The 98,680-nt window shown below is 40.0% G+C and carries 73 protein-coding genes, 1 tRNA gene and 3 pseudogenes (1 of these 77 running past the window's edge); 53 read left to right on the top strand and 24 right to left on the bottom strand.

Going from position 1 to position 98,680, the window contains the following annotated elements; genetic code table 11:
• The 4 genes from hslU to priA all read right to left on the bottom strand — a co-directional run.
• Positions 1 to 888: the 5' portion of an HslU--HslV peptidase ATPase subunit gene (gene hslU, locus ACFI34_RS11510; RefSeq protein ID WP_058403861.1), read on the bottom strand. It extends 441 nt beyond the left edge of the window; 888 of the gene's 1,329 nt are visible here — the first part of the coding sequence; its start codon is at positions 886 to 888; the stop codon falls past the left edge of the window.
• Positions 889 to 899: 11 nt separating this feature from the next.
• Positions 900 to 1,418 carry an ATP-dependent protease subunit HslV gene (hslV, locus tag ACFI34_RS11515; RefSeq protein ID WP_058403860.1) on the bottom strand — a complete coding sequence of 173 codons (519 nt, stop codon included), beginning with the start codon at positions 1,416 to 1,418 and terminating at the stop codon, positions 900 to 902.
• Between the two features lie 79 nt (positions 1,419 to 1,497).
• Positions 1,498 to 2,025, bottom strand: coding sequence for an SPOR domain-containing protein (locus ACFI34_RS11520; protein WP_462673589.1), 528 nt, complete (start codon positions 2,023 to 2,025; stop codon positions 1,498 to 1,500).
• A 20-nt stretch (positions 2,026 to 2,045) separates the two neighbouring features.
• Positions 2,046 to 4,232 carry a primosomal protein N' gene (gene priA, locus ACFI34_RS11525; protein WP_462673590.1) on the bottom strand — a complete coding sequence of 729 codons (2,187 nt, stop codon included), beginning with the start codon at positions 4,230 to 4,232 and terminating at the stop codon, positions 2,046 to 2,048.
• A gap of 231 nt (positions 4,233 to 4,463) precedes the next feature.
• On the opposite strand from priA, the gene rpmE reads away from it, so the two are divergent.
• Positions 4,464 to 4,679 carry a 50S ribosomal protein L31 gene (gene rpmE, locus ACFI34_RS11530; RefSeq protein ID WP_006793092.1) on the top strand — a complete coding sequence of 72 codons (216 nt, stop codon included), beginning with the start codon at positions 4,464 to 4,466 and terminating at the stop codon, positions 4,677 to 4,679.
• Positions 4,680 to 5,297: 618 nt separating this feature from the next.
• Positions 5,298 to 6,539, top strand: coding sequence for a malic enzyme-like NAD(P)-binding protein (locus tag ACFI34_RS11535; protein WP_006793093.1), 1,242 nt, complete (start codon positions 5,298 to 5,300; stop codon positions 6,537 to 6,539).
• A 68-nt stretch (positions 6,540 to 6,607) separates the two neighbouring features.
• Here ACFI34_RS11535 and metJ read toward each other — a convergent pair whose 3' ends face one another.
• Positions 6,608 to 6,928 (bottom strand): met regulon transcriptional regulator MetJ, encoded by a 321-nt coding sequence (gene metJ, locus ACFI34_RS11540; protein ID WP_006793094.1) that lies wholly within the window; start codon positions 6,926 to 6,928, stop codon positions 6,608 to 6,610.
• Between the two features lie 199 nt (positions 6,929 to 7,127).
• On the opposite strand from metJ, the gene metB reads away from it, so the two are divergent.
• Both metB and metL read left to right on the top strand, forming a co-directional pair.
• On the top strand, positions 7,128 to 8,357 hold the full coding sequence (gene metB / locus ACFI34_RS11545) for a cystathionine gamma-synthase (protein WP_462673591.1): 1,230 nt from the start codon (positions 7,128 to 7,130) through the stop codon (positions 8,355 to 8,357).
• A gap of 5 nt (positions 8,358 to 8,362) precedes the next feature.
• Positions 8,363 to 10,708, top strand: coding sequence for a bifunctional aspartate kinase/homoserine dehydrogenase II (metL, locus tag ACFI34_RS11550; RefSeq protein ID WP_462673592.1), 2,346 nt, complete (start codon positions 8,363 to 8,365; stop codon positions 10,706 to 10,708).
• Between the two features lie 147 nt (positions 10,709 to 10,855).
• Here metL and ACFI34_RS11555 read toward each other — a convergent pair whose 3' ends face one another.
• On the bottom strand, positions 10,856 to 13,363 hold the full coding sequence (locus ACFI34_RS11555) for a penicillin-binding protein 1A (protein ID WP_462673593.1): 2,508 nt from the start codon (positions 13,361 to 13,363) through the stop codon (positions 10,856 to 10,858).
• Positions 13,364 to 13,494: 131 nt separating this feature from the next.
• Here ACFI34_RS11555 and ACFI34_RS11560 point away from each other — a divergent pair, with 131 nt between their 5' ends.
• From ACFI34_RS11560 to ACFI34_RS11600, 9 genes are all read left to right on the top strand, one after another.
• Entirely contained in the window at positions 13,495 to 14,574 is a 1,080-nt protein-coding gene (locus ACFI34_RS11560) for a pilus assembly protein PilM (protein WP_462673594.1), read from the top strand.
• Positions 14,562 to 15,134: a PilN domain-containing protein gene (locus ACFI34_RS11565; protein ID WP_462673595.1), complete on the top strand. Its 573-nt coding sequence runs from the start codon at positions 14,562 to 14,564 to the stop codon at positions 15,132 to 15,134. The genes ACFI34_RS11560 and ACFI34_RS11565 overlap by 13 nt, the downstream gene beginning before the upstream one ends.
• Positions 15,124 to 15,729 carry a type IV pilus inner membrane component PilO gene (locus ACFI34_RS11570; RefSeq protein ID WP_462673596.1) on the top strand — a complete coding sequence of 202 codons (606 nt, stop codon included), beginning with the start codon at positions 15,124 to 15,126 and terminating at the stop codon, positions 15,727 to 15,729. The genes ACFI34_RS11565 and ACFI34_RS11570 overlap by 11 nt, the downstream gene beginning before the upstream one ends.
• Positions 15,726 to 16,265 (top strand): pilus assembly protein PilP, encoded by a 540-nt coding sequence (locus ACFI34_RS11575; protein ID WP_462673597.1) that lies wholly within the window; start codon positions 15,726 to 15,728, stop codon positions 16,263 to 16,265. Before ACFI34_RS11570 ends, ACFI34_RS11575 begins: the two co-directional genes overlap by 4 nt.
• The gene (locus ACFI34_RS11580) at positions 16,252 to 18,345 is read left to right on the top strand and encodes a type IV pilus secretin PilQ (protein WP_462673598.1); all 2,094 of its coding nucleotides are present in this window, start codon (positions 16,252 to 16,254) and stop codon (positions 18,343 to 18,345) included. The genes ACFI34_RS11575 and ACFI34_RS11580 overlap by 14 nt, the downstream gene beginning before the upstream one ends.
• A gap of 184 nt (positions 18,346 to 18,529) precedes the next feature.
• On the top strand, positions 18,530 to 19,048 hold the full coding sequence (gene aroK, locus ACFI34_RS11585) for a shikimate kinase AroK (protein WP_006793103.1): 519 nt from the start codon (positions 18,530 to 18,532) through the stop codon (positions 19,046 to 19,048).
• Positions 19,049 to 19,078: 30 nt separating this feature from the next.
• Positions 19,079 to 20,149: a 3-dehydroquinate synthase gene (gene aroB / locus ACFI34_RS11590; protein ID WP_462673599.1), complete on the top strand. Its 1,071-nt coding sequence runs from the start codon at positions 19,079 to 19,081 to the stop codon at positions 20,147 to 20,149.
• On the top strand, positions 20,150 to 21,505 hold the full coding sequence (locus tag ACFI34_RS11595) for an AAA family ATPase (protein ID WP_462673600.1): 1,356 nt from the start codon (positions 20,150 to 20,152) through the stop codon (positions 21,503 to 21,505).
• Positions 21,506 to 21,558: 53 nt separating this feature from the next.
• Positions 21,559 to 22,428: a Dam family site-specific DNA-(adenine-N6)-methyltransferase gene (locus ACFI34_RS11600; protein ID WP_006793106.1), complete on the top strand. Its 870-nt coding sequence runs from the start codon at positions 21,559 to 21,561 to the stop codon at positions 22,426 to 22,428.
• On the opposite strand, the gene ACFI34_RS11605 is transcribed toward ACFI34_RS11600, so the two are convergent.
• Together ACFI34_RS11605 and ACFI34_RS11610 are read right to left on the bottom strand one after the other, a co-directional pair.
• Positions 22,373 to 22,558 (bottom strand): DUF2970 domain-containing protein, encoded by a 186-nt coding sequence (locus ACFI34_RS11605; RefSeq protein WP_074210163.1) that lies wholly within the window; start codon positions 22,556 to 22,558, stop codon positions 22,373 to 22,375. The two genes, ACFI34_RS11600 and ACFI34_RS11605, sit on opposite strands and share 56 nt — an antisense overlap.
• 3 nt (positions 22,559 to 22,561) lie before the next feature.
• Positions 22,562 to 22,858 (bottom strand): hypothetical protein, encoded by a 297-nt coding sequence (locus ACFI34_RS11610; RefSeq protein ID WP_462673601.1) that lies wholly within the window; start codon positions 22,856 to 22,858, stop codon positions 22,562 to 22,564.
• A 205-nt stretch (positions 22,859 to 23,063) separates the two neighbouring features.
• On the opposite strand from ACFI34_RS11610, the gene rpe reads away from it, so the two are divergent.
• Genes rpe through trpS form a run of 3 tightly spaced genes read left to right on the top strand, consistent with a single transcriptional unit; the run spans position 23,064 to position 25,448 of the window.
• A complete protein-coding gene (gene rpe / locus ACFI34_RS11615) occupies positions 23,064 to 23,747 on the top strand; it encodes a ribulose-phosphate 3-epimerase (RefSeq protein WP_462673602.1) in 684 nt (227 codons plus the stop codon).
• Positions 23,747 to 24,412, top strand: coding sequence for a phosphoglycolate phosphatase (locus ACFI34_RS11620; RefSeq protein WP_462673603.1), 666 nt, complete (start codon positions 23,747 to 23,749; stop codon positions 24,410 to 24,412). Before rpe ends, ACFI34_RS11620 begins: the two co-directional genes overlap by 1 nt.
• A gap of 31 nt (positions 24,413 to 24,443) precedes the next feature.
• Positions 24,444 to 25,448 carry a tryptophan--tRNA ligase gene (gene trpS / locus ACFI34_RS11625; protein ID WP_462673604.1) on the top strand — a complete coding sequence of 335 codons (1,005 nt, stop codon included), beginning with the start codon at positions 24,444 to 24,446 and terminating at the stop codon, positions 25,446 to 25,448.
• A gap of 102 nt (positions 25,449 to 25,550) precedes the next feature.
• Here the strand turns inward: trpS and ACFI34_RS11630 are convergent, their stop codons facing one another.
• Complete coding sequence (locus tag ACFI34_RS11630) at positions 25,551 to 26,501, bottom strand: hypothetical protein (RefSeq protein WP_462673605.1); 951 nt, start codon at positions 26,499 to 26,501, stop codon at positions 25,551 to 25,553.
• Positions 26,502 to 26,602: 101 nt separating this feature from the next.
• The gene (gene uvrA / locus ACFI34_RS11635) at positions 26,603 to 29,425 is read right to left on the bottom strand and encodes an excinuclease ABC subunit UvrA (RefSeq protein ID WP_462673606.1); all 2,823 of its coding nucleotides are present in this window, start codon (positions 29,423 to 29,425) and stop codon (positions 26,603 to 26,605) included.
• Between the two features lie 161 nt (positions 29,426 to 29,586).
• On the opposite strand from uvrA, the gene ACFI34_RS11640 reads away from it, so the two are divergent.
• A complete protein-coding gene (locus ACFI34_RS11640) occupies positions 29,587 to 30,954 on the top strand; it encodes an MFS transporter (RefSeq protein WP_462673607.1) in 1,368 nt (455 codons plus the stop codon).
• Between the two features lie 260 nt (positions 30,955 to 31,214).
• Here ACFI34_RS11640 and ACFI34_RS11645 read toward each other — a convergent pair whose 3' ends face one another.
• Positions 31,215 to 32,816 carry an IS1634 family transposase gene (locus ACFI34_RS11645; protein WP_462673608.1) on the bottom strand — a complete coding sequence of 534 codons (1,602 nt, stop codon included), beginning with the start codon at positions 32,814 to 32,816 and terminating at the stop codon, positions 31,215 to 31,217.
• A gap of 32 nt (positions 32,817 to 32,848) precedes the next feature.
• Between ACFI34_RS11645 and ACFI34_RS11650 the strand changes: the two are divergent.
• Positions 32,849 to 34,453 (top strand): annotated as a pseudogene (locus tag ACFI34_RS11650) (IS1634 family transposase).
• Between the two features lie 623 nt (positions 34,454 to 35,076).
• A complete protein-coding gene (locus ACFI34_RS11655; RefSeq protein ID WP_462673609.1) occupies positions 35,077 to 37,590 on the top strand; it encodes a TonB-dependent receptor in 2,514 nt (837 codons plus the stop codon).
• A 174-nt stretch (positions 37,591 to 37,764) separates the two neighbouring features.
• On the opposite strand, the gene ACFI34_RS11660 is transcribed toward ACFI34_RS11655, so the two are convergent.
• A complete protein-coding gene (locus tag ACFI34_RS11660) occupies positions 37,765 to 38,676 on the bottom strand; it encodes a LysR substrate-binding domain-containing protein (RefSeq protein WP_462673610.1) in 912 nt (303 codons plus the stop codon).
• A gap of 212 nt (positions 38,677 to 38,888) precedes the next feature.
• Between ACFI34_RS11660 and ACFI34_RS11665 the strand changes: the two genes are divergently transcribed.
• The 7 genes from ACFI34_RS11665 to ACFI34_RS11695 all read left to right on the top strand — a co-directional run bounded on the left by ACFI34_RS11665 (position 38,889) and on the right by ACFI34_RS11695 (position 48,800).
• The gene (locus ACFI34_RS11665; RefSeq protein ID WP_462673611.1) at positions 38,889 to 40,385 is read left to right on the top strand and encodes an aldehyde dehydrogenase; all 1,497 of its coding nucleotides are present in this window, start codon (positions 38,889 to 38,891) and stop codon (positions 40,383 to 40,385) included.
• A gap of 4 nt (positions 40,386 to 40,389) precedes the next feature.
• Positions 40,390 to 41,541 carry an iron-containing alcohol dehydrogenase gene (locus tag ACFI34_RS11670; protein ID WP_462673612.1) on the top strand — a complete coding sequence of 384 codons (1,152 nt, stop codon included), beginning with the start codon at positions 40,390 to 40,392 and terminating at the stop codon, positions 41,539 to 41,541.
• A gap of 90 nt (positions 41,542 to 41,631) precedes the next feature.
• Complete coding sequence (locus tag ACFI34_RS11675) at positions 41,632 to 42,756, top strand: mandelate racemase/muconate lactonizing enzyme family protein (RefSeq protein WP_462673613.1); 1,125 nt, start codon at positions 41,632 to 41,634, stop codon at positions 42,754 to 42,756.
• A gap of 59 nt (positions 42,757 to 42,815) precedes the next feature.
• Positions 42,816 to 44,474: a BCCT family transporter gene (locus tag ACFI34_RS11680; RefSeq protein WP_462673614.1), complete on the top strand. Its 1,659-nt coding sequence runs from the start codon at positions 42,816 to 42,818 to the stop codon at positions 44,472 to 44,474.
• 58 nt (positions 44,475 to 44,532) lie between these two features.
• Complete coding sequence (locus tag ACFI34_RS11685) at positions 44,533 to 45,882, top strand: lyase family protein (protein WP_462673615.1); 1,350 nt, start codon at positions 44,533 to 44,535, stop codon at positions 45,880 to 45,882.
• A gap of 239 nt (positions 45,883 to 46,121) precedes the next feature.
• Positions 46,122 to 47,630: an aldehyde dehydrogenase family protein gene (locus tag ACFI34_RS11690; RefSeq protein ID WP_462673616.1), complete on the top strand. Its 1,509-nt coding sequence runs from the start codon at positions 46,122 to 46,124 to the stop codon at positions 47,628 to 47,630.
• A 162-nt stretch (positions 47,631 to 47,792) separates the two neighbouring features.
• Positions 47,793 to 48,800, top strand: coding sequence for an aldo/keto reductase (locus ACFI34_RS11695; protein WP_462673617.1), 1,008 nt, complete (start codon positions 47,793 to 47,795; stop codon positions 48,798 to 48,800).
• 127 nt (positions 48,801 to 48,927) lie between these two features.
• On the opposite strand, the pseudogene ACFI34_RS11700 reads toward ACFI34_RS11695, so the two are convergent.
• Positions 48,928 to 49,308, bottom strand: a pseudogene (locus tag ACFI34_RS11700) (IS66 family transposase); the annotation flags it as partial.
• A gap of 178 nt (positions 49,309 to 49,486) precedes the next feature.
• On the opposite strand from ACFI34_RS11700, the gene ssb reads away from it, so the two are divergent.
• On the top strand, positions 49,487 to 50,200 hold the full coding sequence (ssb, locus tag ACFI34_RS11705; RefSeq protein WP_462673618.1) for a single-stranded DNA-binding protein: 714 nt from the start codon (positions 49,487 to 49,489) through the stop codon (positions 50,198 to 50,200).
• Between the two features lie 218 nt (positions 50,201 to 50,418).
• Positions 50,419 to 52,101: an EAL domain-containing protein gene (locus ACFI34_RS11710; protein WP_462673619.1), complete on the top strand. Its 1,683-nt coding sequence runs from the start codon at positions 50,419 to 50,421 to the stop codon at positions 52,099 to 52,101.
• 60 nt (positions 52,102 to 52,161) lie between these two features.
• On the opposite strand, the gene ACFI34_RS11715 is transcribed toward ACFI34_RS11710, so the two are convergent.
• Positions 52,162 to 53,070 (bottom strand): 1-aminocyclopropane-1-carboxylate deaminase/D-cysteine desulfhydrase, encoded by a 909-nt coding sequence (locus ACFI34_RS11715; protein WP_462673620.1) that lies wholly within the window; start codon positions 53,068 to 53,070, stop codon positions 52,162 to 52,164.
• Between the two features lie 178 nt (positions 53,071 to 53,248).
• On the opposite strand from ACFI34_RS11715, the gene ACFI34_RS11720 reads away from it, so the two are divergent.
• The 10 genes from ACFI34_RS11720 (at position 53,249) to tldD (ending at position 66,857) form a co-directional block, all read left to right on the top strand.
• Positions 53,249 to 53,770: a type II secretion system protein gene (locus ACFI34_RS11720; protein ID WP_462673621.1), complete on the top strand. Its 522-nt coding sequence runs from the start codon at positions 53,249 to 53,251 to the stop codon at positions 53,768 to 53,770.
• A 374-nt stretch (positions 53,771 to 54,144) separates the two neighbouring features.
• Complete coding sequence (locus ACFI34_RS11725) at positions 54,145 to 56,193, top strand: SUMF1/EgtB/PvdO family nonheme iron enzyme (protein WP_462673622.1); 2,049 nt, start codon at positions 54,145 to 54,147, stop codon at positions 56,191 to 56,193.
• Positions 56,194 to 56,325: 132 nt separating this feature from the next.
• Positions 56,326 to 57,369, top strand: a complete 1,044-nt coding sequence (locus tag ACFI34_RS11730) for a rod shape-determining protein (RefSeq protein ID WP_002958401.1) — start codon at positions 56,326 to 56,328, stop codon at positions 57,367 to 57,369.
• Positions 57,369 to 58,211 carry a rod shape-determining protein MreC gene (mreC, locus tag ACFI34_RS11735; protein ID WP_010555553.1) on the top strand — a complete coding sequence of 281 codons (843 nt, stop codon included), beginning with the start codon at positions 57,369 to 57,371 and terminating at the stop codon, positions 58,209 to 58,211. Before ACFI34_RS11730 ends, mreC begins: the two co-directional genes overlap by 1 nt.
• Positions 58,204 to 58,683 (top strand): rod shape-determining protein MreD, encoded by a 480-nt coding sequence (gene mreD, locus ACFI34_RS11740; protein WP_010555554.1) that lies wholly within the window; start codon positions 58,204 to 58,206, stop codon positions 58,681 to 58,683. Before mreC ends, mreD begins: the two co-directional genes overlap by 8 nt.
• Complete coding sequence (locus ACFI34_RS11745) at positions 58,683 to 59,252, top strand: Maf family protein (RefSeq protein ID WP_010555555.1); 570 nt, start codon at positions 58,683 to 58,685, stop codon at positions 59,250 to 59,252. The genes mreD and ACFI34_RS11745 overlap by 1 nt, the downstream gene beginning before the upstream one ends.
• A gap of 1 nt (position 59,253) precedes the next feature.
• Complete coding sequence (rng, locus tag ACFI34_RS11750; protein ID WP_010555556.1) at positions 59,254 to 60,726, top strand: ribonuclease G; 1,473 nt, start codon at positions 59,254 to 59,256, stop codon at positions 60,724 to 60,726.
• Positions 60,726 to 64,589: a YhdP family protein gene (locus tag ACFI34_RS11755; RefSeq protein WP_462673623.1), complete on the top strand. Its 3,864-nt coding sequence runs from the start codon at positions 60,726 to 60,728 to the stop codon at positions 64,587 to 64,589. The genes rng and ACFI34_RS11755 overlap by 1 nt, the downstream gene beginning before the upstream one ends.
• Complete coding sequence (locus ACFI34_RS11760) at positions 64,582 to 65,421, top strand: carbon-nitrogen hydrolase family protein (RefSeq protein ID WP_462673624.1); 840 nt, start codon at positions 64,582 to 64,584, stop codon at positions 65,419 to 65,421. Before ACFI34_RS11755 ends, ACFI34_RS11760 begins: the two co-directional genes overlap by 8 nt.
• On the top strand, positions 65,418 to 66,857 hold the full coding sequence (gene tldD, locus ACFI34_RS11765) for a metalloprotease TldD (RefSeq protein WP_462673625.1): 1,440 nt from the start codon (positions 65,418 to 65,420) through the stop codon (positions 66,855 to 66,857). The genes ACFI34_RS11760 and tldD overlap by 4 nt, the downstream gene beginning before the upstream one ends.
• 49 nt (positions 66,858 to 66,906) lie before the next feature.
• Here the strand turns inward: tldD and ACFI34_RS11770 are convergent, their stop codons facing one another.
• Both ACFI34_RS11770 and gorA read right to left on the bottom strand, forming a co-directional pair.
• Entirely contained in the window at positions 66,907 to 67,764 is an 858-nt protein-coding gene (locus tag ACFI34_RS11770) for a mechanosensitive ion channel family protein (RefSeq protein ID WP_462673626.1), read from the bottom strand.
• Positions 67,765 to 67,950: 186 nt separating this feature from the next.
• The gene (gene gorA / locus ACFI34_RS11775; RefSeq protein ID WP_462673627.1) at positions 67,951 to 69,312 is read right to left on the bottom strand and encodes a glutathione-disulfide reductase; all 1,362 of its coding nucleotides are present in this window, start codon (positions 69,310 to 69,312) and stop codon (positions 67,951 to 67,953) included.
• 332 nt (positions 69,313 to 69,644) lie between these two features.
• Here gorA and prlC point away from each other — a divergent pair, with 332 nt between their 5' ends.
• The 11 genes from prlC to fdx all read left to right on the top strand — a co-directional run bounded on the left by prlC (position 69,645) and on the right by fdx (position 80,231).
• Positions 69,645 to 71,684 (top strand): oligopeptidase A, encoded by a 2,040-nt coding sequence (gene prlC / locus ACFI34_RS11780; protein WP_462673628.1) that lies wholly within the window; start codon positions 69,645 to 69,647, stop codon positions 71,682 to 71,684.
• 137 nt (positions 71,685 to 71,821) lie between these two features.
• A complete protein-coding gene (locus ACFI34_RS11785) occupies positions 71,822 to 73,000 on the top strand; it encodes a response regulator (protein WP_462673629.1) in 1,179 nt (392 codons plus the stop codon).
• A 57-nt stretch (positions 73,001 to 73,057) separates the two neighbouring features.
• On the top strand, positions 73,058 to 73,813 hold the full coding sequence (locus tag ACFI34_RS11790; protein ID WP_058429133.1) for a class I SAM-dependent methyltransferase: 756 nt from the start codon (positions 73,058 to 73,060) through the stop codon (positions 73,811 to 73,813).
• 101 nt (positions 73,814 to 73,914) lie between these two features.
• Positions 73,915 to 74,640, top strand: a complete 726-nt coding sequence (trmJ, locus tag ACFI34_RS11795; RefSeq protein ID WP_010555565.1) for a tRNA (cytosine(32)/uridine(32)-2'-O)-methyltransferase TrmJ — start codon at positions 73,915 to 73,917, stop codon at positions 74,638 to 74,640.
• Between the two features lie 232 nt (positions 74,641 to 74,872).
• Positions 74,873 to 75,364 (top strand): Fe-S cluster assembly transcriptional regulator IscR, encoded by a 492-nt coding sequence (iscR, locus tag ACFI34_RS11800; protein ID WP_010555566.1) that lies wholly within the window; start codon positions 74,873 to 74,875, stop codon positions 75,362 to 75,364.
• 24 nt (positions 75,365 to 75,388) lie between these two features.
• Positions 75,389 to 76,606, top strand: a complete 1,218-nt coding sequence (locus ACFI34_RS11805) for an IscS subfamily cysteine desulfurase (protein WP_010555567.1) — start codon at positions 75,389 to 75,391, stop codon at positions 76,604 to 76,606.
• A 48-nt stretch (positions 76,607 to 76,654) separates the two neighbouring features.
• Positions 76,655 to 77,038, top strand: coding sequence for a Fe-S cluster assembly scaffold IscU (gene iscU / locus ACFI34_RS11810; protein ID WP_008131649.1), 384 nt, complete (start codon positions 76,655 to 76,657; stop codon positions 77,036 to 77,038).
• A 12-nt stretch (positions 77,039 to 77,050) separates the two neighbouring features.
• The gene (gene iscA, locus ACFI34_RS11815) at positions 77,051 to 77,374 is read left to right on the top strand and encodes an iron-sulfur cluster assembly protein IscA (protein ID WP_462673630.1); all 324 of its coding nucleotides are present in this window, start codon (positions 77,051 to 77,053) and stop codon (positions 77,372 to 77,374) included.
• Between the two features lie 75 nt (positions 77,375 to 77,449).
• Entirely contained in the window at positions 77,450 to 77,977 is a 528-nt protein-coding gene (gene hscB / locus ACFI34_RS11820) for a co-chaperone HscB (RefSeq protein WP_462673631.1), read from the top strand.
• Between the two features lie 41 nt (positions 77,978 to 78,018).
• Positions 78,019 to 79,881 carry a Fe-S protein assembly chaperone HscA gene (hscA, locus tag ACFI34_RS11825; RefSeq protein WP_462673632.1) on the top strand — a complete coding sequence of 621 codons (1,863 nt, stop codon included), beginning with the start codon at positions 78,019 to 78,021 and terminating at the stop codon, positions 79,879 to 79,881.
• Positions 79,882 to 79,892: 11 nt separating this feature from the next.
• Entirely contained in the window at positions 79,893 to 80,231 is a 339-nt protein-coding gene (fdx, locus tag ACFI34_RS11830; RefSeq protein ID WP_006791979.1) for an ISC system 2Fe-2S type ferredoxin, read from the top strand.
• 107 nt (positions 80,232 to 80,338) lie between these two features.
• Here the strand turns inward: fdx and ACFI34_RS11835 are convergent.
• Positions 80,339 to 80,419 (bottom strand): annotated as a pseudogene (locus ACFI34_RS11835) (hypothetical protein); the annotation flags it as partial.
• A 32-nt stretch (positions 80,420 to 80,451) separates the two neighbouring features.
• Between ACFI34_RS11835 and ACFI34_RS11840 the strand changes: the two are divergent.
• Positions 80,452 to 81,879 carry an NAD-dependent succinate-semialdehyde dehydrogenase gene (locus tag ACFI34_RS11840; protein WP_462673633.1) on the top strand — a complete coding sequence of 476 codons (1,428 nt, stop codon included), beginning with the start codon at positions 80,452 to 80,454 and terminating at the stop codon, positions 81,877 to 81,879.
• A 265-nt stretch (positions 81,880 to 82,144) separates the two neighbouring features.
• Here ACFI34_RS11840 and ACFI34_RS11845 read toward each other — a convergent pair whose 3' ends face one another.
• The 7 genes from ACFI34_RS11845 to ACFI34_RS11875 all read right to left on the bottom strand — a co-directional run bounded on the left by ACFI34_RS11845 (position 82,145) and on the right by ACFI34_RS11875 (position 96,366).
• Complete coding sequence (locus ACFI34_RS11845) at positions 82,145 to 83,806, bottom strand: HD-GYP domain-containing protein (protein WP_462673634.1); 1,662 nt, start codon at positions 83,804 to 83,806, stop codon at positions 82,145 to 82,147.
• Positions 83,778 to 86,003: a CHASE2 domain-containing protein gene (locus ACFI34_RS11850; RefSeq protein WP_462673635.1), complete on the bottom strand. Its 2,226-nt coding sequence runs from the start codon at positions 86,001 to 86,003 to the stop codon at positions 83,778 to 83,780. The genes ACFI34_RS11845 and ACFI34_RS11850 overlap by 29 nt, the downstream gene beginning before the upstream one ends.
• 14 nt (positions 86,004 to 86,017) lie before the next feature.
• Complete coding sequence (locus tag ACFI34_RS11855) at positions 86,018 to 86,851, bottom strand: MBL fold metallo-hydrolase (RefSeq protein WP_462673636.1); 834 nt, start codon at positions 86,849 to 86,851, stop codon at positions 86,018 to 86,020.
• The gene (locus ACFI34_RS11860; protein WP_462673637.1) at positions 86,852 to 93,553 is read right to left on the bottom strand and encodes an Ig-like domain-containing protein; all 6,702 of its coding nucleotides are present in this window, start codon (positions 93,551 to 93,553) and stop codon (positions 86,852 to 86,854) included.
• A 39-nt stretch (positions 93,554 to 93,592) separates the two neighbouring features.
• Positions 93,593 to 94,705 (bottom strand): FecR family protein, encoded by a 1,113-nt coding sequence (locus ACFI34_RS11865; protein WP_462673638.1) that lies wholly within the window; start codon positions 94,703 to 94,705, stop codon positions 93,593 to 93,595.
• Positions 94,706 to 94,717: 12 nt separating this feature from the next.
• The gene (locus ACFI34_RS11870; protein WP_462673639.1) at positions 94,718 to 96,043 is read right to left on the bottom strand and encodes a hypothetical protein; all 1,326 of its coding nucleotides are present in this window, start codon (positions 96,041 to 96,043) and stop codon (positions 94,718 to 94,720) included.
• Positions 96,044 to 96,290: 247 nt separating this feature from the next.
• Positions 96,291 to 96,366: transfer RNA gene (locus tag ACFI34_RS11875), tRNA-His, on the bottom strand.
• Between the two features lie 273 nt (positions 96,367 to 96,639).
• On the opposite strand from ACFI34_RS11875, the gene ACFI34_RS11880 reads away from it, so the two are divergent.
• From ACFI34_RS11880 to ACFI34_RS11890, 3 genes are all read left to right on the top strand, one after another.
• Positions 96,640 to 97,458 carry a mechanosensitive ion channel family protein gene (locus ACFI34_RS11880; RefSeq protein ID WP_462673640.1) on the top strand — a complete coding sequence of 273 codons (819 nt, stop codon included), beginning with the start codon at positions 96,640 to 96,642 and terminating at the stop codon, positions 97,456 to 97,458.
• 27 nt (positions 97,459 to 97,485) lie between these two features.
• Positions 97,486 to 98,268, top strand: a complete 783-nt coding sequence (locus ACFI34_RS11885) for a DUF481 domain-containing protein (protein ID WP_010555578.1) — start codon at positions 97,486 to 97,488, stop codon at positions 98,266 to 98,268.
• A gap of 152 nt (positions 98,269 to 98,420) precedes the next feature.
• On the top strand, positions 98,421 to 98,680 hold a 260-nt coding region (locus ACFI34_RS11890), incomplete at its 3' end, for a transposase (RefSeq protein WP_462673641.1).

Below are 98,680 nucleotides of genomic sequence, written 5' to 3' on the forward strand. Positions count from 1 at the left end.
AACCATACCGTGCTTAGTGTTTACTGTTGAACCTTCAATAAGCGGAAGTAAATCGCGCTGTACACCTTCTCGACTAACATCTGGGCCCGATGAATCTCCACGCTTACAAATTTTGTCTATTTCATCGATAAAAACAATACCATTTTGCTCTACAGCAAATATAGCCTGCTCTTTTAGCTCTTCTGGGTTTACTAATTTGCCCGCTTCTTCTTCGGTTAGTAGCTTAAAGGCTTCCTTAATTTTGAGCTTGCGCTTAGTGCGCTTATCGCCACCCATGTTTTGAAACATGCTTTGCAGCTGATTGGTCATATCCTCCATGCCAGGAGGCGCCATAATTTCTACGTTTGGTTGTACTTGTGCTAAATCGATTTCAATTTCTTTATCGTCTAGTTGACCTTCGCGAAGCTTTTTACGGAATGTTTGGCGTGTTGATGAGTTTTCATCACGCTGAGTTTCACCGTATTGATCTTTAACAGGTGGTAAAAGTGCATCTAAAATACGATCTTCGGCCGCTTCTTCTGCACGGTGCTTGAACTTTTTAGTTTGTTGTTCACGTGTCATTTTAATAGACACTTCAACTAAGTCGCGAATAATGGTTTCAACTTCTTTGCCAACATAACCCACTTCGGTGAACTTAGTTGCTTCTACTTTGATAAAAGGGGCATTAGCAAGCTTAGCTAGGCGGCGTGCAATTTCTGTTTTGCCGACACCTGTAGGACCAATCATTAAAATATTTTTTGGCGTTACTTCTGCACGTAAATCATCGTTTAATTGCATGCGGCGCCAGCGATTACGAAGGGCAATAGCAACGGCTTTTTTTGCGTTAGCTTGGCCAATAATATGTTGGTCTAGCTCGTGAACAATTTCTCTTGGGGTCATAGCAGACATAGCGGTTCCTATTATAATTCTTCGATAGTTTGGAAGTTGTTAGTAAATACGCAGATATCACCTGCAATAGTTAGGCTTTTTTCTACTATTTCACGAGCACTTAAATCGGTGTTTTCTAATAACGCGGTTGCTGCCGATTGGGCAAAGTTACCACCACTGCCAATAGCAATTAAGTCATTTTCAGGTTGAACGACGTCACCGTTACCGGTAATGATTAAAGAGGCCGTTTCGTCGGCTACAGCTAAAAGGGCTTCTAACTTTCTGAGTGCACGGTCACTTCGCCAATCCTTTGCCATTTCAACAGCGGCTTTGGTGAGGTTACCTTGATGCATTTCTAGTTTGCTTTCAAAACGTTCGAAAAGGGTGAAGGCATCAGCAGTACCGCCGGCAAAACCTGCGATTACTTTGCCATTATAAAGGCGTCGAACTTTACGGGCATTGCCCTTCATTACGGTATTACCCAATGAAACTTGGCCGTCGCCACCGATCACAACTTTGTCGTCGCGGCGTACACTTACAATAGTGGTCATGTTATTCCTCATCATCGAGTTGCAGGGGCAACTCGTTAAAAACGATTATGATGAGGTTATATGGGTGAATGGTTTATTTTCAAGTCCAGCCCCAAATTCCGCAGCCGACGACTTTTACACGCTTGAGTTTATTTTTATCACTTTCTGCTTGGCGCTTCGTTTTATAAGGCCCTAAACGTACTTTATACCAAATACCCGTTTCGCCTTTGGTTTCTCTTATTTCAGATATAAGACCAGCAAAGGCTATTTTAGCTTTTAACGATTCAGCCTGTTCATGAGTCCTGAACGAGCCACATTGCATAACATAAGGGCCTTTTTGTTCAATTTCTTTTACTTCTACTTGCACTTCATGGTTTCTGATTTCTTTTATAAATTCAGGCGCACGAGGAACGACCACTTCTATTTTTTCTTTTACAGCGGGGTTAGTTTGTTTTTCAACAAGCTCGGGGTCGGCATTATTTTTAATAAACCATAATCCATAGGCAAAACCGCCCACAAGCAAAGCTGCAACAATTACCAAGAGGTAAGGAAATGGCTTTTTAGCAGGTTCTTTTTTGGTGTTTTTTCTATTTTTTGGGTTTTTATTAATGTAATCGTGCTGTGCCATAGCGTTATTTTGGCCTTAACCTAAATCATATCTATAGGGTCTACATCTAAACTCCAGCGAACTTTTTGTGCAAGTTTACTGGTGCTTAAATAATCAACCATTTGCGCAAGATACTGATGTAATATGCGGCGATCTTGCGCTTGAATGTGCAATTGAAACCGATACATACCCGCAATTCTCTCTAATGGGGCAGGGATCGGACCGAGCAATTGTATACCAGATACCCCGTTAACTGGAACCAAATCTGTCAAAAAGTCGACGACTAGTTTAATACTGAGCCCTTGTGCACGGACTATGGCCATATTAGTGATGGGAGGTAAGTCGGCGTCATCACGCTCGCTTAACGCAAAGCGTGCAAAATCTTGGTAACCATTATTGACCAAATCTTGTAAAAGTGGATGTTCGGGAAAGTGTGTCTGTAATAACACCTGGCCAGGCTCTCCTGAGCGACCAGCACGTCCTGCTACTTGAGTCACTAACTGCGCTAAATGTTCCGTTGCTCTGAAGTCGCAAGAATATAGGCCGCTGTCTACGTCTAAAATTATGACAAGGCTTACATCAGCAAAGTGATGACCTTTTGCAAGCATTTGCGTACCTACTAATATGCGCGCTCCACCTAAATTAATTTCGTCTAGGGCTTTTTCTAAACTGCCTTTACGACGAGTTGAATCGCGATCAATACGGGTTACTGGTGTATCAGGAAACTCGTTTGTTAAAAACTCTTCTATTTGTTCAGTACCTTTGCCATTAGGAAATATCTGTGTGCTCCCGCAATCAGGGCATTGATGAGGTACTTGATGTTGGTCGCCACAATGGTGGCAAATCATTTGACCAATCGCTTTATGGAACGTGGCACTAGTACTGCAACGGTTACATTCACTTAACCAACCACATTCATGGCAAATAAGTGTAGGTGAAAAACCACGACGATTTAAAAACACCATAACCTGTTTACCACGATTCAAATGTTGGCGCATAGTAGCAAGGCTTGCGTGAGCAATACCCGCCTGATCGGGCTGGCCTTTCATGTCGAGTAATTTAAATTGGTTATCGGTTGAGGTTTGAGCGCGCTCAGTAAGGCTTAATAGTTGGTACTTATTATTAATGGCTTTATGCAAGGTTTCGAGCGCTGGAGTAGCACTGCCGAGTATTAGTGGGATTTTATGCTGGAATGCACGATAAGCTGCTAAATCTCGAGCATGGTAACGAAGGGTATCTTGTTGTTTAAATGATGAGTCATGTTCCTCGTCAACTACAATCATACCGAGCTTTAAAAAGGGTAAAAAAATACTTGAGCGCGTACCTATTACAATAGCGCAACTCCCTTTTTCGCAAAAGCGCCATGTTTGTAGGCGTTCGTTATCGGTAAGTGCAGAGTGCCATAACATGATGGGTGTATCTGGAAAGCGACGACGAAAACGGTTTACCGTTTGAGGGGTAAGGCCTATTTCGGGGACAAGAACTAAGGCTTGTTCACCTCGCTTTAATACTTCTTCAAGACATTGAAGATAGACTTCGGTTTTACCACTACCGGTAACCCCTTCTAATAAAAACGTGTTAAAGCCTTTACTTTGATTAATTGCAGTGCAAGCTACGGCTTGCTCCTTGTTAAGTGTAGGCTTACTACCTACTGTTGGTGCAGTACTTTGCCACTGATTATCATGTTCTATGGTTTGTGTAACAAGCGCTTTTGCAATAAGGCTATCGATAGTTTTTTTACTAAAGCCGAGTGCTTTAAGCTCGGTTAATGATGATTTACCTGACTGTGCAAGTTGCTTTAATAAGTTAAGTTGAGTTTTTGCTTTGAGTGACGGAAGTTTTGATCCTTTTTCTGTCAGCATAACCATATTGATACTGGTTTTATCCGGTGACTCACCTTGGCGCAGCGCACTAGGTAGCGCTATATGAATTGTTTCGCCGAGTGGGTAACAGTAATAGCGAGATGTAAAACTCAAAAGCGCAATGTGCTCAGATGATAAAATAGGCGCGTCATCAATTACTTCGATGATGGATTTTATTTTGTTTTCGGGGACGTCGGTCTTGCTTTTAATAGCTAAAACAACGGCGACTTTTTGTTGGTTACCAAAAGGCACCAACACACGCATACCCGGTTTAAGTGGTGATGCCATGCCATCGAGTTGCTTATCTACTTTATAATCAAAGGTGCGCGGTAAGGGGACTTTTATAGCGACTTCAGCAAAACACATAGCAACTCAACTCATAAAATTAATGATGTAATGTACTAAAAATAACGTTAAAAACCTACTAGCAAATATTGCTTGCTTAAGTGTCTGCCTACTTTTTTAGCAAAACAGTTAATAATAGCTTGTGTGTTTGATGGTAGTTGGATAAAATCTGCGACCAACAAATTTGTTTTAACGACGTATGGTGCCAGACTTCGGGTTTGGAGAGCGATGCGGCCTTAACTAGAGGTTTCTATGAAAGAAGGTATTCACCCTAAGTACGAAGTAATTTCTGCAACTTGTTCATGCGGCAATAAATTCGAAACAAGCTCTACTCTATGTAAAGACATTCACCTTGACGTATGTTCAGCGTGTCACCCTTTTTACACTGGTAAGCAAAAAGTTTTAGACACTGGCGGACGTGTTGATCGTTTCAACAAGCGTTTCGGTGCACTTGGTAGCAAGAAGTAATTTTTGCTGTCTTGTTAAATTAAGCACCTTAGGGTGCTTTTTTTATGCTTTAAATTTAGTTGTACCAATTTAATAGTAATAACGTTTCGATTTAAAAATTAAGTGTTACACGAACGGCGTCAATATTTTTTAATATAGGACAACTAAATAACAAAATTTTAGCTTATTACTCGATTTTCATATTCCCCTGCTATGCATAACTATTTCCTGTTCTTATTCTGAATATGCATAAACCTTTACAGACAAACCGCAAATTATTCTCTATATTTTTAATTAGTTCATTTTTTAACTAAGTGGTTAAATGCAGCTAACGTGAAGTTATATGTTTTTAAAGTATGTGAATAAGTCTATTTTTGCTTATTTTTATAGGACTTTATTAAGATATTTTATAAAAAATAATGAAAGAACAAATGTGCCTTTAGAATTCGTTATTGGATGAATTTTTATTTATAAAGTGTCGATATAATTTACAAAAGTTATTGAAAAACCTCTTAAAATTAATCGAACTAGCATATAACAGGATAGACCTGATATTGCTTGGAATTTAAAAATAATAAGGGTATCGTAGCCTAAACTTCACCTCTCACTTTTACTTTAATTGCAGGATACAATCGCGTTATGTCAGACTTTCGTGAACAAGCACTACACTATCATTCGCACCCCGTTCCAGGAAAAATTAGCATTGAACTAACAAAGCCTGCTGAAACGGTAAAAGATCTCGCATTAGCATATAGTCCAGGAGTTGCAGAACCCGTGCGTGAAATCGCTGCAGACCCTGCAAACGCTTATAAATACACAGGCAAAGGGAATATGGTTGCGGTTATCACTAACGGTACTGCAATTTTAGGCTTAGGTAATTTAGGCCCACTTGCTTCAAAACCCGTAATGGAAGGTAAGGCATTACTATTTAAGCGATTTGCTGGCCTTGATTCTATTGATATTGAAGTAAAACACCGCACTACTGAAGACTTTATTAATACAGTTGCTAATATTGCTGACACGTTTGGCGGAATTAACCTTGAAGATATTAAGGCACCAGAGTGTTTTGAAATAGAAAAAGCATTGATTGAGCGCTGCAGTATTCCGATATTTCATGATGATCAGCACGGTACTGCCATTGTAACAGCTGCGGGTATGTTGAATGCACTTGAGGTGCAAGGCAAGTCTATCGAAAATGCGACTATTGTGTGTTTGGGTGCCGGTGCTGCTGCGGTTGCTTGTATGGAGCTGTTAATTAAGTGTGGTGCTTTGCGCGAGCACATTTATATGCTTGACCGTAAAGGTGTTATTCATACTCGTCGTGATGACTTAAATGAATACAAAAAACTTTTTGCTAACAATACAGACAAGCGCACGTTGCAAGATGTTATTGAAGATGCAGATGTATTTGTTGGTGTATCGGGACCTAATCTATTAGCTGCCGATGATTTAAAATTAATGGCAGAAAAACCAGTTGTGTTTGCTTGTTCAAACCCAGATCCAGAAATTGATCCTGCACTGGCTCATTCTGCTCGAAACGATCTAATTATGGCAACGGGTCGATCAGATTACCCTAACCAAGTTAATAATGTACTGTGTTTTCCGTTTATATTCCGCGGTGCTCTTGATGTACGCGCCAGTGCAATAAATGATGAAATGAAAATTGCAGCTGTAGAAGCGATTAGAAGTATTGCCAAAGAGCCTGTACCTGCTGAAGTACTGACGGCTGCGGGTGTTGATAAGCTGGAGTTTGGTGATAAGTATATTATTCCAAAACCAATGGATCCTCGTTTATTACCACGCATTGCAAAAGCGGTTGCAATAGCTGCTGTAGAGTCAGGTGTTGCACAAATTGATTTACCAGAAAACTATATGGAATAACGACTAAGTCGTAATTTAGACACAAAAAAACCTCAATTAGTTGAGGTTTTTTTGTGTCTAAATTACGTTTAGTCTTCGTTTAAAACAGGCACTTCTAGCCCCATTTCTTGCATTATTTTTTTCACTTCTTCAGGCACTTTTTCGGCGTTGTCTTTACGTAAGTCGTCGTCGTTAGGCAAAGGTTGACCGGTAAATGCATGTAAAAATGCTTCACAAAGTAATTCACTATTTGTTGCATGACGTAAGTTATTAATTTGACGACGCGTGCGTTCGTCCGTTAATACCTTTAATACATTTAGTGGGATTGAAACGGTAATTTTTTTTACTTGTTCTGATTTTTTCCCGTGTTCTGCGTATGGGTGAATATACTCACCATTCCATTTAGCCATAAGATGTATCGTCGCCTCAGATTAATAATTGCTCATATGCACTACAATGCATATGAATATGCGTGAAATTCTATCGATTTAAAAAAGATAGTCAAATACTAGTTGTTTAGCCATCTAGAGCTTTAAATGTTTTGACATCTTTAATAAGATAAATTACTCTTTTGGACGTCTAAACATCCAAATTAAATAGGTGACGAATATGAGCGAAAAAAATAAAGCAACCATTGCAGTAAGAAGTGGTGTTGAAGCAGACAAACATCATGGCGCAGTTGTCGCACCTATTTACTTATCAACCACCTATTCGTTTGCCGACTTTGATACAAAGCGTCAATACGATTACGGGCGAAGTGGTAACCCCAATCGTGATATTTTAGCCGAAACCTTGGCTGAGCTTGAAGGTGGCGCACACGGTATTATTACTGCCACGGGTATGTCTGCCGTTCATTTGGCTACGCAAATCCTGAATCATGACGATACGTTAGTGATCCCACATGATTGTTACGGCGGAAGCTATCGTTTATTTACTTCACTGCAAAAGCGCGGTTTGCTCAAGCTAGAAGTTTTAGATTTAACACAAGCACAAAGTATAGATAAAATTTTAGCAATTAAACCTAAGCTAATTTGGATAGAAACACCAAGTAACCCATTACTACGTTTAACTGATATTAAAGCAATAACCGATGTTGCTAAGCAGTGCGGTGCTTTAGTCGCTGCCGATAACACATTTTTATCACCAGCATTACAAAACCCTATTAAATTTGGTGTTGATATAGTTGTACATTCCACCACCAAGTACATCAATGGTCATTCAGATGTAGTAGGTGGAGCAGTGATTGCTGCTTCACAAGAGCTGGGCGATGAACTGGCATGGTGGGCAAATAATATAGGTATTACAGGTGCGCCATTTGATAGTTATTTAACATTGCGTGGGTTGCGAACACTAAATGTGCGTTTAAAGCAGCATCAAGAAAACGCATTAGCGATTGCTAAATATTTAGAAAAATCGGAATTTGTTCGCCAAGTTTATTACCCTGGTCTTGAATCACACCCACAGCATGAATTAGCCAAAGCGCAGCAACTAGGCTTTGGTGGCATGGTGAGTTTTGATATTAAAGGTGACATAAACGATGCTGCTGCGTTTTTAACCAGCTTACGTGACTTTAGCTTAGCAGAGTCTTTGGGCGGAGTAGAGAGCCTAATATGCCATCCTGCAACCATGACCCATGCTGGCATGGAGCCTAAAGCTCGTCTTGAAGCGGGAGTGGGCGATACACTTATTCGAGTTTCAGTAGGTATAGAAGATATAAACGACTTATTAGCTGATTTAGAGCGCGTGTTTCAGCTTGTAAAGCCAGGCAGTAAAGCAAATTTAAACAAAGGAGCTGGCGGTGACATTAAATTAAGTGCCGCTCATCCAGCGCTTTGGTGAACAATATGACACAAACAGTACATAAATTTGGTGGTTCAAGCCTTAGTTCGGCTCAACGGTATGAGCGGGTTGCGAGTATTATTTTAGAGCATACTCAGCCGGGCGATTGTGTTGTTGTATCTGCGGCGGGAAAAACAACCGATACTTTGGTGAAGTTATGGCAAAGCTATCAGCAACAAGATACGCATGTCGTTGCCGATATATTGCTGCAATTAAATAATCATCAAACTGATTTAATCACACAGTTACTCCATGCAGATCTTAAGCGAACTGCTTTAACGCGTTTGCATAGTGAACTAACAGCGATTAGTGAATTGATAAAAAACCAAGGCTTGGAAGAGGCTCCCTTGCTTGCTCATGGTGAGGTCTGGTCTGCACGCTTATTGGCGCTTTACCTTACGCAATTAAATATTAATGCTTGTGACCTTGATGCTCGAACACTTTTTACATTAAATAATGGGCAATTGTTACATACCCAAAATGCGCAGCAATGTGCGAAGTTTATAGCCCCAGGCTGCATTAATGTTGTCACAGGCTTTATTGCATCAAATACGTTGGGTGATACGGTTACACTTGGCCGCAATGGGAGTGACTATAGTGCAACCTTACTTGCTAATTACTGCCATGCTAAGCAGGTGTGTATTTGGACTGATACACAAGGTGTATACAGCACAGATCCTCGCAAAGTTAGTAAAGCGGTTAAATACAATAAAGTATGTAGAGGTCAAGCTAATCTATTAGCGCGATTAGGTAATCCCGTTTTACACGCTAAAACGCTTTCTCCTTTAAGAAACAGTGATATAAAACTATCCGTTCGAAGTAGTTTTGATGTGCAAGCAACGCCTACAGATATAGTTAAAGAAGGAAATGTAAAGCAAAAGCGTTTTATTACCACGTTAAACAACATCGATTTATTAACAGTTGAAAAGCTGGCCGAAGGCGAAGTCGCAGATGTTAGCCAGCTTATTCAACACAGCATTCATCACTTTAGTCAAAATGGTGAAACTTATTTAGTTGTCCCCTCTGCTTCAACATATAAGGTTGTTAGTTATTTTGAGGGTAGAGCAAACATTAGCGAATCGAGCTTAAATGGCTGTGCGGTTGTTGCGCCTGTTAATGATATTTCAAAACTGAATGTGTTGGCTATAGATACGTTAAATGCTCATGCCATCGAGCCGCGCTTTACTCACCAAGACAGTGGATACATTTTACTATTAACGGATCAGGTTATAGATAGCGACATACTCAGTGTTTTACACGATAAGCTTATTAATAAAGGCCAAGAAGTCGCTTTAATAATCGCAGGCCTTGGCAATGTGGGAGAGGTATTTATAGAGCAGTTGTCAGCTCAATTCGAGCGTTTATCTGATGACCTTACAATTAAATTAGTCGGGTTAATACGCTCTGAAACGTTACTCTTTAATCCCAGTGGTATAAACATTGCTGATTGGAAAACGCATTTTCTCTCAGAAAGCAAAGCTTATAATAACCAAACATTACTAAGCATAATTAGTGAGCTTGATTATGAGCATAAAGTGGTTGTTGATATTACCGCAAGCGAGACATTTAGCCAGTTATACCCTGAGTTTGTTGCATTAGATTGCCACTTGATCAGTGCTAACAAATACGCAGGAACTGCTAATACAGCATGGTATAAAGCTTTGCGTACGAGTATTAGTGAGCGAAATTTGCATTGGCGCTACAACACAAGCGTAGGTGCAGGCTTACCTGTTAATTTTGCATTGGCAGATTTGCAAAACAGTGGTGACAAAATCACTCGTATTGAAGGTGTTTTTTCAGGCACGTTATCGTGGTTATGCAGTAAATATGACGGATCAAGACCATTTTCTGATCTGGTGCTTGAAGCACAAAAAATGGGGTTCACAGAGCCCGATCCGCGTGAAGATTTATCAGGACGTGATATGCAGCGTAAACTGCTTATACTTGCCAGAGAGCTTGGTTTAGAACTCGACCTTGATGATATAAACTTATCAGCACTCATGCCCGAAACGCTTGCTTTAGGAAGTTGGGACGACTTTTTAGCTAATGAATCTACCCTCAATGACTTTATTGACGCTCATGCTGCAACTGCTGAAGCACAAAGTTCCGTACTTCGTTACACGGGTTTACTTGAAATTACGGACAGCAAAGTAACCGCTAAAGTAGGTATTACTTATACCCCTATTGGTGATGCGTTAGCTAATTTAACACCTGGTGATAATATTTTTGTCATTAATAGTAAGTGGTATAGCGCTAACGCTCTTGTGATTCAAGGGCCTGGTGCGGGTAAGGAAGTAACCGCTGCGGGTATTCATTCTGACTTATATTGGTTGGTACAAAATATAAAATAAGGTTACAAAGGCCTTGTATCAATCCGCGATAATACCTAATCATTTTGCGGGGCTAAACGTGTCGCTACCTGCGTTAAAAAATTTTTATTTAGAACAGTTAAATTTGGTATTAACTAAAAACGGCAGCCAATGGCTGCCGTTCTTTATTTAAAACAGTTCTTCTTCTGTTTTAGTGTCTTCTTCAAATATATCTGTTGGTTGAGACATAACGTATTTTGTGGGGGCGGTGCCTTTGTCAAAATACTCAAAGCGACTGGTGTAATCATTTTTATGACTTAATAAACCGGTTTCTAAATCAATCCGAATAGACACTAAGCCTTCTGGCGGCTCTATCGGTGCTTCAGGTTTACCTTCAAGCGCAACTTTCATAAACTCAACCCAAGCTGGCTGTGCTGTTTTAGCGCCAGATTCAGCCCCTGATATTTGCCCGCTATCAAGATTGTTATTGTATGAAGTTCTGCCTAGCGGATTGCCAGGGTTATCAAAACCAACCCATACCGAAGTCATAACATTTCGATTAAAGCCACTAAACCAAGTATCTACAGAGTCATTAGTTGTGCCCGTTTTTCCTGATAGATCACGACGGCCTAATGCTTGAGCGCGCCAACCTGTTCCTGACCAACCCGTTTTATGTGACCAGTTTCCGCCCCCCCAAACAGCGCTATGCATTGCTTGAGCAATTAAAAATGCATTTTGTTTTGATATGACCTGAGGTGCACATTTTAATTGTGGCGTATCAGTATTTTGTTGTGGAAATAATTCGGAGTTTATTGTTGGCGTTGGCGTTAGCGATTGCGAAGAGTTGTCGTCACACACTACTGAAGGATTAGCTTTAAACAAACTATTACCGTAAGCATCTTGGATTTCTGAGATAAAGTACGGCTCAATCAAATGCCCACCATTCGCAAATGCACTCATACCGCGTGCGAGTTCAATTGGAGTAATTGAAGCGCTGCCCAGTGCTAATGATTCACTACGGTTAATATCTGAATTTTTAAAGCCAAATTTTAATAAGTGATCTGCTGTTCGTTGCAAACCAACACCTCGGAGCAAACGGACTGATATTACGTTTTTAGATTGTGCTAACGCGCGACGAATTCTAATCGGGCCATTGTAAACAGCCGGACTGTTCTTAGGTCGCCATGCCACACCTTGACTTTTATCCCACTGATTAATTGGCGCATCGTTTAAAATAGAGGCGAGCGTATAGCCGTTCTCAAGCGCAGCAGAATAAATAAATGGTTTTATGTTTGACCCCACTTGGCGCTTTGCTTGAATAGCTCGGTTGTATTGACTTTGTTCAAAGCTATAGCCGCCAACAATGGCTTTAATGCGACCATCTTGTGGGTCAAGTGAAACAATTGCGCTTGATGCTTCAGGTAGTTGGCTTAGTTCATACTCGTTATTGCTGTTTTTACGCACCCAGATTTGCATTCCTGGCGTTAATATTTCAGTTGCCGTAGTTGGAGCAAAACCTTGGCGATAACGAGTTATGTATTTGCGTGCCCATTTTAAGTTGTCCCAATTCAGGTTTATTTGCTCTGCATTTTTAAGCAATACCGTGGCACTTTTTTCATCCACGTTAATAACAGCAGCTGCTTTCAATGTACCTATCTCTTTGGCTTCATTGAGTTTAGCTAGTATTTTATCTTCACTTAGCGCTGATTGTTTTTCAGGATCCCATAAAATAGCGGTGGGGCCTCTAAAGCCATGACGCATATCGTAGCTATGAAGATTATTAACTAACGCGGTTTGCGCCGCTTTTTGTACTTTGGACTCAACAGAGGTAAATATTTTAAAGCCTGAATTATATGCCTTGTCTGTTCCGTAACGTGAAACCATTTCTGCACGCACCATTTCAGAAATGTACGGAGCGTATAAATCTATTTCAGCACCATGAAAGTAAGCGGTGATAGGTTGGCTTGTTGCATCATCATATACGTCTTGTGTTATGTAGTTTTCAGTTAATAAACGACCAAGTACAACATTACGGCGTGCTTTTGCACGGGTAGGGTTGCGAATTGGGTTTAACGCCGAAGGCGCTTTTGGCAAGCCAGCAATCATCGCCATTTGAGCAAGCGTTAAGTCTTTTAACTCTTTACCATAATAAACTTGAGCGGCAGCTCCAATACCAAAGGCGCGGTTACCTAGCTCGATTTTGTTTAGGTAAAGTTCTAAAATTTCATCTTTAGTAAGTACATTTTCTATGTGTAACGCGATGAATATCTCTTTTATTTTACGGATATAAGCTTTTTCTCGGGTTAAGAAAAAATTACGTGCAAGTTGCATGGTAATAGTACTAGCACCTTGTTTTTTCTCGCCTGTAGAAATAAGAACAATAGCAGAGCGAACTATGCCAATAGGGTCTATACCTATATGGTCATAAAAGCGATTATCTTCAGTTGCTAAAAATGCATCAATTAAAGGTTGTGGGATTTCATCAATAGTGACCGGAATTCGACGTTTTTCACCAAATTGATTGATCAAAAGGCCATCTTTAGTGAATACTTGCATAGGAGTTTGTAATTGCACGTCTTTTAAAACTTGCACACTGGGGATATCAGGTTTAACGTAGTAATAAAGACTGATCAATGTTATCAGACCGATTAACGTACAAATGATAAAAAATTGTAAAGTTCGTTTTAATAAAATCACTTATATTTCCCTAAATGGACTCCCAATTGCGAGTTTGGACTGATAGTATATATTGATTAAAAAATGAATAATATTTTTTCAGAAAAAAATTATAACTTGTTTATTATTAAAACAAAGGCCAAGTTGCAAACATGCTAAGTCAACTATTTCAAAAGCCATCGCCAATGATGGTAGGAATTGATATCGGATCGCACTCGATTAAAGCGGTGCTTCTGAGAGAAATTGAAAGTGGATTTCGATTAGAAGCGCTAGCAATTGAGCCTATGCCTAAAGGTGCGATGAGTGAACGAACGATTCAAGATATTGAAGCGATTGGTAATGTAATAACAAAATTAAAAAGAAAATTACCTAAGTCACTTAAAAATGCAGCAGTGGCAGTGTCAGGGCAAACGGTTATTACAAAAGTAATTTTTATGGATGTGTCGTTGAGCGATGCAGAACTTGAATCTCAAATTGAAATTGAAGCAGATAGTCTAATACCTTACCCACTTGATGAAGTTAGCTTAGACTTTGAAAAGCTTTCTACTAACGAAGCTGATCCGAGTAAAATGAATGTATTACTTTCAGCAGCTCGAACAGAAAGTGTTGAAGCACGTGTTGGCGCATTAGAGGAGGCTAATCTCGATACTAAGATTGTTGATGTAGAAAGTTACGCCTTAAGCCGTGCGATGGACGTTTATTATCAACAGCTACCAAGCGATGCCTTCAATAAGTGTGTTGCTGTTGTAGATATTGGCGCTGTACTAATGCTTGTAAGTGTTGTGCAAGCTGGTGAAACTATTTATACACGTGACCAGGTCTTTGGTGGTGATCAATACACAAATAGTATTGTTAACTACTACAACAAAGGGTTTGATGAAGCTGAAATAGGTAAAACATCTGGCGACTTGCCTCCTAATTATACTTTTGAGGTGTTGGCGCCGTTTCAAACAGCGTTATTACAGCAAGTACGAAGAGCAGTACAAATGTTCTTAACCACCAGTGGTAAAGAGCAAATCGATTACATTGTACTGACAGGCGGCACATCTATGATCAAAGGAATAGATCGCTTGTTAATAGAGGAGCTAGGTATCCATAGTGTCGTTGCAGAGCCTTTTGCAAATATGGAAATTTCGCCCAAAGTAGATCGTAATGTAATGCAACGCCATAGAACACAGTTTGCGATTGCGACAGGTTTGGCATTAAGGAGTTTTTCATCATGCCACATATAAATCTACTGCCTTGGCGAGAGCGACAACGCGAAGAATCTAAAAAGAAATTTGTAACCATATTGGTTGGAATTGTGTTGGCGTGTTTTTTAAGTATGTACTTATTAAGCATGTTTTATGGCGCCTTAAAAGATGGGCAAAACCTAAAAAATAATTATTTAAGTTCAGAAATCAGTATGCTTGATCGAAAGATAAGTGATATCAGAGAACTAGACAAACGAAAAGAAAACCTGCAGCAACGTATGCGATTAATCGAAGAGCTGCAAAGTAGTCGTAACCTTGGCACACAAATTATGGATGAAGTAACCAAAATAGTGCCTCAAGGTATTTATTTAACAAAGCTTGAGCGCAGAGGGAACCAAATTTATGTGCTTGGGCGCAGTGAATCAAATAACCGTTTATCTACTATGATACGCCAGGTACAAGGTTCTTATTTATTAGAGCGCCTAACAATGCAAGATATTGTTGCAGGCGATCAGTCTTCGCGTTTACTCAGTGACTTTAGTATGGAGTTTTACGTAAAACCATTTGATGAAATTGGTGAGGTGCGCGATGAACCTTGATTTTAAAGCGCTTGGCGAAATAGATTGGAATGAAATTGAGTTAGACAACATTGGTGACTGGCCAGCTGCCGTAAAGGTAATTTGCTGTGCATTTGTGGCAGGCCTTATTTTGTTTTTTAGTTATAGCTTATTGGTTTCTGATGAAATTGACAGTTACCACAGTGCAGTTTCCAAAGAGGTTGATTTAAGAAGTACATACCGAACTAAGTATGCAGTGGCAAGTAAGTTGGATATTTATCGTCAGCAAATGATAGAAATGGAAGACAAGTTTTCTCAATTACTTAAACGTTTGCCTACTTCAAATGAAATTCCAGGCTTACTTGATGATTTATCGTATGTTGGCACAACAAGTGGACTCACCTTTTTAAAAATTGGCTGGTTACCTGAGGTTCAAAAAGAATTTTATACCGAACTGCCCATTAAAATCGAAGTCGTAGGGACGTATCATGAATTTGGTGAATTTGTAGGAAAAGTGGCTCAGTTACCTCGAATAGTTAGTTTGCATGACTTTTCTATTACGTCTTCTGGCGAAAAACAACTAACATTTAGTGTCGTGGCAAAAACTTACCGTTATGAAGAAGGAGCTAAAAAATGAGGCTCCTTCATTTAATGCCTGTTTTGGCTGTTGTTGCGTTAGTAGGTTGTAACGATGATACATCGGAACAAAAAGAGTTTATTGATCAGGTAAAAGCAAGTACTACGCCTAAAGTTGAGGCAATTCCTGAACTTACTCAATTTGAAATTTTTGAATATAGTGCAGGTAATTTACGAAGCCCATTTGTGGCGCCCCAACCTGAAATAATTCAGAACAAACTGACACAAATAAAAAACTGTTTACACCCAGATCCAGACAGACGCAGAGAGCCACTAGAAAAATACCCGTTAGATAATCTAGCAATGAAAGGTACAATTGGCTCAAGTGGCCAAGTTTGGGCACTTATAACCGCGGCAGATGAAACGTTACACCGTGTAACGATTGGTAATTATTTGGGTAGTTACGATGGCAAGGTAAAGGCTGTGAGTAGTGATTTCATAGAATTAGTTGAATTAATCCCTGATGGGTCTGGTTGTTGGAAAGAGCGCCTGACTAAACTGGAAATGTTAGAGGCGGCAACTGATGGCGCAAATTAATAATAAAAAAGGTAAAAATAACATGCATAAGGATGTTCTTTGGTTTAATCGCATTGCGAAAAGTTTACTTGCAACAGCCGCTTTGGTTTGTGCCAGTAATGCTTTGGCAGGACCATTGCTTTACGATGTACGTTATAATCCATTACTAAAAGGTGAGACCGAACTACAACTTGTTTTCGACGAAGAGATAACGATAGAGCCGCAAATTCAAGTGTTTAACAGCCCTGCGCGCATTGAAATGTTTTTTGACACCGCAGAGTTAGAATTAGGGTTAAATGACGTTGAAGTTAATCAAGCAGGTATTAGTAGTGTCACTAATGTTTTATCTGAGCAAGGTTTAAAGGTAACGGTTAACCTAGACAGATTAAAAATGTATGAAACAGAGGTTAACAATAACCTAGTTTCAATACGTGTATCAGATAATCCATTAACCGGTTCAGTGACCGAAGACGAAGCTGTACTGACAGGTGATGTGAGTGGAAACTACATTAACCGCATCCAATCTATTGACTTTAGACGTGGTGAGAAAGGAGAGGCAAAGGTACTTGTATTTTTACAAGACACGCAAGCTGCTATAGAGGTTCACGAAAGTGGCGGCAAAATCTATGCAGATTTTCACCATACTGACATTCTTGACGATCTACTTTATGAATTAGATGTTTTAGATTTTGGTACCATTGTTAGTACTATCGAAACATTTAAAGAAGAAGGGCGTAGCCGCGTTGTTATTGAACCAAATGCCGAATTTACGTTCACGTATCAGCAAATAGACAATATTCTTACTCTTACGATTGAAAAAGATGAGACTCAAAATGCCTATTTAGATGGTGGTAAAGAGTATCAAGGTCGACCAATGACCTTAAACTTTCAAGATATTTCGGTCCGTGCCGCATTACAAATTATCGCAGGTTATAACGACTTTAACTTAGTAACGAGTGACTCTGTTACGGGAAATATTACGCTTCGTCTAGACGGTGTGCCTTGGGATCAGGCTCTTGATGTAGTATTACGCATCAAAGGGTTGGACAAGCGCATGGATGGCTCTATATTGATGGTAGCGCCCGCTGAAGAACTTGCCGCCCGTGAAGCTAAAGATTTAAAAGCAAAACAACAAGTTGAAGATTTAGAGCCGCTTTACAGCGAATATATGCGTTTAAATTATGCCAAAGCTGAAGACTTTGCTGATTTATTAAAAACTGATATTAATAGCATCATTACTCCACGCGGAAGCGTGTCGGTTGATCAGCGTACTAATACGCTACTCGTTAAAGATACTGTTAAGAGTATAGAAAATATTAGACGCATGATTGAAACTCTAGACATACCGGTTCAACAGGTTGTTATTGAATCTCGTATGGTAACAGTGCGTGATAACGTAACTGAGGACCTAGGTGTGCGTTGGGGGTTTAGTGATCAGCAAGGTAGTGATGGCATATCAGGTTCTTTGGAAGGTGCTGAAACAATTTCAAATGGCGTAATCCCTGACTTAACAGACAGATTGAATGTAAATCTACCTATTACAAATCCAGCGGCTAGTATTGGCCTGCACATAGCAAAACTCGCCAACGGTACATTAATTGATTTAGAGTTAAGTGCACTGGAAGAAGAAAATAAAGGTGAGATTATTGCAAGTCCGCGTATTATTGCTGCCAACCAGCAAAAAGCGCGCATTGAACAAGGTACTGAAATACCCTATACAGAATCAGCTTCTAGTGGTGCAACAACGGTAAGCTTTAAAAAAGCAGTACTTAGTTTAGAGGTGACGCCACATATAACGCCTGATAATAAAGTGATTTTAGACTTAATTATCACGCAAGATACACGGGGTGATGTTGTACAAACAGGTACCGGTGAGGCCGTATCGATAGATACTCAAGAAATTCAAACACAAGTATTAGTAGAAAACGGGCAAACCATTGTACTCGGTGGTATTTTCCAACAACAAATAATCAACACCACAAATAAAGTGCCAGTATTAGGCGATATTCCTTATGTTGGTAGGTTATTTAAAAGCACTAGCGAATTTAATGAAAAACGCGAATTGCTTATTTTTGTGACACCGAAAATACAAATAGATTAAAATAAGGTACTTTTTTGTTAATCGACGGGTGATTATCTAGTTTAATTGCTCGTTATGTGGCTTTTTATTCTAATTGACTTGAAATACCCCTGCAATTACTGAGATAATCCCCTCCTTAATTTTGGGGCCAGGTCGTTAGGCGGGGTTTTATTTCAAATTTTAGAGTTCGTTTGTACTAAAAGATATGGCTGAGAAACGTAATATATTTCTAATTGGCCCCATGGGGGCTGGAAAAAGCACAATTGGTCGTCACATTGCCGATCAATTACACCTTGAATTTGTTGATTCTGATCAAGAAATCGAACGCCGCACGGGTGCAGATATTGCCTGGGTATTCGACCTTGAAGGTGAAGAAGGCTTTAGACTTCGTGAAGAATCTGTTATTGGCGACTTAACTGAAATGCAAGGTATTGTACTTGCTACAGGTGGTGGTTCAGTAATGAGTAAAGAAGTTCGAAACAAGCTTTCGGCTCGTGGTATCGTTGTATACCTAGAGACACCTATTGAAAAGCAAGTTGCACGCACACAACGCGACAAGCGTCGCCCGTTACTGCAAACAGAAGAAGCACCTCGTGATGTACTAGAGCGCTTAGCAGAAGAACGCGAACCGTTATATAAAGAAGTGGCTGATTTTGTTGTACGCACTGATGAGCAAAGCGCTAAAGTTGTTGCAAATCAAATCATTGAGAAACTAGATTTTTAAAACCAATACATAATAAAGGATTAGCTGAGCATGCTTAAATTAACTGTTAATTTGGACGAGCGAAGTTATCCTATTTATATTGGGAAATCTGCACTTCAAGATAATGGCCGTCTAATTCATCATATTGGTGATTGTCGGCCTATCATCATTACTAATGACACAATTGAACCTTTATATCTACAAGGCTTACTTGATTCATTAGCTGAATTAAATCCTCTTTCCTTTATCATACCTGATGGTGAGCAATACAAGTCACTAGAGTGGTTTGAAAAAATATCCGCTTTTTTACTGCAAAATAATTGTGGTCGCGATACTTGTTTAATTGCATTAGGTGGTGGTGTAGTTGGTGATTTAACTGGTTTTGTAGCTGCATGTTATCAACGTGGCGTGCCGTTTATTCAAATACCGACAACACTTTTATCGCAAGTAGATTCATCTGTTGGTGGAAAAACAGCGGTGAACCATCCGTTAGGAAAAAACATGATTGGGGCTTTTTATCAGCCACAAGCTGTTTTTATTGATACTCAGTCTCTTCATACACTCCCAAAAAGAGAGTTTGCGGCAGGAATGGCTGAAGTTATTAAGTATGGTTTAATATACGATACCGAGCTTTTTAATTATTTAGAGCAAAATGTTGAAAACTTACAGCAGCTAAATGAAACATGCCTGCAGCATATCATTTACAGGTGCTGTGAAATTAAAGCGTTAATCGTTGCTGAGGATGAAAAAGAGCAAGGTCTTAGAGCACTACTAAACTTGGGGCATACCTTCGGTCACGCAATTGAGGCCCAAATGGGTTATGGTAAGTGGCTTCATGGTGAAGCTGTTGCTACGGGTATGGTGTTAGCTTCTCAGTTGGCTCACACTCGAGGTGACTTAACGCAGCAGGATGTAGCGCGTATTGTGGATGTTATTAAACAATATAACTTACCAACTGAAGTACCTGCAGATATGACGAGTGAGCAATTTTTATTGCATATGCGCAAAGATAAAAAAAATAAAAAAGGAACTATCCGTTTTATTTTACCCACTCAATTTGGTCAATGTGCACTGGTAGACGATGTATCTGACGATCAAGTCCGAGCATTAATCGAGCACTAAATGCAGTCACAAATTTTACCAAGCCGTGCGGCTTTGGTGGATAGAATCGCACTGCAATTTGAATATGGTCAAAACCTCATTGTTTTATTGGGCACATCAGGCCTAGGTAAAAGCTATCTACTTGAAACCTTTATTACCGATAAATACAACGACTTTAATAAAGCATTTGTACAATCGAGTGCAAAATTGACTGACGCTCAGTTAATGAGTGATCTATTAGAGCAAAGCTTTAACAACCCGTTGGTTGATCATAATTTAAGTTTGTCTGAAAATTTTTATCAGTTACTTAGTCAACAACAACCGGGCTCCTGTTTATGGGTTATTGACGGTGGCAGGCACTTATCAGAAGAGTTTTTAATTGAGCTGGAGCTGCTAGCTAAAAATAGCCCAATCACTCTTTATATTATGATTGCCTCAGCTGCAAAGTTGGCAGTTGAACACGCAGTCGAAATTCATCTTGAACGGCTTCCTCTTCATGAAAGTAAGCAGTTAATGGGGTGGTACTTTGAAAAGCTTCCTCACGATGAAGATCCTGTTTTCCAAGCTTTTTTAGCTGAAGCTAATGGTAATCCTAATTTATTGCTTGCATGGCAACAGGATGAGTACGTCGCAGATATCAAAGTTAAAGATAAAGTATCATGGCGTTTACATTTGCTGGTACTTATGTTGCTCATTATGTTCTTAATTATAGGCTTGTTATATAAGTCAGATATGAGTGATTGGTGGCAAAAGCATTATGAGCAAGGCACCATTGAGGTTGATAGCACTGCTATTCCAGTGAGTCAGATCACAGCACCTTCTACTTTTGAGGACAATACAGCAAGTATTACTGATATATCAGCCGAAACAAGCGCCAAGCAGAGTGAGCAACCAAACGTTGAGCTGCAAAGCACAAACGATATACCTGCAATAATGCAAAGCTTAAGTGCTAGAAGTCAGGAAAATAATTCAACTAGCTCAAATAGCCTTCTAGAAGATGAGCCGGTTGAAGAGTTTGTAGAGGCGAGGCAAAGAAGCACTGGAGCAGATGAATCACCAGTGCAGCTGCCCATTAACGAAGCTAGTGCGTGGTACTCTCAGCAAAATGATTCAAATACAGTTATTCAGTTGCTTGCAGTCACACAAAAACAAGTTGTAGATGATTTTATAGAGCAGTATGCACTTCAATTAACTGCGTACACCTATCAAACACAAAGAAACGGTAAAACATGGTGGGTTGTTACAACCGGCAGTTTTACAAGCATGAATGATGCACAGCAAGGTATGAAAAAACTACCTGCAAGTATCTTAAAAAATAAGCCGTTTTATAAAAAAATTAGTAAAATAAAACAAGAAATTGCACTAGTTGATCAGTAATATAAATCGCTTTAGTGTAAAATCGCGCAACACCAGATTGAAGTAAAGAACCAATGCAGCAAAAGAGTAGAGCCTTCCTTAAATGGGCTGGCGGAAAATACAGTCTCGTTGATGATATTAACGCGCGATTAAACCAAGCAAGTTCGCATGCTGATACCTTGGTTGAACCTTTTGTTGGTGCCGGTTCCGTTTTTCTCAATAGCGATTTTAAGCATTATATTCTTAATGATATTAATGCTGATTTAATCAACTTATATAAAGAATTAAGAAATTCACCCGATGAATTTATTAGTGATGCAAAAAAGCTATTCGTTGATTTAAATAACCACCCCGATGCGTACTACGAATACCGAGTTCAGTTTAATCAAAGCCGTGATGTATACGAGCGGTCAATGCTATTTTTATACATGAATCGGTTTGGTTACAACGGCTTATGCCGTTATAACTTAAAAGGTATTTTTAATGTACCATTTGGTAAATATAAAAAGCCTTATTTCCCTGAAAAGGAAATGTACTTTTTTGCTGAAAAAGCACAGCAAGCGACCTTTACATGCTTAGGCTACGATGACGTATTTAAACTAGTTCCTAATAACGCGGTTATTTATTGCGATCCACCCTATGTCCCTTTGAGTAAAACGGCTTCGTTTACTTCTTATGCTAAGGGCGGGTTTAATTTAGATGATCAGGCTAATTTAGCTAATTTGGCAGAAAAAGCGGCGTTTGAAAATAACACCCCAGTGCTTATTTCAAATCACGATACAGTATGGACACGGAAAATATACAGCCAAGCATCACTTGATCAAATTCAAGTAAAAAGGACGATAAGCCCTAAGGGCGGAACTCGTAATAAAGTAGGCGAGTTAATGGCTATGTACTTACCACTAAAACAACCACAGCATAAATTGAAAGCGCAAAAGCGATAAATAGTATTATCGCAATAGCAATGATTGAGGAAATAGAGTGTTCTTGAAAATCTGCGCGGCGCTTTTGTTCTGATTGAACACCAAAAAATGCGGCTAGCACACTTTGCAACGCGCTAATAAAGTGCCGCATTGTCTAGAATAAAGGCTTTAAAGAAGGTGTTTTCTTGTTGTCGTCTGAGCTTGTTAATAACTCAAGTAAATCCAAGTAGTGAAACTGAGCACTGCGGCTATCGCCAGTGATCCAAGAAAACCAAGAAGAGTCTTCTTCAAGTACGTGTAAACAGGGTTTGTTTGTGTTTATTTCGTGTGTTGATTGCGGAGCACAATTATTATCCGAGCTTAACTCTTGCCCTGAACTTGGCGTAAAACTTACTACCCCAATAACTAATAATGCAGATGCAATTAATATCCCAATTTTAAAAGCGCGCATGATTTGAACCTAATATTTTGTTACTTTTTTAAGCATAACAAAAACTGTTCAAATAACAAACTTGTTTCTAATAAAGACGATTAATTAAATGTCAAAAATAGCCACTTAAGCACTTCAAACGCAACAGTATTACGCCTTAGTTGCTTGGGTAACGTCATCAATTGAGTTACATTAACGTAATATTTTACTTATTGGTGAATCTGCTATGTTTAGCCCAGAACAAAAATACTTAATTGCCCCATCAATTCTTTCAGCTGATTTTGCAAAGCTTGGTGAAGATGTTGATAGCGTTTTAGCCGCAGGTGCAGATGTAGTGCATTTTGATGTAATGGATAATCACTATGTACCTAATTTAACGATTGGACCTATGGTGTGTAAAGCACTAAGGGACTACGGTATCACCGCGCCAATTGATGTGCATTTAATGGTTAAGCCTGTTGATAGCATCATTCCACAATTTGCAGAGGCGGGGGCTTCAATAATTACTTTTCACCCAGAGGCGAGTGAGCATATTGATCGCACTATTCAGTTAATAAAAGATCAGGGCTGTAAAGCGGGTTTAGTATTTAACCCAGCAACAAGTCTTAGTTATTTAGATCATGTAATTGATAAGCTAGATACCATTTTACTCATGTCTGTTAACCCCGGATTTGGTGGGCAAAGCTTTATTCCTCATACACTTAAAAAGTTAGCGCAGGCAAAGCAACGAATTGTTGAGTCAGGTCGAGATATTCGACTTGAAGTGGACGGTGGTATTAAGGTTGATAATATCGCTGCAGCAGCTCAAGCCGGTGCAGATATGTTTGTAGCAGGTTCTGCTATTTTTAATCAGCCAGACTACAAAGTGGTTATTGATCAGATGCGTAAGCAACTTGAGAGCGTAAAATAATGCAGTACGATGCGGCATTTTTTGATTTGGATGGCACACTAGTCGATAGTGTATACGACCTATATATCTCAATTAACTTAACATTAAGCGACTTGGCATTTCCTATTGTAAGCCAGCGTTTGGTCGAAAGCTGGGTTGGTAATGGTATAGATATGTTGGTAAAGCGAGCACTGAGTGGTGATATGCAAGTTAGTGAGCATTTAGATGAATCGCTAACTAATAAAGCCATTGCACAGTTTCACAAGCATTATGAGCAACAGGTAGGCCAATACAGCGTGTTATACAAACATGTTGAAACAGGGCTTGCAGCTTTACGTGGTATGCAAAAAGCATTGATAACTAATAAGTCTCGAATTTTTACTGAAAAACTTCTTGATAAGTTAGCACTTACCAATCATTTTGAGCTTATTATTTGTGGCGATGATATGACAAAAAAACCGTCACCTGAGCCATTATTGTTTGCGTGTAAAAAGCTAAATATTGAGTCCTCTAAAGCAATAATGATTGGCGATTCTAAAAGCGATATACTTGCTGCAAAAGCGGCGGGTATTGATGTAATAGCAGTAGGCTATGGCTATAATCAAGGTGAAAACCTTGCTGATTATAATCCACAGTACCTATGCGATAACTTCTTAGATATAATACCTGTTCTAACACAGCGTTAAATATTAATAATTAAGTAAATAAAGGAAAATCATGAGTAAACCAGTAGTTTTAAGCGGCATTCAGCCAACCGGTGGTATGACAATAGGCAACTATGTTGGCGCTATTAACCAGTGGCTAAAGTTACAGGAAGATCACGAAAGTTTCTTTATGTTGGTTGACTTGCATGCTATCACCGTTCGCCAAGAACCAGAATTATTACGCTCTCGCGTACTAGATGGCGTTGCATTATATGCTGCATGCGGTATCGACCCTGAAAAGTCAGCGTTATTTGTTCAGTCTCAAGTGCCAGAGCACGCACAGTTAGCGTGGGTACTTAATTGTTACGCGCAAATGGGTGAACTTAACCGCATGACCCAGTTTAAAGATAAGTCGTCAAAGCATGCTAACAATGTAAACGTGGGCTTATTTTCGTACCCAGTTTTACAAGCGGCCGATATTTTACTTTATCAAGCCGATCAGGTACCAGTAGGCGAAGATCAAAAACAACACTTAGAGCTAACGCGTGACATAGCGACACGCTTTAATAACTTATACGGTGACGTTTTTAAACTACCAGAGCCTTACATTCCAGAGTTTGGTGCGCGTGTAATGAGCCTACAAGATCCACTCAAAAAAATGTCAAAATCTGACGAAAATCCAAACGGCTACATTATGTTATTAGATGAGCCTAAAAAGATTGAGAAAAAGCTTAAAAAAGCAGTAACCGATTCGGACGAGCAAGCGCGTATTTACTTTGACCGCACTGAAAAGCCAGGTGTATCTAACTTACTTACTTTATTAAGCGTAGCGACTAAGCGCTCAATAGAAGACTTAGTGCCAGAGTTTGAAGGAAAAATGTACGGTCACCTTAAAAAAGATACAGCCGATGCAGTAGTAAGCATGATTGAACCAATCCAAGCACGCTTTAAAGAAATTAGAGAAGATCAAAACTTACTTGATAATATTATGAAATCTGGAGCTGAAAAAGCCAGTGTACGTGCCGAGAAAACGCTTAAATCGGTATACGATGCGCTAGGGTTTATTCCTCGTACATAAATTGCTTTACTAGTATAAGTAAATAAAAATGCCGCTAAATTTAGCGGCATTTTTGTATGTAACAGCTAATACTTGACTCATCGCTTAAAAGGTCATAATTGTTCAGCTAGTAGGTTTAAATGCAGGTGATTCGCAGGCTTTAACAATAAAAGAATAGCCATAAGGCATAGTCTCATTTGGCGTAATCTCTACTATTTCGTAGTCGTTTAATTCTACCACTTTACTATTTTCGGCTTTTTTACACCTTGAGTACTCATCCGCTTCGTAATTAAATGCAAACATCGCTATAAGTCGTTTACTGCGTTCAAAATAACCTTCAGTAGCAACAAATGAACTTGCAGATTCGGCGAGCTCATTTATTTCTTCTGCTTTTGGTTCCTGTTTAGCTAGCCTTTTATTTAGATTGACCACAGCTTGCTTCTTCACCTCAGGTGAGTTATTAGCCAGCTCTCTTCCAAAATAGAAACCGTTTTCTATGTCTGATAAAAATGTTGCTTCATCCCTATCGTCTACTAAGGAATAGAGGGTGCTTAAAGTTATGAAAGCTAATATTAATCTAACAGATGCGGTAAGTAAGGGGGAGTAGCTTTGACTTATATATTTAATGCTCTGCGATCCAAATGGCTTTATAAGTAGCAGCACTATAATGTAAAAGGGTAATATAAATTGAAATATCAATAAGGTGCAGAGTGTAATGCCTAATGCCCAAATGGGTAAATATATCAAAGTTGCAAAATTATGTGTGTAGTTCATGTTTGCAGCTGATACGTGAGTTACATCGTTAACGATGCCGCTTGCATTGGCTAAAACAAAATTAGCAATGGTGGCATAAAAAACCAAAATTAAAGCTTTACCTGCTAAGGAGTGCCAAAGTTTATTAAACTTTGGCCAAAACTCAATTACCAAGGCGGTCATTGTTAAAAGCGCACAAAGTGACCAAGATTTAAAGAGAATCACAGATATAAGCGCTGCTAAGTAAAGCTTTTGCGCGGTGCTAAGGCTAAACCATATGGGTTTAATGTGCTTATCAATATCAGTTTTAAGAGGCTGCAATTTTTTTTGCAGCTTTTTAAATAGCCTACTGGCTCGCCATTTTATAATTTTAAAACGCCTTAACACCGACTTTCCTTATCGTAAGCAGTAATAAACCCCAGTTAGTTTAATAGGGGCTTTATGTAATGACCTGTGTGCGAGCGCTCACATTCGGCTACTTCTTCAGGCGTACCTGCAATAAGTATTTCACCGCCGCCAGCGCCCCCTTCAGGGCCTAAATCAACCACCCAGTCTGCAGTTTTAACCACATCTAAGTTATGCTCAATAACCACGATGGTGTTACCGTGATCGCGCAGGCGATGTAATACAACAAGCAGTTGTTCAATGTCGGCAAAATGTAAGCCGGTTGTGGGCTCATCAAGTATGTATAGTGTTTTACCTGTATCGCGTTTAGAAAGCTCACGGGCAAGTTTTACACGCTGAGCTTCACCGCCAGAGAGCGTAGTAGCTGCTTGTCCTAAGCGAACATACGATAAACCAACGTCCATTAGCGTTTTAAGCTTACGGGCTATTGCAGGTATTTTATCAAAGTAGTCATGCGCGTCTTCAACGGTCATTTCGAGTACTTGGTGAATGTTTTTACCCTTGTATTGTACTTCTAGAGTTTCGCGGTTGTAGCGTGCCCCTTTACATACATCACAGGGTACATATACATCAGGTAAAAAGTGCATTTCTACCTTAATTACGCCATCACCTTGGCAGGCTTCACAGCGTCCACCTTTAACGTTAAAACTAAAGCGACCCACTTTATATCCGCGAGAACGTGACTCTTGTGTGCCCGCAAATAACTCACGAATACCCGTAAAAATACCGGTATAGGTAGCAGGGTTTGAGCGTGGTGTACGGCCAATAGGGCTTTGGTCAATATCAATTACTTTATCAAAATGGTCAAGACCACTAATTGATTTATACGGTGCAGCTTCTGCTGTGGTTGCGCCGTTTAATTCAGTATGCGCTAGTTTGAATAGCGTATCGTTTATAAGTGTTGATTTACCAGAGCCCGACACCCCTGTTATACAGGTCATTAAACCAAATGGAATTTTTAAATCGACATTTTTAAGGTTGTTTCCTGTTGCACCAAATAGCTCAAGCCATTTATCGCCGGTTGGGTTACGCTCTTTCGGTACTTCTATTTTTCGTACGCCTGATAAAAACTGGCCAGTTACTGAGTCTTTAGTGGCTAAAATATCGTCGCGTGTACCTTGTGCGATAATATGTCCGCCGTGAACACCCGCACCTGGGCCAATATCAATAATATGATCGGCGGCGCGAATGGCATCTTCATCATGTTCAACAACGATAACGGTGTTACCAAGGTCGCGTAAATGCACTAATGTTTGTAATAAACGGTCGTTATCGCGCTGGTGTAAACCAATTGATGGTTCGTCTAATACATACATAACACCAACAAGGCCCGCACCAATTTGGCTGGCTAAACGAATACGCTGTGCTTCACCACCAGAGAGGGTATCGGCACTGCGCTCAAGCGATAAGTAATTAAGGCCAACATTGATTAAAAACGATAAACGGTCGCGAATTTCTTTAAGAATTTTTTCTGCTATTTGTGCTCTTTGGCCACTTAACGATAAGCTCTCGAAAAAATCCATCGCTTCGCCAATACTCATGGTAGTAATAGCAGGTAAGTTAGTTTGGCCAATAAATACGTGGCGTGCTTCTTGGCGTAAACGTGAACCCTTGCAGCTAGGGCAGGCTTGGCTGGTTTGATATTTAGCGAGCTCTTCACGTACTGAGTTTGACTCAGTTTCGCGATAGCGACGGTTCATGTTGTTTAACACGCCTTCAAACTCGTGGTTGCGTGTTATTAAATCGCCTCTGTCGTTACGGTAGTTAAAGGCTATTTTTGTACTGCCAGAACCTTCTAAAATAATTTTTTGAGAGTCTTTAGCCAGCTTTTCAAACGGTACGTCTAAATCAAATTTATAATGTTCTGCTACGGCTTGAAGCATTTGGAAGTAGTAAAAGCTACGTTTATCCCACCCTTTTATAGCACCTCCGGCTAAGCTTAACTCTGGGTTATGCACTACGCGGTTAGGGTCAAAGTACTGGCGTACGCCTAAACCATCACAACTTTGACACGCACCAGCAGGGTTATTAAACGAAAATAAACGTGGTTCTAATTCGGTCATTGCATAGCCACAGGTAGGGCAGGCAAAGTTGGCTGAAAACAGCATTTCTTCAATACTGCTGTCGTCCATGTAAGCTACATTTGCTACGCCGCCCGACATTTCAAGTGCTGTTTCAAACGACTCAGCTAAACGCTGCTGTTGACCATCTTTTACTTTAAAGCGGTCAACAACCACTTCAATAGTATGTTTTTTATGAAGTTCAAGTGTCGGCGGATCTGATAAGTCGCACACTTCGCCATCTATTCGGGCACGGATATAACCTTGGCTTGCAAGCTGCTCAAGTAATTTAACGTGCTCACCTTTACGGTCTTTAACCACTGGCGCTAAAAGCATCAGTTTAGTGCCCTCTGGCAGCGCTAAAACGGTATCAACCATTTGGCTAATTGTTTGTGCGGCTAAAGGTAAATCATGTGTAGGGCAACGAGGTTCGCCCACACGGGCAAACATTAAACGTAAGTAATCGTATATTTCGGTAATGGTACCTACGGTAGAGCGCGGATTATGCGAAGTTGATTTTTGTTCTATTGAAATTGCAGGAGACAGTCCCTCAATATGATCAACATCGGGTTTTTCCATCAAGGATAAAAACTGTCTTGCATAAGCAGAAAGTGATTCAACATACCGGCGTTGCCCTTCAGCGTATAAAGTATCAAATGCAAGTGATGACTTTCCCGAACCAGATAGGCCTGTGATAACAATTAATTTATCACGTGGGATGGTTAGGCTGATGTCTTTTAAGTTGTGCGTACGGGCGCCTCGGACTTCAATGTTTTCCATGCTATCTCGTTAATTACCAAAATTATTTACTGAGTATCTCATAATACGCTGCAATATTAATCCTTGATCATGAAAAATCCTTAGCTTTAAGCGATTAATTATTGCCAAGCTTGTGGTAGAATCCTTGCCTAATTTTTTCACATCGTAAGATTTAGCTGATAATGACTGCATCTTCACTTAATTCACGAGAAAAGCGCGCCGCGGTATCGCTAGCGAGTGTGTTTGCATTTAGAATGCTCGGCTTATTTATGCTGATGCCGGTATTAGCGATTTATGGTCAGTCGCTTGACGGTTTTTCACCTATTTGGATTGGCTTTGCTATTGGTGCGTATGGCCTAACGCAGGCTGTGTTGCAAATACCTATGGGCCGTTTGTCAGACAAAATAGGCCGTAAAAAAGTTATTATTGGTGGCTTAGTTGTGTTTGCTATTGGCTCAGTCATAGCCGCATTAGCTGAATCTATTCAAATGGTAACTGTAGGGCGTGCATTACAAGGCATGGGTGCTATAGCTAGTGCATTACTGGCTTTTGCCAGCGACTTAAGTCGCGATGAACAACGCCCTAAAGTAATGGCAGTGATTGGTATGAGCATAGGCATGAGCTTTGCTTTTGCTATGTTATTAGGGCCTATTGTTGCCGCGTCGTGGGGTGTTGCTGGCGTTTTTTGGCTAACAGCAATACTTGCGGTATGTGGTATTTTTATTATTACGTTTTTAGTGCCCAAAGCGGTTAATAAAGCCCCCAAAGGCGACACGCTTGCAAGCTTTAGTGACATTAAAAAACTGATTAAGCACCCGCAGTTAGCACGCTTAAATGCCGGTGTATTATTGCTGCATTTAACATTAACTACTATTTTTGTGGTACTACCAAGCCAGCTAATAAAAGATGGCTTAGTGGCAAACTACCATTGGTATTTATATATTCCGGTATTGCTTTTAGCGTTTATTTTAATGGTCCCAATTATGATTGTTGCCATTAAGAAAGATAAAGAAAAACAAGCGTTTATTTGCTCAGTAGCCCTGCTTTCTATTAGTATGTTTGCTATGTCTATTTGGGTAAATAGTGTGGTTGGTATTGCAATTTGTATGCTGCTTTATTTTGTAGCTTTTAATTTTTTAGAAGCCACTATGCCTGCGCTGGTATCGCGAATTGCCCCTGCTAACCAAAAAGGATCAGCTATGGGTGGATACTCATCTAGCCAGTTTTTAGGGGCTTTTTTAGGTGGTATTTTAGGTGGTTACGTAGCACAAACAATAAGTACGCAAGCTGTGTTTGCGGCAGCGGCACTTGTTGGGTTAATATGGCTTGTTGTTGCGTGGAAAATGCAAGTACCACCCAAAAGTAAAGTTATTAGTTTAATGACCAAATTAAGTTCTGAGGAGCATGCCCAAACATTAGCTTCTCAGTTAGTTGCTTTACCCGGTGTAATAGAAGCAACAGTAGTACGCGACGAAAGCCGTAGCTACTTAAAGATTAATGATAAAGAATTTGACCTAGACCAAGCGCGAAAAGTCGCTGGTTTAATCTAACGTTTATAGGAGATGGTTCCATGGCACGCGGTGTGAACAAAGTAATTTTTAGTAACCCTTAATAAACTCTACTTATTTATCCTCCCAATTATAATTCTTCTTTACCCTACTTATAAATAATATTTTCCTATTTTTAACTTATCAAAAACATTTACAGGTTATTGAAATAATCAAGTTAATTCAGTAGCGTACTTTTATATTTTATAAAGCAGAAGTTAATCGTCTATTCTGAATGATACTTCTGACATTCCGCACCTGTTTTAAGAATAAATTTGTTGATAGTGGTATCCCAAGCAGTTGACGATAGTATGATTTCGTTCTTGCATGTTCACCATTATTTGTGTGTTGTCTGATTGGTAAATGAGGATAATCCCTTCAAAGCACTGAAACACCCATCGTGCGGTGGGATTTTGGTAGGGTTTGTACTTCATGTTGGGGAAGGTCTTGTCTTGTGCCACCAGTTCAGCCCGTATTTTATGCTCAAGGGCCGAATACACCATCAAGCATGTGGTCATCACCATTAACAGGGCTTCGATACATTCGGGCTTTTTAAGGTAAAACGAACTGGTTAAAAAGTCAGGACTTTTAAGGAAACGAAAGCCTTTTTCGACGGCTTGTTGTGATTTGTACGTGCTGAGCATCTTATCCATTGTCAGCGTATTGTCTGTTTGATTGGTCGCGATTATAAATAGCCCTAGCTCTTTTAACATCGCTTGTCGGGTTGCCAAGTGCACCAATAATGCTCCCGTAATCGCATAATAATGGCGTGTTTGGACTTGGTCTTTGGCAGGTCGGCCTGCCCCTGTATACACAGGCACTTGTCGAATACTGGCATCAACATCACATACCGTTTGTTTGGCTCGCCATTGTGCAAGGGCTTGGTTAGCATCGTCTTCACAAGCAAACTCTAATAGACATAGTTTTTTGAAACTTTTACGCGATTGCTCAGCTTGCTTTAGCATGCGTTTATCGAGGATATGGCGTTCTCGTTTTTGCGCCTGCTCGCTTCGCACCAATAACCAGTGTTGAGCCACGCACGCATAGTCGCTTTGACACCATACTCCTTCATAACCTTCGCTGATTGGCTCAAATGATAAGGTGGACGCGGACTTGATGAGCGCTTTCGCCTCTTTTAAGGTTTGCGGGACACGGGTGATGAACGTTTGTCCCATGTTGTGCAAGTCCACGAATGTTTCTTGCGTATACAGCGCGGCATCTGCCACCAAATAGCGATTTGACTGCGCCGCTTTTAAACTCCCGATATGCGCTTTAACAATCTGTTTAAACCCTTCCATGTCGTTGCTATTGCCACTGGCGGGTTTCATGTATACGGGAATGCCTGATTGATTCTCGCAAATCAAATTCAATATGACTTGATTTAATTCTGGGCGATGATCTCTGGAATAGCCTTTGGTCAAACGCACCGTATACATATCATCGTCTGGCGTTTCTTGGCCGTCGTAGTGAAAACTACTGGAATCTAGGTGCAGCGATTCATTCGCCAAGCCTAAATGAGACACGACTTTTTCACCCAATTGCTGGTATAAATCGCTCACCCCATAATCATAAAGGGCGTCTAAGCAACGTCCAAAGGCATCATTGTTGATATGTTCAGGCGCTATCCCTTCCCCTAACAGCCTATCCAACAGTCTGCTTGTGAAGTATTCACTGTACATATGCAATGTGCGACCGGTAAAACCAAGCCCATTGAGCAGCATGGCGACAAACAAATCCCCTGTACTCACTTTGCGTAGACCTGTATCACCAATCGCATCGTTAATGATTTCAGCAATCCCGATTTCTTTGGAGAAGCCGGCTACTAACCCTAAGTGATCTATCGACTTGGCAGATGGAAATGACATATTTTCTGACTCTCTTTTGAGAGCACAATATTATGCCTATTCCCTCTTCTAAAATACTCGATCACCATGGCCTCGTTGCTGGCTTCTGTCATAGTATTGGTTTTGCTGACATTATTGATAAGGCAATAGGCGGTGCTGCCCCCGAGCGTAAAATTACTTGTGGTCAATTAGTTACTGCAATGGCCTTAAATGGTCTTGGCTTTACCGGCCGAACCTTGCATATGTATAGCGAATACTTTAGAAACAAACCAGTCGACAGGCTCATTGGTGAAGGGGTGTTACCTGAGCATATTAACGATGACGCGCTAGGACGATGCTTAGATAATTTGTACGAGTACGGTGTTTCCGACTTGTATCAACAGTTAGGTGAAGCTGTAGTGGCTAAGCTAGGCTTAACAACCGAAGCCTTGCACCTTGATTCAACGAGTTTCCACTATGATGGTCAAGCCACTAAGGACGATGAGCCTAGGCACATCCTTATAGCCAAAGGCTATTCGCGCGACCATCGACCTGAGCTCAATCAAGTGATATTAAATCTTATATGCGAGAACCAGTCTGGAATCCCGGTATACATGAAACCTGCCAGTGGTAATAGCAATGACATGGAGGGTTTTAAGCAGATTGTAAAAGCACATATTGGTAGTTTAAAAGCCGCGCAAGTGAGTCGTTATCTAGTCGCCGATGCTGCTTTATATGTGAAAGAAACGATTGAGGACTTAGACACCCAAGGGTAATTATTTATTACGCGGGTTCCGCAAACACTCAAAGAAGCTAAGGAGTTGATAAAACAAGCCCCTACATTAACGTTTATGCCTATTTGTGATGGCTATGAAGGCGTCAGCTATGACAGCGAATATGCCGGCGTGAAACAAAAGTGGTTGCTTATTCGCAGTGAGCAAGCCTATAAGCGTGAGCAACACAGCCTCAATAAACGCATGCTAAAAGCAGGCGAGCAAGCCCGCAAGAGTTTTAAAGCCTTATGTCAACAGCGTTTTGCTTGCGCACAGGATGCACAAAGCGCTATCGTTAAATGGCAAAGCAAACAAACGGTGTGTGATGTTAACGCGCAAGTCATAGAAATTGCGGTGTATTCCAGCGCAGGCAGACCGAAACTAGGCGAATTACCTATCCGTATTGAATACCAAATCACGGGCGCATTATGCACACCACTCGCCTCTAGGCAAAATGCCTTGCAACAGTTGGGGCTGTTTATCATTGCTACCAATGACATCAGCAGCGACGTGGATATGGGCAGCTTATTGAGCAGCTATAAAGCCCAGCAAAACGTCGAAAAAGGCTTCCGATTCTTAAAAAGCCCCGACTTCTTAACCAGTGCTATTTACCTCAAAAAGCCAGAACGAATAAAAGCATTGCTCATGGTCATGACCTGCTGCTTAATGGTGTATGCGGGGCTAGAGCATGAAATTCGTCAAATATTAGTCGAGAAAGGTTGCTACTTCCCTAGTATGAAATACAAATCGGAACAACGGCCCACAGCCCGTTGGGTATTCCAATGCTTCGAGGGAATAGCGATTATATATTTACCAGACAAGATGGAGTTCGTTGCCAATTTAGAAAAGCGCAATCAAACCATCATTGATTGCCTAGGTCAAAGATACCAAAAGATTTATTCTTAAAATGGGTGCGGAAGATCGGTTTTAAAACTTAAGATACATTGATTGATTATTGAACGAATTTAATTTTATATTGAGGTGCGGAATGACAGATAAAATGTTCTAGTCTATTGATATATCGCGAGTTTCGATCCTAATTCATCAGTGAGTATCAATTAGGATGTGTAATATTGTTTCTTGTTGTGGGCTGAGTAAATAATACAAGTAGACGGTTTACATGTAAAACTCTCATTAGGATCAATGTGCATACTAATAAAAGCTTATTTTCTTTTAGGTACAGCTCAATGTAGTTTAGAAATATATACAATCGGTTTAAATAACAATGAAAAATCGGGTTTATTAATATGACTTTAAAGTATGTTGATATTCTAAGACGCATTACAGTGTAATTGTGTTAGTAAGTTATCTATATAATTGTATTTAAATGATAGTTTGTTATCAGCGTGTTTTTTATTTTCTCTTTTAGGAATAAATAATAGGTGATTTTTTTAATGTGATATTCTTATTTCTCATACTACTAGTGAGTTTTTGTTGTTTGTCATCTGTTTAATTCAGACGTACAGTTTTTGTACACATAAAAGCTTTAAAAACTATAAAAATGATACAACAAGATAAGAGGGAATGTGATGCATAAATATAGAGGTTATAAAAATAAAATTAGTAAAATTTCATTTTCTGTTGCTTCAGCATTAGGGCTCTTAGTGAGTCCTTTGGTGAGTGCTCAAGTAGAGTCGGATACTAAAGTAGTAGAAACTGATAAAGAAGTTGAAGTGATTATGGTCACTTCACGTAAACGAGGTAATGAATCAATACAAGATATCGGGGGAAGTATTCAAGCGGTTACGGGGGCAAAGTTAGCCTCTAAAGCAGCTTTAGGTTTTGACGATTATATGCGTTCTGTTCCCGGATTAAGTGCAAATAACTCAGGTAGTGGTCAAACACAAATTACTATGCGTGGGGCTGCATCAACTCGTTTAAATCATGCTAATCCAAATGTTCCAGCTACAGCTAGTATTTTTTTTGATGAAACAAATGTAACAACGTCAGGTTTTAACCCTGATGGTAGCTTAATTGATGTTGCCCGTGTTGAGGTTTTACGTGGTCCACAAGGGACATTATTTGGCGCTAGTTCAATGACTGGCGCAATTCGTGTCATTTTTAATGAACCCAATTTAGATGAAACAGTCGTTAAAGGGCGTTTTTCAACATATGCCACTAAAAATGGCAGTTTGAGCACGAATGGTGATTTAACGTTAAATTTGCCAATTACTGATAATTTTGCCGTTAGAGCTAGTGGCTACAGTGCTTATAAAGGTGGATATATTGACAATGTTTATCCCGCCACAGGTATTGATGAAGACTTTAATGACGATAGTATTCAAGGTGGAAGACTAAAAGCCTTGTGGGAAGTTAATGATAGCCTAATGTTACGTGCTTCAGTGTCATTTCAAGAAACACACTCTAATGGTAGACCAGATGAGCAGCAAATTGATGATCCAAATGCTGGTATAGGTTTGCAATCTGTGAGCAGGGGGCTCACTAATAGTAGTCTTTTGTTACCGGGTGAAACAATAGAACAATTTAATGTTAAGGAAGAGTTACAAATATCAAAAATTGTTGCTGAAACTTTCGATGATAAATACAACTTAGCGACATTTCAGTTTGAACAAGAATTTGATAATTTAAACTTGATGGGGATCACCTCATATTTTGATCGTGAATTTGAAAATACGCTAGATGATACATACCGTACCCGTGATTGGATCAATGTAGGTAATGAAAGTTGGTTTGATCAAGGAGTTGGATTGATTAATGTGGGTAGTGATCCAACAAACTCTGAGCAAGCTGTACCCGTAGTTTCTTCTCCATTTAATAATGATACGAAGCAAGAACGTTTTTCACAAGAATTGCGACTATCATCAAACTTTGACGGAATGTTTAATTTTATAGCTGGGATCTATTATGAAGATGATAGCCGAGCGTTTGAGCAAAATATTATCGTTCCGGGCTTAGACGCATGGGTAAGTGAAATTGCAGGCCCTGCATTCTTTGGTTCGAATGATCCGTTCATTTATGGACAAACGCTGGCGAATAACTGGTTTGAAGGTAGATACGAATTCGACACAGAGCAGTTATCTTTATTTGGTGAAGCATCGTTTGAATTTGGTGACTTAGAATTGATTTTAGGTGGTCGTTACTACGATTACACACAAGACGCTGATGTTCTGTTTGCTGGCTTTATTGAATTTGCAGTTGGGGGAGATAGATTAGTTGATACTATTGAAGAGTCAGGGTTTAGCCCGAAAGTTGAATTAGTCTATAAAGCGACAGAAGATTTAACTTTATATACGAGTGTTTCCGAAGGATTCCGTTTAGGTAGTGTTCAACAATTTATAAGTCCTGGTTGTGAGGGAGATCTAAGAAGTATCGGTGCTTTAAGTAGTGATCAGGGGGTAGGAGATATTCCAACAACTATTGATAGTGATACTTTAATGAACTACGAAGTTGGCTTCAAATCTAGCTTTAATAATGGTAGAACGCGTCTTAATGTTGCAACCTATCAGATAGACTGGAGCGATGCTCGTTCTCAAGTATTTCTTGGTTGTGGTTGGATTTTAGAAGGAAACTTTTTTGATATAGAAAGTAAAGGTGTTGAGTTAAATGCTGATACAAGTCTAACTGATGATTTAGAGGTATCATTAAATGTTGGTTGGAATAATGCTGAAATTTCTTCTGTGAAAGCTGGTGCTGAGTCGTTAGGTTCAGTTGGAGATCCAACGCCAATGGCTCCTGAATGGAATGTTAGTGTAGGTTTTGATTATTACATTGAGAACGTATTTAAAGATTACTCTGGGTTTATTCGTGGTGATGCCTCTTATACCAGTGAGCAATATTCAAGTTTAGGTTCTGGTTTAGAAGCAGCAACCTTAGGTCAAGTTTCACGTATTGAAATTCCAAGCAGTACGGTTGTTAACTTGTTTACAGGTATTAGCCAAGATAACTGGGAACTTAGCTTCTTTATTCGTAATTTAACTGACGAACGTATCATCACCGGTGTTGATGTTGATAAACGAAGCCCCGCAGTATTTTCTCGTGCAAGGCCTCGTAATATAGGTGTATCGATGAAATTTGAATTTTAATTAATTTAATCTCTATACGAGCGAATGTGATATTTAAATGCTAAGTCAGTAAGCTAAAGCTTAGCTATTTAAGGCAAAAAAATCCCAGTTAAATTTTATTGAACTGGGATTTTTATATAACCTATACTATTTCACTATGTATTAAAACATCTTGGTGTATACAGGTACTGTTGTTTAAATTGATAGCTCTGGATGAGACAACATAATTTCTTGCTTTAGCCACTCTCTAAATATTGAGATGTTCGTGTGTTCTGCTTGACCAATACGATTAACTAGCCAATATGATTGTGTTCCCATCAATTCAGTATCCATTAACTGCACAAGATAACCTGATGCTAATTCATGAGTGATCATGTTTTTATCCGCTATGGTTACTCCCAAGTTAAACATAGCTGATCTTACCGCAAGATTTAAGGTGTCAAACTCAATGAAATTGCTATTTGATATACCCTCTATCTTGGCAGCCATTAGCCAATGTTGCCACGTTTGAAAACGTTGTTTATCTTTCAGAATATATAAAATAGTCGCACCATCTAGGCTATGTTTTAAACTAGGATTAGCAGCCAATAATGTTGGAGAACAAACGGGTATATGGCATTCCTGTAACAACATTTCAGATTCTAAATCGTCCCACTGTCCATCACCAAAACGAATAGAACAATGCATTTCACTATCACTTGACAAGGTATCATGGCTTTTTGTGGTTATGGTTAAATCTAAATCAGGGTACTGACGTTTTAATTTACTTAAGCGTGGAATAAGCCAGCGATGGGCAAACGTTGGTGGAACATTAATCGTTAATTTATTTAAGGTTTGTTGTTCTTTAATGCTACGTAATACAAAATCAATTTGGTCAAACGACTGGCGTAGCACGGGTAATAATAGCCTACCTGCTTCAGTCAATATTAATTGGTGATGTTTTCGCTCTAATAATTGTTTACCTAACAAATCTTCTAATAATTTTACTTGTCTACTAACAGCACTTTGAGTCACATTTAATTGCTCACCTGCTTGCGTAAAACTGCCAGTTTGCCCTGCTGACTCGAATGCTTTTAAAGAATTAAGTGGTGGTAATTTACGTTTCATAATTCATATGGTTTGAGTTGAATGATACTTACACCATGCATTTTTTGACTGCTTAGTGCAATATTTAGCGATTTTTTTTGCTGAAATTTCGAGTTATTTTGTTTTTAGCATGATTTTTTCTCACGGTTGATGTGCTTTTATATCATTTGTCGGCGTTAATTTAATCTAATAATCTTACAACATAAAATTTTTAACAAGATGACTTTAACATTATGAGTGGTTTAGATTTTAAACAATGGCAGCAACGTGCAGATGAAATAGTACTGCCTCATCAAGCTTTTATAAACGGACAATATTGCCCAGCTATAAGTGGCGAAACATTTCTCCGAGTTAACCCTGCAACAGGGAAAGAACTTGTCGCTATTTCAAGTTGTGATATTAACGATGTTGATATTGCTGTTAAAGCAGCAAGAGATAGCTTTGAAAGTGGGGTTTGGTCAAGTAAAACTCCACAAGAGCGTAAAGCCATTATGTTGAAGTGGTCTGAGTTAATTAATGCACACCAGCAAGAAATTGCTTTACTAGAAACGTTAGATACAGGCAAGCCTATTGCCGAAACAATGCGAGTAGACGTATCTTCGTGTGCCGCTTCTATTGCATGGTATGCAGAAGCTATTGATAAAATTTACGACCAAGTAGCGCCAAACGGTGAAAATGCACTTGTAACCATCAGCCGTGAGCCTGTTGGTGTTGTTGGTGTTGTTGTGCCTTGGAATTACCCACTCATCATTGCTTCATGGAAACTAGGCCCTGCAATTGCAGCAGGTAATTCAGTCGTTATTAAACCCGCTGAACAGTCAACAATGGGCATGTTAAAAATAGCTGAATTAGCTACTCAAGCAGGTTTACCAGCAGGTGTACTAAATGTTGTTACTGGATTAGGGCATACCGCAGGTAAAGCGATAGGTTTACATAATGATATAGACGCTGTTGCGTTTACAGGATCAACTGAGGTAGGCAAGCTATTTTTAAAATATTCTGCTGACTCTAACATGAAACGCGTTGGTTTAGAGTGTGGCGGGAAAAGCCCACATATTGTAACCAAAAATTGTAAAGATTTAGATCAAGCTGCAATGTATGTTGCCTATGGCATTTGGTACAACCAAGGGGAAACATGTAATGCGGGTTCTCGGTTAATTGTTGATAAAGAAATAAAGGCAGAGCTATTGGAAAAAGTGATTGCTTGGTCACATAAATTACAACCTGGTGATCCTTTAGATCCTAATACCACAATGGGCGCTTTAATTGGTCAGCAGCACATGGAAATGGTTTTAGGCTACGTGAATAAAGGCGTAAGTGAAGGAGCAAAAGTGCTAATTGGTGGTCACGCCGTTCGTCAAGACAGCGGTGGGTTTTTTGTTCCTCCAACTATTTTAGATAATGTCACCAACAATATGGTAGTCGCTCAAGAAGAAATTTTTGGACCTGTGTTAGTCGTGATTGATTGTGATGGACTAGAAGATGCCATAGCTATCGCAAATGATAGTCAATACGGCTTAGCGGCCGCAGTTTGGACAGACAAGCTTAACGAAGGTCATAAAGCGGCAAAAAGGTTACGCGCAGGTACCGTATGGGTTAACTGTTTCGATTTAACATCTATTAATGCGCCTTTTGGTGGTTATAAACAATCGGGCATGGGACGTGATAAATCATTACATGCCTTTGATAAATATACTGAACTTAAAACTACGTGGATAGACTTGAGTTAATATTATGACAACAATAAACATAGCAAAAGTACCACCAGTTATCTTAGGGAATGGCGTATTATCAGAACTTCCTGCAAAAATTAAGCAATGGCAAGTAAAAAGTGTATTACTTGTTTCTGATGTAGGGTTAGCATCAACAGGTCTAGTTGATAAAGTGCGTGCATTAATTGAAGAAACTTTACCCGTAGAAGTCTTTTTAGCGCCAGCGGGCGAACCACATATAAATACAGTAGACAAAGGTGCCAAACAAATTAGATTAATGGACACACCGTTAGTGGTAGGTTTAGGTGGGGGGACAGCGTTAGACATAGCTAAACTCATAGCAGGATTAGCGGTATCAGACGAATCTATAAAACACTATTTATTGTGTGCAAATCCGTGGTTAGGCAGCGTACCTAAAATCATGATACCAACCACTTCAGGCACGGGGGCAGAAGTAACAAGAACATGCGTACTGTCTGATGAAAATAACAGTAAATCTTGGGCTTGGGGCGATGAATTATCGCCTGAATTAGTGATGCTTGACCCTCAAGCAAGTAAATCGCTGCCAGCATTAATTACTGCAGCAACAGGGCTAGACGCTTTAGTTCATGCGATAGAAGCAGCAACGAGCCAGTCTAATAATGCTATCAGTTCAGCGAATGCATTACAGTCTATCAAGCTTGTTAATCAAAACTTAAAAGACTGTATTGACACCCCAGATAATTTATCTGCGCGATTAAAGATGCAACAAGCAGCCTATCTAGCTGGGGTTGCTATTGATAATTGCGGCACAGGCATGGCGCATAATATTGGCCATGCGTTGGGGTCTTTGTACCATATTCCGCATGGTATAGCGGTGACGGTAGGCTTAATGGCAAGTTTACCTTGGAGCTTAGAAACTCAAGCCGATGCTTATCATGATGTTGCGAACGCTTTAAATTGCACAGGTGATGAATTAGTCAGCGTGTTGAGAGATCTATTGACGACAGTGAACTTTAGCCAATGTTTGGTGCGATATCAAGAAACAGAAATTGATATTGAGCAACTCGTACTGTGCATGAAAAGCACTGAAAACATACCAATGGCAAATAATAATAGCCGAGTACCCCAAGGAAATGATTGGTTGATATTAGCTCAGAACACTAAACACACGTTTAAAGCATTATTACCTTAATTCGCTTGTATTAACGAAACGTCCATTATTGATAAAACGTAATAAACTTAACAAAGTAGTTCATTACGTTTACTAACCGAGTTAGAAAATATGAAAATCACCAATATAGAAATTAGTCACCACCAATTAGATTTAGACCCACCATTTCCTGCCTCTTGGGACACTCAACCTCGTCGTAAATTTCCCGCTACTATTGTTCGTGTTTATGACGACGAAGGTAATGTGGGTATTGGATCTGGCGATGTAATGTATGGCTTTGAAGATTATGTTAATCTGTTTATTGGTGAAAATCCCCTCGATTTGGTTAGGCACAATGCGGTACTGGAAAATGTGAGTTTTCATGCAGGGCGTCCTTGGCCTCTTGATGTAGCACTATGGGATCTTGCCGGTAAAATTAAGCAACAACCTACCTGGAAAATGATGGGAGGATTAGATAATAAAATTCTTGCCTATGCTTCTAGTGGTGTGCATCGTACACCTGAACAAATGGCCGATATGGCAAAAACCTTAGTAGAAAAAGGTTATCCAGCATTAAAAATTCGTTTTGGCCGAACCACTTTAGCTGACGATTTTGAAGTACTAGCCGCAGTAAGAAATGCGGTTGGCGATAAATTAACGTTAATGGTGGATTGTAATCAAGGTTGGCGTATGCCGTGGGATATTCAAAAGCCTTGGGACCTTGCACAAGCTTATGAAGTTTCTCAAGAATTAGAAAAATTCGGCGTTTATTGGATGGAAGAACCACTATATCGTGGTGATTATAATGGCATGTCAGCACTACGCGAAAAGGTTAATTTAAAATTAGCTGGCGGAGAAATGACACGTGAAACATATGAATTTCGTACCCTAATAGAGCGTGAATGTTTAGATATTATTCAACCTGATGTTGTATGCAGTATTGGTATGGAAGGGTTAAGGCAGCTAGGGCATTACGCCAAAGAGCGTGGCGTTATTTTTACACCACATACTTGGGGAAATGGTATCGGTTTATTGGCTAATTGCCACTTAACAGCAGGTAGTGTTGGGGCACCATTTATTGAATTTCCACTTGACCCACCTGAGTGGAGTATTGAACGTCGAGACTTTATGCTACAGACCCCTGTAGATATTGACAAAAATGGCTGGATTCATTTGTCAAACGAACCTGGTTTAGGCGTAGTGCTTGACGAAGAAAAATTAGCGCAAACAAAAAGTAAGCAAGCAACGTATCAGTAAATAGTTGATGTCATTTAAATTCATAAAGTTGATTACATACTATAAATGAAAAGTGGGAAATGATGGCGATAGACCAAATAACACCGATGAAAGATCAAAAGCGAGTAGTTAATTTCGCTTTTAATATAAAGCACGGCGTATTTTGGCCGCCATTTTTATTACTACTAGCTGCTGTTATTTTTAGCTTTGTCGATTTAGCGCAGTATATGCAAATTGCCACGAAAATTAATGACTGGATTTTGTCTAAATTTTCTTGGCTCTTTAGCTTATCCAGTTTTTGTTTACTTGTATCACTCATTATCGCGTATTTTTCTCCGTTAGGTAAAATACGCATAGGTGGTGGTGACGCTAAGCCCTTATTGACTAAATGGCAATGGTTTTCAATAACTTTATGTACCACAGTGGCAACGGGGATTCTGTTTTGGGGTACTGCAGAGCCCATGTATCATCTGTATCAACCACCTGAATCTTTAAATATTACGGCCCAAAGTACTGAAGCAGTGCAATTTACAATGGCTACTATGTTTATGCATTGGTCTTTTACTCCTTATGCTATTTATTGTTTACCGGCACTGGTGTTTGCACTCGTTTACTATAATTTACAGTTCCCTTTTTCTATTGGTTCCGCGCTTAGGCCTATTTTTGGCCGTTGGGTTCAAGGAGAAAAAGGCCAAGTAATTGATGCAATCGCTTTATTTGCATTAGTTGCTGGCATGGCATCGTCTTTAGGTACTGGTATTTTAGTACTAAGTGGTGGAGTTGAATCAGTTTTTGGCTTACCTAGTAACAAAACAGTCATGGCTATTATTGGTATTTCCATTGTCGCGACCTTTATAGCATCAGCGGTTAGCGGGTTACAAAAAGGTATTGCGCGCTTATCAAATATTAATGCAAAAGTATTTATTCTATGTTGTATCTTTGTTTTTCTGTTTGGCCCTACACGTTATATTTTATTTATCGGTTATGAGGGGCTTGCCGACTATTTCAGTAATTTTTTCGCAAGAAGTTTTAATACTTATACTGGACCTGAAGATAATTGGCCAAATTTATGGACTGTTTTTTATTGGGCTAATTGGTATGCGTGGGCACCTATAACAGCCTTGTTTTTAGGACGCATAGCGCTAGGTTATACCGTTCGTCAGTTTATTATGGTTAATCTGATTTTTCCTGCCTCATGCGCCATTGTTTGGATGGCTACCTTTTCTGGCACCGCGATGAGATTAGATGAATTGACGCAAGGCGGTTTGCATCAAGCAATGCAAGATAAAGGTGTTGAAGCTGTTATTTTTGCTTTATTCGAACACTTACCTATAGCAGGGATCACAACGGCAATATTTATAGGTATCACGTTTATTTCGTATGTTACCGCTGCCGACTCTAACACTGATGCAATGAGTAATATATGTGCAGCCGATCCTGTTGAAAATGAGGAGGCAACTAATACAACTGAAAAAACTAACAAGGGTGAATCAATTGAAAAATCTAAAATGCTACTGAAGTTTGTGTGGGGGATTTCTATTGGTGTGATTGCTTGGGTTATGGTTAGTTTTGCCAGTATCGATGGGATAAAAATGATGTCGAATCTAGGCGGTTTACCTGCAATGCTTATTATCATTGGTACTAATTTGGTTTTGTTTAAGCTTATTTATATGGTTTATAAAGGACAAACCTTTGAGCCGAAATACAAAAAAACTATAAATAATCAGAATATCGTTTAATTTTTTAATTACTTGAAAGGCATGTGTTTATTAATGATAAAGGTAGGTGAAACAAAGCATGCAACCGCTAAATACTCGTATTGAACAAGATGCAATTGGGCTGTTAGGTGTTCCTGAAAAAGCGCTTTACGGTATACAAACTCAACGAGCGGTGGAACTCTACCCATTAAGTGGAGAAAAGCCTTTATCAGCATACCCTGAGTTGATCATTGGGTTATTACAGGTAAAAAAAACAGCAGTAATAACGAATATTGCGACTTCTGAAATATCACCTGATATTGGTCAAGCTATGTTAAATGCAATAGACATTTTGCTAGCAGATATACCCTTAAATGAATTTCCTGTGCATGCTTTTCATGGAGGCGGTGGTATTTCTAGTAACATGAATGTGAATGAAGTTATTGCTAACCTTGCCAATCAAATAACCTTTAATCAACCTTTAGGTACTTATAATCCCGTTCATCCTAACGATCATGTTAATTTGAATAACTCGACTAGTGATGCATTATCTACTGCTTGTCACATAGCAATAATTGATAAATGGCAAAACTTTTCAACTACATTACAGCAACTTTCAATAACCTTTACAGAGCAAGGGCAGAAGTGGAAACACGTTTACAAAATTTCTAGAACCTGTTTACAAGATGCGGTTGAAATAACGTTTGATGATTTTTTTAGTGGTTATAGTGCTTTAATAAATCGTAATATTGAACGTTTAACTTCGGATATTGATAGACTCTATAAAGTTAATTTAGGTGGCAATATTATCGGACGACAAGGTGATTGTTCACCTTTGTTTTTTGAGCAATGTATCAGTACGCTTAACCAAGTAAAGAACACAGAACATTATTCAAGAAGCGATAATCTATTTGATAGCTCACAAAACCATGATGATATTATTGCGGTTGCTAGCCGCTTAGAATTATTATCAAGAGGTCTAATTAAAGTTGGCAAAGACTTCCGTTTACTCTGCTCTGGCCCTGAAACAGGTTTTTGCGAAATCACGTTGCCTGCCGTGCAACCTGGATCTTCTGCAATGCCTGGAAAAATTAATCCAACAATCCCCGAATTTTTAATTCAATCATGCATGCAAGCTATAGGGCGATGTAACTCTGTGCAGTTAACTCAAGATCATGGTGAATTAGACTACAATGCTTGGCAATCAATTATTATCGTTAATGTACTTGATGCCATAAGCTGCCTAAACAACGGTATCGATGTTTTTATTACTCACTGCTTATCTGGTGTAGAACCTAATCTAGAGCGCAATCAAGCCAATGTAAATACGCTCATTCCTACCATTATAAAATTAAAGAATTTGAAAGGTTATTCTTTTGCTGCTCAAGTGTATAAAGACACTGGTGGTGACTTAAAACTCATACATGAGTACCTTAAACTCTATAAATAGCCATTTTTCCTATTTAATCATGAGTTTTACGCATAAGGTATGTGCTGTAATGTCAATTGTGCATTGCACTTAAGCTACCTATGATTAATGTGTGTTAAAAGTGCGCATTAACTGTGATTTTTCGCATGTTTTAATAAATAGTAAAGTAGGGTGTCTACACACTTATTTTTATCCCATTTCCGATGAGAAAATTTTATAAGGTTTCTCATCCATAAAGCATACAAAACGATAGGAATTATATGGACTTCATGAGAAATATACCATTGGCATGGGCATCACAATGGTTAAACCAGCCTAAACAACAATATATTAATGGTGAATGGGTAGCAGGCGCGGGTAATGAAAACTGGGTTGTGAAAAACCCTGCGAATGGTCAAGAGCTTTGTTCTTTTGCTATTGCTGACGAACAACAAGTAGAACAGTCTGCGGTAGTTGCTAATCAGTGTCATGAAAGTAAATTATGGTCTAAGGTAAACCGTACTCAACGTGCAAATATGCTGCGAGAAATTGCTCGTTTAATTCGCGAACATACCGAACAACTTGCTGTATTAGAAACTTTAGCCAATGGTAAGCTTTACAGCGAATCTATGATTGACGATATCCCAACCTGTGCCGATATTTTTGATTATTATGCAGGATGGACAGATAAATATTATGGCGAAACATCACCCGTTGAAGATGGATTTCTTAATTACACGTTAAAAGAGCCTGTTGGTGTATGTGGACTAATCGCACCTTGGAACTTCCCTCTTTATCAAGCCTGTTTGAAAATTGCTCCAGCGCTAGCGATGGGTAATCCTGTGATTATCAAACCATCTGAATTTACCCCATTAACGGCACTTTATTTAATCGAGTTAATTGATCAGTACTTAGATTTCCCTAAAGGAGTGATTAACTTATTGTTAACCAATGGACAAATGGCTAATCAATTAACGGTAAGCAATAACGTACATAAAATATCTTTTACTGGCAGCACTAACGTGGGTAGTAAAATAGTGAAAAATTCAGGTGATTCAAACCTAAAATCAACAACATTAGAGCTTGGCGGAAAATCTCCTTGTATATTCTTTGAAGACACACCTGACCTTGATGGTGCAATTGATCGTGCCTTTAATGTGATGTTTTCTCACAAAGGCGAAAAATGCTCTGAACCTACTCGATTTTTAATTCACGACAGTATTTATGATTACGTGCTAAATAGCTTAATTGAAAAAGCCGAAGCAGTGAAATGTGGTAATCCATTTGAAGAAGGTATTACACAAGGTGCACAGTGTAATGAAGCTCAGTTTAATAAAATAATGGAATATATCGAAATAGGTAAAACTGAAGCAGAGTTAGTTGCAGGTGGTACCGCTGATACTGTAGGTGACAATGCCAACGGTTACTTCATTCGTCCAACAATTTTTTCAAATGTTGCACAAAATACACGTATTGCTCAAGAAGAAATTTTTGGCCCTGTGTTGTGTTGTACTCGGTTTAAAACGACTCAAGAAGCCGTTGATATGGCAAACGCAACCATATATGGCTTAGCCGCAGGTATTTATACCAGTAATGTTAGCAGAGCTCACCGAGTTGCAGAACAAATTGACGCGGGAATGTTTTTTATTAACCGCTACGGGTGCTACGGACTAAGTAGTCCTTTTGGTGGCTTTAAGCAAAGTGGCTCGGGCAAAGAAATGGCAATTCATTCTTTGTCTTCATACACGAAAACAAAGTGTGTATGGGTATATTTTGGGGATCAACAATAACTCCCCCATAGGATAGTTTAATTGATATCTGAATCTATAAACAAGCCATAACTTGTTAAAAAAAACAGTTGCAATTTAAGCACAGAATAATCGTCATTTAACGACTGAAGCTTTTTTTTGCAATCATAATATTAAACAAATATTGATATATGAGTAAAAACTATGCAATACGTAAATTTAGGTAACTCAGGCCTTAAAGTGTCTCGCCTATGTGTTGGCACCATGAATATGGGATCAAAAGAATGGAAACCATGGATTTTTAATGAAGCAGAAAGTGAACCTATTATTCGTTATGCTTTGGATATGGGAGTTAATTTTATTGATTTAGCTGACTTTTATTCCACAGGAGCAGGTGAAGAAGTGGTATGTAATGTATTACGTCGAATAGGCCGACGTGAAAATTTAGTAATTACCACTAAAGTTGGCTATGCTATGAGTGATGATATTAATGCCCAAGGACATTCTCGTAAGCATCTTTTTAATAGTATAGATGCATCATTAAAGCGTATGGGAATGGACTATGTTGATATTTACATGTTGCACTATTTCGATACACAAACACCCGTTGAAGAAACCATGTCAGCTTTGCATGACATTGTTCGGTCAGGAAAAGCACGTTATATAGGTGTTTCAACGATGAATACTTGGCAATTGGCAAAAATTCTTCAAGTATGTGATAAATATGGTTATGTTAAACCTATTAATATGCAATTACAGCTCAATTGTGCTTATCGAGAAGAAGAGCGAGAAATGATACCATTTTGCCAAGATCAAGGCATTGGTGTGTCTGTGTTTAGCCCATTAGCACGCGGTCTGTTAACCAGTGACCTGCAGTCAATTCGTAATCAAACTGACTTATTCACACAAGAAATGTACAACGATCAAGCTTCTAAAGATATCGCTCATTCTGTGGCTAAAGTGGCCAGTGCACGTGGCTGTGCTCCTGCTCAAATAGCACAAGCTTGGGTGTTGCAAAAATTAGAAATATCATCAATGTTAGTTGGCGCAGATACTACTGCTCAATTTGATAGTGCATTAGCGGCACTTGATACTAAGTTAACGAATGAAGAAATTTATGAACTTGAACGTAATTACACTCCTTGTGATTTAATAAATGATTACACCGCAGGTAAAAGAATACCGCGCACAGCACGACCAGAGAATTTCTGATAAAGTTCATTAACTATAATGATTAAATACAGTGCTTTTTTGAATAAAGAGCACTGTATATCATTACTAACTATGGTCTGTTGCTAGAATATTTTAGCCATTTAAGTCGCACTTCCGTAACCGTCGCCTAAAGGCCTTCACCTAACTTAACATTCCATGGCAGTAGTTGCTCGATGTCAGGCTCAGGATGCGTAAAGGCTTCAAGTAAATGGGTGATGTAATCGTAAGGCACAAGCCCATTGGCTTTTGCGCTTTCTACGATTGAATACAGTATCGCACTGGCCTTAGCACCCTTTGCAGTTTGTGAGAAAAGTTATGCCTTCCTGCCATTCACGAAGGGCTTAATTGAGCGCTCTGCGCGATTATTGTCGATGCTGAGCCGTCCATCTAATGTATAACGTTCAAGCTTTTCCCATTGATTTAGACAGTATTGAATGGCATCACTTAAGTCAGTTTGCCCTAACACTTGGCTTTTAGATTGAATGAGCCATGTTTTAAATTCATCAAGCTACAATTAAACGTGCAAAAGACGAAGTGAACGAGTATATTAGCGACATTAAAGACTCTACTTTGGTTATGATTGACTAGGTATACTTTACCCACATTTAAGTATAGTAAGTTATAAGTAGAGTCAATTTTTTAAAAATTAGATGAAACCCTTGCTGCATAAGGGGTAGGAGAAAAGTATGGCCTCAAGGGGAATTAATAAATGCATATTGGTTGGTAATTTAGGACAAGATCCTGAAGTTCGTTACATGCCTAATGGCAATGGTGTAGCAAATATTACCTTAGCGACTTCAGACAGCTATAAAGATAAAAACACTGGCCAAATGGTTGATAAAACTGAATGGCACCGTGTTGTATTTTTTGGAAAACTGGCTGAAATTGTAGGCGAATATTGTCGTAAAGGTTCACAAATATATGTAGAAGGTAAACTTCAAACACGTAAATGGACTGATCAACAAGGCCAAGAAAAATACACTACAGAAATCGTTGTTGATGGCTTTACAGGTCAAATGCAAATGCTAGGTGCTCGCGGTGGAGACCAGCAAAGTGGTGGCGGTTACCAAGGCAATCAAGGTGGCCAGCAAAACACTGGTTATCAAGGTAATCAAGGTAATCAAGGTAGCCAACAAGGCGGTTATTCACAAAATAATCAAAACCAGCAAGGTAGTTATGCACCACAACAGCAAGCTGCACCTGCTGCACAGCCTCAATCGGCGCCTGCTCCACAGCAAAATAATCAGTACCAGCCACAAGGCGGTGGTTTTGCTCCACAGCAAAATAGTGCACCACAGCAGCAAGGAGGTTTTGCACCTAAGCCTCAAAATGCACCACAAGGCGGCGCATCAAATCCAATGGAACCAACAATAGATTTTGACGACGACATTCCGTTCTGATCAAAGACAAAAAATAAAATGTTGATAAAAAATTTAGAAAGCCGCTACTAAGCGGCTTTTTTATGTCTTTCACTCCATCAATGTTAGCCAATTTTCTCGTGTTGCTAATAATGGTAATTAGCTTAAGTACTGTTTTACATTTAAAGTTAATTGGCTACCTTGTGCTTATAGCTTTTTTGAACAACACTTTAGTGACTAATATTACGTGTGGGTGAGTTATGTCTAAGGGGCAGTATTGGTTATTAAGATATTTTAAGCCGATTTGTTTGGTCATGCTTGTTGTATCGCTTATCTGCTTTAACTTCATTTTAAGCAATGCGTTACATTTAAAAGTGCATAGTGCTGGCCAGCAACTTACAAAGCAAGTTTATGAGTTACAATTAAATGCCCCTTTGAATCAAAAAACACTGTCTGTTTTAGCGCAAAGTCATGGCTTTATGCTTGCACCTGAGTCGTCTTCCCTCCACTTTAAAAACATTATAAAGCCACAGCTTGAGGTGTTTTCATATAAAACATTAAACTTAGGCCTTTATCATTCACCAGTGTGGATAATGGAAAGCTACTTATTTATTCTATTTAACCTGGTGATAGTGGGTGCCGCTATTTCATTATACTGTTGGGGAAGTGCAGCTAACTTTAGACAATTAAAACACCAAAACCGTCATCACAATCCAACAAAATTGACTCGTAGCATTTCCAGTTTAAATGTGGTCAAAAATGTTGAAAGTGAGGAGTTAGCCTCACTATATGCTGCCGCTGAACAGTATCATAGTTTGTTCGTTTTGGTCAGTTGGGAGTGTAAGTTTGACAAAAATACCGACTTAGAAACTAGTTTTAAAGTTTTTATTCTAAAAGGTATCCCAGAGATAAAAAAAGTAGCTGTGAAACTTATTAATCCAGACAATCTAACCATAATGCTTTATAACGTACCTATTGCAGAGCTTGATCGGTACACGGAGCGTTTGCATAAAATAATTTTTAATGTGTGCCAAAGCCACCAAAAAAATACGACTTGTAAGCATGTTAAATTGGGTGCGTGTAATTTTCGTCTAGGAGCAGATCAATCAAAGGTTTTGCAAATAGCACAGTCGGCCCTAACGCTTTCAAAAAATAGTACGTTATTACACTGTCATCGGTTGGCGCTGAGCAAAAGCCAAGAGGTGTTATTTTGTAATGAGCAGGTTATAAATAATATTAAGAAAAATAAATTTATGTTGTCTTTTCAGCCTGTTTTCGATTTGATTAGTGGTGATATTATCCAGCATGAGGCGTTAATTAGAGTAAGGCACGACATGCATGGGTTACTAGCCGCTCAGTATTTTATCAATCAAGTTGAGAGTAAAGATGACGCGTTAATTCTAGATAAGGCGGTATTGTCGCAAATACTAACACTTGTAATGGCAGAGAAGTCGCCATTGAGCGTAAGTATTAATATGCATCCTAAAAACTGGCTTAACGATAAGTTTTGGAGCTGGTTAACCATGCAAATGGATAAGCTTAATCTAAGCTGTCAATTACAGTTTGAAATGAGTGAATTTTTCTTTTGCAACAACAAAAATGCGTTAGCAAATACGTTAAATATAATAAAAAAACACAGATCTAATATTATTATTGATAATGTAAAAACGAGTGAACACATTCCTTTGCTTATTCACTGTGAAGAGGTAATAGGCTTAAAGCTAAGCTATGAACTCGTTCACTTAGTTAATGAAAAATCGCATAATCAAAAATGTATTAAAGAGATTGTTAATGCAGGTAAAATGTTAAACCTTCCTGTTTACGCCGTAGGTGTTGAGACTCAAAAAGAGCTCATTATGTTAACTAAATTGGGCGTTGCTGGCGCACAAGGTTTTTATTTTTCGGAGCCTTTACAAGAGCTCACTCAGGCTGTTTTTCATTAAAATATTTCAGCTTTGTAAATTAATGTTTTATGTAGTGGCGCTTAACCGAAAAAAGTATTTCTAAATAAGTTTTCTGTATTTAAGACCCTTTAGCCCCTGCAAACCACCGGTATGAATCGCAATTATTTTACTGCCAGAAGGGAAGTAATCTCGCTCTATTAAGTTCCATATTGCGTACATCATTTTACCACTATAAATAGGCTCTAATGGTAAATTGTGTGTAATGTCCATATGTTGGCAAAACGCCCATAACTCAGGGGTAAATTTACCGTAACCACCTCCATGAAAGTCGCAAAGTAATTGCCAGTTAGTTTGTGACTTTGCTTTGCAACTTAACTCTCGGACTTCATCCATTAAATATTCCGCTTGCTTTAAAACTGCAATTCCCATTATTTGTGTTGTTGTATTACTCCCCTCAATTAACCCCGCTAATGTCCCTCCGCTTCCTGTGGGGCAAATTAGGTAATCGTGTTCTGGTAAACTTTGTGCAAGCTCTGCACAACCGGGTACTGCATAGGTATTCGTCCCGCCTTCGGCAAGAATATACGCATTGGGAAATTTTGTTCTAAGGTCAGCAAGGTATTGTGAATCGTTTCGTAACTTATATTCAACGCGATTAACAACATGAAGCTGCATGCCACATTGCTGTGCAAATTGAATGGTTGGGTTATTTTGATCTAAATTAGGCCCGCGAATAATCCCATGGGTTGTTAAACCAAACATTTTTCCCACTGCGGCGCATGCATGTATGTGGTTTGAAAACGCCCCACCAAATGTAAGTAACTCGGTTTTATTCTGGGACTGCATTTGTATTAAATTATATTTTAACTTGCGCCACTTATTCCCATTTATTAAGGGATGAAGCAAATCGTCTCGCTTTACTAAAAGCTCAATGCCTTTACTTTTTAACCACGGATCATCAATTGTTTGCGTAACAGTGGTTTCATTTATTTCGAAAGACGCAGGCATTTTTTCTCAATTAAAAGGATAAATAATAAAATACACGACTAATTTTATAGCTTATAGATAGAAGGGGCTATACAAAATTACAACGGATTGTTTTGTGTAACAGTGCGTTGATTAAATTTTGAGTAGCTAGATTGGTTGACATGTTTTAAAGTTAACCAATTGTAAAGGGAGTTTAGTTATGAAAAAACAATTTAAGAAAACAATAATTATAAAAAAACAGACTGGCTTTTCGTTACTGCAGCTAATCATTGTTATTGTCATTTTTGGTGCGTTAGCTGTTTATTTTGCCCCGCGCTTTTTAAACCTTCAAGGGGAAGCACACGCATCCATTCTTGAAACACTGCAAGTATCAATTCAAGCTGAAATAAGCGTTGTACATGGAAAAGCCATTATTAAAAACGTCCATAATAAAGCTAATGCCAGTATCGAGCTTGATTCAGGAAAAATGGTTGATATTGTTTATGGCTATCCTGCTGCAACTGAGGCCGCTTTTAAGGTGTTTTTAGATACTAAATTTGCAACTGAACACACTGGGGATTTTAATATTACGAGTAGCCCACAAGCTGCAAAAGCTGTTATTTATCCCAACAGTTATTCTGCAGTGGATAATTGCCGTATTGAATATATTGAAGCCAAAAAAAACACGAAACAAAATGTAATTACTGCGCCTGCTTTAAGCGTATTTACGTCTGACTGTTAGTACAAAAAATAAGTGTTTATAAGTTTGCTAGTTTATTTGATAACGTAATTTTTAATGGTTAACGGTTAAATAGCGCAAATACGCTAAGTTTAATATAAAATGATACTTAACGGTGATGAATAACCTAAAATAAAATAGCTTCACTGTTAAGTGTAAGCCTATGAATTTAATGTAAATCTAAGCATTGCTTCACAATTTATCGGCTTTAGAGTAAATGATCAGGTTATTTACTAGCGTGAAACGGGCGAATAGTTGTAAACTAAGATAATAATTGAACAAAGCTTGTGTTTTGCGCTGCAAGTACATAGCATAAGACTTTAATTATAAAAAAATAATAACGACCAAATAATTGCCGCTTTTTGGGACTGGAATATATGCGAATTACTCCTTTATCTCTGTTAATTACAGCTAGTTTGTTAGCAAGTAGTGCATTTGCACAAGACACAGCTACCGTAACTGGAATTGAGTCAGAGATTAGTGTTAAACAGACAGAATACGATAACTCGACAAGAATACTTGATAAACATTTAAAAGAAGAAAGTCAGTTACAAAATCAATTAGAGCTACTTCGTTCTCGTTCAACTGAGCTAGACAAAGAAAAAAACCAAGCGCTCGACGCGATGAACGAAATGTATCGCCGTTTAATAGATGATCCATCAATAAACATTACAAGCGCTCAATCTCGCTATCAACAGGCGGTAGTTGATCACAAGCAAAATAAAGATGATATCTCTATGCAGTTGGCGGCAATTGCATCCCACCGAAAAGATATTGAGCAAATTAGAGTTGCTAAGCACACTTTACTAAATACCTTAGAAAGCCTGAAAGAGCAGTTAACAACGGCTCGTGTAGAGCGCTTGCGTAACGAGTTTACGCGTGAAGGTACGCTTGAGGTTAACCATACAATAAATTGTAAGCGTACAGAAACACTTGCGGCCTGTGAGCAACGTGGTCAGCAAATGGGTTTACAAAAAGCAACCAAACGTTTTGTAGACCAAATTTTTGCAAACTTAACCGAAGAACGCATAGTTGAACCAAAGCGCAATTTAGCGGGTGCGCAAGTACAAATTTTAAGTAGCCATGTGGTTAATAGTGCGTTTAGTGGCCAAGGTAACTATAACGTTAACTTAAGCGTTTCAATGCGCGGCGAAGTCAATAGCAGCCGTTTATGTAACTTATTAAGTATAGATAACCGTTATTGTTCAGAATACGGTTCACCGCTAAATACAGCTTACCAGCCAACTTATGGCACTACCTATTCAGATAGTCAGTTAACATTCAGCAATAGCGCGGATAATAACAGTACAGTTTCGGTATCGCGTTTAAACAACAAGCCTGTACGCGATTATTCTGTGAAGCAGCCGGTTCAATCTAAGCCTGATTTCACGGTTGTTGAACAAAAAAAAGATCAGTCGGTAGAGTTAACACTTCGTTCTAACGTATACGATGATGAAGTATTCATTAACGGTGTGAGCTTTGGTTCTACTCGTTTAATTACGCGTTTACCAAAAGGTGTGCATGAAATTGAAATTCGTAAATTAGGTTACAAGCCCTACCAAGCACGTGTAAACCTAAATAAAGCGCAAACAATTAATGCTAACTTAGTAAAAAAGCCTAAGTCGATTGCTGCACCGACCTATACTCGCGAGCAACCAGAAGCACAAACACGCAGAGTAAGCGAAAATGTTAACGTTTTAAACGCAAATGTAGAAACACCTGTTGTGGTTATTCCTGCTGGCAAATTTAAAATGGGTGATATCAATGGTAACGGGTTAGCTAATGAGCGCCCCGTTATTGAAAAAGCAATTGTTAACTCTTTTGCTATGCAAAGCAAGGAAGTAACTGTAGGCGACTATGAAAAATTTGTTGCTAATACGGCGTATAAAACAGAAGCAGAAATCAATAAAGGCTGCGCATATTATTTAAATGGTGAGCCAGTATGGGAAGCAGCTTTAAACTGGCGCAATCCTGGCTTTGAACAGGGCAGTGACTTTCCAGCTGTATGCTTAACTTACAACGATGCAAAAGCATATGCTGACTGGTTATCGGGCCAGACAGGGCAGCAGTTTCGTTTACCTAGCGAAGTTGAGTGGGAATATGCAGCTCGTGCAGGCACAGAAACTGAGTACCCTTGGGGTAACGAAATTGGTAAAAACTTAGCTAACTGTGGTTGGTGTGGTAGTGAATGGTCAAACAAGCGTGCAGCACCGGTTGGGTCTTTTTCTCCAAATGCGTTTGGACTTTACGATACGGTAGGTAACGTGTGGGAATGGACCGTTAAAAAATCAGGTGAATCGGATGTGGCAGTAAGAGGCGGAGCATGGAACTTTGCACCAAGCCTTGCACGCGTATCAACACGACTAATATTAGCGCCTGATTTTAGATCAAACTACATTGGTTTTCGCTTAGTTCGCGAGAGATAAATTTTACAAGGAAGCATAGCTTCCTTTTTTAACAAATTCACAAAGGCGCTGCACTTTATATTGCTCATCAAAATAAGCATGTTAAAGTGAGGCAGCTAATATAAGAACGTATTTCAAAGGTCATCCAGCCTCATGTTTAAAAAACTCCGTGGTATTTTTTCTAACGATCTATCGATCGACTTGGGTACAGCCAATACCCTAATTTATGTAAAAGAAGAGGGTATTGTTCTAAACGAACCTTCAGTTGTTGCTATCCGTCAAGAGCGTGCTGGTGGCCCTAAAAGTGTTGCTTCGGTAGGTACCGAAGCAAAACAGATGCTAGGTCGTACGCCGGGTAATATTAAAGCAATCCGCCCAATGAAAGACGGCGTAATTGCTGACTTTTATGTAACAGAAAAAATGTTACAACACTTCATCAAGCAAGTGCATAACAATAACTTTATGCGCCCAAGTCCACGCGTACTTATTTGTGTACCATGTGGTGCAACGCAAGTAGAAAAACGCGCAATCCGCGAATCGGCAATGGGCGCTGGCGCCCGAGAAGTTTACCTAATTGAAGAGCCAATGGCTGCGGCAATTGGTGCAGGTTTACCGGTATCAGAAGCAACAGGCTCTATGGTTGTTGATATTGGTGGTGGTACAACTGAAGTTGCTATTATTTCACTAAATGGTGTGGTTTACTCATCATCAGTGCGTATTGGTGGCGATAAGTTTGACGAAGCTATTATTAACTATGTGCGTCGTAACTTTGGTAGCTTAATTGGTGAAGCAACCGCCGAAAACATTAAGCACCAAATTGGTTCTGCGTTTAAAACAGATGAGCCAATTGAGATCGAAGTACGTGGCCGTAACCTAGCTGAAGGTGTTCCACGTTCATTTACACTTAACTCACATGAAATCTTAGAAGCGCTTCAAGAGCCTCTAATGGGGATTGTTAGTGCAGTAATGGTTGCCCTAGAGCAATCGCCACCAGAGCTTGCATCAGATATTTCTGCGCACGGTATGGTACTGACTGGCGGTGGTGCACTATTAAAAGATTTAGATCGCTTATTAATGGAAGAAACAGGCATTCCTGTTGTTGTTGCTGACGATCCACTAACGTGTGTAGCACGTGGCGGCGGTAAGGCATTAGAAATGATTGATGTTCACGGTGGTGACGTTTTTAGTTACGACTAATGAAATTAATGTTTGGGCGCACTGTCTCTTTGCAACTGCGACTTTTTGTCGCAGTGCTTTTGAGTATCGTACTCATAGCTGGAGATAGGTACACAGAAGGTGGAACCGTTGTGCGCACCAGTTTAAATACACTGGTTAGCCCGCTTATTTATGTTGCAAACTTACCTTATGAGTTATTTAGCATTGGCGCTAAAAGCTTACACACGCGAGACCAACTCCTTACTGAAAACGAAGCACTGAAAAAAAAGCAAATGTTACAAAGTGAGCAGCTGCAACAGTACCAATTTTTAGCCAGAGAAAACCAAAAGTTGCGTGCGTTACTTGGCTCATCGGCAAAACAATCTAATCGTAAAATTATTGCACAAGTATTATCGGTTCACTCAAACCCATATAGCCATCAAGTCGTTATTAACCGTGGTACTACAGACGGCATAAGCGAAGGGCAAGCTGTAATAGACGAAATGGGGGTGGTAGGGCAGCTTACTAAAGTAGGTTCCACTACGTCGCGCGTATTATTGATGACCGATACAACTCATGCAACACCTGTTCGCATACTTAGGAATGATGTACGAACCGTCGTTGAAGGCATTGGTAAAATTAATATAGTTAAGCTTTCGCATGTGCCTCATAGTTTAGATGTGCGAATAGGTGATGTATTAGTGACTTCTGGGTTAGGTGGTACATTTCCTGAAGGGTATCCTGTGGCGATAGTCACAGAAATTAACCGCGACGAAGGCCGTCCATTTGCACAAGTATTTGCAGAGCCAATCGCGTTGCTCGACCGAATTCGCTTACTTGTAATTCTATGGCGCAGCCAGCAGGAGCAAATAAACGATGATTAACCGTTATTCATTGTTAATTGCGCTAAGCATATTTTTTGCTTTAATTATGGCGCTAATGCCGCTGCCATTTTCGTTTGAACCATTTAGGCCGGATTGGGTCTTATTAGTACTTATGTATTGGTCATTGGCCGTGCCACATCGGTTAAATATTGGTACTGCTTGGGTCGTAGGTTTACTCATTGATTTAGCGTCAGGCTCACCTTTAGGTGTTAACTCGCTGACATTTTCGGTATGCATATTTATTACCGCAAGTAACTTCCAAAAAATTCGTAACTTCTCGCTTTGGCAGCAAAGTTTGTTAATTGGCTTGTTTTTAACGCTTTATCATTTAATGCAGTTTTGGCTAAATCATTTTTTGCTTGGTGTTTACTTTAACCCACAATATTTATGGCCGGTATTTACTGGCATGGTAAGTTGGTTTTGGGTGTTTTTATTACTTCGTAAGTACCGCAGACATTTTAGGATCAGATAATGAATACTGCCGTATATCTGGCATCAGCTTCTCCTCGTCGTAAAGAGTTATTGGCTCAACTTGGTATCGAATTTTCGCAATTTAGTGTTGATGCGGACGAGAGCCAATTTCCTAATGAACTTCCTCATGCCTATGTAGAGCGCTTAGCGAGGCTAAAAGCTTGCTCAGGTGTCAAGCTTGGTTACACAGACCGGCCAGTACTAGGTAGTGACACAGTAGTTGTTATTGATAATGAATCCTTGTGTAAACCACGCGATGAAGCCGATTTTACGCATACACTTAAACGCTTGTCCGGAAACACTCACCAGGTACTAACCGCTATTGCTTTTGCGACTGAAGATAAAGTGCTTAGCCAAGTTATCAGTACTGATGTGACATTTAAAAAACTGAGCGATGAAGAGATTAAAGCCTACTGGCAAAGTGGTGAGCCACAAGATAAAGCGGGTGGATATGGTATTCAGGGGCTAGGTGGTCGCTTTGTTACACATATTTCGGGTAGCTATTTTAGTGTTGTCGGCTTACCTTTATATGAGACTGAACAATTATTACACGCATTTTTAAGAGGGTAGCATGAGTACAGAATTACTGATCAACGTAACACCGAGTGAAAGTCGTGTTGCCCTAATCGAAAACGGTGTGCTTCAAGAGATTCAGTTAGAACGAATTGGTAACCTAGGTATTGTTGGCAATATTTATCTAGGAAAAATAAGCCGTGTTTTACCTGGAATGCAGGCCGCTTTTGTTGATATTGGCTTAGAGAAAGCCGCATTCTTACATGCATCTGACATAGTAAATAGTGCCTCCATTGTTGAAGGTGTTGACGATGTACCAATAAAGAAAGTGCAAGATATACGAGAGTTAGTGCGCCAAGGTCAATTTATTATGGTGCAAGTGGTTAAAGATCCATTAGGCACGAAAGGCGCGAGACTCACTACCGACATCACTATTCCGTCTCGCTACTTAGTATTTATGCCAGACGCAACGCATGTTGGTGTAAGCCAACGGATAGAAACTGAAGAAGAGCGATCTCGCCTTAAAAAAATTGTTGCTGAATATGGCGATGAAAATGGCAGTTTTATAGTACGTACCGCGGCTGAAGGTGCAAGCGAAGCAGAGTTAAGACATGATGCTGGTTTTTTAAGAAAATTATGGGAAAAAATAACCGCACGTCGTAAAAAAACTAACAAAGCAACCATATTGCATGAAGACCTAACACTTGCCTTTAGAACACTGCGTGATTACGTAGGTGAAGACATGGAGCGTATTCGTGTTGATTCAAAGCTTACCTACCAAGAGCTAAAAATATTTACCGAAGAATTTGTACCGCAACTTTCACAAGTACTCGAGTACTATCCGGGTGAGCGCCCTATATTCGACTTATTCGATGTAGAAAACGAAGTGCAAAAAGCGCTGCATCGCAAAGTCACGTTAAAGTCAGGCGGGTACATTATTATTGATCAAACAGAAGCGATGACTACGGTTGACGTAAACACCGGTGCGTTTGTCGGCCATCGTAATTTAGAAGAGACTATTTTTAACACTAATGTCGAGGCAACGTCTGCCATTGCGCGCCAGTTAAGGCTTCGTAATTTAGGTGGAATAATTATTATCGACTTTATCGATATGGTCAGCGAAGAGCATAAAAGCCGTGTATTACACTCGCTTGAATCGGCGCTTGCTAAAGATCGTACTAAAACAAATATTAATGGTTTGTCGGCGCTTGGGTTAGTTGAAATGACCCGAAAACGCACCAGAGAGAGCTTAGAGCATATTTTATGTGATGTATGCCCGGCATGTTCAGGGCGAGGCTCACAAAAAACAGTCGAAACGGTATGCTACGAAATATTACGTGAAATTGTTCGCGTAAACCGCGCCTACGCAGCCGATAAATTTATGGTTTATGCAGCACCAGCAGTAAGTGAAGCCTTACTTAATGATGAATACCACAACTTGGCGGAACTTGAGCTATTTATAGGTAAGCAAGTACACATACAAACAGAAAGCTTATACAGCCAAGAGCAGTTTGATGTGGTAATGATGTAATGAAAGCAAAAGCGGTCTGTTTTTTTTGTTTTAGAAAGTTATGGCAAACCTGCGCCATAATTTTGGTATTACTGGCTGTTATTGTTTCAATATTAAAGTACACACTCCCTTACGCAAATGATTACAAAGGCGATATAGAAACCTACCTAGACGAAAAGTTTGCTATTAGTTTATCTATTGGCGCTATTTCAGCTAGCTGGCAGGGAAATGGCCCTGCTCTTGTGCTTGAAGACTTATCATTTAAAGATAATGAAACTGCACCTATTTCGCTAACCATTGCAAAAACCAGCCTAGAGCTTAACTTATGGGAAAGTATAAAAACCCTGCAATTAAAGTCTAACTACTTTGTTATAAATGGCTTTCATACCACGGTGAACGTGGCAGACCTGTTTGAAAGCGGTAACCAAGATGATGTTTCGTTTGAGCAAAAAGAGCTTATAGAAGGGCTGTTTTTAGGTAATACCGGTCATTTTGCAATAGAAAACTCCAGTATTAATTTTGTGTTAGACGATAACAAAGAGCGTAAACTCCTGCTTGAAAATATCATTTGGCAAAATGAAGAGTCTCAACATTTAGGTAGCGGAACATTAGCTTTACCAGGCATCACAGTAGGCACCTTTGATGCACGCATTGCTCTCAAAGGTGAAAGCTTAGAAGAAGTTGCTGGCAATATGTATGTCCAAGCCAATAAGGTAGATGTGTCTAATTGGTTGGCGCAATATATAAATACTGAAAAACAACAATTAACTAGCGATATCAATTTACAAGCTTGGCTAAAAATTGAAAAAGGCCTAATTGACGATATAAAAATGCAGTGGCTACCTAGTTCTGTTACTTGGTTTAATGAATCTCAAAGCCAGCAAGTTAGTTTAAGTGAAGGTGGCTTTCATCTTTATCCCGAACAAGGTAATTGGTTTTTAAAAAGCACTGGTTTAGCGTTTAATAACAATAATACGACATGGCCAAGCTTAGAGTTTGAGGCTCAACTTGGTGAAAATAATCAAATTTGGTTAAATCAAATAGATATAGCGCTACTGGCTAATTTGGCAGCGCTGACAAATTTTGACTCTCTCGACCCGTTTTTAAAACGCAAACCAAGTGGCCAAATACAGCAGGCGTACGTTAATTATGAGAGTAACCAGAATTGGCAAGTATGGTTTAACGCCAATAACATAGGCTGGCAAGAGCTTAATTCAGTGCCAGCTGCGCAAGGTTTACGCGTAAGCGGTTTATTAAACCAAGATAAAGGCCGTATCAGCTTATTTGGCGAAAACGGCACTTTAATAACTGGCGATAGTTTTAGTGACAATATTAATTATAACCAGCTCAATATAGAATTAGACCTCGCAAAGCAAAATAATAACTGGCGTATTAGCAGTGATAATATTTGGTTTGATAACAATGAGATAACGCTAGCCGCAGAAATGCAACTGAGCTTTGGTGATACACCGCGTCTTGATTTATACGCAGAGGCATTTGCAGAGGATGCCAGTATTGCCGGTCATTATTTTCCGTTAAAAGCGATGAGCCCAGAATTAGTTAGCTACCTAAACGGGGCTATAAAAGGCGGTGAAATATCAAAAGCGCAGGTTCTATTTGCAGGGCCGTTATCAGGATTTCCATTTAAAGATGGCTCAGGGCAATTTGATGTACTTGCTCAAATTGACAATGCCACGTACCAGTTCGACCCGCAGTGGCCAGCAGTAACAGATGCAAAGGTAAAGCTACATTTTGCTAATGAACGAATGGACATTTACAGCCAACAAGGCTCTTTGGTTAATTTAGATGTGGGTAATAGCGTTAAAGTTAGCATTAATGATTTAATGAATGCCGATGAGCTTGTGGTACAAATAGATAAAAAAGCACCGATGGAAAACCTGCACACCTTTTTTAAAGCCACGCCGATTGCGAGCCCGCTAGCTGATATTTTTGAGGTCATACAAGGCCAAGGTGAAGCCGATGCCAGCATTAAGTTACTGGTAGGTTCAAAGTTTGAAGGTGGTGCCAGTGTTAGCGGCACTGTCGAGCTAGATGATTTACCCGTATTTATTGCCACACCCGGTATTGCGTTAAATAACTTAACCGGCGTGCTTAACTTTAAAAACGATAATATTGAACTTAAAAATGCCACCGCTACATGGCTTGGGATGCCGCTTGCAATTAATTACAACAGCCAAAGTGAAGCGAGTGACTACAAAGCAAACATAGATATTAATGCACAACTTGATGCCAATACCTTAATTGATAGCGGGCAAGGTATTTTAAAAGGGTCACTAGAAGGACAAAGTGCAGTTGATATTGGACTTGTGCTTAATTTTACCGAGCAAGGGTTTAATTACCGTGCACAGGTTAAATCTGACCTTGTTGGATTAACAAGTAAATTGCCAACACCATACAATAAAGCTGAGACACAACCGTGGGTTCTTGATGCGGTTGTTCAAGGCGATGACATTTCAAACCTTATAACTGCACAGGTAAATAAGCGGTTTTATTTTAATGCAATATTAGAAAATGGAAAATCGCAATTTAGTAATGCGCATTTTGTTATAGGTAAGCAAGATTTAGGGCTAAATTCACAAGACTTAAGCGTTACAATAAACCTAGAGCAAACCGAACTTGTACCTTGGGTTGATCTTATTGATCAAATCATTAGTGCGGCCCAAAACGAGGATGACCCTGAATCACAAGGCATCATGCCACCACTTAATGAAGTAGTCGCCAATATTGGCATGCTCGATATTAGTAGTATGGTGTTTAATGACTTTGAAATGCGCCTAGCCCCTGAGCAAAGCAATGTGTATTTAAAATTAAATGCCAAAGAATTACGTGCAGGTGTATTTATTCCTACCTCGCAGCGCAGCCAACCCATTCGATTTAATGCTGATTACTTACGCGTAAATTTTGCAGAGCAAATTGAAGCGCCCATCACTGAGGCTGCAAAAGCAGACCCTGACACCGATTTAACGTGGCTGACGAACTTACCGGCTATAGAGTTTGAATGTGCAGATTGTAAAATTACCAACTACCAATTAGATAAAGTAAGCGCCTCGTTACTTGGTGACGGCAAACGTTTGGTTATTTCTGAGTTGGTTGTTGATAAAGGCGATCATATTTTGCGCACGAAAGGGCAATGGAAAGATGGCACCACACAGTTAAGCGGTGAAGTTAAAAGTGATGATATAGGTGCGTTGTTTGATGAGTTTGATATTACCACGGCTATAAAAGGCTCTAAGGCCACTATAAATTACAATCTTGCTTGGCAAGCCCCACCTTACTCATTTGATGTTCCGAGCCTCAGTGGTGAAATTGATTGGGATTTAGGAGAAGGGCACCTAACAGAAATTAGTGATGGTGGCGCACGGGTTTTTTCGTTGTTGAGCTTAGATTCGTTGGTTCGAAAACTAAAACTTGATTTTAGAGACGTATTTTCAAAAGGTTTTTTCTACAACAGCATGCAAGGTTCTATGCAGTTAGAGAACGGTATCGCTTATACAAAAGACACTAAGATGGATGGCGTTCCGGCTGATTTAACTATCAAAGGGTATGCAAATTTAAATACGCTTGATATCAACTACGATCTCGCTGTTGCGCCGCAGGTTACCTCAAGTATTCCGGTTATTGTGGCGTGGATGGTAAACCCAGTAACAGGGCTAGCAGCATTGGCACTAGATAAAGTAATACACTCTGCGCGCGTAATTTCTGAAATTAACTTTAAAGTGACTGGCACCATGAGTGAGCCTGTTGTTCAGGAGCTAGATAGGAAAAGCCGTGAAGTTACCTTACCACAAGCGGCGCAAAACCAGCCCCAAGCATCAGTCGATTTAAAACTTAAAGATGCTGAAGTAACCGCAACTAATGACTAATTTAGCGAAGCCTAACAACCACAATATATTTGCTTTGCAAATGTGCTCTGGTCTAAATGCTGACGACAATATTGCAAAACTTAAAAAAGCATTAAACACACTTCCCGCAACACGGCCATTGCTTGTATGTCTCCCTGAGGCCTTTTTGGTGTTTAGCAAAAGTGGTCACGACACGCTGTTAATAGCTAAACATATTGAGCAATACAAACGTCAAATAAGCCAGTTGTGTAAACACCATAATATTTGGTTAAGCGCAGGGACAATTCCTGAGCCTTACAACAATACTAAATATTATGCCGCCTCACATTTATATAATAATCAGGGTGAGTGCGTTGCAACGTATAATAAAATACACCTATTTGATGTAAACGTAGATGATAAAACGGGGAGTTACCGCGAATCCGATTTTACCCAAGCTGGTAGCGATGTGGTTGTGGTTGAATCCCCCTTTGGTAAACTAGGTCTAACAATATGTTATGATCTGCGTTTTAGTGGCTTATTTACTGCGCTTGTGCGTAAAGGCGCAGAGGTTATTTTGGTACCAAGTGCATTTACAATGGTTACAGGCCAAGTACATTGGCAGGCATTATTAGCGGCGCGAGCAATAGAAACCCAGTGTTATGTCGTTGCTGCAGCCCAATATGGCGCACATGAAAATGGCCGACAAACGTATGGTCACAGTATTATTATTTCACCCTGGGGTAACACTTTAAGTAATTTACCCAGCGGTACAGGTTTTATTAGCGCTAACGCTGATTTAGAGCAGTTAAAAAAAATTAGACGAGATATGCCTGTGCAGTCTCATCAACGATTTAGAGAGCATTTATTATGAATTCGGTTGAACAGCATTTATTACACGACAGCCAGCTAAATAGAGAAGAGCTCGAAAAAACGCTCGCCTACATACATCAGCACAAAGTAGATTACGCCGATTTATACTTTCAATCGAGTCATCACGAGTCGTGGGTACTTGAAGATGGCTTAGTAAAAGAAGGCTCTTACAATGTAGAACGCGGAGTTGGCGTACGTGCAGTAAGCGGCGAAAAAACGGGCTTTTCATATTCAGATGCTATCAACTTAGAAGCGCTTAACAAAGCGGCTACAGCAGCTCGCAGCATTGCCGATGCAGGCGAAGATAAAACGATTAAAGTATTTAGCGATGTATCAGCAAAAGTGCAATTTGCACCGCATCAGCCAATTTCAAGTATGAGCGATAGCGATAAAGTTAGTTTATTACGCGAGCTTGAAAACTACATTCGAGAACTCGCCCCCGATGCAGAGCAAGTAATTAGCTCTATGTCAGCAGTATACGAAGAAGTACTAATTGCGGCCAGTGACGGTACATTTGCTACCGATATTCGCCCGCTTATTCGTTTAAACTGTTCAGTATTGCTTGAAAAAAACGGCCGTCGTGAGCGCGGTGGCGCAGGTGGCGGTGCTCGTTTAGATTACGGCTATTTTAAAGAGCTAGTAAATGGTAAACCACGTTGGATGGAGTTTGCACAAGAAGCTGTACGCCAAGCTAAAGTCAACCTAGAAGCCATTGACGCGCCAGCTGGCACTATGGAAGTGGTATTAGGAAATGGTTGGCCAGGTGTACTTTTACATGAAGCCGTAGGCCATGGACTTGAAGGTGACTTTAACCGCAAAGGTGCATCTGCATTTAGCGGTAAAGTTGGGCAAAAAGTAGCGTCTGAACTATGTACAGTGGTTGATGATGGTACAATGGCCGATCGCCGAGGGTCGCTTAACGTAGATGACGAAGGCACACCTGCTGCATATAACGTGCTTATCGAAAACGGTATTTTAAAAGGCTACATGCAGGATAAGCTAAACGCACGTTTAATGGGGGTTAACCCAACCGGTAATGCGCGTCGTGAGTCGTATGCGCATTTACCTATGCCACGCATGACAAATACCTATATGTTAGGTGGCGAGCACAGCCAAGCCGATATTATCAGCAGCGTTAAAAAAGGGGTGTTTGCACCTAACTTTGGTGGCGGGCAGGTTGATATTACCTCGGGTAAGTTTGTATTTAGTGCATCAGAAGCGTACTTAATTGAAAACGGTAAAATTACTCAGCCGATTAAAGGCGCAACACTTATTGGTAATGGCCCAGAAGTAATGCAGCAAATATCGATGGTTGGTAACGACTTAGCACTTGATAAAGGCGTTGGTGTTTGTGGTAAAGATGGTCAAAGCGTACCGGTAGGCGTTGGTCAGCCTAGCCTTAAAATTGATCAGCTAACGGTCGGTGGAACAGCTTAAAGGCCCAACCGATAAAGTTTAGGCGCGAAACCCTTCGCGCCTAGTCGCTCTATGAGCTAGTTGCTTGGTTATTTACTTCGCTTAACGCAATTTTATGCTTCATTTCCTCTTCATACCATAGCGCCATAAAACACTCAGTGAGTTTATGCTCTATGTCCAGTGCCTGCTCTGTTGGGCAAAATAGCGTAAAGCGCGCTCTAAACTCACCCAATTCGGTTGTTCCAAAATGTATTTCTGGTGCAGGGCCCGATATTTTTGCATCTAGTTTTCGCTCAATAATCGAGTTATAACGAGTGGCGAGCTCTTCAAACTCCTCACAATACATTTTAGCTTTCACCGAGAGCGTGTCGTAAATTGGGTAAGGGTTAAAGCTCTCTTTTCGAACAATAGAAAAGCTATGTGTTGCAAAGCGTTTTACATAATTTAGATTTTTAATTGGGCTGGTGATGAGTTTATTATTAGGTATGTAAATCGTTTTTCTTGAAAATTGATAAGTGTGCATGTCTATTTCATGCATGGTTGTTTTTATCCAGTCTGTTTCTGCTACTTCACCGTAATATTCACCGACTTGCACCCAGTCGCCTACTCTAAATGGGCGTGTAGTGACTAAGTAAAAAAAGCCAATAACACATTGAATAAACTCACGAGTGGCTAAAACAATGGCAACTGCAAAGGCCGCGATAGATAACGCAAAATTTTGAATTTCAGTCGACCACACAAACAACAGCGACAACACCAACACAAAATTAATAAAATGCTTAATGTTATGCGCAATGTAGCGAATATCTTTGTCTTTTTTTTCTGCGCGGTTCCTCGCTAATTTATCAACAAGTACTTTTAAACCAAATGCAATGCCTAGCATAACAATTGAAACAAGAAACGGGTGTAGCAATATATCAGTAATCATAATATCCAGTTGTAGGTATGTTGATAAACACACGCTAGTATATTGAGTTATTTAGCTAATAAGCAAATTTAACCTTAATAAAAAAGCCCCTTAGCACGTATGTGTAAGGGGCTTAACGTTGTTAAATTAATAAATAACCTGAACTCTGATTAAGTGATTTTTTATCCAGAATTTAGGTTAAATAGCTTAGCGCATAGTCACAAACTCTTCAGAGCCCGTTGGGTGAAGTGCAACAACAGCGTCAAAGTCAGCTTTAGTTGCGCCCATTTTCATCGCTACGGCAAAACCCTGAATCATTTCATCAACGGCAAAACCAAGGCCATGTAAGCCAATTACTTTTTCGTCTTCCCCTGCGCAAACTAGCATCATGTTGCATGCTTGACGGTGCTGAGTTACCGCTGTGTACATAGCAGCAAAGCTTGATTTATACACTTTTACGTTTTCTGCGCCGTACTGAGAAATCGCTTCTTGCTCGGTTAAACCAATGGTGCCGATAGGCGGATGACTAAATACGACTGTTGGTACTAGGCTGTAATCCATTTTTAAATCATCAGGGAGTGCTTTATTAAATAAGCGCTCAGATAGGGTACGGCCTGCTTTAACTGCAACAGGAGTAAGCTCAATACCGCCTTCAATAATATCACCCACTGCATAAACGTTTTTAGCAGTCGTATTTTGGTACTCATCTACTTTCACATAACCGCTTTCATTTACTTCTACACCGGCTGCTGCAAGGTTTATCTTGTCTGTTGTAGGTGTGCGGCCAATGGCCCAAATAACCTGATCAACATTTTGGCTGTAACCGTTTTCAAAATGAATAGTTAAACTGCCGTCACTTTCTTTGATTACTTCTTTAGGGGAGCATTCAGTATGAAGAGTCGGACCTTCTTTAGCCATAATATCGACGAGCGTGTCAATTATGTAGGGGTCAAATGTACGCAGAGGCTTACTTTTACGAACGAATAAATGTGTTTCTGTGCCCAAGCTATGTAATACACCTGCAATTTCTACGGCAATGTAACCAGCACCAATTACGGCTACGCGTTTAGGTTGTTCGTTAAGCTCAAAAAAGCCATTTGAATCAATACCATGCTCAGCGCCCGGAATGTTTGGAATAGTAGGGCGCCCACCTACAGCCACTAAAATATGATCGGCGGTGTAGTGTTCACCATTTACTTCTACTGTTTTGCTGTCAATAAAGGTAGCAAAGCCTTTAATAACGGTGACGCCATTACTTGCTAAACCGTTGTCGTACCCTTTATGAATTCGGCCAATATAGGCTTCACGACTTTCTACTAGTTTGCTCCAATTAAAGTCTTTTACCTCAACGTTAAAACCGTAATCGGGTGCATATAAGTTAATTGCTTCGGCTACTTGTGCGCCGTGCCACATAACCTTTTTAGGCACACAGCCTACGTTTACACAGGTACCACCCATGTGTTTTGCTTCAATAAGTGCCACTTTAGCACCGCGCATTGCAGCTCTGTTTGCAGAAGCAATACCACCGCTGCCACCGCCAATTGCAATATAATCAAAGTGTTGTGTCATTTTAAGTCCTTAGGCGTTGAGTTTTATGCGCATAAGCATAACATTAAGTTTTAAAAATAAAGAGTGTTTAGATGACCTATGTTGAGTAAAAAAACATTCAGATTTACAGCCTTATCGATATAAAGCGATACGTTAAGTCAGTACCAAACAGAATATCTGCAGTACGTAACCGGGCTCGCTTTAGATTGCATTACCTGTAGGCATTTCATTATTACCGAGCCTAAAAGTAGTTATTAATGGCTTTCGAATAGCCAGATTCATAAAAAGTATGTTGTTTTTTAACTTTTAGACCCAATCTAAAAATGAAATGCATTAACGCAAAGAGAGTATTTATGAGCAACCCACTAATTGGCCTTGAAGGCTTACCACCATTTTCTAAAATTAAGCCTGAATTTGTAGTACCGGCACTTAAAGACGGAATAGCAAATTGTCGAAAAGCCATCGATGACGTACTCGCTAAAAAGTCTTACACGTGGGATGACTTAGTGTTACCACTTGAAGAGGCCGACGATAAACTATCGCGACTATTTTCGCCTGTTTCTCATTTAAATTCTGTTATGAATAACGACGAACTGCGTGAAGCATACGAGCAGTGTTTACCGCTTATTTCTGAGTACTCTACGTTTGTCGGTCAGCATCAAGGTTTATACGAAGCGTATAATGCCTTGTACAACAGTGACGAATTTAAAACGCTGACTACAGCACAACAAAAATCAATTACCAACGCGCTGCGCGATTTTAAATTGTCGGGCATTGCATTAGCGCCGAAGCAGCAAAAACGCTACGGTGAAATAAGCGCGCGTTTATCAGAGCTTGCTTCTAAGTTTGGTAACAATGTAATGGATGCGACTTTAGCGTGGCACAAGCACATTACTGATGAAGCCGATTTAGCCGGACTCCCCGAGTCTGCACTTGCGCTTGCTGCTGACACCGCCAAAAGTAAAGATCTAGACGGTTGGGTATTTACACTTGATTTCCCATCTTACTTGCCAATTATGACTTACGCTGATAACCGTGAACTTCGTAAAGAAACCTACACCGCATTTAGCACACGCGCATCGGATCAAGGCCCAAATGCGGGTGAGTTTGATAACTCAGACATAATGAAAGAAGCACTTGCACTTCGCCATGAACTTGCGCAGTTATTAGGGTTTAAAAGCTACGCTGAAAAATCATTAGCAACAAAAATGGCTGAAACACCAGAGCAAGTGTTTTCGTTCTTAGAAGACCTAGCGGCTAAATCAAAACCACAAGCAGAGCAAGAAGTGGCAGAGCTAAAAGCGTACGCTGAGCAAAAACATGGTATTTCTGAATTAGAAGCATGGGATTTTGGCTACTATGGCGAAAAACTAAAACAAGAAAAATACGCAATATCAGATGAAGTACTACGCCCATATTTCCCAGCAAATAAAGTATTAAGTGGCTTGTTTGAAACAGTTAACCGCTTATTTGGCATTAGCGTAAACGAAGTAACCGACTTTGATACGTACCATAAAGATGTACGCTTTTTTGAAATTGTTGATAGCAATAACACGCTACGAGGGCGTTTTTACTTAGATCTTTACGCACGCGATCGCAAACGCGGTGGCGCGTGGATGGACGATTGTATGGGTCGTAAGGTACGCGCTAATGGCGAGTTACAAACCCCTGTAGCTTATTTAGTATGTAACTTTAATAAAGCAGTAGGTGATAAACCAGCTTTGTTTACCCATAATGAAGTAACGACTTTATTCCATGAGTTTGGCCACGGTATTCACCATATGCTGACTCAAGTTGATGCTGCTCCCGTAGCAGGTATTAATGGCGTAGCTTGGGATGCCGTAGAGCTACCAAGTCAGTTTTTAGAAAACTGGTGTTACGAGGAAGAAGCGCTGAGCTTTATTTCGGGCCATTTTGAAACCGGCGAGCCATTACCAAAAGAATTGCTTGATAAGTTATTGGCCGCTAAAAACTATAACTCAGGCATGCAAATGCTGCGTCAAATTGAGTTTTCGTTATTTGATTTTAAAATTCATAACGATTATGTCGCGGGCGAGCCGTGTCAAATCCAAGCTGTATTAAACGATGTGCGCAGTCGTACATCCGTTGTTCACGCCCCAGAGTTTAATCGTTTTCAGCACGGGTTTAGCCATATTTTTGCAGGTGGCTACAGTGCCGGTTATTACTCGTATAAATGGGCTGAAGTATTATCGGCCGATGCTTACTCTAAGTTTGAGGAGGAAGGAATTTTTAACCCACAAACAGGGCAAGCCTTCATGCAGCATATTTTAGAAAAGGGCGGCAGTGAAGAGCCTATGGAGTTATTTAAAAACTTTCGAGGCCGTGAGCCACGCGTTGATGCGCTACTTCGCCATAGTGGCATAGCAGCTTAAAAATATGTCATTTATTAAATGTAACAAAAGCGCCTAAACGGCGCTTTTTTATTGTTTTTAGATAATAGGCTATAAACGTTAGTAATTTCAGCACGCCGTACTATGCTCTAAGCATGCTCAACTAAACGGATTTGTGTATGGAAAAGTTAGTACTTACCATTGATGACGATAAATTAACCCACCTCATTATTGAAGAGTCTCTAGCTGGGTTTTGTAAACTTCTTCATGCTAAAGAGGGCGAGGAGGGGCTAAGGTTAATAAACGAACATAAACCCGATATTATCCTTCTCGACATAGAAATGCCGGGTAAGTCGGGTTATCAAGTCTGCCAAGAAATAAAACAAAATGCCGATACGAAAGATATTCCGGTTATGTTTCTCTCATCAAAAGAAGCGCTTATCGACCGAGTAAAAGGCTACAGTGTTGGTGCTTCTGACTACATAATGAAACCGTTTAATGCACAGGAGCTAATGGCACGTATCAAAATACTGTATGCGTATCGCCAACAATGCGTCAAACTCGAAAGCGATATAAATAAAGCCAATAAAACTGCCGCAATGGCGATGACCGAGTCGGGAGATATGGGTCGAATTATGCGCTATGTTGGCCAAAGTTATCATGCCAACAGTTTAGAAATTTTGAGCGAGTACTTTTTGGGTTTTTTTACCCTCTTCAATTTGGATGTGGTGGTTGTATTTTGGTGCCAGCATAAAAGTGAATTTTACAGCTTGAAAGGCGGCGTATGCCCACTAGAGCAGGAGTTATTGGAGCAACACAAAGACGCACAGCGGTTTGTTGATATAGGTAACAGCACTATTATCAACTACCCAAAGCTATCGTTACTGGTTAAGAATATGCCGGTCGATGACACCGAAAAGTATGGGCGTTATAAAGATTTATTCCCTCATATTTTAGAGGTCACCAATGAAAAGGTCGTTACTATGGAAAGAAACGAAAAAAATTACCAGCAAGCTGAACAAATTAGCACGGCACTGGAAGATATAATAAGCCAGTTTAATGCTCAAAATATCACGCAAAGTAATGTAGCAGAGCAGTTTTGTGCACAACTAGAGGCATTAAATACAGCTATTGAGCTTCAAAAGAATAATTTAAACCCCGCCGATATTGATTCATGTATATCGCAGCTCGAACATACTATGCAGTTACTGGTGTCTGCCAACAGCGATTTAGCGTTTATAAAATATCAGTTTGAGCAAGTAACACAAAGCCGCAGTGAGTTTTTACAGAGTTTACGCCATAAAGTTGAAGACATTGAGCCTGCAATTAACCAAGACCCTGACATAGAGCTATTTTAGTGCGCTTAAGCTCGCTGGTTGATATACTCTGGCGGTATTTTATCGTCGGAGTGTATTGTGGTTATTCAGTGTGCCTTTAAAGAGTGTCGCCCGTATTTAAATGAATTAGAAACGCGTTTTGGTTTAGTAAATTGGCAACAAAATAGCCAAGGTTTTAGCCTGCACTATGACGATACAGGACTGAGTTTATTTAAAACTGATGAACCTAAATTAGGTGCCATTAACGTTGATTTTGTTACCGGGGCAGCCGCTCACAGACGAAAATTTGGTGGCGGTAAAGGGCAAGCTATAGCCAAAGCGGTTGGCCTTAATAAAGGGGCAACGCCTGTGGTACTTGATGCAACCGCAGGTTTGGGGCGTGATGGCTTTGTATTGGCGTCACTCGGGTGCAAGGTTATTTTACATGAACGTCACCCTGTAGTTGCTGCACTGCTGGCTGATGGTTTAAATAGAGCTTACAGCGACACAGAAATTGGCCCTTGGATGAAAGACAATATGAGCCTAGTCTTTGGCTCAAGCCACACGTTACTAGCCCAATGTGAAAGCATGCCCGATGTGGTGTATTTAGATCCTATGTTTCCACACCGCGAAAAGTCAGCCTTAGTAAAAAAAGAAATGCGAGTGTTTCAAGAGTTAGTAGGCGCAGATACCGACGCCGATGATTTACTTGAATTTGCCTACCCACTTGCTAGCAAGCGAGTGGTGGTTAAGCGCCCCGATTACGCCCCGTTTTTAAATGACAAAACCCCCAGTATGCAAATTAAAACTAAAAAGAACCGTTTTGATGTGTATGTAAAAGCGGCCATGGTTTGAAGGCCCTTTTACGTATGCGATCGGCTTTAAGGATCTAGGATCTTTTTAAGCTTTTATGTTAGAATTCGCGCAATTTTTTGGCATTAGTAAGAAGCACAGCAATGATCTTAGACGATATTCGCGTTGTTTTAGTTAACACATCACACTCAGGTAATATAGGCTCGGCGGCTCGCGCCATGAAAACAATGGGTTTATCAAAACTCTATTTAGTTGATCCCGCTTGTGAAATTGACAGCCATGCAAGTGCGTTATCTGCAGGTGCTAGCGATGTGTTAGGTAATGCAGTAATTGTTGAAAAGCTTGAAGACGCCATTGCTGATTGTGCATTAACTATTGGTACAAGCGCACGTTCACGCACGCTTTCATGGCCGATGGTTGAGCCTCGCGAGTGTGGTGAAAAGCTGGTGGCTGAAGCCGAGAATGGCCCTGTGGCATTAGTGTTTGGTCGTGAAAACAGTGGCTTAACTAACGAAGAGCTTCAGCTGTGTAACTACCATGTATGTATTCCCGCTAACCCAGAATATAGCTCGCTAAATCTTGCTATGGCTGTGCAAACATTGTCTTACGAAACACGTATGGCATTTTTGAATAAGCAACCCAAACAAGAAGCGCAAGACGACACGGTTTACCCAAACTCTAAACAAACAGAGTTGTTTTACGAACACCTTGAGGAGACCTTGTATAACACAGGCTTCATCATCAAACAGCATCCAGGCATTGTAATGACAAAGCTTCGCCGTTTATTTAACCGTGCTCGCCCAGAAGAGGCAGAGATGAATATTTTGCGCGGTATTCTTACCTCTATAAATAAATCGATTCCTAAGTAAGGTATAGCAATTAGTTATATAAACGGGTGTTTAAATAACTGCCTAATACTTGACTAAATTACTCAGGTAATTACAATGGTGTCAATACTTGACCAAACAGGTCAAGTATTAAAAATTTGTTAACTACATTCATTTTAAGCGATATGTTTTTAAATCAAATTTTTATCAAGTGATAATACTTGACTAATTTACTCTGGTAATTAAAATTTGCACTCTTTGTGCAGGGGGCGTTATGAAATTAACATCAAAAGGACGATATGCCGTTACAGCGATGCTTGATGTTGCGCTGCATACAGGTGTTGGTCCTGTCGCCCTTGCTGATATTTCACAGCGACAAGAAATTTCTTTGTCATACCTTGAACAATTATTTGCTCGGCTGCGTAAAAATGGCTTGGTAAGTTCGGTTCGAGGTCCTGGTGGCGGCTATTTACTAGGGCGAGAAGCCGATGTTATTTCTGTTGGTGATATTATTACCGCAGTTGACGAATCGGTTGATGCAACACGTTGCCAAGGTGCCAACACTGGCTGCCAAAGTGGTATGCGCTGCTTAACCCATAATTTGTGGTCAGATTTAAGCGCACGCATAGAAGAATTTTTGAATAATATTACCCTTGCTGAATTGGTGGAAAAATCAGATGTGAAAGAAATCGCATCACGCCAAGATAACAGTATCAATAATGCAATTAAGCAGTTGGAAAACATTCAAGTAAGCTGTCAACTTTAAGGTTGACCTGCAGCGGAGAGAGAAATGAAGTTACCGATTTATTTAGATTACGCAGCAACCACGCCTGTTGATGAGCGTGTTGCTAAAGAAATGATGCAATGCCTCACAATGGACGGTAAATTTGGTAACCCTGCATCACGTTCACACCGTTTTGGTTGGCAAGCAGAAGAAGCTGTTGACCAAGCACGTACAGATATTGCTGATTTAGTAAATGCAGACCCACGTGAAATCGTTTTCACCTCGGGTGCAACTGAATCAAACAACCTTGCTATCAAAGGTGCAGCACAGTTTTACAAAAAGAAAGGTAAGCACATTATTACCGCTAAAACTGAGCACAAAGCAGTCATCGACACATGTCGTGAATTAGAACGTCAAGGTTTTGAAGTAACTTATATGGACGTTGAAGAAAACGGCCTGCTTGATCTGCAAAAGCTAGCAGACACAATGCGTGACGACACCGTACTTGTCAGCATCATGCACGTAAACAATGAGTTAGGTGTAATTCAAGACATCGCAACTATTGGCGAAATGTGTCGCGAACGTAAAATTATGTTCCACGTAGATGCAGCGCAAAGCGCGGGTAAAGTACTTATTGACGTACAACAACTTAAAGTTGATTTTATGTCGTTCTCTGCGCACAAAGCGTATGGCCCTAAAGGTGTAGGTGCGCTTTACGTTCGTCGTAAACCTCGCGCTCGTTTAGAAGCGCAAATGCACGGTGGCGGCCATGAGCGTGGTATGCGTTCTGGCACACTGGCAACGCACCAGTTGGTGGGCATGGGGACTGCATTTAGAATCGCAAAAGAAGATTTTGAAAAAGATTTTGCACACATCAGCGCATTACGTAAACGCCTAATTGACGGCATTATGGCTGATATGGACGAAGTATACTTTAACGGCACACAAGACCAGTCAGTACCGGGTATTGTAAACATCAGCTTTAACTTTGTTGAAGGTGAATCGTTACTTATGGCAGTAAAAGACATTGCGGTATCGTCAGGTTCAGCCTGTACATCTGCAAGCTTAGAGCCTTCTTATGTTTTACGTGCACTTGGCCGTAACGACGAATTAGCACACAGCTCAATTCGTTTCAGTATTGGTCGTTTTACTACCGAAGAAGAGATTGATTACACCGTTGAATTAATGAAAAACTCTATCGGTCGCCTACGTGAAATGTCTCCACTTTGGGAGATGCATCAAGAAGGTATTGATTTAGATTCAGTTGAATGGGCTCACCACTAATAATTAGTGATGTAAGCACATACCCTAGCAGGTAATGAGGATAGAATTATGGCGTACAGTGATAAAGTAATCGACCACGTAGAAAACCCACGTAACGTAGGTGCTCTGGACAAAAACGATCCGTCAGTGGCAACGGGTATGGTAGGCGCACCAGCATGTGGTGACGTAATGAAATTGCAAATTAAAGTATCGTCTGAAGGCGTTATTGAAGATGCGAAATTCAAAACCTATGGTTGTGGTAGCGCAATTGCTTCTTCTTCACTTGTAACAGAGTGGGTTAAAGGTAAAACACTAGACGAAGCAGCAACAATCAAAAACACTGATATCAGTGCTGAGCTAGAATTACCACCAGTGAAAATTCACTGTTCAATTTTAGCCGAAGATGCAATTCAAGCAGCAATTGCAGACTACAAAAGCAAACAAGCGAAGTAAGAAGAGAAACTCATGGCAGTGACATTGACAGATGCGGCAGCAAACCGCGTACAATCATTTTTAGCAAACCGCGGCAAAGGGTTAGGTCTGCGCGTTGGCATTAAAACGACGGGCTGTTCAGGTCTTGCTTATGTACTTGAGTTTGTTGACGAGTTAAACGAAGACGATGAAACGTTTGCAGCTAAAGGCGTAACTATAATAGTTGACGCAAAAAGCTTAGTTTACATTGACGGCACAGAGCTCGACTACACAAAAGAAGGTTTAAATGAAGGGTTTAAATTTAATAACCCAAACCAAGCTGACGAGTGTGGTTGTGGCGAAAGCTTTACCGTTTAATTGCTACGTGTAATTGTTTTTTGAAGCCCTGCAACTGTAGGGCTTTGTTATTTCTGAATATTACTGGTTGAATCTATGCGTTACTTTGAATTATTTGCAGTGCCCGTTGATTATAATATTGATTTAGCAACGATTAATAAAAATTACCTAGAATTACAGCGTGCTGTTCACCCCGACCGCCATGCCAATGCAAGCAGCCGAGATAAGTTAATGTCGGTGCAAAGTGCTGCTGAAATTAACGATGCCTTGCAAACACTTAAGCATCCAGTTAAACGTGCTGAGTATATGTTAAGCGAGCTAGGTGTTGATATTCGCGCTGAGCAACAAACGCTGCAAGATCCTATGTTCTTAATGCAACAAATGGAATTACGCGAAGAGCTCGAAGAGCTTGCATCAGCAAACGACCCGGATGCGGCCATTGCTAATTTTGAAAAACAAATAAAACAACTTAACGAGCAATACAGTGCACAGCTTGCAGAGCAGTTAGCAAGTAACGACGAGCAACAGTATCAACTAGCGGCTGATAATATTCGTAAACTGAAGTTTGTTTATAAATTACGTGACGAACTAGAACGCATTGAAGACAGTTTATTTGACGATTAATTACTTGCTGTAAAGCGAGCAAAACGAGTTTAAAGAGCATTATGGCATTATTGCAAATTGCTGAGCCGGGGCAAAGCGCGGCACCACACGAACATAAACTAGCCATAGGTATTGACCTTGGCACGACTAATTCATTAGTGGCTACTGTACAAAGCGGCGAAGCGCGCACCTTAACGGATGAATTAGGGGCTGCGATGCTACCGTCGGTTGTTCGTTATCAAGCCGGTGGTATTACTGTGGGTTCAGAAGCAGCTCAAGCTGCAACACAAGACCCTGCTAATACGCTTATTTCAGTAAAGCGCTTTTTAGGTAAAACACAAGCTGAAATAGAGCAAAGCTACGGTCAATTACCGTATGAATTTTGTGAAGATAATGGCTCGCTTGCAATTCAAACCGAGGCCGGAAAAATCAGCCCAGTAAAAGCGTCAAGCCATATCTTAGCCGCTCTAAAAGCGCGTGCAGAACAAAGTTTTGGTAATCAAGAAATTTTAGGGGCTGTTATCACCGTTCCTGCGTATTTTGATGATGCTCAGCGTCAAAGTACCAAAGATGCAGCAGAACTTGCTGGTATTAACGTATTGCGTTTGTTAAACGAGCCTACAGCAGCTGCTGTTGCCTATGGCTTAGACTCGGGCCAAGAAGGGATCATAGCAGTTTACGACTTAGGCGGTGGTACATTTGATATTTCTGTTCTTCGTCTACACCAAGGTGTTTTTGAAGTCATGGCAACGGGTGGCGACTCAAGCTTAGGGGGGGACGACTTTGATTCACTATTGGTTGATTACTTTAAGCAGCAAACGGGTGTATCGGCGTTATCACCTTCGATTTTACGTTTATTTATTAATAAAGCAAAAGCCTGTAAAGAAGCGTTAAGCCAGTACGCAAAAGTAAATGTAGGGCTTGAGTTTGACGGACAAAACCACACGGTAGAAGTAACGCGCGAAACATTTGACGAAATGGCTATGCCACTAGTTAAAAAAACGCTGCGTTCGTGTCGTCGTGCTGTAAAAGATGCTGGCATTGAAAACGAAGAAGTTTTACAAGTTATTATGGTCGGCGGGTCAACGCGTATGCCACTGGTACGTAGCCAAGTACATAGCTTTTTTGATAAAGAACCGCTAACCTCAATCGACCCAGATCGGGTTGTTGCATTGGGTGCAGCACTGCAAGCAGACGTACTCATTGGCAATAAGCCAGACTCAGACATGTTATTGCTAGATGTACTGCCACTGTCGCTTGGACTTGAAACCATGGGCGGTTTGGTTGAAAAAATTATACCGCGTAACACGACTATTCCGGTAGCGCGCGCTCAAGAATTTACAACGTTTAAAGATGGCCAAACGGCAATGTCTTTGCATGTATTACAAGGTGAGCGTGAGTTGGTTGACGATTGTCGTTCACTTGCTAAATTTAGCTTAAAAGGTATTCCACCAATGGCAGCCGGTGCTGCACATATTAGAGTCACCTTTAAAGTTGATGCTGATGGCTTATTAAGTGTTTCAGCTATGGAAAAATCAACGGGTGTGCAAGCCGAAATTCAGGTTAAACCGTCGTTTGGTTTATCTGATGATCAGGTAGCTAACATGTTAAAAGAGTCGATGAGCAACGCAAAAGACGACATGCAAGCACGTATGTTAAAAGAACAACAAGTTGAAGCGCTTCGTGTTATTGAAGCACTAAATGCTTCGTTAGATGCCGATGGCGCATTACTTGACGACACACAACTTACAAATTTAAGAGCTGAAATTGCAGAGCTGGTAAAAGTGCGCGAAAATGCACAACAACCTAGCGAAATTAAAGCGGCTATCGAGAAAGTAGATAACGCCAGTAGTGAATTTGCATCGCGCAGAATGGATGCATCAATTAAAAAAGCCCTAACGGGTCAGTCAGTAGACAACATTTAAGAGAGATTAGAATGCCACAAATTGTTTTTCTTCCACATCCTGAATTGTGTCCTGACGGCGCTGCAATTGAAGCTCCAGAGGGTCAAACAGTACTCGACGCGGCGCTTAAAAATGGCATAAGTATTCCACATGCATGTGAAAAGTCGTGTGCGTGTACTACGTGCCATTTAGTTATTCGTGAAGGGTTTGATTCACTTGACGAAAGTGACGACCTAGAAGATGACATGCTAGACAAAGCGTGGGGCTTAGAGCCTGAGTCGCGCCTTGGTTGCCAAGCAATTATTAGAGATGAGGACTTAGTGGTTGAAATACCTAAGTACAATCTCAATATCGTTAATGAAGAGCACTAGTTTTTAATTAACGATATATTATATTGGAAGCCGCTGTTTGATACAGCGGCTTTTTTATTTTGAGCAAGTGATTATCTTAGCAATAGGTGCTTGCGCTTCATACAGGCTCAAGCTCTACGTCGATAGTGACGTTTTACTCTACGTATTAATGTGAACACATAGCTTGCTATCGCGACGCCTACAGCGCAATTTTAATTAAACGGTAATATGGAGGTGTATTTTGAGTGATCTTATTTTTTCTGACTCATTTATTAACGGCGAATTTTATAAAACTGATACGCGCTTTAACGTTGACGACCCCGCGACCGAAAAAAGTATTGTAGAAGTAAGCGATATAGACGAGCAAGGCATAAAAAATGCCATAACAGCAGCGCAAGGCGCTTTTGTAAAATTAAAAGCCACCAATGCCAGTGATCGGAGCGAAACCCTGATGCGTTGGTATGATCTAGTGATAAAGCACAAACAAACGCTAGCTACACTAATGACCAAAGAACAAGGTAAGCCGCTTAAAGAATCGCTTGGGGAAATAGATTACGGCGCAGGCTTTATAAAGTGGTTTGCTGAAGAAGCCAAGCGAAGTTATGGCGATGTGATCCCACCTACCGACAATAACCACCGTTTAACCAGTTTTAAGCAGCCTGTAGGCGTTGTAGCAGGTATTACACCATGGAACTTCCCTGTTGCAATGGTAACGCGTAAAGTGGCGCCAGCATATGCTGCAGGCTGTAGTTTTATATTAAAGCCTTCTGAACATACGCCGCTATGCGCGATTGCATTAGCATACCTAGCCGACCAAGCTGGTTTTGTTAAAGGTGCATTTAATGTACTCGTATCGCAAGACGCTAAAACAGTGGGTAAAATACTCACCGACTCACACATTGTCCGCAAGTTTACTTTTACTGGCTCTACAGGTGTTGGTAGCCAATTACTTAAGCAATGTGCCGACACGGTTAAGCGTACCTCAATGGAATTAGGCGGCAATGCGCCGTTTATCATTTTTGATAATGCGGATCTGGATGATGCGATTGACGGGCTTATGGCGGCTAAATTTAGAAACAGCGGCCAAGCATGTGTAGCCGCAAACCGCATTTTTATTCAGCGCAGTATTTTAGATGAAGTGCTGAGTAAAATTACGCCTAAAGTAGCCTCATTAAAAGTAGCCAATGGGTTTGAAGAGGACGTAGATATTGGCCCCCTTATTTACCCAAAAGCGAAAGAGAAAGTGCAGCAGCTTGTGCAAGATGCACTTGATAAAGGCGCAGACCTAATAGGGGATAACAGCAGCTTAGGCGGCAGCTTTCAAAACCCGCTCATTGTTACTAACGTAACGACTGAAATGGATATATACCACGAAGAAGTATTTGGCCCTGTGCTAACGGTCATCCCTTTTGATGAAGAAGCAGAAGTGCTTGCGCTTGCTAACGACGTACCCTATGGTTTAGCCGCTTATTTTTATAGCCAAGATTTAAAACAAATTTACCGCATTAGCGAAGGGCTTGAATTTGGCATGATAGGCGTAAATGAAGGGGTAATATCAAACCCCGTTGCTCCGTTTGGTGGAGTAAAACAGTCTGGCTTAGGGCGTGAAGGGGGGCATCAAGGGCTAGATGAATACCTAGAAGAAAAGTACGTGTGTATTAAAATTTAATCGCAAGTCGCGATATAACACTCATGTTCATGGAGTGCGTTAACGTTTTTTTATTACAAAAATATGGCGAAACTATGAACTTTTCTTTTTGCTATTGATACAGCAAGGACTAAGTGCTACCTTTGCCACATATTTTTTGTTAATAAAACAACACTAAAAACCAAATAAAAAGTAAAAGGATTTCTATAAGTAGAAATAACCCCGTGTGTAAATGCCACCGTAAGGTGGCATTTTTTTGTTCTGCGTCGTTAATTTTTGTGGGGCATTAACGGATTGGTTTATATCCAGGTAGGTTATTCAGATCTACGTCATCAAGTTGTTCAGGGTTTGCATATTCAATAATGTAATTTTTGTACACGCCTGATTCGACAAATACAGCAAAAATATCAGGATCTAGGTGGTTTTTTTCAACCATAGTACCGAGTATAAATAAGCACTCGCTCACTGGCTTCGCTTTTTTATAAGGTCTATCTACCGCTGAAAGAGCTTCAAATATATCTGTAATTGCCATTAATCGTGCAGGCACCGACATTTGCTCTTTGGTTAGACCCCTTGGGTAACCTGTACCATCGAGTTTTTCATGATGCCCCAATGCATACTCAGACACTTTACTTAAGTGTTTAGGGAAGGGCAGGGCGTCTAAAATATTTTTGGTTACATCCATATGACGCTTCATGACATCATGCTGGCCAGCTGTGAGCGTTCCTCTTCGTATTGATAGGTTTTCAACTTCATCATCATTGAGCAGTGGTGTGCGTATATCGTTTATCACTAAATGATAGTGTTGTGCAATGCGTTCTATTTGGGCAAGTTCTTTATCGCCTAAAAACTCCCCACCCACATTAATGCGTTGTAATAAGGCGCGGTCCAGTGCAACCTGCTTAAGCTCGGTATCGAGCAGTCGTTCGAGTTGCTGCACCTCTACAGGCTTACCATTTTTCATTGCTGAGATTATTTGTTCTTGGTAATTAATTTTTAAATCTCGGCTAATGATCTCAAATTTGGCATCTATATAGTTAATACGATCAAAAATGGTTTCTAATTTAGTCGCTTTTTCCATGATGTGATCGGGGGTGGCGATTTTTCCGCAGTCATGTAACCAGCCTGCTATATCTAATTGGTGACGGTCTGAGTCACTCATAGAAAATGACGCTAATGGCCCCTTGCTTATTTCATTTACCGCATCGGCCAGCATTAACGTTAATGCGGGTACACGCTTACAGTGCCCACCGGTATGGGGAGACTTTTCATCGATAGCCATTGCAATGGTTTCAGCAAAAGTAGAAAACAACTCTTCCATCTCTTTAATCAGCGATGAGTTAGTTAATGCAATAGCCCCTAATGAAGCAAACGAGCGTATTAGCGTGACGAGCTCTTCACTAAAGGGAATGATATTATTGTTGCTATCTTTTACGTTTATAAGCTGTATCACACCTAAAATATCATCTTGATGATCTTTTAAAGGAATAGTTAGCATTGATTGCGTGCGATAACCCGTGCGGGCATCCATTTCACGCGCAGCGCTCATGTCAAAAGGCAGTGCAGCGTAAACATCAGGAATATTAATTACTTTGCCTGAATTAACTGCATGGGCAACGATTGCTCGTTGGTTTGGTTTGCCATCGATATATAAGTCAATGTTGGGAAAGCTAACAAAACGATCTGAACCACCCCCCAAGTATAAGTTAAGTGATTTATTGATCACGGTTTCAAACTTAAGCTGATCATCTTCTGTAATCGAATATATACTGCCTGCATCTGAGTTAGCGATAGACATAACAACTTGTAAAATTTCGTCTAACAGCAGTTGTGGCTCTTTTTCGGTAGTAAGGCGAATACTAATATCGATAAAGTGCTGAAGGTTTGTTCTGTCTTTAATGTGCTGAGGCATATTTTTGCTACTTTTTTGTATGTACGAAGGCACCATTCCAATCCTTAGCGAGTGTTTGTATATCTGTACTTTGTATTCGTTCAATATAAATACGGTAAACGTCTGCGTTTAATACAGCGTTACTTTCTAATTGCTTAAATAAGCTAAGCGCACTTTCCCATTCTTTATTATGAAAAAGCGTGATGGCTTTTAGCGAGTTATCTATTTCGTTAAGCTGTATTTTGCTTAGTTTATTCGTATAATTTATGGGTTCATATAGTGCGACTGAAGTTGTTTTTCCAACCACCTGCACTTTATCAATGAGCCTAAAAGAGATCCCCGAGCATGCCTGCATTGTATCTTCGGTAACCAGAATAGCGACACCATAAAACTTGGTCAAGCTTTCGACTCTTGCCCCTAAGTTAACAGCATCCCCCAATACGGTATACGCTTTACGGTACATTGAACCCATGTCACCCACATTCATATCACCAGAGCTTAAGCCGACTCCAATACTGATTGCGGGAAGGTTTTGCTTTGCAAACAGTGTGTTTATTTCTGCTAGGCCTTCAGTCATTGCTAGAGCCGCCTCAACGCCATGTTGAGCGTGGTCTTTATCTAGTAATGGCGCATTCCAAAATGCCATGACCATATCGCCAACGTATTTGTCTATTGTGCCAGTGTTATCAAATATGATTTTAGTAATAGCGCTCAGGTATTGATTTAAATATTCGCTTAATTGGTGAGCCGACATGCTTTCAGATAATGATGTAAAACCTCTTATATCGGCGAATAAAACAGTCATGTTTCTGCGTTCGCTATTTTGAACTAAATTACCGCCTTGTTCTATAAGCTGATTTATACGTTCTGGTGGTACATATTGGTCAAACATTGTTTTTATTTTTTTGCTGTGTTTCATTTCAGCAATAGAGCCAACAATAATGTAATAGCTAGCTAAAAGTGTGGTGAGTAATAAGGTCATAAATAAAGGAAGGTTGACTTTTTGTGCCGACCACATGTAAAAATTTATAGCGACGTTAACACTTGCAACAATAATTGAGAATGCCAAAATAAAGCGTGCGGTTTTACCAATGCTAAAAAACGACAGGGCAAGGCCAGTAATAATAATAATGACCAAACTGGCGCCTAGTGACCAACTAGGTTTTGAAGGAAGTAGCTGCGGGTTCATTAACCCTTCAAATATATTGGCATGAACTTCAACTCCTGGATATTGCAAGCCTACGGGGGTAGATCGTAAGTCAGCCAACCCCACAGCAGAAGTGCCAATAAACGCGACGCTTCCCTCTAGCTCTTTTAAACCAACTTTTTGTGTTAGCACATCGGTTGCTGAGTAATATGCAAAGCTGCGAGCTCCGCCTTTATAAGGAATAAGTATTTGTCCGTATTCATCGGTTTGAATCCATTTATTGTGAAACTTAACGCCTTCAAATAGGGTTATACCATTTGATGTAGTTGAGCGTGTTTCTATTGTGTTGGCTAATGTATACAAACGGGCGGCTTCAAGCGCTAAAGAAGGGTAAAGGGTGTTACCTACACGGTTAACCAATGCTGCTTTTCGTATAAAGCCATCTTCATCACTATGTGCATTAATAAAACCATGGCCCGCAGCAACACTTTGTAACTTAGCAATATTTATAATAGCGCCAGGGTAATCATTAATTTGTGAGTTTGTGTGTTCACCTTCTTGCCAAATTACGCTGCTTTTAGCTGGCGCATTATGTTCACTTAATTCATCGTTAATCAATAAAAACCCCAAGGTAATATCGTTTTTTTCCAGCGCTTTAGCTAATTTTGTATCGGCATCTACTTGTTGTTTTATTGTCGAAAGCGGGCTCGCATACTTTGCCGAAAAGTCAGGGAGTTCATCCATAATTTTAGTAACAGGGTTTACTTCAGGCTCCGAGAAAAATATATCGAAGGCGATAACAATGACACCAGCGTCAGTTAATTTAGTGACAAGATCAGCCACTTTAGAGCGACTCCAAGGGAAGCGCCCCTGTTCTTGCATGCTTTTTTCATCAATATCGATGATTACTACAGATTCATTCACTTTTCTTGGTGTGTCTGCGAGGGTGAGTTGTAAGCGTGAATCGTAAATAATCCCCTCAACTCGGTTGAGAAGTTTAGCTACTGCACCTGTCGAAAAAAATTCGATAGATGCTATGAGTAATGTGATCAATACACCAATATAAAAATGCTTCGATGTTATTTTTTTTAATAGGTTAATAGTCAAAGCTCCTAGCGCGTTTAAAATTCAAAAACGCGCCCCTCTTTACCACATTCAATACACACATCGTTGCCGTAGCTTGCTTGTAAATAACTTTCTATTTCGGTAAGTTGCTCATCGGTTCTTGAGGGATCGTGACTGATTATCACCATGTTTTTGACTTTCGCTTTTATTGCAAGTTGAGCAACTTGGTCAATAGTACTGTGGCCCCAGCCATGTTTTAATGGTAAGTCAGCATCAATAAGTTGAGCGTCATGTATAAGTAAATCGGCCCCTTCTATAAATGCTGCCCACTCGCTAATACTGGTTGTAGTTTGGTGAGGTGGGTTAAGCTCGTTGTCGGTCACATATGCCACCTTCGCGCCATCAGCAAATAAGCAATAAGCAGTTCCGCCGCCAGGGTGATTTAGCGGTGCCGTGGAGATAGAAAAACCATTAAGGTTAAATTGCGATTGTGCCGAAAGCTCAGTATTGAGCGTAATATTTGATGGTAAGTCTTGATGACGAACAGGAAAATAAGAGCCACTCATTTGTTCTACAATAGCGTGTTGAGTGTTTTTATCGTCAACATTACCTGCAACAATTGTTATATCGCGATTTGCTTGATAAATAGGTTTAAAAAAAGGAAAGCCCTGAATATGATCCCAATGATTGTGAGTGAGCAAAATATAGATAGGGCTTTGCTGCTCGAGTAAATAATCTCCAAGTTTTGCTATTCCAGTGCCCGAGTCTAATATCAGTGCACTGCCATTATTTTTTGTCACATAAGTACACGATGTATTCCCACCATATAGATGGGTATCACTTCCGGGTGTAGGCATTGAGCCTCTTACCCCAAATAATTCGACTTTCATTTATGGCTCAACTCCATCGGGATAAAAATCAAACTTAGATACACTGATATTATTTGAGTTACCATTATCGCAAGTGCTACTTAAGGCTATTTGCGTGTCAGTTTGTAGAATTAACGAGGTAAAAACGAGTGAATTTGTACAAAGGTTAGTTTGGTAATAACCAATTCCACCAGTACCAAATGCGCTATCAAGCTCGCCATTTGTAGTAATTCGTGCAATTACGCCCTGGTTGTTACTAGTACCGACTAATATAAGTTTATCAGTGCTATCTAGCTTGGCACCTTTAATTAAAGTATTGCCGGTTGCAGCTAAACTATATTGGCCAACGCCATTGTCAGCAAAGCTTGTATCTAATGAGCCCGACGAAAGCAAGCGTATAACATTCGCTTTATCAGGTGTACTGACTAAATTTGCAACTAAATAGATTGCGCCAGATGAGTCGGTTATTACACTGGCTACTTTATTGTTGGTGTTAGGCGTATCGGTACCTGAATATCTAAACAACTCATTGCCGGTTAAGTTAAGTTTGAGCGCAATCAATGCTGAATCAGCACCTGTTACTAATTTACCAGCAATAAAAATTTCATTGTTGTTAATGTGAATTTTAGAAAAATCCTCATCCGTTAACCCTAATAAAACGCCTTCAGTGCCAAAGCTTGTAGCGAGTACCCCTTGCGCTGTAAGCATCATTGCAAATGACTGTGTGTTCCCAGATTGCGTTGCAGTACCCACTGCAACAATATTGCTACTATTGGTTATTGCTATATCTGATAATGTAAGTGCTTCGGTATTTTCAATGTTGGTTACATAGATGCCGTCGGTTGCAAATGTTGTATCGAGGGAGCCGTCTTGGTCCACTTTGGCTACAAAACCTTGCGAGCCATTGGTGGTTTTTTTAGTACCAGCAAGTAATAAGTTGCCATTGTTTAATTCAGCTAACGCAACGTGTTGCGAGTTTAACTCAATGGTAATTTCTTTGTGGCCCGTTTCACTAAAGCCTGTGTCTATTGCACCTGTGCTGGTAAAACGTGTTAATACTAACTTTATTACACCGTTTGTTTCGGCTGTTGAGGCAAGCATATATTTACCTGCTTGAGCGCCATTACTAAGTTGTATCAGTTTCATTGATTTATCGTTTGACGCTTCGGTTATTTCATCAACTGTTAAATAACCTGTGCTATTGAAATTAGTAAACAATGCGGCTTGATCGGTTATTGCTCCAATAAATGGTTTAGCGTTGGTGTCGTCATCAATGCCGGCTACCCATAAAGTATCATTAGAGTCGATAGACGTTGTGTTTACAATTTGTTTAGCATTTATATCCGAAAGAATGCTAACTCCAGACTCACCGTAAGTATCATCAAGTAAACCGGTTGAACTAATTACGCGAGCTGTAAATACGTGTTCTGCATTAGGAACACCCGTTGTGCCCGAGAGCATTATTTCATTTTTAATTGGCTCGTATTGGATACCCGTTACTTGATCGCCTCCATTACCCGCGCCGTTGTTGCCATCAATGTCATAAATAGCAATTCCATCGGTGTCAAAACTTGTCACTAGCTCGCCATTTTTATCAATGGCTAACACAACAGCTTCTTTTTCACCTGTTTGGCTTGTCATATAGCCACCTGCAAAAGCTGTAAAATTAGAATCAGCTAAACCACCAATGGCAAATAACTCATCGTCTTTATCATTACCAGATAAATCAATAGTAAGAGACGCACCACCGTTAAAGTCATTATCGTTATTACCATTCGATTTTAAATAACGCAAAAGTGAGTTTTTAGTACCATCAGCATCGGTAACGCTACCCACAACTAAATAGTCTGATTTTTCAAAGTTTTTAACTGCGTAACCTTCATCATCGCGATTAGCACCACTTACATCAACGATGGTGGGTGTGGAGTTTTCAAATGACAAGTCGTCGGTTTTATAATGTATCCATAGGCTATCGGTTTGAGTACCATCAAAGTGCTTGCCTACAGCAAGTAATTTATTACCGTCAATTTCAAGGTCATTGATAACCGTGGTACTGTTAAGCGTTGTACATTTTATACCCGTGTTACTTTCCCCGTCATCATCTGAGCCGGTTCTTAATGTCCCTGCAAGATCCATTTTAAGTACACACGCTTCATTATTACTGCCATCAAAACTTGAATAGGCAATAAATAAATCGGTGCCGTCGGAAATAATGGCGGTGGCTTCTTCATCTTGCTCTAAATCAAGTATTTTGGTGCCTGTGCTATTAAATGCGGTATTTGCATCGCCGTTATTTGTGTACGAAACAATAAGAATGTCTTTGTCTGCATTATTGGTAAAGCCCACAAAATATAAGTTGTTGTTAAGCGCTATGCTGTCGTTAAATTGCCCACCTGAAAATACGCTGCCTAGATCGAGCTGCCCCGTAATAGGGCGACCAAATGATGCATCTTCAACAGGGATTAGCGGCTCGACAACATCAATTATATTAACCGTGATATTAACCGCAGTCGTTTCATTAGGTGTGCCGTTATCTGTTACTTGAATATTTAATATGTATTGAGTTTTGGTTTCATAATCAAAAGGGGTTTCGCCATTCACACTTAAAATGCCAGATGATGCATTTATGTTAAATAAAGCAAAATCACCGCCGGCTAATGCATAGGTTAAATCTTGATTTTCAATGTCGGTAGCAACAATGGTTCCAACTGTGTCGGAATCAGTTGCATCTTCATTAATACTAAAGCTTTGCTCAGCTACCACCGGAGCATCGTTTATTGGGTTGATAGTAATCGCTAATGTGCTGTTAGCCGTTCCACCGTTATTATCGCTCGCAGTGTAAGTCACCGTTGCAACGCCGTTTGCATTAGTTGCAGGCGTGTATTGAATTTGGTTATTTACAATAGTTGCCGTGCCTACATCTGTACTCGCGCTACTTATTACTAAGCTGTCGCCATCCACATCTGAATCGTTAGCGAGTACATCAATAGTAATAGGCGCCGCATCTTCATCCATAGTTGCGGTATCGGCAGTGGCAACGGGAGCATCGTTTATTGGGTTGATAGCAATCGCTAATGTGCTGTTAGCCGTTCCACCGTTATTATCGCTCGCAGTATAAGTCACCGTTGCAACGCCGTTTGCATTAGCCGCTGGCGTGTATTGAATTTGGTTATTTACAATAGTTGCCGTGCCTACATCAACGCTCGCGTTACTGATTACTAAGCTATCGCCATCCACGTCTGAATCGTTAGCGAGTACATCAATAGTAATGGGCGCCGCATCTTCATCCATAGTTGCGGTATCAGCGGTTGCAACGGGTGCATCGTTGATTGGGTTGATAGTAATTGCTACAGTGCTGCTAGCCGTTCCACCGTTATTATCGCTCGCAGTGTAAGTCACCATTGCAACGCCGTTTGCATTAGCTGCAGGCGCGTACTGAATTTGGTTATTTACAACACTTACAGCACCCACATCGGCAGTGGCGTTACTGATTACTAAGCTATCGCCATCCACATCTGAATCATTAGCGAGTACATCAATAGTAATGGGCGCCGCATCTTCATCCATGGTTGCGGTATCGGCAGTGGCAACAGGCGCATCGTTAATTGGGTTGATAGTAATTGCTAATGTGCTGCTAGCCGTTCCACCATTGTTATCACTTGCAGTGTAAGTTACCGTTGCAACACCATTTGTATTATCAGCAGGCGTGTATTGAACTTGGTTGTTTACAACACTTACAGCACCCACATCGGCAGTGGCGTTACTGATTACTAAGCTGTCGCCATCCACATCTGAATCATTAGCGAGTACATCAATAGTAATGGGCGCTGTATCTTCATCTATGGTTGCAGTATCAGCGGTTGCAACGGGTGCATCGTTTATTGGGTTGATAGTAATCGCTAATGTGCTGTTAGCTGTTCCACCGTTATTATCGCTCGCAGTGTAAATCACCGTTGCAACACCGTTTGCATTAGCTGCAGGCGCGTACTGAATTTGGTTGTTTACAACACTTACAGCACCCACATCGGCAGTGGCGTTACTGATTACTAAGCTGTCGCCATCCACATCTGAATCATTAGCGAGTACATCAATAGTAATGGGCGCCGCATCTTCATCCATGGTTGCGGTATCGGCAGTGGCAACGGGCGCATCGTTGATTGGTAAAATAGTAATGCTCAGTGTTGAAGTCGCATTTGCATCTTGCGCATCTTTTATTGAATAAGTCACCGTTGCTACGCCATTTGCATTAGGGGCAGGTGTGTACTGAATTTGATTTTCAACAATTAGCGCAGTGCCACTGTCGGCAGAGACCTCGCTTAATATTAAGCTGTCGCCGTCAATATCTGAATCATTGGCTAAAACGTCAATGAGCAATGCAATTGCGTCTTCATTTATGGTAGCAAGGTCAGCGTTTGCAACGGGCGCATCATTTACAGGCGTTACAATAATCGTAACACTTGCGGTACTGTCTTTCTCACCAGGAGAGCCATTTTCATACCCATCAGTAATACTGTAGGTAAGAACAGTTTGTCCAGAAAAGTTGGCCGGCGGGGTATATTCAATTTGCCCATTAACAATGCTTGCTGAGCCAAGTGTGCTATTTACATTAAATAGTGTAATGGTATCGCCGTCAGCGTCTGTATCATTTGCTAGTACATTTAGCTGTGTTGCGCTGCTATCTTCGGCTATGGTGAACTGATCATCGCTTGCCTCAGGGAAGGTGTTATTTCCACTTTCACTTAGTGTTACTTGAGCGGTTGCGGTAAGGCCCTGCTCATTTGAAATTAAATAAGAAAAGCTATCTACCCCAGAAAAATCACCATTTGGTTGATAAGTAAATGAACCATCACTATTTAAATTGAGCGTGCCGTTTTGAGGCGCTGTAACAGGTGCAGTATCAACAGTAAGGTCGCCAGTTTCTATATTAAAATCGTTGGCTAGTAGGCCACTGTCTGCTGAGACTGAAAATAGACTATTTCGAGCAAACTGATAAGCGTCATTTTGTGCAACCGGATTATCTGGCTGGCTATTTACAATGATAGTAACAGTGGCTGTGGCACTGGCGCCCTGAGAGTCAATGGCTGCATATTGAAACTGGTCTACCCCATTAAAGTTAGCATCAGGTATGTAACTAAAGCTGCCATCAATGCTAAGCAAAAGTTGCCCGTGAGCAGGTGCAACTATAAAGGTGTCGTCTACCGTAAATGTGTCACCGTTAGGATCGGTATCATTGCTAAGTACCCCACTTTCTGCAGAGATAACAAGGGTATTATCTTCGTTTACGTTATAACTATCGTTATTAGCAACGGGGGCCGAGTTAGTATTGGTGCTTACAATAAATACAGTTGCTGTAGCTTCACCGCCTTGGTTATCAATAACTTTATATTGAAAGCTGTCTTCACCTTGCATGTTTTGCTCGCCTTGGTATTCAAAGCTACCGTCAGCAAATAAAGTTAACAGCCCGCGCATTGGCTCACTAACAGGCGTTAAATCTACCGTTAGTTCATCTAAATCAACATCGCTATCGTTACCCAATAAACCAGGAGCTGAAACAGTTAATGTACCATCACTTGAAATATTATAGGTGTTGTCCAGGGCAATAGGAGCATCGTTAATGGGGCGAATTGTTATTGCGACAACGGCGGTATCGGTCCTGCCTAGCTCGTTAATAATTTGATAGCTAAATGCATCTTCACCATTAAAGTTAAACGCAGGTTGGTAAGTAAAATCACCTGATTCGGTCATAGTTACTGAGCCATGCGAAGGGGGTACTAATACTTGTGTGTTGGCAAGGAGCTGTCCGCTATACGGATTCGTATCGTTTGTTAGTACATTGCCTTGCAGGGCAGTATCTTCATCAATTTCAAATATATCGTTGTTAGCTGTAGGAGCAAAAGCAAGTTCTCCGCCTACGGGAGCTATGTTTATTAAATTAGAGAAGCCACTTTCACCACTGCCATCTACACCTGTGATAAGCACTTGGTAACTTTTGTTTATAAGCGTGCTTGGTACTGTAAATGATGAGTCTGAAATACTTAAAAATTGTTGGCCATTTTCAAGTTCGTTAATAGTATCAGGCGACACACCTGGTTGGGTGGCAATATATACGTTATAACGGTTTAGCTCATTGTTGGCTTGCCAAGCAAGGTTAATACCTTGATCTTCTCGTTGAGCTGTTACTCCTACAATTTGATGAGGCTGCCAGCTAAACGTAATTGCATCGGCAAGAACTTGGTTTTGCAGTGTATCTGTTATCCATATTTCTAAGCGTAATTCTCCGGCACTTACACCATAAATAGATGGGCTTAGCCCAATAACAGAACGCTCGTATTCATTACCACAATCAGATGAGCAAATAGGTAGGCTTTTATTAACACCTGGCAACACTAGGTTTATTTCGCTTATACCGTCGGGATCGCGGGCACTGAGTAAAAATGAAACATTACCTTGTACAGTTTCTGTTTGAGTAAAGCCAATAACAGCTTGCGAGTTTGCTATAGCTGAGCCCACAGCACCGCGACTCGCGGTATTTGCCCCCATAATCTGTATTTGTGTAGTTTGACTACTAGCTAAAACACCCGCTAAATTTACATAATTTGCCACTGCTGGTGGGTTAACTGAAGATGTAGGTGTTAGCGTTTGAGGCTGTTGCTCATCTGAGCCTCCGCAAGCACTTAGTGCAAACATCATTAAACCAAGCAAAAGGTGTTTTTTTGCGGTCATTTTAAATACTCCAAAATAAAAGCGGTCTATCCAATGTGTTTACGGCTCTAATATAAAAGAACCGCTCGCGTTTACATCTGGATTATTAATTTCATTAAGCTGAAAGTTACCAATAATGGTATCTAAGTCATTCAAAAACACCGCGTCTATATCACCTTCTGCTTTATTGTTTCCGTATGAGGCAAACGTAATAGCTAAATCTAGTTTACTCAGATTTATTAAACCACTGTACGCCGCATACCAAGTACCGCCGGCATCATTAAAGCTAATTTCGCCATCGGGAACCGTACCATTGTCAAAATCAACGGCCATGGTCATAGCAAAGTCGCTAATGCCTCCTGCACTTGAGGCCACACTAAAATCAGAAGCGTTGTAGTTAAAAATACCTTGGCGCTGAGCTATTTGGTCAACTAAAGATGCATTATCTACAGCCTGAAATTGCTGCTCAGTATATACATCTGCTGTGCTATTATCTTCTATAATGGGGTTGTTTGATGAGGCTGTTTGAGCTTGCTCTGTTTCTTCACTTTCGCTATTGGGCTCAATAGCTGCAACGGTTTGATCAAATACAGCTGCGGCACGTGTTGTTGTAAAAACATCACCATTCCCTGTTATTTGTGCAAACGAAAATGCTTCATTATCACCAAGCGACAGCACATTATTATTTGTAAGTGTTAGGTCGATTGCACCATCCCACACGGCTATATATACATCACTACCCACTAACTGGACTTCAAAGTGCGTGCCACGAATACCAATTGATCCCACAGGGGTTTTAACGTTATAAGCCCCGCCATTTTTTTTGATAACGCCAGATATAGAACGCAGGCCGCCTTTGAGTAACTCAATAGATGCAGACCCTTGTTGTGTGTTTTTATCAAACTGGTAATTGGCTATATTAAGTTCTGAATTTTCTTTTAAAGAAATTAAACCGCCATCTAACATTGAAAACTGCGCTTTACTTTGTTTGCCAGTCGTTATTCGGTCTATGCCAAAAACAGTATCACGACGCTGCAATTGACGTTGTTGGGCTGCCTCATTTGTTGCTAATACAGAGCCACGGGCCAGAATTGTTTTACCCGCTGGCTCACTTGCTTGCGCATAAAAATTTACACAAAGTAAGGCGGTAATGATAGGAAGTATGTGTTTCATAAATACCTTAAATTAAAATGAGTAAGAGGCGCTTAAATTAATGTCTAAACGGTCGTATTCGAACAAAGCAATATTGCTGCTTTTATCCTGATAGTTAGTGGTTAGTTGCAACGTAAAATCACGATTAACCAAGTAGCGAACAGTAGCCGAGAGCATAAGTAGGTTATCGGCACGTTCTTGCAAAAATAAAGGATGATCTTCTTGATAATTAATCCATTGGTAACCAGCAAGTGAAAGTAATTGCCAATTTTTGGCTAATTGAGTGTTGGCTTGGTAGTACACACTGGTGCTTTGGCGACTATTAAACTCTCCCTGAGTTAAGTCAGCGTCTTCATTTTTAACATTGACACTAAAGCGGTTAAACCAATGCTGTGTTGAATAACTTACTCCAGTATTAATCGCATAAAATGTATTATCGAGCTTGTCGTCAAACCGGTTGTTTAACTTCCCCCCACTGAGCGCTGCAAAAAGGGTAATACTGTCAGATAACTCAAAATCTGCTCCCAACGCCATTGTCGACTCTGTTCTATAAAGCTCAGAATCAAGCATTAAAGGCGTTGTTGAAGCCTGAACGTGCCAATTAACATCCCCAATTCCGTAATTATATGCAGCACTAAAATGGGCATTAACGCGGTCATATTGACTCAGTTCGGCAAATTTATACCACCCAGCATTAGCGTTTATAACCACAGTGCTTTGTTGGTTAATAGGGTAGGAGTATTTACCTGAGTAATTAAGCTTAGCGTAACTATCATCTGTGCTTTTACTTTCAGGTGATAACAAAAATTCACCAATTTCAGGAATTATAATTATATTTTCTGTAGTGCCTGCATTTACGTTGCCATCAACGCCCAACGCAAACTCAATATTTTGAGAGTAAAAATCACCGGCTCGTTTACTTTGTAAAGCTACCCTATCTAACAATGCCTGTGCAGAGGTTTTTATGGTGTTTGGCGTCATAGATGAGTCAATAAGTATTAAGGCTTGATTTTGTGCAGCAGGAAAGTTTTTTACCAACATATAAGCACGAGCTAAAAATAAACGCGCTTCATACCACTTTGGGTTGCTTTCAATGGTGCGCTCAAAAGCAAAAATAGCCTCAGCTGTATGATTTAACTTTAAAGCAGAAACGCCTAATAAAAAATCATAAGTTGGTTCGCCTAAATACTGGTTTTGTTCTTGGCTTAGCTGGTAGGCTTGATGAAACTTTTTTTCAGAGACTAATTTTTGTACATCGATTAAAAACTGGCTGTAGCTATTACTATTTTGTGCAACAGAACTAAAACTGAGGGCGGTTAAACAACTATATAGGAAAAGCTTTAGAATCGGTTTAATCATACTTAGTTATATATCTTAAAAAGCGTAGATATATTTTACAGTAAAAATAGGTTTTGAACAGAAAATAAGCGGTTTTTAATGAAAATACATAATAAATTCAATGACATTTAATTTTAAGCATAAATATTAATTAATCTAGGATAATGCAGGGCTAACAAATGGGGATAAAAGCATATTTAAAAAGAGTTTGGTGGATAGTGATTTACGGTGTAGTTTTTATTCACAGAGGGAAGTTATAAAGAAAAAATGGGGCGATTGACGGGGCTTGAACCCGCGACAACCGGAATCACAATCCGGGGCTCTACCAACTGAGCTACAACCGCCACTAAACACCTTGTTTGGTGTGGCGCGCATAATACATAAAATAATAAACCTTGTGAAGCCTTAAATTAAAAAAAATCAAATTTAACAATAAAATCCAAAAATTACTCTCGTACAGCGAAAGTTCAGTAATGCTTGTTCAAGCTATGCGCGGCTAAAAATCATAAACAACACACCATATTTATAGTATAAATTTACTAAAAAATGAGAACAAATTGTAAATTAATGTATAATGCTTCCCGGAAAAACACTAATCAAAAACATTTGGAGTAAACATGGAATCAGTACTTAATTGGCTTAATGATAACTCAGGCCTAATTTTACATTATAGTATTCAAGCAGTTGTTGCGCTGGTTATCTTTTTAATTGGTAGCAGAGTTGCTAAGTTTTGTTCTAACTTAACAGAAAAGGGCTTTTCGAAAAAACAAGTAGATAAAGCGGTTGGCTCTTTCGTAGCAAGTATTGTGTATACCCTTGTATTTGCATTAACAGTACTAATGGCGCTTTCGCAAATTGGTATTGAAACAACGTCATTCATTGCTATTTTAGGTGCAGCCGGCTTAGCGGTAGGTTTAGCGCTGCAAGGTTCACTGTCTAATTTTGCGTCGGGTGTACTAATCATTTTACTTCGTCCGTTTAAATCGGGTGATTTTGTAGAAGCCGGTGGCAAATCTGGTACAGTTAAAAAAATTGAGATTTTTTCAACTGAACTTCGCACACCAGACAACAAAGTAATTATTGTGCCAAACTCGCAAATTATGTCGGGCGCTATTACAAACGTATCGCGCGAATCAACTCGCCGTATCGATTTAGTGATTGGTGTTGGTTACGATGCTGATTTACGTCAAGCAAAAGAAGTATTAAAATCTGTACTTGATGCAGAAACACGCTTACTTACAGATCCTGCTTATACCGTAGCTGTTTCTGAACTAGGTGATTCAAGCGTTAACTTTGTAGTGCGTCCTTGGGTTAATGCTGCTGACTACTGGCCTACATATTTTTCACTAATGGAAAATATTAAAATTGCATTAGACGACGCAAATATTTCAATTCCATTTCCGCAAATGGATGTTCATTTACACAAGCAAGACTAATTTTTAGTATTAAATAGGTTATTTTTAATGAAATTAAAGCTTTTATCAGTGTTAGTTGCAGCATCTGCTGCGACTAACGCTTTCGCTGAAGATGCAGAGCAAAAAACGTGGGAAGTTACTAGTGAGCTTGGTGCTATTGTTACTAGTGGTAACACTGAAACAACAACGCTTAAAGGTGGTATTAAAGTACAGCATAACCTAGAAAGCTGGAACAACGAGTACAAGCTTGACGGAATCTACAAAGAAGATGAGGTTGACGATGCTAACGGTAACAAAGTTACTCAACGCACAAACGAAAAGTATTCAATTTCAGCCCAAGGTAACTACAAATTAAATGAAGAGCATTCTCATTTATTCATTTATGGTTCACACGTTTCAGACTACTTTGGTGCATACCGCAGTGAATCTGTAATTTCAGCGGGTTATGGCTTACGTTTATTAAATGAAAAAACCATGTGGTTAAGCGCAGAGATTGGTCCGGGTTACAAATACTTTGAATACCCAGATGACAGCACTGAAGTAGATGAAAATGGTAATCCACTTGCCGGTGAGTTTGAAGGTGAAGTGATTGCCCTTGGCAAATTAGACTACAATTGGCAAATTTCTGATAATGCGCGTTTTACGCAGCTAGTGGCTGTTGAATACGGTGATACAAACACTAAAACACGTTCAGAAACGGCATTGCTTGCTAAAATTAATGGCTCTCTACAAATGAAAGTGGCTTTTAATGTAACCAACAACTCAGACGTTGCGGATGACAAAGAAAGTACAGATACAGAGACGTCATTCACACTAGTTTACAGTTTTTAACCAAAACCATTAAATTAGTGACATTTAAATGACAAAAGGGGCGAAAGTCCCTTTTTTATTTGCCTAAGATTAATGTATTATAGCCACCTGATCTGCTTTAATTAAACAGGACACTTTAATAATGGAATATAATCCAATTATTGAGGTGTTAAATGACAAAAAGAACAAACAGAAGCTACACGGCAGAATTTAAACAAGAAGCCGTCGCATTAGTAACCGAACAAGGTTACTCAGTACCAAAGAGCGCTGCATCTTTGGGTATTACAGACAAATTACTTTATAACTGGAAAACCAAGTTTGAAGCCGAGCAATCAGGCGCTAGTTTAAATGCCGATGAGCGAGTTGAATTGCTGAGGTTGCGCAAGGAAAATAAAGAGCTAAGGATGGAAAAAGAGATATTAAAAAAGGCCAG

The sequence above is a fragment of the Pseudoalteromonas sp. PSi26 genome (genome assembly GCF_054960575.1).

Coding starts and splice junctions, on each gene's coding strand:
- ACFI34_RS11865 (WP_462673638.1), bottom strand. CDS start 94,705: ATGAAACACATACTTCCTATCATTACCGCCTTACTTTGTGTAAATTTT.
- mreD (WP_010555554.1), top strand. CDS start 58,204: ATGATTAACCGTTATTCATTGTTAATTGCGCTAAGCATATTTTTTGCT.
- ACFI34_RS11560 (WP_462673594.1), top strand. CDS start 13,495: ATGCTAAGTCAACTATTTCAAAAGCCATCGCCAATGATGGTAGGAATT.
- rpe (WP_462673602.1), top strand. CDS start 23,064: ATGTTTAGCCCAGAACAAAAATACTTAATTGCCCCATCAATTCTTTCA.
- ACFI34_RS11595 (WP_462673600.1), top strand. CDS start 20,150: ATGCAGTCACAAATTTTACCAAGCCGTGCGGCTTTGGTGGATAGAATC.
- metB (WP_462673591.1), top strand. CDS start 7,128: ATGAGCGAAAAAAATAAAGCAACCATTGCAGTAAGAAGTGGTGTTGAA.
- ACFI34_RS11520 (WP_462673589.1), bottom strand. CDS start 2,025: ATGGCACAGCACGATTACATTAATAAAAACCCAAAAAATAGAAAAAAC.
- ACFI34_RS11640 (WP_462673607.1), top strand. CDS start 29,587: ATGACTGCATCTTCACTTAATTCACGAGAAAAGCGCGCCGCGGTATCG.
- ACFI34_RS11575 (WP_462673597.1), top strand. CDS start 15,726: ATGAGGCTCCTTCATTTAATGCCTGTTTTGGCTGTTGTTGCGTTAGTA.
- ACFI34_RS11880 (WP_462673640.1), top strand. CDS start 96,640: ATGGAATCAGTACTTAATTGGCTTAATGATAACTCAGGCCTAATTTTA.
- ACFI34_RS11845 (WP_462673634.1), bottom strand. CDS start 83,806: ATGGTGCCTTCGTACATACAAAAAAGTAGCAAAAATATGCCTCAGCAC.
- ACFI34_RS11620 (WP_462673603.1), top strand. CDS start 23,747: ATGCAGTACGATGCGGCATTTTTTGATTTGGATGGCACACTAGTCGAT.
- ACFI34_RS11870 (WP_462673639.1), bottom strand. CDS start 96,043: ATGATTAAACCGATTCTAAAGCTTTTCCTATATAGTTGTTTAACCGCC.
- ACFI34_RS11725 (WP_462673622.1), top strand. CDS start 54,145: ATGCGAATTACTCCTTTATCTCTGTTAATTACAGCTAGTTTGTTAGCA.
- prlC (WP_462673628.1), top strand. CDS start 69,645: ATGAGCAACCCACTAATTGGCCTTGAAGGCTTACCACCATTTTCTAAA.
- hslV (WP_058403860.1), bottom strand. CDS start 1,418: ATGACCACTATTGTAAGTGTACGCCGCGACGACAAAGTTGTGATCGGT.
- ACFI34_RS11885 (WP_010555578.1), top strand. CDS start 97,486: ATGAAATTAAAGCTTTTATCAGTGTTAGTTGCAGCATCTGCTGCGACT.
- metJ (WP_006793094.1), bottom strand. CDS start 6,928: ATGGCTAAATGGAATGGTGAGTATATTCACCCATACGCAGAACACGGG.
- ACFI34_RS11610 (WP_462673601.1), bottom strand. CDS start 22,858: ATGCGCGCTTTTAAAATTGGGATATTAATTGCATCTGCATTATTAGTT.
- ACFI34_RS11860 (WP_462673637.1), bottom strand. CDS start 93,553: ATGACCGCAAAAAAACACCTTTTGCTTGGTTTAATGATGTTTGCACTA.
- ssb (WP_462673618.1), top strand. CDS start 49,487: ATGGCCTCAAGGGGAATTAATAAATGCATATTGGTTGGTAATTTAGGA.
- uvrA (WP_462673606.1), bottom strand. CDS start 29,425: ATGGAAAACATTGAAGTCCGAGGCGCCCGTACGCACAACTTAAAAGAC.
- ACFI34_RS11730 (WP_002958401.1), top strand. CDS start 56,326: ATGTTTAAAAAACTCCGTGGTATTTTTTCTAACGATCTATCGATCGAC.
- ACFI34_RS11670 (WP_462673612.1), top strand. CDS start 40,390: ATGACAACAATAAACATAGCAAAAGTACCACCAGTTATCTTAGGGAAT.
- iscU (WP_008131649.1), top strand. CDS start 76,655: ATGGCGTACAGTGATAAAGTAATCGACCACGTAGAAAACCCACGTAAC.
- ACFI34_RS11655 (WP_462673609.1), top strand. CDS start 35,077: ATGCATAAATATAGAGGTTATAAAAATAAAATTAGTAAAATTTCATTT.
- ACFI34_RS11690 (WP_462673616.1), top strand. CDS start 46,122: ATGGACTTCATGAGAAATATACCATTGGCATGGGCATCACAATGGTTA.
- ACFI34_RS11665 (WP_462673611.1), top strand. CDS start 38,889: ATGAGTGGTTTAGATTTTAAACAATGGCAGCAACGTGCAGATGAAATA.
- ACFI34_RS11685 (WP_462673615.1), top strand. CDS start 44,533: ATGCAACCGCTAAATACTCGTATTGAACAAGATGCAATTGGGCTGTTA.
- ACFI34_RS11535 (WP_006793093.1), top strand. CDS start 5,298: ATGTCAGACTTTCGTGAACAAGCACTACACTATCATTCGCACCCCGTT.
- ACFI34_RS11785 (WP_462673629.1), top strand. CDS start 71,822: ATGGAAAAGTTAGTACTTACCATTGATGACGATAAATTAACCCACCTC.
- rpmE (WP_006793092.1), top strand. CDS start 4,464: ATGAAAGAAGGTATTCACCCTAAGTACGAAGTAATTTCTGCAACTTGT.
- ACFI34_RS11605 (WP_074210163.1), bottom strand. CDS start 22,558: ATGCGGCACTTTATTAGCGCGTTGCAAAGTGTGCTAGCCGCATTTTTT.
- hscA (WP_462673632.1), top strand. CDS start 78,019: ATGGCATTATTGCAAATTGCTGAGCCGGGGCAAAGCGCGGCACCACAC.
- fdx (WP_006791979.1), top strand. CDS start 79,893: ATGCCACAAATTGTTTTTCTTCCACATCCTGAATTGTGTCCTGACGGC.
- ACFI34_RS11770 (WP_462673626.1), bottom strand. CDS start 67,764: ATGATTACTGATATATTGCTACACCCGTTTCTTGTTTCAATTGTTATG.
- ACFI34_RS11565 (WP_462673595.1), top strand. CDS start 14,562: ATGCCACATATAAATCTACTGCCTTGGCGAGAGCGACAACGCGAAGAA.
- ACFI34_RS11755 (WP_462673623.1), top strand. CDS start 60,726: ATGAAAGCAAAAGCGGTCTGTTTTTTTTGTTTTAGAAAGTTATGGCAA.
- ACFI34_RS11715 (WP_462673620.1), bottom strand. CDS start 53,070: ATGCCTGCGTCTTTCGAAATAAATGAAACCACTGTTACGCAAACAATT.
- gorA (WP_462673627.1), bottom strand. CDS start 69,312: ATGACACAACACTTTGATTATATTGCAATTGGCGGTGGCAGCGGTGGT.
- ACFI34_RS11580 (WP_462673598.1), top strand. CDS start 16,252: ATGGCGCAAATTAATAATAAAAAAGGTAAAAATAACATGCATAAGGAT.
- ACFI34_RS11600 (WP_006793106.1), top strand. CDS start 21,559: ATGCAGCAAAAGAGTAGAGCCTTCCTTAAATGGGCTGGCGGAAAATAC.
- ACFI34_RS11675 (WP_462673613.1), top strand. CDS start 41,632: ATGAAAATCACCAATATAGAAATTAGTCACCACCAATTAGATTTAGAC.
- trpS (WP_462673604.1), top strand. CDS start 24,444: ATGAGTAAACCAGTAGTTTTAAGCGGCATTCAGCCAACCGGTGGTATG.
- ACFI34_RS11720 (WP_462673621.1), top strand. CDS start 53,249: ATGAAAAAACAATTTAAGAAAACAATAATTATAAAAAAACAGACTGGC.
- rng (WP_010555556.1), top strand. CDS start 59,254: ATGAGTACAGAATTACTGATCAACGTAACACCGAGTGAAAGTCGTGTT.
- aroB (WP_462673599.1), top strand. CDS start 19,079: ATGCTTAAATTAACTGTTAATTTGGACGAGCGAAGTTATCCTATTTAT.
- iscR (WP_010555566.1), top strand. CDS start 74,873: ATGAAATTAACATCAAAAGGACGATATGCCGTTACAGCGATGCTTGAT.
- ACFI34_RS11660 (WP_462673610.1), bottom strand. CDS start 38,676: ATGAAACGTAAATTACCACCACTTAATTCTTTAAAAGCATTCGAGTCA.
- ACFI34_RS11855 (WP_462673636.1), bottom strand. CDS start 86,851: ATGAAAGTCGAATTATTTGGGGTAAGAGGCTCAATGCCTACACCCGGA.
- ACFI34_RS11710 (WP_462673619.1), top strand. CDS start 50,419: ATGTCTAAGGGGCAGTATTGGTTATTAAGATATTTTAAGCCGATTTGT.
- aroK (WP_006793103.1), top strand. CDS start 18,530: ATGGCTGAGAAACGTAATATATTTCTAATTGGCCCCATGGGGGCTGGA.
- ACFI34_RS11695 (WP_462673617.1), top strand. CDS start 47,793: ATGCAATACGTAAATTTAGGTAACTCAGGCCTTAAAGTGTCTCGCCTA.
- hscB (WP_462673631.1), top strand. CDS start 77,450: ATGCGTTACTTTGAATTATTTGCAGTGCCCGTTGATTATAATATTGAT.
- ACFI34_RS11745 (WP_010555555.1), top strand. CDS start 58,683: ATGAATACTGCCGTATATCTGGCATCAGCTTCTCCTCGTCGTAAAGAG.
- ACFI34_RS11760 (WP_462673624.1), top strand. CDS start 64,582: ATGACTAATTTAGCGAAGCCTAACAACCACAATATATTTGCTTTGCAA.
- ACFI34_RS11680 (WP_462673614.1), top strand. CDS start 42,816: ATGATGGCGATAGACCAAATAACACCGATGAAAGATCAAAAGCGAGTA.
- metL (WP_462673592.1), top strand. CDS start 8,363: ATGACACAAACAGTACATAAATTTGGTGGTTCAAGCCTTAGTTCGGCT.
- ACFI34_RS11805 (WP_010555567.1), top strand. CDS start 75,389: ATGAAGTTACCGATTTATTTAGATTACGCAGCAACCACGCCTGTTGAT.
- ACFI34_RS11570 (WP_462673596.1), top strand. CDS start 15,124: ATGAACCTTGATTTTAAAGCGCTTGGCGAAATAGATTGGAATGAAATT.
- mreC (WP_010555553.1), top strand. CDS start 57,369: ATGAAATTAATGTTTGGGCGCACTGTCTCTTTGCAACTGCGACTTTTT.
- trmJ (WP_010555565.1), top strand. CDS start 73,915: ATGATCTTAGACGATATTCGCGTTGTTTTAGTTAACACATCACACTCA.
- ACFI34_RS11645 (WP_462673608.1), bottom strand. CDS start 32,816: ATGTCATTTCCATCTGCCAAGTCGATAGATCACTTAGGGTTAGTAGCC.
- tldD (WP_462673625.1), top strand. CDS start 65,418: ATGAATTCGGTTGAACAGCATTTATTACACGACAGCCAGCTAAATAGA.
- priA (WP_462673590.1), bottom strand. CDS start 4,232: ATGTGTTTTGCTGAAGTCGCTATAAAAGTCCCCTTACCGCGCACCTTT.
- iscA (WP_462673630.1), top strand. CDS start 77,051: ATGGCAGTGACATTGACAGATGCGGCAGCAAACCGCGTACAATCATTT.